Origin of the sequence: Trinickia sp. EG282A, assembly GCF_040965455.1 — a bacterium.
Lineage (GTDB): Bacteria > Pseudomonadota > Gammaproteobacteria > Burkholderiales > Burkholderiaceae > Trinickia > Trinickia symbiotica.
Map to the genome: position 1 here is coordinate 627,866 of NZ_JBFRCC010000001.1, position 112,464 is coordinate 740,329.

At 61.9% G+C, this 112,464-nt stretch carries 107 protein-coding genes, 1 tRNA gene, 1 pseudogene and 1 riboswitch (2 of these 110 only partly in view); of the genes and pseudogenes, 54 read left to right on the forward strand and 55 right to left on the reverse strand.

What is annotated here, in order from left to right; genetic code table 11:
* The 5 genes from AB4Y31_RS02835 to AB4Y31_RS02855 all read left to right on the forward strand — a co-directional run.
* On the forward strand, positions 1–1,625 hold the 3' portion of the coding sequence (locus tag AB4Y31_RS02835; protein WP_368672614.1) for a hypothetical protein. The gene continues 625 nt to the left of window position 1, outside the view; only the last 1,625 of its 2,250 coding nucleotides appear in the window; the start codon falls outside the window, past its left edge; it ends in the stop codon at positions 1,623–1,625.
* Entirely contained in the window at positions 1,622–3,109 is a 1,488-nt protein-coding gene (locus AB4Y31_RS02840) for a virulence factor (RefSeq protein ID WP_368672615.1), read from the forward strand. The genes AB4Y31_RS02835 and AB4Y31_RS02840 overlap by 4 nt, the downstream gene beginning before the upstream one ends.
* 230 nt (positions 3,110–3,339) lie before the next feature.
* Positions 3,340–4,680, forward strand: a complete 1,341-nt coding sequence (locus tag AB4Y31_RS02845) for a virulence factor (protein WP_368672616.1) — start codon at positions 3,340–3,342, stop codon at positions 4,678–4,680.
* Between the two features lie 17 nt (positions 4,681–4,697).
* Entirely contained in the window at positions 4,698–4,961 is a 264-nt protein-coding gene (locus AB4Y31_RS02850) for a PAAR domain-containing protein (RefSeq protein WP_368672617.1), read from the forward strand.
* Between the two features lie 259 nt (positions 4,962–5,220).
* Positions 5,221–5,997 carry a tetratricopeptide repeat protein gene (locus AB4Y31_RS02855; RefSeq protein WP_368672618.1) on the forward strand — a complete coding sequence of 259 codons (777 nt, stop codon included), beginning with the start codon at positions 5,221–5,223 and terminating at the stop codon, positions 5,995–5,997.
* Between the two features lie 52 nt (positions 5,998–6,049).
* On the opposite strand, the gene urtE is transcribed toward AB4Y31_RS02855, so the two are convergent.
* From urtE to urtA, 5 genes are all read right to left on the reverse strand, one after another.
* Entirely contained in the window at positions 6,050–6,742 is a 693-nt protein-coding gene (urtE, locus tag AB4Y31_RS02860; RefSeq protein ID WP_368672619.1) for an urea ABC transporter ATP-binding subunit UrtE, read from the reverse strand.
* Positions 6,743–6,761: 19 nt separating this feature from the next.
* A complete protein-coding gene (gene urtD / locus AB4Y31_RS02865; RefSeq protein WP_368672620.1) occupies positions 6,762–7,607 on the reverse strand; it encodes an urea ABC transporter ATP-binding protein UrtD in 846 nt (281 codons plus the stop codon).
* Positions 7,604–8,794: an urea ABC transporter permease subunit UrtC gene (gene urtC, locus AB4Y31_RS02870; RefSeq protein WP_368672621.1), complete on the reverse strand. Its 1,191-nt coding sequence runs from the start codon at positions 8,792–8,794 to the stop codon at positions 7,604–7,606. Before urtC ends, urtD begins: the two co-directional genes overlap by 4 nt.
* Positions 8,795–8,804: 10 nt before the next feature.
* Entirely contained in the window at positions 8,805–10,466 is a 1,662-nt protein-coding gene (urtB, locus tag AB4Y31_RS02875) for an urea ABC transporter permease subunit UrtB (RefSeq protein WP_368672622.1), read from the reverse strand.
* Between the two features lie 152 nt (positions 10,467–10,618).
* Positions 10,619–11,917 (reverse strand): urea ABC transporter substrate-binding protein, encoded by a 1,299-nt coding sequence (gene urtA, locus AB4Y31_RS02880; protein WP_018442123.1) that lies wholly within the window; start codon positions 11,915–11,917, stop codon positions 10,619–10,621.
* A gap of 446 nt (positions 11,918–12,363) precedes the next feature.
* On the opposite strand from urtA, the gene AB4Y31_RS02885 reads away from it, so the two are divergent.
* A complete protein-coding gene (locus AB4Y31_RS02885) occupies positions 12,364–14,322 on the forward strand; it encodes a hypothetical protein (RefSeq protein WP_368672623.1) in 1,959 nt (652 codons plus the stop codon).
* 159 nt (positions 14,323–14,481) lie between these two features.
* Here AB4Y31_RS02885 and AB4Y31_RS02890 read toward each other — a convergent pair whose 3' ends face one another.
* The 3 genes from AB4Y31_RS02890 to AB4Y31_RS02900 all read right to left on the reverse strand — a co-directional run bounded on the left by AB4Y31_RS02890 (position 14,482) and on the right by AB4Y31_RS02900 (position 15,956).
* A complete protein-coding gene (locus AB4Y31_RS02890; protein ID WP_368672624.1) occupies positions 14,482–14,805 on the reverse strand; it encodes a rhodanese-like domain-containing protein in 324 nt (107 codons plus the stop codon).
* 29 nt (positions 14,806–14,834) lie between these two features.
* Positions 14,835–15,488, reverse strand: coding sequence for a protein-L-isoaspartate O-methyltransferase (locus tag AB4Y31_RS02895; protein WP_368672625.1), 654 nt, complete (start codon positions 15,486–15,488; stop codon positions 14,835–14,837).
* A gap of 210 nt (positions 15,489–15,698) precedes the next feature.
* Complete coding sequence (locus tag AB4Y31_RS02900) at positions 15,699–15,956, reverse strand: hypothetical protein (RefSeq protein WP_368672626.1); 258 nt, start codon at positions 15,954–15,956, stop codon at positions 15,699–15,701.
* Positions 15,957–16,166: 210 nt separating this feature from the next.
* Between AB4Y31_RS02900 and AB4Y31_RS02905 the strand changes: the two genes are divergently transcribed.
* Genes AB4Y31_RS02905 through AB4Y31_RS02915 form a run of 3 tightly spaced genes read left to right on the forward strand, consistent with a single transcriptional unit; the run spans position 16,167 to position 17,937 of the window.
* Positions 16,167–16,472, forward strand: a complete 306-nt coding sequence (locus tag AB4Y31_RS02905; RefSeq protein ID WP_368672627.1) for a YkgJ family cysteine cluster protein — start codon at positions 16,167–16,169, stop codon at positions 16,470–16,472.
* Positions 16,469–17,062, forward strand: coding sequence for a DUF1439 domain-containing protein (locus AB4Y31_RS02910; protein WP_368672628.1), 594 nt, complete (start codon positions 16,469–16,471; stop codon positions 17,060–17,062). The genes AB4Y31_RS02905 and AB4Y31_RS02910 overlap by 4 nt, the downstream gene beginning before the upstream one ends.
* Positions 17,063–17,094: 32 nt before the next feature.
* Positions 17,095–17,937 carry an undecaprenyl-diphosphate phosphatase gene (locus AB4Y31_RS02915; RefSeq protein ID WP_368672629.1) on the forward strand — a complete coding sequence of 281 codons (843 nt, stop codon included), beginning with the start codon at positions 17,095–17,097 and terminating at the stop codon, positions 17,935–17,937.
* Positions 17,938–17,941: 4 nt separating this feature from the next.
* On the opposite strand, the gene trmB is transcribed toward AB4Y31_RS02915, so the two are convergent.
* Both trmB and AB4Y31_RS02925 read right to left on the reverse strand, forming a co-directional pair.
* On the reverse strand, positions 17,942–18,745 hold the full coding sequence (gene trmB / locus AB4Y31_RS02920) for a tRNA (guanosine(46)-N7)-methyltransferase TrmB (protein ID WP_368672630.1): 804 nt from the start codon (positions 18,743–18,745) through the stop codon (positions 17,942–17,944).
* A gap of 120 nt (positions 18,746–18,865) precedes the next feature.
* Positions 18,866–19,072 (reverse strand): hypothetical protein, encoded by a 207-nt coding sequence (locus AB4Y31_RS02925; protein WP_368672631.1) that lies wholly within the window; start codon positions 19,070–19,072, stop codon positions 18,866–18,868.
* A 237-nt stretch (positions 19,073–19,309) separates the two neighbouring features.
* On the opposite strand from AB4Y31_RS02925, the gene AB4Y31_RS02930 reads away from it, so the two are divergent.
* Entirely contained in the window at positions 19,310–21,049 is a 1,740-nt protein-coding gene (locus AB4Y31_RS02930; protein WP_368672632.1) for a pyrrolo-quinoline quinone, read from the forward strand.
* Positions 21,050–21,162: 113 nt separating this feature from the next.
* Here the strand turns inward: AB4Y31_RS02930 and AB4Y31_RS02935 are convergent, their stop codons facing one another.
* Positions 21,163–22,332, reverse strand: coding sequence for a YeeE/YedE family protein (locus AB4Y31_RS02935; RefSeq protein ID WP_368673431.1), 1,170 nt, complete (start codon positions 22,330–22,332; stop codon positions 21,163–21,165).
* Between the two features lie 217 nt (positions 22,333–22,549).
* Positions 22,550–22,624, reverse strand: a tRNA-Gly gene (locus AB4Y31_RS02940).
* A gap of 214 nt (positions 22,625–22,838) precedes the next feature.
* Between AB4Y31_RS02940 and AB4Y31_RS02945 the strand changes: the two genes are divergently transcribed.
* Together AB4Y31_RS02945 and AB4Y31_RS02950 are read left to right on the forward strand one after the other, a co-directional pair.
* Positions 22,839–23,480, forward strand: coding sequence for a TetR/AcrR family transcriptional regulator (locus AB4Y31_RS02945; protein ID WP_368673432.1), 642 nt, complete (start codon positions 22,839–22,841; stop codon positions 23,478–23,480).
* An 86-nt stretch (positions 23,481–23,566) separates the two neighbouring features.
* Positions 23,567–24,541 carry a DMT family transporter gene (locus AB4Y31_RS02950; protein WP_368672633.1) on the forward strand — a complete coding sequence of 325 codons (975 nt, stop codon included), beginning with the start codon at positions 23,567–23,569 and terminating at the stop codon, positions 24,539–24,541.
* A 32-nt stretch (positions 24,542–24,573) separates the two neighbouring features.
* On the opposite strand, the gene AB4Y31_RS02955 is transcribed toward AB4Y31_RS02950, so the two are convergent.
* Complete coding sequence (locus AB4Y31_RS02955) at positions 24,574–24,867, reverse strand: hypothetical protein (protein WP_368672634.1); 294 nt, start codon at positions 24,865–24,867, stop codon at positions 24,574–24,576.
* 95 nt (positions 24,868–24,962) lie between these two features.
* On the opposite strand from AB4Y31_RS02955, the gene AB4Y31_RS02960 reads away from it, so the two are divergent.
* Positions 24,963–25,922, forward strand: coding sequence for a GlxA family transcriptional regulator (locus AB4Y31_RS02960; RefSeq protein WP_368672635.1), 960 nt, complete (start codon positions 24,963–24,965; stop codon positions 25,920–25,922).
* 118 nt (positions 25,923–26,040) lie between these two features.
* Here AB4Y31_RS02960 and AB4Y31_RS02965 read toward each other — a convergent pair whose 3' ends face one another.
* The gene (locus tag AB4Y31_RS02965; RefSeq protein ID WP_368672636.1) at positions 26,041–26,406 is read right to left on the reverse strand and encodes a hypothetical protein; all 366 of its coding nucleotides are present in this window, start codon (positions 26,404–26,406) and stop codon (positions 26,041–26,043) included.
* Between the two features lie 193 nt (positions 26,407–26,599).
* Between AB4Y31_RS02965 and AB4Y31_RS02970 the strand changes: the two genes are divergently transcribed.
* Together AB4Y31_RS02970 and AB4Y31_RS02975 are read left to right on the forward strand one after the other, a co-directional pair.
* Positions 26,600–27,085: an arsinothricin resistance N-acetyltransferase ArsN1 family B gene (locus tag AB4Y31_RS02970; RefSeq protein WP_368672637.1), complete on the forward strand. Its 486-nt coding sequence runs from the start codon at positions 26,600–26,602 to the stop codon at positions 27,083–27,085.
* Between the two features lie 313 nt (positions 27,086–27,398).
* Positions 27,399–27,746 (forward strand): helix-turn-helix domain-containing protein, encoded by a 348-nt coding sequence (locus tag AB4Y31_RS02975; protein WP_368672638.1) that lies wholly within the window; start codon positions 27,399–27,401, stop codon positions 27,744–27,746.
* Between the two features lie 141 nt (positions 27,747–27,887).
* Here the strand turns inward: AB4Y31_RS02975 and gstA are convergent, their stop codons facing one another.
* Complete coding sequence (gstA, locus tag AB4Y31_RS02980; protein WP_368672639.1) at positions 27,888–28,514, reverse strand: glutathione transferase GstA; 627 nt, start codon at positions 28,512–28,514, stop codon at positions 27,888–27,890.
* A 129-nt stretch (positions 28,515–28,643) separates the two neighbouring features.
* On the opposite strand from gstA, the gene AB4Y31_RS02985 reads away from it, so the two are divergent.
* The gene (locus AB4Y31_RS02985; protein ID WP_368672640.1) at positions 28,644–29,576 is read left to right on the forward strand and encodes a LysR family transcriptional regulator; all 933 of its coding nucleotides are present in this window, start codon (positions 28,644–28,646) and stop codon (positions 29,574–29,576) included.
* 40 nt (positions 29,577–29,616) lie between these two features.
* Here AB4Y31_RS02985 and AB4Y31_RS02990 read toward each other — a convergent pair whose 3' ends face one another.
* A complete protein-coding gene (locus AB4Y31_RS02990; protein ID WP_368672641.1) occupies positions 29,617–29,955 on the reverse strand; it encodes a DUF1493 family protein in 339 nt (112 codons plus the stop codon).
* 345 nt (positions 29,956–30,300) lie between these two features.
* On the opposite strand from AB4Y31_RS02990, the gene AB4Y31_RS02995 reads away from it, so the two are divergent.
* The 4 genes from AB4Y31_RS02995 to AB4Y31_RS03010 all read left to right on the forward strand — a co-directional run bounded on the left by AB4Y31_RS02995 (position 30,301) and on the right by AB4Y31_RS03010 (position 34,655).
* A complete protein-coding gene (locus tag AB4Y31_RS02995; RefSeq protein ID WP_368672642.1) occupies positions 30,301–30,774 on the forward strand; it encodes a hypothetical protein in 474 nt (157 codons plus the stop codon).
* A gap of 228 nt (positions 30,775–31,002) precedes the next feature.
* A complete protein-coding gene (locus AB4Y31_RS03000) occupies positions 31,003–31,875 on the forward strand; it encodes a GyrI-like domain-containing protein (RefSeq protein WP_368672643.1) in 873 nt (290 codons plus the stop codon).
* Positions 31,876–32,322: 447 nt separating this feature from the next.
* Positions 32,323–34,038 carry a CHASE domain-containing protein gene (locus AB4Y31_RS03005; RefSeq protein ID WP_368672644.1) on the forward strand — a complete coding sequence of 572 codons (1,716 nt, stop codon included), beginning with the start codon at positions 32,323–32,325 and terminating at the stop codon, positions 34,036–34,038.
* Positions 34,035–34,655 carry a response regulator transcription factor gene (locus AB4Y31_RS03010; protein WP_368672645.1) on the forward strand — a complete coding sequence of 207 codons (621 nt, stop codon included), beginning with the start codon at positions 34,035–34,037 and terminating at the stop codon, positions 34,653–34,655. The genes AB4Y31_RS03005 and AB4Y31_RS03010 overlap by 4 nt, the downstream gene beginning before the upstream one ends.
* On the opposite strand, the gene AB4Y31_RS03015 is transcribed toward AB4Y31_RS03010, so the two are convergent.
* The 4 genes from AB4Y31_RS03015 to AB4Y31_RS03030 are packed head-to-tail and all read right to left on the reverse strand — an operon-like array spanning position 34,643 to position 37,445.
* Positions 34,643–35,347 carry a Crp/Fnr family transcriptional regulator gene (locus AB4Y31_RS03015; protein WP_368672646.1) on the reverse strand — a complete coding sequence of 235 codons (705 nt, stop codon included), beginning with the start codon at positions 35,345–35,347 and terminating at the stop codon, positions 34,643–34,645. The genes AB4Y31_RS03010 and AB4Y31_RS03015 overlap by 13 nt on opposite strands.
* Positions 35,340–35,969: a 2-hydroxychromene-2-carboxylate isomerase gene (locus AB4Y31_RS03020; RefSeq protein WP_368672647.1), complete on the reverse strand. Its 630-nt coding sequence runs from the start codon at positions 35,967–35,969 to the stop codon at positions 35,340–35,342. Before AB4Y31_RS03020 ends, AB4Y31_RS03015 begins: the two co-directional genes overlap by 8 nt.
* Before the next feature lie 9 nt (positions 35,970–35,978).
* Positions 35,979–36,653: a 3-oxoacid CoA-transferase subunit B gene (locus AB4Y31_RS03025; RefSeq protein WP_368672648.1), complete on the reverse strand. Its 675-nt coding sequence runs from the start codon at positions 36,651–36,653 to the stop codon at positions 35,979–35,981.
* Positions 36,654–36,674: 21 nt separating this feature from the next.
* Complete coding sequence (locus tag AB4Y31_RS03030) at positions 36,675–37,445, reverse strand: CoA transferase subunit A (RefSeq protein WP_368672649.1); 771 nt, start codon at positions 37,443–37,445, stop codon at positions 36,675–36,677.
* Positions 37,446–37,536: 91 nt separating this feature from the next.
* A riboswitch (Fluoride riboswitch) is annotated at positions 37,537–37,596 on the forward strand.
* A gap of 86 nt (positions 37,597–37,682) precedes the next feature.
* On the opposite strand from AB4Y31_RS03030, the gene crcB reads away from it, so the two are divergent.
* Positions 37,683–38,069, forward strand: coding sequence for a fluoride efflux transporter CrcB (gene crcB / locus AB4Y31_RS03035; protein WP_368672650.1), 387 nt, complete (start codon positions 37,683–37,685; stop codon positions 38,067–38,069).
* Between the two features lie 64 nt (positions 38,070–38,133).
* A complete protein-coding gene (locus tag AB4Y31_RS03040) occupies positions 38,134–38,466 on the forward strand; it encodes a DUF190 domain-containing protein (protein WP_368672651.1) in 333 nt (110 codons plus the stop codon).
* Between the two features lie 19 nt (positions 38,467–38,485).
* On the opposite strand, the gene AB4Y31_RS03045 is transcribed toward AB4Y31_RS03040, so the two are convergent.
* The gene (locus AB4Y31_RS03045; RefSeq protein ID WP_018442158.1) at positions 38,486–39,049 is read right to left on the reverse strand and encodes a YggT family protein; all 564 of its coding nucleotides are present in this window, start codon (positions 39,047–39,049) and stop codon (positions 38,486–38,488) included.
* A gap of 792 nt (positions 39,050–39,841) precedes the next feature.
* Here AB4Y31_RS03045 and AB4Y31_RS03050 point away from each other — a divergent pair.
* A complete protein-coding gene (locus AB4Y31_RS03050; RefSeq protein WP_018442160.1) occupies positions 39,842–40,003 on the forward strand; it encodes a hypothetical protein in 162 nt (53 codons plus the stop codon).
* Positions 40,004–40,364: 361 nt separating this feature from the next.
* Entirely contained in the window at positions 40,365–40,643 is a 279-nt protein-coding gene (locus AB4Y31_RS03055; protein ID WP_018442161.1) for a hypothetical protein, read from the forward strand.
* A gap of 107 nt (positions 40,644–40,750) precedes the next feature.
* On the opposite strand, the gene AB4Y31_RS03060 is transcribed toward AB4Y31_RS03055, so the two are convergent.
* Positions 40,751–41,410 (reverse strand): LysE family translocator, encoded by a 660-nt coding sequence (locus AB4Y31_RS03060; RefSeq protein WP_368673433.1) that lies wholly within the window; start codon positions 41,408–41,410, stop codon positions 40,751–40,753.
* A 120-nt stretch (positions 41,411–41,530) separates the two neighbouring features.
* Positions 41,531–43,105 carry a UbiD family decarboxylase gene (locus tag AB4Y31_RS03065; RefSeq protein ID WP_368672652.1) on the reverse strand — a complete coding sequence of 525 codons (1,575 nt, stop codon included), beginning with the start codon at positions 43,103–43,105 and terminating at the stop codon, positions 41,531–41,533.
* Positions 43,106–43,734: 629 nt separating this feature from the next.
* On the opposite strand from AB4Y31_RS03065, the gene AB4Y31_RS03070 reads away from it, so the two are divergent.
* Positions 43,735–44,862: a transglycosylase SLT domain-containing protein gene (locus tag AB4Y31_RS03070; protein WP_368672653.1), complete on the forward strand. Its 1,128-nt coding sequence runs from the start codon at positions 43,735–43,737 to the stop codon at positions 44,860–44,862.
* Between the two features lie 115 nt (positions 44,863–44,977).
* On the opposite strand, the gene AB4Y31_RS03075 is transcribed toward AB4Y31_RS03070, so the two are convergent.
* From AB4Y31_RS03075 to mdtD, 5 genes are all read right to left on the reverse strand, one after another.
* Complete coding sequence (locus tag AB4Y31_RS03075) at positions 44,978–46,195, reverse strand: pyridoxal phosphate-dependent aminotransferase (protein ID WP_368673434.1); 1,218 nt, start codon at positions 46,193–46,195, stop codon at positions 44,978–44,980.
* A gap of 46 nt (positions 46,196–46,241) precedes the next feature.
* Complete coding sequence (nusB, locus tag AB4Y31_RS03080) at positions 46,242–46,682, reverse strand: transcription antitermination factor NusB (protein ID WP_368672654.1); 441 nt, start codon at positions 46,680–46,682, stop codon at positions 46,242–46,244.
* On the reverse strand, positions 46,679–47,191 hold the full coding sequence (gene ribH, locus AB4Y31_RS03085) for a 6,7-dimethyl-8-ribityllumazine synthase (RefSeq protein ID WP_018442167.1): 513 nt from the start codon (positions 47,189–47,191) through the stop codon (positions 46,679–46,681). Before ribH ends, nusB begins: the two co-directional genes overlap by 4 nt.
* 69 nt (positions 47,192–47,260) lie before the next feature.
* Positions 47,261–48,391 carry a bifunctional 3,4-dihydroxy-2-butanone-4-phosphate synthase/GTP cyclohydrolase II gene (ribBA, locus tag AB4Y31_RS03090; protein WP_368672655.1) on the reverse strand — a complete coding sequence of 377 codons (1,131 nt, stop codon included), beginning with the start codon at positions 48,389–48,391 and terminating at the stop codon, positions 47,261–47,263.
* Between the two features lie 79 nt (positions 48,392–48,470).
* The gene (gene mdtD, locus AB4Y31_RS03095) at positions 48,471–49,865 is read right to left on the reverse strand and encodes a multidrug transporter subunit MdtD (RefSeq protein ID WP_368672656.1); all 1,395 of its coding nucleotides are present in this window, start codon (positions 49,863–49,865) and stop codon (positions 48,471–48,473) included.
* Positions 49,866–49,974: 109 nt separating this feature from the next.
* Between mdtD and AB4Y31_RS03100 the strand changes: the two genes are divergently transcribed.
* The 3 genes from AB4Y31_RS03100 to glgA all read left to right on the forward strand — a co-directional run bounded on the left by AB4Y31_RS03100 (position 49,975) and on the right by glgA (position 53,922).
* Positions 49,975–50,835 carry a LysR substrate-binding domain-containing protein gene (locus AB4Y31_RS03100; protein WP_368672657.1) on the forward strand — a complete coding sequence of 287 codons (861 nt, stop codon included), beginning with the start codon at positions 49,975–49,977 and terminating at the stop codon, positions 50,833–50,835.
* 260 nt (positions 50,836–51,095) lie between these two features.
* Positions 51,096–52,364: a glucose-1-phosphate adenylyltransferase gene (gene glgC, locus AB4Y31_RS03105; protein WP_368672658.1), complete on the forward strand. Its 1,269-nt coding sequence runs from the start codon at positions 51,096–51,098 to the stop codon at positions 52,362–52,364.
* Between the two features lie 73 nt (positions 52,365–52,437).
* Positions 52,438–53,922, forward strand: a complete 1,485-nt coding sequence (gene glgA / locus AB4Y31_RS03110) for a glycogen synthase GlgA (protein ID WP_368672659.1) — start codon at positions 52,438–52,440, stop codon at positions 53,920–53,922.
* 38 nt (positions 53,923–53,960) lie between these two features.
* On the opposite strand, the gene AB4Y31_RS03115 is transcribed toward glgA, so the two are convergent.
* Complete coding sequence (locus tag AB4Y31_RS03115) at positions 53,961–55,001, reverse strand: SGNH/GDSL hydrolase family protein (protein WP_368672660.1); 1,041 nt, start codon at positions 54,999–55,001, stop codon at positions 53,961–53,963.
* Positions 55,002–55,391: 390 nt separating this feature from the next.
* Here AB4Y31_RS03115 and AB4Y31_RS03120 point away from each other — a divergent pair, with 390 nt between their 5' ends.
* Both AB4Y31_RS03120 and AB4Y31_RS03125 read left to right on the forward strand, forming a co-directional pair.
* Positions 55,392–56,438: a tellurite resistance/C4-dicarboxylate transporter family protein gene (locus tag AB4Y31_RS03120; protein ID WP_368672661.1), complete on the forward strand. Its 1,047-nt coding sequence runs from the start codon at positions 55,392–55,394 to the stop codon at positions 56,436–56,438.
* A gap of 131 nt (positions 56,439–56,569) precedes the next feature.
* The gene (locus AB4Y31_RS03125; protein ID WP_368672662.1) at positions 56,570–56,890 is read left to right on the forward strand and encodes a DUF1840 domain-containing protein; all 321 of its coding nucleotides are present in this window, start codon (positions 56,570–56,572) and stop codon (positions 56,888–56,890) included.
* Between the two features lie 88 nt (positions 56,891–56,978).
* Here the strand turns inward: AB4Y31_RS03125 and AB4Y31_RS03130 are convergent, their stop codons facing one another.
* The 3 genes from AB4Y31_RS03130 to AB4Y31_RS03140 form a co-directional block, all read right to left on the reverse strand.
* Positions 56,979–57,392, reverse strand: a complete 414-nt coding sequence (locus AB4Y31_RS03130; protein WP_368672663.1) for a cupin domain-containing protein — start codon at positions 57,390–57,392, stop codon at positions 56,979–56,981.
* A gap of 13 nt (positions 57,393–57,405) precedes the next feature.
* The gene (locus tag AB4Y31_RS03135) at positions 57,406–57,732 is read right to left on the reverse strand and encodes a carboxymuconolactone decarboxylase family protein (protein ID WP_368672664.1); all 327 of its coding nucleotides are present in this window, start codon (positions 57,730–57,732) and stop codon (positions 57,406–57,408) included.
* 148 nt (positions 57,733–57,880) lie between these two features.
* Positions 57,881–58,798 (reverse strand): DMT family transporter, encoded by a 918-nt coding sequence (locus tag AB4Y31_RS03140; RefSeq protein WP_368672665.1) that lies wholly within the window; start codon positions 58,796–58,798, stop codon positions 57,881–57,883.
* A 94-nt stretch (positions 58,799–58,892) separates the two neighbouring features.
* Here AB4Y31_RS03140 and AB4Y31_RS03145 point away from each other — a divergent pair, with 94 nt between their 5' ends.
* Positions 58,893–59,780: a LysR family transcriptional regulator gene (locus AB4Y31_RS03145; protein ID WP_368673435.1), complete on the forward strand. Its 888-nt coding sequence runs from the start codon at positions 58,893–58,895 to the stop codon at positions 59,778–59,780.
* Between the two features lie 123 nt (positions 59,781–59,903).
* Here the strand turns inward: AB4Y31_RS03145 and AB4Y31_RS03150 are convergent, their stop codons facing one another.
* A complete protein-coding gene (locus tag AB4Y31_RS03150) occupies positions 59,904–61,367 on the reverse strand; it encodes an efflux transporter outer membrane subunit (protein WP_368672666.1) in 1,464 nt (487 codons plus the stop codon).
* Positions 61,368–61,457: 90 nt separating this feature from the next.
* Here AB4Y31_RS03150 and AB4Y31_RS03155 point away from each other — a divergent pair, with 90 nt between their 5' ends.
* From AB4Y31_RS03155 to AB4Y31_RS03170, 4 genes are all read left to right on the forward strand, one after another.
* A complete protein-coding gene (locus AB4Y31_RS03155; protein WP_368672667.1) occupies positions 61,458–62,075 on the forward strand; it encodes a TetR/AcrR family transcriptional regulator in 618 nt (205 codons plus the stop codon).
* An 81-nt stretch (positions 62,076–62,156) separates the two neighbouring features.
* The gene (locus tag AB4Y31_RS03160) at positions 62,157–63,272 is read left to right on the forward strand and encodes an efflux RND transporter periplasmic adaptor subunit (RefSeq protein WP_368672668.1); all 1,116 of its coding nucleotides are present in this window, start codon (positions 62,157–62,159) and stop codon (positions 63,270–63,272) included.
* Positions 63,269–66,409, forward strand: coding sequence for an efflux RND transporter permease subunit (locus AB4Y31_RS03165; protein ID WP_368672669.1), 3,141 nt, complete (start codon positions 63,269–63,271; stop codon positions 66,407–66,409). The genes AB4Y31_RS03160 and AB4Y31_RS03165 overlap by 4 nt, the downstream gene beginning before the upstream one ends.
* Before the next feature lie 38 nt (positions 66,410–66,447).
* Positions 66,448–67,254: an oxidoreductase gene (locus AB4Y31_RS03170; protein ID WP_368672670.1), complete on the forward strand. Its 807-nt coding sequence runs from the start codon at positions 66,448–66,450 to the stop codon at positions 67,252–67,254.
* A 71-nt stretch (positions 67,255–67,325) separates the two neighbouring features.
* Here AB4Y31_RS03170 and AB4Y31_RS03175 read toward each other — a convergent pair whose 3' ends face one another.
* Positions 67,326–68,315 (reverse strand): zinc-dependent alcohol dehydrogenase family protein, encoded by a 990-nt coding sequence (locus AB4Y31_RS03175; protein ID WP_368672671.1) that lies wholly within the window; start codon positions 68,313–68,315, stop codon positions 67,326–67,328.
* A gap of 112 nt (positions 68,316–68,427) precedes the next feature.
* Between AB4Y31_RS03175 and AB4Y31_RS03180 the strand changes: the two genes are divergently transcribed.
* Positions 68,428–69,342, forward strand: a complete 915-nt coding sequence (locus AB4Y31_RS03180) for a LysR substrate-binding domain-containing protein (RefSeq protein WP_368672672.1) — start codon at positions 68,428–68,430, stop codon at positions 69,340–69,342.
* A gap of 33 nt (positions 69,343–69,375) precedes the next feature.
* Here the strand turns inward: AB4Y31_RS03180 and AB4Y31_RS03185 are convergent.
* The 6 genes and pseudogenes from AB4Y31_RS03185 to AB4Y31_RS03210 form a co-directional block, all read right to left on the reverse strand.
* Positions 69,376–69,525, reverse strand: a pseudogene (locus AB4Y31_RS03185) (RidA family protein); the annotation flags it as partial.
* Positions 69,515–70,657 carry a DSD1 family PLP-dependent enzyme gene (locus AB4Y31_RS03190; protein ID WP_368673436.1) on the reverse strand — a complete coding sequence of 381 codons (1,143 nt, stop codon included), beginning with the start codon at positions 70,655–70,657 and terminating at the stop codon, positions 69,515–69,517. The pseudogene AB4Y31_RS03185 and the gene AB4Y31_RS03190, both read right to left, overlap by 11 nt.
* An 11-nt stretch (positions 70,658–70,668) precedes the next feature.
* A complete protein-coding gene (locus AB4Y31_RS03195; RefSeq protein WP_368672673.1) occupies positions 70,669–71,334 on the reverse strand; it encodes an HAD-IA family hydrolase in 666 nt (221 codons plus the stop codon).
* 176 nt (positions 71,335–71,510) lie between these two features.
* Positions 71,511–72,416 carry a LysR family transcriptional regulator gene (locus AB4Y31_RS03200; protein ID WP_368672674.1) on the reverse strand — a complete coding sequence of 302 codons (906 nt, stop codon included), beginning with the start codon at positions 72,414–72,416 and terminating at the stop codon, positions 71,511–71,513.
* Between the two features lie 226 nt (positions 72,417–72,642).
* On the reverse strand, positions 72,643–74,448 hold the full coding sequence (locus AB4Y31_RS03205) for a ShlB/FhaC/HecB family hemolysin secretion/activation protein (protein ID WP_368672675.1): 1,806 nt from the start codon (positions 74,446–74,448) through the stop codon (positions 72,643–72,645).
* Between the two features lie 178 nt (positions 74,449–74,626).
* Entirely contained in the window at positions 74,627–75,565 is a 939-nt protein-coding gene (locus tag AB4Y31_RS03210) for a LysR family transcriptional regulator (RefSeq protein WP_368672676.1), read from the reverse strand.
* Between the two features lie 126 nt (positions 75,566–75,691).
* Here AB4Y31_RS03210 and AB4Y31_RS03215 point away from each other — a divergent pair, with 126 nt between their 5' ends.
* The 3 genes from AB4Y31_RS03215 to AB4Y31_RS03225 all read left to right on the forward strand — a co-directional run bounded on the left by AB4Y31_RS03215 (position 75,692) and on the right by AB4Y31_RS03225 (position 78,004).
* Positions 75,692–76,465, forward strand: a complete 774-nt coding sequence (locus AB4Y31_RS03215; protein WP_368672677.1) for an SDR family NAD(P)-dependent oxidoreductase — start codon at positions 75,692–75,694, stop codon at positions 76,463–76,465.
* A gap of 13 nt (positions 76,466–76,478) precedes the next feature.
* Positions 76,479–77,465, forward strand: a complete 987-nt coding sequence (locus AB4Y31_RS03220; RefSeq protein WP_368672678.1) for an aldo/keto reductase — start codon at positions 76,479–76,481, stop codon at positions 77,463–77,465.
* Positions 77,466–77,704: 239 nt separating this feature from the next.
* Positions 77,705–78,004: a hypothetical protein gene (locus AB4Y31_RS03225; protein ID WP_368673437.1), complete on the forward strand. Its 300-nt coding sequence runs from the start codon at positions 77,705–77,707 to the stop codon at positions 78,002–78,004.
* A 91-nt stretch (positions 78,005–78,095) separates the two neighbouring features.
* Here AB4Y31_RS03225 and AB4Y31_RS03230 read toward each other — a convergent pair whose 3' ends face one another.
* Positions 78,096–78,551, reverse strand: a complete 456-nt coding sequence (locus AB4Y31_RS03230) for a MarR family winged helix-turn-helix transcriptional regulator (protein WP_368672679.1) — start codon at positions 78,549–78,551, stop codon at positions 78,096–78,098.
* Positions 78,552–78,689: 138 nt separating this feature from the next.
* On the opposite strand from AB4Y31_RS03230, the gene AB4Y31_RS03235 reads away from it, so the two are divergent.
* The 7 genes from AB4Y31_RS03235 to AB4Y31_RS03265 all read left to right on the forward strand — a co-directional run bounded on the left by AB4Y31_RS03235 (position 78,690) and on the right by AB4Y31_RS03265 (position 85,700).
* Positions 78,690–79,181, forward strand: a complete 492-nt coding sequence (locus AB4Y31_RS03235; RefSeq protein ID WP_368672680.1) for a flavin reductase family protein — start codon at positions 78,690–78,692, stop codon at positions 79,179–79,181.
* 101 nt (positions 79,182–79,282) lie between these two features.
* Positions 79,283–80,518 (forward strand): acyl-CoA dehydrogenase family protein, encoded by a 1,236-nt coding sequence (locus tag AB4Y31_RS03240; RefSeq protein ID WP_368672681.1) that lies wholly within the window; start codon positions 79,283–79,285, stop codon positions 80,516–80,518.
* A gap of 19 nt (positions 80,519–80,537) precedes the next feature.
* Entirely contained in the window at positions 80,538–81,530 is a 993-nt protein-coding gene (locus tag AB4Y31_RS03245) for an amidohydrolase family protein (protein ID WP_368672682.1), read from the forward strand.
* A gap of 172 nt (positions 81,531–81,702) precedes the next feature.
* Complete coding sequence (locus tag AB4Y31_RS03250) at positions 81,703–83,073, forward strand: MFS transporter (protein WP_368672683.1); 1,371 nt, start codon at positions 81,703–81,705, stop codon at positions 83,071–83,073.
* Between the two features lie 20 nt (positions 83,074–83,093).
* Positions 83,094–84,194 carry a maleylacetate reductase gene (locus tag AB4Y31_RS03255; protein ID WP_368672684.1) on the forward strand — a complete coding sequence of 367 codons (1,101 nt, stop codon included), beginning with the start codon at positions 83,094–83,096 and terminating at the stop codon, positions 84,192–84,194.
* Positions 84,191–85,096, forward strand: a complete 906-nt coding sequence (locus AB4Y31_RS03260) for an intradiol ring-cleavage dioxygenase (protein WP_368672685.1) — start codon at positions 84,191–84,193, stop codon at positions 85,094–85,096. Before AB4Y31_RS03255 ends, AB4Y31_RS03260 begins: the two co-directional genes overlap by 4 nt.
* A gap of 139 nt (positions 85,097–85,235) precedes the next feature.
* Positions 85,236–85,700: a YaiI/YqxD family protein gene (locus tag AB4Y31_RS03265; protein WP_368672686.1), complete on the forward strand. Its 465-nt coding sequence runs from the start codon at positions 85,236–85,238 to the stop codon at positions 85,698–85,700.
* A gap of 41 nt (positions 85,701–85,741) precedes the next feature.
* Here the strand turns inward: AB4Y31_RS03265 and AB4Y31_RS03270 are convergent, their stop codons facing one another.
* Genes AB4Y31_RS03270 through hemL form a run of 3 tightly spaced genes read right to left on the reverse strand, consistent with a single transcriptional unit; the run spans position 85,742 to position 88,832 of the window.
* Positions 85,742–86,380, reverse strand: a complete 639-nt coding sequence (locus AB4Y31_RS03270) for a riboflavin synthase (RefSeq protein ID WP_368672687.1) — start codon at positions 86,378–86,380, stop codon at positions 85,742–85,744.
* 20 nt (positions 86,381–86,400) lie between these two features.
* On the reverse strand, positions 86,401–87,531 hold the full coding sequence (gene ribD / locus AB4Y31_RS03275) for a bifunctional diaminohydroxyphosphoribosylaminopyrimidine deaminase/5-amino-6-(5-phosphoribosylamino)uracil reductase RibD (RefSeq protein WP_368673438.1): 1,131 nt from the start codon (positions 87,529–87,531) through the stop codon (positions 86,401–86,403).
* Between the two features lie 17 nt (positions 87,532–87,548).
* A complete protein-coding gene (hemL, locus tag AB4Y31_RS03280; RefSeq protein ID WP_368672688.1) occupies positions 87,549–88,832 on the reverse strand; it encodes a glutamate-1-semialdehyde 2,1-aminomutase in 1,284 nt (427 codons plus the stop codon).
* A 304-nt stretch (positions 88,833–89,136) separates the two neighbouring features.
* Between hemL and AB4Y31_RS03285 the strand changes: the two genes are divergently transcribed.
* Both AB4Y31_RS03285 and AB4Y31_RS03290 read left to right on the forward strand, forming a co-directional pair.
* Positions 89,137–90,687 carry an MFS transporter gene (locus tag AB4Y31_RS03285; protein WP_368672689.1) on the forward strand — a complete coding sequence of 517 codons (1,551 nt, stop codon included), beginning with the start codon at positions 89,137–89,139 and terminating at the stop codon, positions 90,685–90,687.
* Between the two features lie 57 nt (positions 90,688–90,744).
* Positions 90,745–91,251 (forward strand): winged helix-turn-helix transcriptional regulator, encoded by a 507-nt coding sequence (locus AB4Y31_RS03290; protein WP_368672690.1) that lies wholly within the window; start codon positions 90,745–90,747, stop codon positions 91,249–91,251.
* Between the two features lie 44 nt (positions 91,252–91,295).
* On the opposite strand, the gene AB4Y31_RS03295 is transcribed toward AB4Y31_RS03290, so the two are convergent.
* Positions 91,296–93,119: a hypothetical protein gene (locus AB4Y31_RS03295; protein ID WP_368672691.1), complete on the reverse strand. Its 1,824-nt coding sequence runs from the start codon at positions 93,117–93,119 to the stop codon at positions 91,296–91,298.
* Between the two features lie 728 nt (positions 93,120–93,847).
* On the opposite strand from AB4Y31_RS03295, the gene AB4Y31_RS03300 reads away from it, so the two are divergent.
* The 3 genes from AB4Y31_RS03300 (at position 93,848) to AB4Y31_RS03310 (ending at position 96,698) form a co-directional block, all read left to right on the forward strand.
* Entirely contained in the window at positions 93,848–94,819 is a 972-nt protein-coding gene (locus tag AB4Y31_RS03300) for an ATP-grasp fold amidoligase family protein (protein ID WP_368672692.1), read from the forward strand.
* Positions 94,820–95,596: a DUF6875 domain-containing protein gene (locus tag AB4Y31_RS03305; RefSeq protein ID WP_368672693.1), complete on the forward strand. Its 777-nt coding sequence runs from the start codon at positions 94,820–94,822 to the stop codon at positions 95,594–95,596.
* Positions 95,597–95,717: 121 nt separating this feature from the next.
* On the forward strand, positions 95,718–96,698 hold the full coding sequence (locus AB4Y31_RS03310; RefSeq protein WP_368673439.1) for a methyltransferase: 981 nt from the start codon (positions 95,718–95,720) through the stop codon (positions 96,696–96,698).
* Between the two features lie 23 nt (positions 96,699–96,721).
* On the opposite strand, the gene AB4Y31_RS03315 is transcribed toward AB4Y31_RS03310, so the two are convergent.
* From AB4Y31_RS03315 to AB4Y31_RS03330, 4 genes are all read right to left on the reverse strand, one after another.
* Positions 96,722–97,177 (reverse strand): response regulator, encoded by a 456-nt coding sequence (locus AB4Y31_RS03315; protein WP_368672694.1) that lies wholly within the window; start codon positions 97,175–97,177, stop codon positions 96,722–96,724.
* 25 nt (positions 97,178–97,202) lie between these two features.
* Positions 97,203–99,467, reverse strand: a complete 2,265-nt coding sequence (locus AB4Y31_RS03320; protein ID WP_368672695.1) for a PAS domain S-box protein — start codon at positions 99,465–99,467, stop codon at positions 97,203–97,205.
* A gap of 10 nt (positions 99,468–99,477) precedes the next feature.
* The gene (locus tag AB4Y31_RS03325) at positions 99,478–100,518 is read right to left on the reverse strand and encodes an ABC transporter substrate-binding protein (protein ID WP_368672696.1); all 1,041 of its coding nucleotides are present in this window, start codon (positions 100,516–100,518) and stop codon (positions 99,478–99,480) included.
* A gap of 419 nt (positions 100,519–100,937) precedes the next feature.
* On the reverse strand, positions 100,938–102,839 hold the full coding sequence (locus tag AB4Y31_RS03330) for a hypothetical protein (RefSeq protein ID WP_368672697.1): 1,902 nt from the start codon (positions 102,837–102,839) through the stop codon (positions 100,938–100,940).
* 317 nt (positions 102,840–103,156) lie between these two features.
* On the opposite strand from AB4Y31_RS03330, the gene AB4Y31_RS03335 reads away from it, so the two are divergent.
* Positions 103,157–103,360, forward strand: coding sequence for a hypothetical protein (locus AB4Y31_RS03335; RefSeq protein WP_368672698.1), 204 nt, complete (start codon positions 103,157–103,159; stop codon positions 103,358–103,360).
* A gap of 333 nt (positions 103,361–103,693) precedes the next feature.
* Here the strand turns inward: AB4Y31_RS03335 and AB4Y31_RS03340 are convergent, their stop codons facing one another.
* From AB4Y31_RS03340 to AB4Y31_RS03350, 3 genes are all read right to left on the reverse strand, one after another.
* The gene (locus AB4Y31_RS03340) at positions 103,694–104,323 is read right to left on the reverse strand and encodes a class I SAM-dependent methyltransferase (protein WP_368672699.1); all 630 of its coding nucleotides are present in this window, start codon (positions 104,321–104,323) and stop codon (positions 103,694–103,696) included.
* Positions 104,324–104,560: 237 nt separating this feature from the next.
* Entirely contained in the window at positions 104,561–105,910 is a 1,350-nt protein-coding gene (locus tag AB4Y31_RS03345) for a hypothetical protein (protein WP_368672700.1), read from the reverse strand.
* A gap of 88 nt (positions 105,911–105,998) precedes the next feature.
* Positions 105,999–107,396: an acyltransferase family protein gene (locus AB4Y31_RS03350; RefSeq protein WP_368672701.1), complete on the reverse strand. Its 1,398-nt coding sequence runs from the start codon at positions 107,394–107,396 to the stop codon at positions 105,999–106,001.
* A 252-nt stretch (positions 107,397–107,648) separates the two neighbouring features.
* Between AB4Y31_RS03350 and AB4Y31_RS03355 the strand changes: the two genes are divergently transcribed.
* Positions 107,649–108,821 carry an acyltransferase family protein gene (locus AB4Y31_RS03355; protein ID WP_368672702.1) on the forward strand — a complete coding sequence of 391 codons (1,173 nt, stop codon included), beginning with the start codon at positions 107,649–107,651 and terminating at the stop codon, positions 108,819–108,821.
* A 78-nt stretch (positions 108,822–108,899) separates the two neighbouring features.
* A complete protein-coding gene (locus AB4Y31_RS03360; RefSeq protein WP_368672703.1) occupies positions 108,900–110,123 on the forward strand; it encodes a glycosyltransferase family 4 protein in 1,224 nt (407 codons plus the stop codon).
* A gap of 3 nt (positions 110,124–110,126) precedes the next feature.
* On the opposite strand, the gene AB4Y31_RS03365 is transcribed toward AB4Y31_RS03360, so the two are convergent.
* From AB4Y31_RS03365 to AB4Y31_RS03375, 3 genes are all read right to left on the reverse strand, one after another.
* Positions 110,127–111,158, reverse strand: a complete 1,032-nt coding sequence (locus AB4Y31_RS03365) for a GNAT family N-acetyltransferase (protein ID WP_368672704.1) — start codon at positions 111,156–111,158, stop codon at positions 110,127–110,129.
* A 206-nt stretch (positions 111,159–111,364) separates the two neighbouring features.
* A complete protein-coding gene (locus AB4Y31_RS03370) occupies positions 111,365–112,249 on the reverse strand; it encodes a glycosyltransferase family 2 protein (RefSeq protein WP_368672705.1) in 885 nt (294 codons plus the stop codon).
* Positions 112,250–112,394: 145 nt separating this feature from the next.
* Positions 112,395–112,464 carry the end of a putative colanic acid biosynthesis acetyltransferase gene (locus AB4Y31_RS03375; RefSeq protein WP_368672706.1) on the reverse strand. It continues 536 nt past the right edge of the window, so only the last 70 of its 606 coding nucleotides appear in the window; the start codon falls outside the window, past its right edge; the stop codon is at positions 112,395–112,397.

Here is a 112,464-nt window from a genome sequence, read left to right on the forward strand (position 1 = left end):
TGGTAATGGCGGCGCTGCGGCTCGCGAAGCTGATCAAATCGATACGAGAGAAGCAAGCCGATGTGCCGATCACCGTCGTCTGTCACAGCCAGGGCAACATGATCGGGCTGGCGGCCGCCTTTCTCGGTGACAGGATGTCCGACGTGACTGACCCGTGGGGCAAGCCCGGTAGCTGCGTGGCGGACGCCTACGTGTTGGCCAATGCGCCGTACAGCCTCGTCGAAAAGCTGGGCATGGAGAATTGGGCGCAACGCACGGTGCGCGACGCCGATGGCAATCGTGGCCGCGCGACGTTCAACGCGCGGGCTGAGACGTTGAAAGCCTTCTTCGAGATTTTGGGCAAGCGCGCCGCACTGGAGCCCGATGCGCGTGAACTCGATGAGGACATGGGCAACAAGCGACTATCTGCGAAAGGTAAGCCGTATAGCGCCGGGCAGGACCGCACGAGTCACGGCCTGAACGGCCACACGCTAGGCCGCGTGACGCTCTATTGCTGCCCGCACGATCAGGTGATTTCGGCGACGACCGTGCAAGGCATCGGCTGGCGCGGCATGAGCGCCGAGGAGATCGAGCGGACGGGCGGTCATGGCGTCCTCACGCAGCGTGTCTTCGCATCGGGATGGGTAGTCGGAAAGGATCCAGCTGACAGCCCTACGTATCGCTATTGGGAAGACGACTGGCGGGCGACGGTGAACCGGAGCAAGGGATTTTGGTATCCGCCGTCGCCGAGTGCCGAATTCGGGCTCTACCGCGCATTGAACGCGAACGAGAATCCGCTTGCCGCGCTGGGTACGTTGGCATCGGCGCCGCTTCTCTATTTCGCGCGGCTCATCGTGAAGCCGCGCATCAATGCAGATCCGCCGGAGAACTGGACCATCCCTGTAACCGCTCCGAAGCTGGACGAGCCGTTCGAGCCCGAGGCGATGCGTTATGGGAGGGTGTCGGAGATTGTCGTTGATGGCTTGAAGAGCCGGTTCAACGAAACCTACGACCCGCCTTCGGCAGCACGCAACGCGCAAAAGAGCGAGGCGGAGAAGGAAGCAGATGACGCCTATGACACTTTCAGCTCGCGCAAACCTGAGATGCACGCGCAGGGCACGCAGGAAAGCGAGGCGGCGCAACGCTACGAGGACCATGCGCTGATGCGGCAGGAGGCTCGCCGAAATGAGCGGCACGGCCGCACCAAAGGGTGGGTGAACGACGACGGCAAGGTGGTCGGCGAGGACAATCTGGCCAAGGCGACGGTCGAATACAAAGCATGGCGTAACGGGCAGATCGGCAAGATTCTGAAGGAGGGCAGCAACAACAATCCGACGAACCACTCGACGACATTGACGAATCCGATGCATGCGGAGAAAGCACTCGCTTACGACATTGCGATTGGCCTTTGCTACTTGTCTGAGGAAGACTGGCAGATGCTTCGTATCGAGGCGGACTGGCGGTTCGGAGGCGGTCTGGATAAGACACATCCGAACAAGAAGTATTCGGAGTACTTCATGAACGGGGTCTATAACGATGAGCCTCTTCACGACTGGGCTTGTTGCGATCCCGAGGCCGCCAGGCCCGCCAAGATCGAAGACCAGCGGGAGGGTCAGCTGTTCCTCGACATGGGGAGGTTCGTATGAACGCACTGATCGGCACTTGGCGCCGTCGGCTCTTGATCGCGGTTGGTGCGACTTTGTTTACCTTCGCGATGACACTTGCCTGGATGCTTTACGCAGACTCTCGCGAGTCACAATACTTTACCGATGAGGATTTCATGAAGCGATTGGTGCATTTTCCTGTCTGGATGGGGATATGCGTTTTTACGGTGAGCACATTCTTCGTCTTTTGTGTAGTCGACACGGCGAGGGCACAAGCTGTTGCTGCGAAGAACCCCGTACTGGCGGAAGCGCCGAAGCCGTTCGTCGCTCAGGTGGTGGGACTTGCGTGGCTGAACCCACTGCAGCGTCGCGACTATCCCACCGAATGGCAGATCCTGTGGGCGCTTGACTTGGTAAGACCGAACAAGAACGATGACATGGTGAGGACAGATCCGGCAAGCTTTACAACGCTTCAGCCAGTTGCGGGAATCGCCTATGGAAACCGCGGCAGAGAAACGTTCGACGGCTTTTACGAGAAGTATATCGATAAGCTTCTCCTGCTCTTCTCCGATAGGTACGCGATGAATGCAAAGTATTTCTACACGGTCGGCCCGGAAAGTCGAAAGAAATGGCGCGAACTCGCCGGTGTTCACGTTGAGTTCGCGATCCCGTCTGATCGTATTGATCCCGTCGAAGCAGCAACTTACCTGAGTCGCCGGATGGTGAGTTTCTTCATGATCGGTAACAAGTGGTTTCCGGATCTCTGGAGCAAGGCCACTCCGCCTGATGTTCGCGTAACGCCAGGCGGCCCCAACGCGGGCTTCACTTCGCTAAACGCCGCACTCGACTACCTCCAGTCGCACCCGCAGGAAAGCGTCTGGGTGATGAACTGGGACGCACCGAGTTTTCCGCCGAAGGACAATCAACTCAACGAAAACATCGCGCTGCTGATCCTCGCCGGACCGCAGATGAAAACCGAGCGTGCGCCGCTCGCCTGGATCGGTAAGGCGGCGACCGGCAACGTCAAAGACTACGAGAAAACGGCCGGCACGACGCGAGCAATCCAGGCATGGAAAGCGGCGATTGCAGCTGCGGCAAACAACGCGAACGTATCGGTGAATGATATCGACTACGTCGTTCACGACGCAGGCAAGGGCAGCGACGAGGCGTCGCAGCGTATCGGCACGCTAGGCCGTACGCTCACGGAAACCTTGCCGGAATTCGACTTCCAGAAGCAGACATTCAATACCGCGGGGCTGCTTGGCTACATGGGCGCGGGGACGGCACTCACCAACGTCGTCCTTGCGATCGGGCGCGCCAACCATCTAGGTGGCAATGTCCTCGTGGCGGGCACGACGAATTCAGACGAGCCGGTCGCCGTCGTGATTACTCCTCCGGACAAGTTAAATCCAATCGATCCCGACGCGGACTGGTTTAGAGCACGAGGAGAGGGGTACGCCTACCTACCCTGGTGGGGACGGCGCTACGACGAGACCTACAACAACTGGCAGGGTTGGTCTTGGTGACAACGTGGTGCGACTAAATGCGATGCACCATCGGAGTAGGTGACGCAACGAGTCATGGTTGAGCGCCGAAACAGGCAGCGATGTTTGAAGCCGATCGGCAGCGATCAATTCGAGCAGCTGGACGCGACCTTCTTCAAGAAGAAGATGTGAGCAACGAACGAGATAAATATGAGTGATCTCGGCCTGAATACGGCTGTGTCATCAGCTGATCTATAAGCGATGAGGATTTCATGAAGCGACTGGTGCATTTTCTTTCTTGGCTGGGCGGCGTTTTCGCGCTGAGCACGTTTCTTGCCTTTTGCCTACCAAGTACCGCGACAGCACAAACTGTCATTGCCAAACTGGCGCCACCGGAAGCGCATAAGCCGTTCGTCGCTCAGGTGGTGGGGCTCGAATGGTTGAACCCTCTTCAACGCCGCGATTACCCGACTGAATGGCAGATTCTTTGGACACTAGGTCTCGTGAAGCCGAACAAGGGCGACGACATGGTGAGGGCCGATCCTGCTAGTTTTACTTCGCTTCAGCCAGTTGCGGGAATTGCATATGGAAATCGCGGCAGAGAAACCTTCGAAGGCTTCTATGAAAAGTATATCGACAAGCTTCTCGGGCTCTTTGACGAAAGATATGTGATGAACGGAAAGTATTTTTACACGGTCAAGCCAGACGACCGAAAGAAGTGGCGCGAACTTGCCGGCGTTCATGTCGAGTTCGCGATTCCGTCCGATCGACTCGATCCCACCGAAGCAGCAACGTTCTTGCGCGACGAGATGGTGGACTACTTCGAGATTGGCACGAAGGCATTCCCGGATCTTTGGAGCAAGGCCACTCCGCCTGACGTGCGCGTAACGCCCGGCGGGCCGAACGCGGGCTTTACTTCGCTGAACGCAGCACTCGACTACCTCCAGGCGCACCCGCAGGAAAGCGTCTGGGTGATGAACTGGGACGCGCCGAGCTTTCCGCCGAAGGACAATCAACTCAACGAAAACATCGCGCTGCTGATCCTCGCCGGACCGCAGATGAAAACCGAGCGCGCGCCGCTCGCCTTGATCGGTAAAGCGGCGACCGGCAACGTCAAAGACCACGAAAAAACGGCCGGCACGACGCGAGCAGTCCAGGCATGGAAAGCCGCGATCGCCGCGGCGGCGCACAACGCGAACGTATCGGTCAATGACATCGACTACGTCATTCACGACGCAGGAAAAGGCAGCGATGAGGCCTCGCAGCGTATCGGCACGCTCGGCCGCACCCTCACGGAAAGCTTGCCGGAATTCGAGTTGCAGAAGCAGACATTCAACACCGCTGGGCTGCTTGGCTACATGGGCGCTGGGACGGCACTCACCAACGTCGTCCTTGCGATCGGGCGCGCCAACCATCTAGGCGGCAATGTCCTCGTGGCGGGCACGACGAATTCAGACGAACCAGTCGCCGTTGTGATCACTCCGCCCGAGAAGCTGAACCCTATCGATCCCGAAGCCGACTGGTTCAGGGCGCGAGGTGGGGACGAATATTTGCCCTGGTGGGGGCGTCGCTACGACCAGACCTACGGAAATCGCCAGGGTTTGTCTTGGTGACAACGAGGAGCGACGCAATGCGAGGCATCATCCGAGTAGGTGACTCAACGAGTCACGGTGGCAGGGTCGAAACGGGGAGCGACATGAGCGACGTAATGGGCCGTGCCGTCGCAAGGCGCGGCGACCGCTGTTCGTGTCCGATCGCGGGCCATGAGTCTTCCGTCATCGCTGAAGGCGATCCGGACTTCATCGTCGACGGCAAGCCTGCAGCTTTCGACGGCCACAAGACGTCGTGCGGTGCCATGCTCATCTCGAGCCTCTCTAGTTCCGGGCGCACTTGAACCGCGAGGGGCATTTGACGCCTAACGTCAGCAGTCGGCGCGCGAGCACTATCGGAACGGCGCGTCGCTCGCATAGTGGTGCGCACAGTCCCGGCAGGATTAGTCGATCGCTATGGACGCATCAGCCACTTACACACGACCGTCTGATTTTTCCTTCGGCCGCGCTCAAGGGCAGGGTATTGCCGCTAAGATCGGCCGCGCCTCACCAGGCGTAAGCATCGCAAGTCCGAAATATTCCATCTCACGAGGGCTTTAACAGATGATAAGAAAGTTTGTCGCATTGGCCTTAATTCTTTTGTTTTCCTCTTCCGCGGTTGCCGGTCTCAAAGAGGGCGTTGCCGCATACCACCGTCTGGATTGGCAAACGGCCGTGGCTGAGCTGACGCCGGCCGCTGAATTGGGCAGCCCCGAAGCGGCCGAGCTGCTCGGCGATTACTATTCCATCACCAACAAGGTTGTTGCTGCAAAGTGGTATCTCGTCGCGGCTTGGAATAGCGGTTCCGAGAAGCAGTATGAGATTGGCGTCAAAGTTGACGACGCGGCGTTTCGCGAGTCGAGGAGACGCAATGACGATAGCGAAGCTCTAGCCGCCAAGGTGTTTCTGATCGCTGCGCAATGTTTTCGGATGGCCGCTGACGCCGGCTATGCACCCGCTCAAAACGCGTTGGGGATGCTGTACGAAAGTCCGTGGAAGATGGCGCCGAACGTGAAAAAGGCGGTCTCGCTCTATCGCCAGGCCGCTCGACAAGGCAACGCCGAGGGACTCCAAAGCATGGGTGTCGTCTATTTGACCGGGCGCCCCGGCATACGGAAAGACCTGTTCAAATCGTACACGTTCTTCCAAGCCGCACTTAAATATGCGGGCAATCGAGAAGACGTTCTTCAATTTTCGCAGGGCCTGAGCAGGCAAGTTGAAACGCAATTGTCCAGCGCTCAAAAGGATCGTGCTAAAGCATTAGTCGATGCATGGCAGCCGGGCAGGCCACTGCCTGGGCTCGATCAACCGATAACGGGCAGCAAGCTCCCTCCAGGCTAGTCCGTCCTAGCCTGCTGAGTCAAGCGGAGAAGGGGTGCTCGGATACGATCGCTTAGACAGCAATCAACTCCCGCACCCCCTTCTCATCCATTTCGGCTCCCGCGCCACCGGCGACGATCTCGCCACGCCGCATGACCCAATACCGATCGGCGAGCGCACGCGCAAAGTCGTAATACTGCTCGACAAGGAGAATCGTCATCCCCGTCTCATCGACGAGCCTCCTAAGCGTCCGTCCGATCTCTTGAATGATCGAAGGCTGAATCCCCTCGGTAGGCTCATCGAGAATCAAAAGCTGCGGCTCGCTCATCAACGCACGTCCGATCGCGAGCTGCTGCTGTTGTCCACCTGAAAGATCGCCACCGCGCCGCTTCCGCATATCCTTCAGCACGGGAAAAAGCGAGTAGATGCGCTCGGGTACCTCCGAGACGGGCTTTCGGCTCGCTGCACCAACAAGCAGATTCTCTTCGACGGTCAGCCGCGCAAAAATCTCGCGCCCTTGCGGCACATACCCGAGCCCGCGCGAGACGCGCGCATGCGGCGGCAGCGCCTCTATCGATTGTCCGCCCCAGGCGATCGTGCCGCTTTTCGCGCGCACGAGCCCCATCAGGCAGCGCAACAGCGTCGTCTTGCCGACGCCATTCCGCCCGAGCAGCACGGTCAACGATCCCTGCGGCACTTCCATCGTCACATCGCGCAGAATATGGCTACCGCCATAGAACTGATTGAGCCTGTCGATGTTGAGCATCGATCCAATTCCTTGTTGATTAGCGCCCAAGATACGACTCGATCACCGCTTCGTCGCGTTTCACTTCGTCGAGTGTTCCCTCGGCCAATACCCGCCCTTCGGCCATGACGGTCACGCGCGAGCGCTCGCCCGCAAGTGCGGCGACGAACTCCATATCGTGCTCGACGACGAGCATCGAACACGTCCCGCGCAAACGATCGAGCAACTGGGCGAGCGCCATCGTTTCGTCGTCGGTCATGCCGGCCGCCGGCTCGTCGAGCAACAGCAGTGCGGGCCGCTGCATCAGCAGCATCCCAATCTCGAGCCGTTGCTTCTGTCCATGCGAAAGCTCACCGGCAAGCCGACGCGCACTTGCTTCGAGCCCGATCGTCTCGAGGGTCTCCTCGATCCGCGCCTGCGCTTCCCGATTCAATTGGGCGCGCAACGACGCCCACCATCCCTTGTCGGCCTGCATCGCGAGTTCGAGGTTCTCCCAGACAGGGTGCTGCTCGAACACGGTCGGCTTTTGAAACTTTCGACCGATGCCGGCGCGCGCAATCGAAGGCTCGTCCATGCGCGTAAGGTCGAGCGTCTGACCGAGAAAGACCTTGCCATGATCGGGCCGCGTCTTGCCGGTGACGACATCCATCATCGTCGTCTTGCCCGCACCGTTCGGCCCGATCACGCAACGCAGCTCGCCGACGTCGAGCGTAAGCGTCAAGCTGTTGAGCGCGCGGAAGCCATCGAAGCTGACGGTGACATCCTCGACGTAAAGAATCGTTCCGTGCGAGACGTCGATGGTGCCCTGCGCAACGGCATGACCCATTGCGGCAGTGCCTGAGAGCGCGTGGTTGTCGGCCACAGCCGTATCGGTGACCCCATTCATCGCTGCGTCCTCCGCGAGAAGATACGCTCGGCGAGCCCCACTAGCCCACGCGGCATGATAAGCGGCACGACGACGAAGAGGGCGCCGAGGAAAAAGAGCCAATACTCGGCGAAATAAGCGGTAAAGAAGCTCTTCGCGCCATTGACGGCGAACGCGCCGACAATCGGCCCGATCAGCGTTCCGCGTCCGCCTACGGCCACCCATATCGCCATTTCGATCGAGTTGCCGGGCGACATCTCGTTCGGATTGACGATGCCGACCTGCGGCACATAGAGGGCGCCGGCGATCGCGCAGAGCACGGCCGACAGCGTCCAGATGAAGAGCTTGTACGCGAGCGGGCTGTAGCCGAGGAACATGAGCCGCGTTTCACTGTCGCGCATGGCGGTCACAACACGCCCGAGCTTGGATACGACGATCGCGCGTGCCGCAAGAAACGCGAGTACGAGCACTGCGAACGTCAGCAGAAACATAACAGTCCGCGTGCCGGGATGCGTGATCGGAAAGCCGGCAATACGCTTGAAGTCCGTGAAACCGTTGTTGCCGCCGAATCCCGTTTCGTTGCGATAAAAGAGCAGCATCGCGGCATACGTCAGCGCCTGCGTGATGATCGACAGATAGACCCCTTGCACGCGCGACCTGAACGCGAAGAAGCCGAACGTCCAGGCGAGCACGGCTGGCACGAGCACGACGAGCGCGAGCGCATACCAGAGATGCGAGGTGCCGTGCCAGTACCAGGGCAGTTCATGCCAGTTGAGAAACACCATGAAGTCGGGCAGATCGCTCTGATAGACACCGTCGTGACCGATTGCGCGCATGAGGTACATGCCGATCGCATAGCCGCCCAGCGCAAAGAAGAGTCCGTGCCCCAGGCTAAGGATTCCGCAGTAGCCCCAGACCAGATCGAGCGCGAGCGCGGCAATCGCATAGCACATGAACTTGCCGCCGATCGTCAGCGCATAAGCGGACAGATGAAACGCGCTCGATTGCGGCAGCACGAGGGCGGCGAACGGCACGCCCACACCTACCGCAACGATCAGCGCAACGAGGGCTGCCCAGGCGGGGCGCGGCAAGAGCGAACGGCGCGGAGGCAGTCCGAGCGCAAAGCCCGACAGCGTGGCGTCGCCGCTCTCGCTAGCTTCAGCGATGGTATGGCCGGCGAGCGGCGAAGTGGAAGTCGTAGTGGTCATATAGCGTGTCTCAGGCGCTGCGTCCCTTGAGGGCGAAGAGCCCCTGTGGACGTTTCTGGATGAAGAGCACGATCAATACGAGCACGGCGATCTTCGCTAGGACGGGCCCGGAAAACGGCTCGATCGCTTTGGCGAGCACGCCGAGCCCGAAGCTGCCGAGCACGGTGCCCGCGAGCTGGCCGACGCCGCCCAGCACGACTGCCATGAACGAATCGACGATATAGCTCTGGCCGAGGTCGGGGCCGACATTGCCGATCTGGGAAAGCGCGCAGCCGCCGAGCCCGGCGATGCCCGCGCCGAATGCGAACGCATACGAATCGATGCGTGCCGTCTTGATGCCGACGCAGGCCGCCATGCTGCGATTCTGCGTGACCGCACGCACAAAGAGGCCGAGCCGCGTGCGCGTCAGCACGGCCCATGCAACCGCGATGACGGCAAGCGAGAAGGCAAGAATCGTGATGCGGTTGTAAGGCAGGATCAGATTCGGCAGCACGGTGATGCCGCCCGTCATCCAATGCGGGTTCGCCACTTGGACGTTTTGCGCGCCGAACAGTGTCCGCGTGGCCTGAATGAGCACGAGACTGATGCCGAACGTGGTCAGCAGTGTTTCGAGCGGTCGCCCGTAAAGATGCTTGATGACGAGGCGTTCGATGACGATGCCGACAGCCGCCGCGGCCGCGAACGAAACGGGTACCGCGACGAGCGGATACCAGTCGAACGCCGCGGGCGCATAGTGCTGAAACGCGTTCTGTACGACGTAGGTGGCGTAGGCGCCGATCATCAGGAATTCACCATGCGCCATGTTGATGACACCGATGACGCCATAGGTGATGGCGAGGCCGAGCGCTGCCAGCAACAGCACACTGCCGAGCGAGACGCCGGCGAACAGCGTTCCCGCGATGCGGCTTTCGCGTTCGACGGCATCGAGCGCGTCGATGCCGCGCTGCGCCGCTTCACGTACGCGCGCGTCGGGCTCGGCGAATGTCCCATCGGGGCGCTTGGCGACGAGCGGTCGCAGCAGCGCGTACGTGTCGGGATCGTGGCGCGCCGCGACGAGCTCCGTGGCTTCGAGCCGCTTGGCCGGATCGCGATCCGACAAGGCCGTGGTGGCCCAAAGCGTATCGAGCCGGTGCTTGAGCACCGGATCGGTCTCCTTCGCGCGAGCACTATCGATGAGCGGCTTCATGGCGGGATCGGGACTATTCAACAGCGCGTCGACGGCCGCGCGCCGCGTGGCAAGATCGGGCGAGGCGAGTTGCAGGCCTGCGAGTGCCCCGGCAACTTTGGTGCGCAGCGAGTTGTTCAACGTAATGGCCTGCGCATCGCCGACCGCGACCATTTTTCCGGTAACGGCATCCTGCGCCTGATCGCCCGCATCGTTGGGCTGAATCAGCACTTCACCGGAAGACGTGGCCAACGCCTGATCGTTGGCGAGCGCATTGAGGACTGCTAACGAACGCGCATCGTGCTCGGCGACGAGCTTGTCGATGACGGCCGACTTCGCTTCGAAATCATCGCCCGCGAGCGGCGCGACGTCGTCTTGCGTCAACGCGAGCGCCGCGGAGCTCGCGAGCGAGCAGACGAGCGTCAACAGCCATGCGCAAGCGAGCGCCGGTACGCGTGCGGGCAGTGACGCACGTGGCCTGAGGCTGGAGCTTGGACGAGCAATCATGAATATCGGCTTCATCCGGGTTTATTCCGAGCAAGCTCGGATATGAGGGGCGAACGCAATGCGCGACGACCAGTCGGAGTCCTGTCCGTCGCGCATGCTTCGTTCAACTAACGATGGAGTGACGCGTTACAACGGTTCGACGCAGCAGGGCATCACGCCACGTTGCGCCGGCGCAGGAACTCGGGAATCGAGCTGACCACGTCGGGCTTGCCCTCGTTGCCGGCGATGAACGGGCTCCACGGCTGCGCACGAACGGCCGTCTTCGTCTTCCACACGACGTTGAACTGACCGTCGCCGCGAATCTCGCCGATCATGACGGGCTTGTGCAGATGGTGATTGCCATCCATCGTCAGCGTGAAGCCCGATGGCGCGTTGACGCTCTGGCCGACCATCGCGACGCGCACTTTGTCGACGTCCGTGCTCTTGGCCTTTTCGACAGCCTGCTTCCACATGTGAATGCCGACGAACGTCGCTTCCATCGGATCGTTGGTCACCCGTTTGGCGCCACCTGGCAGGTTCTGCGATTTGACCCACGAGGCGAACTGCGCCTTGAACTTCACGTTCTCGGGATTCTTGACCGACATGAAGTAGTTCCATGCCGCGAGGTGACCGACGAGCGGCTTAGTATCGATGCCGCGCAATTCCTCTTCGCCGACCGAGAATGCAACGACGGGCACATCGGTCGCCTTGAGGCCCTGATTGCCGAGTTCCTTGTAGAACGGAACGTTCGAGTCGCCGTTGATCGTCGAGATGACCGTTGTCTTACCGCCTTGCGAGAACGTCTTGATGTTTGCGACGATCGTCTGGTAGTCGCTGTGACCGAAAGGCGTGTAGACCTCTTGGATATCGGCGTCGTTCACTCCCTTCGAATGGAGGAACGCACGCAGGATCTTATTCGTCGTGCGCGGGTAAACGTAATCGGTGCCGAGCAGGAAGAAGCGCTTCGCGCCGCCGCCTTCGGGGCTCATCAAATACTCGACGGCCGGAATGGCCTGCTGATTCGGCGCTGCGCCCGTATAGAAGACGTTGCGCGACATTTCCTCGCCTTCGTATTGAACGGGGTAGTAGAGGAGCCCGTTCAACTCTTCGAAAACAGGCAGAACCGATTTGCGCGAAACCGATGTCCAGCAGCCGAATACGCAGGCCACCTTGTCTTGCGTGAGCAGCTGCCGCGCTTTTTCGGCGAAGAGCGGCCAGTTCGACGCCGGATCAACGACGACGGGCTCGATCTTGCGGCCGAGCACGCCGCCGTTCTTGTTGATGTCGGCGATCGTCATCAGCGCGGTGTCTTTCAGCGATGTCTCTGAGATGGCCATCGTGCCCGAGAGCGAATGCAGGATGCCGACCTTGATTGGACCGCTATTGGACTGCGCACGGGCGAATGGGCTTTGTCCTGCGAGCGCCATTGCGCCAGAGACCGAACCGAGCTTCAACAGGCTACGACGTTTCATTAGCTTCCCCTTGCCGTGGGTAAATCGATTTGTTTGAGATCGGAGCAGTCGAGGCGACGCCGCGTCGACTGCGGGGGCGACAAGTGCAAGGCCCATGCCAAGCGAGAATGGGTACGCGTCGCACGGACCGATCTGGCTTGTGGACGCGGCGTCGTAAGCGGCCGGCGGGCGATGATGGTGCATGGCGCAGCGGCCTACGTTTCATGGCGGTGCGTCGTGCGTTGCGATGATGCGTCGATGCGCTCCAGTGGGGAAAGCAATGATCGCCCCTCGGCGGCCGCATTGACGCCACAGCGAAATTGACGACTTGTAACAGTATCCGCCTATAATCGTTGCGCCTAAAAAAGGGCCTCTTGCATGTCGCCGTAATTCAGAGATGGAAACGTGCAACGAGAAAAGAAGAAGGCAGTTGCGGTTCTACTAAAAACGACCTTTACGGATCAAAAATGACAAGACATCAAAGAAAGGCGGGGCTGACGTTAAGTTCAATTGCGGTATTGGCCATATCGCTCATTTCGGGGTGCGGGGGCGGCGGGAGCAGCGGTAGCGCGTCGACGAGTACGAGCGCGCCCACTGCCAATGCAACGCCAACAACTGTATCGGGGACCGTGGCTGTCGGCAGCGCGGTAGCCAACGCAAGCGTGACGATCATCGGCGCCAACGGCGCCACCGTCAGCGCGACAAGCGATTCGTCGGGTGCCTATACGGCGTCGATCACCGGATTGACCGCACCTTTCGTCATCGTGGCGACTGATCCGTCCGGCACCAGCTCGACGCTGGTGTCCGTCGTCGCCACACTGCCGACCGGCACTTCGGCGCCGGTCATCGCCAACGTGACGACATTGACGACGGCCGTCGCCGCGTTGCTGACGACGAGTGGCAATCCGCTCGATGTCTTGTCGAGCGGCAACGCGAGCTCGCTCGTGACATCGTCGAATGTGGCGTCGGCGGAGGCGAAGCTCAACACGATGCTTTCGTCGATCCTCACCGCCAACGGCTTGAGCGCGACGTCGTTCGATCCGATCGCCACCGCGTTCACGACCAACCAGCAGGGCGCGGACGCCGTGATCGACGCGGTGGAGCTCATCGCGGCAGTATCGGGCGGCATGCAACTGGTTTCGACCGGCAACCCAGGGTCGGGCATCGCGCTCAACAGCGGCACCAGCGCGCCTGCTCCGCTCGCGCCGCCGCCGGCCGCCGCGGACTACCTGCAACCGCTGATGTCCGAGTTGGCGCAGTGCCTGTCGGGCACGAGCGCGTCTTGCACGCAGGCCATTGACGCGAGTTACCTCGAAAACGGGTTCGCGAGCTTTGCGACGGCGCATCCCGGGCTCGCCGCATCGGGCGTGACGCTCGGCTTGCCTCAAACGCTGAAGTTCTTCACGTCGACGAACGGCACGCAAGAGGCGCTCGTTGAGCTGCGCTATACGACGTCGAGCGGGACCTACGGCTCGGCGACGACGGTAGTCCAGAAGACGGCGGCGGGTTGGGACATCATCGGCAATCAGCAGCCTTTCAACGTGACGATCAATTCGTTCTTGGCGAGGCGGACTTTCGTCGATACGGCTGACCAACAGTTCGGGCGCTATGAGGCGGGAATCGGCATCAGCATACCGGCCAACGCGGCGACCAATTTGGCCGCGGCTTCGGTCACAGGGCCCGGAATCAACGGCACGGCCTATCTGGTACCGCGCAACAGCACGGGCAACAACACGCTCGCGCTGACGAGCACGGTGCTCGCGAGCGTGCCGACGGTGGCCACCACGACGAACTCGAACACGACGCTCTATCGCTGGTCGTGGACGGCATTGCCGGGCTTGACTGGGACGTTCTCGCCGGGCACCAACAGCCGCGGTTTCTATACGCCGTCGCCGATCGACGTGACAACCGTTCCGCAGTTCGCCACGTACACCGTCACGTTCTACGATTCGACGGGCGCGCAAATCGCCGCGCCGTTCAGCGTGACGAACACATCGCCGACGCTCTCCGCATCGGCCGGTGCGGGCGTGCCCTGGCAGACGCTGTCCTCGAGCGTGCTCAACGACTTCCTGAACCCCGCCGGCGCGCTCGCGGGCGCGCAGTCCGCGGTCGGCATAGCGTGGTCGACCAACACGGGCACGGCAAACGTGGCGCCGCTCGTGTCGAGAGTGCAGATCCAGACGGTGCCCGGCACCGGTGTTACACCGTCGACCCAGGTCGATGGATGGGCGAGCGCGCCGGCGACATTCGCAGCCAACGGCCAGTATTCGGCGACGGTCACAGCGGGCGTCGATCAGTCGGGAGTGCAGGAATGCACATCGGCTTGTCCGTTCCCCGCGCTGCAAGCTGGGGCAACACGCACGGTGCAGTTGTCGTGGAACGGCGGACAGACGAGCTTCTACAATCTGTTCAAGTACGCCGACTGATCACTGTTGGTGTTTGCGACATCAGATAGATAGCTCAAAGCAAAACAAAACACCGCCGGCACATCGATGCCGGCGGTGTTTTTTATGACCTCAACTTCAGAGCAGAAAACCGCAATTCCACACGGAAGTCGGATATGCCTAAGAGAGCGCCACGGGTGGTCAATACGTCGGCACGGACGCATCGACCTGACGCGACCACGCGTCGATCCCACCCTGAAGATTGAAAATCTGCTTGAATCCGCGCGACTCGAGGAACATGCCGACGTTGGCGCTGCGCGCGCCATGATGGCAGATGCAGACGATCGGCGCTTCGTCGTCGAGTTCTTCGCTGCGCGCGGGAATGTCGCGCATCGGAATCGACACGCAGCCGGCGATGCTCGCCGTCGCGATTTCCCACGGCTCGCGCACATCGAGCATGACGGGCGCCGGGCGCGACGTGTCGGCGAGCCATTCGGCAAGTGCGGAGGCAGTCAGGTTTTGCATGGCGGACGACTCTAAGACTCAATACGATGTCAGAACTTGAAACGCGGCGGTTCGACCGCGTTCGCGAGCGGCTCGACGTAGGTTTCGAAGATATCGGCGACGCGAAACTGCTTCTCGTCGATGCGCGTGATGACCTGCGCCTTCATGACAGGCGCCGTGCCGACGAACGCGGCGAGCCGGCCGCCGATCTTCAACTGCTCGAGCAATTCCTGCGGCAGCACGGGCAAGCCGCCCGATACGCAAATGACGTCGTAGGGCGCCGCGGCAGGCCAGCCGCGCGAGCCGTCGCCGGCGGCCACTTCGACATTCACGACGCCGTTCGCGGCCAGGTTGCTCTTAGCCAGCTCGACCAGCTCGGGCTTGATGTCGATCGTCAGCACATGCTGCGCGCGATGCGCGAGCAGCGCAGCCATATAGCCGGAGCCCGCGCCGATCTCGAGCACGCTCTCGTGCTTCTTCACCGCCAGTTCCTGGAGGATGCGCGCCTCGATGCGCGGCTGAAACATGTGCTGGCCGGCAGGCAGCGGCACTTCGAGATCGGCGAACGCGAGGTCGCGGTATGCCGCCGGCACGAAATTCTCACGCTTGACGATCGCGAGCAGATTCAGCACTTCCTGGTCCAGCACGTCCCAGGGGCGGATTTGCTGCTCGATCATGTTGAAACGGGCTTGCTCGATGTTCATGGCGTCTGACTCTCGACGACTGCTAAATCGGTTCTGCTCTCGGAGCTGATCGGGCGCCCACGCGCGGGCGCCGACAGGCTCGATGAAGCATGGATGACGATGGAGGAAAACCCCAGGATTGTACCAAACCGCGTCTGTCGCTCCGCACATCTGACGCAGTCCGGCGCGGCAAGCACGCGGCCGGCGCGCGGCCCGCGGCAAGTCGGCGTGCTAGCTCCCGCTGCGCTTGATCTGCGCCGCAAAGGCCTCGTCGAGCTTGCTCGCCTTTTTCGGCTTGGCGGGCTCTATTCCGTCGACGAAAGCGACGAATTCCTCGAGCGGCATGGGTTCGCCCAGCTTGCGTTCGCCGCCGCCGGCCTTCTCGATCAAACGAAACCGCCCGCCTGGCAGGCTGACGGCGGTATAGCCTGGGTTGCCGCTGCGCGCCTTGAGGCGCTCGACGGCGGTGATGGCTCGGGTGCCGCGCATGATGTCCTTCCCTTCTCTAAGCCAGCGAAAAACATTCACTTTACCAAGTACGCCGAGTCCCGAGTCCGCTACTCCTGCGACGACGCGAGACAACACGCAGCGGGCGCCGAGTGGGGCGGGGCACGCGAAGAACGAACGCAGGCACAATGCAGGTTTGGCTCGCGTTCTCGGCATCGCGTGCCGCCCATCGCTCGATCAGGAAGTTTTTTCGTGGATGCTATTTCCTCGCCCCGCGCCGTCGATCATGCCTGTCGCCCCGGCTGCGGCGCCTGCTGCATCGCTCCGTCGATTACGAGCCCGATCCCCGGTATGCCGAACGGCAAGCCCGCCGGCGTGCGCTGCGTGCAGCTCGACGACGACTATCGATGCAAAATCTTCGGCCGCCCCGAGCGGCCCGCCTGCTGCAGTGGCCTGCAGCCGCACGCGCAGATGTGCGGCGACTCGCGCGGCGAGGCGCTCCTCTGGCTCACCGAACTCGAACGACTGACGCAGCCCGCGCAAGGAGGTCACGCATGACGCATGCCGCAGCGCCGTACCGGCGCCGGTTCTTTCGGATGATGCTCGGCATGGGTATCGCGGCGAGCATCGCCGCGCCGTTCGCCGCGTGCGCGAGCAGGACTTTCCCGTTCATCCCCGATCACTACACGTTCTCGCAGCGGCAAGTTCAGGACGCGGTCTCGCGCAAATTTCCCTATCGCCATTCGGTGTCGCAGCTTTTTGATGTCGCGTTGACGAACCCTCTCGTCGGCTTCGAGCCGGAGGCCAATCGTGTGACAGTGCGGCTCGACGCGCATGTCACGAGCCCGTTCCTGCAGCAGCCCGTCGATGGGGCGTTTACACTCTCGAGCGCGCTCGAATACGACAGCACCCAGCGCGCGGTCGTGTTGCGCTCGCCGAGCGTCGAGCATGTCGATGTGGCGGGCGAGGCGAGGGCCTACCGGCAGCAGATCGAGGCCGCGGGCGCGCTCGCCGCCGCGCAATGGCTCGACGGCTATCCGATCTACACGTTCAAGCCGGAAGAACTGCAATTCGCCGGCGTCAATTACGAACCGGGTACAATCACAATCCTTTCAAATGGCATACGCGTGCAGATCGTTGAAAGGTGACCGCACGCGAGACTCTCAAAAGGGGGCCACGGATGGATTGGACGTTGATCGGCAAGGCGCTGATTCTCGGCGTCGTTGAAGGCGTGACCGAGTTCTTGCCTGTCTCCAGCACGGGGCATCTGATTCTGGCGAGCTACCTGCTCGGATTCGATGGCGACGGCGCGAAGACCTTTAACGTAGTCATTCAGTTCGGGGCCATCCTGGCTGTCTGCTGGGAGTACCGGCAGCGGATCGGCGCCGTCGTCGCGGGGCTGCCGACGAGCGTCGATGCCAGGCGTTTCGCGCTCAACGTCATCATCGCAACGCTTCCCGCCGTCGCGCTCGGCCTCATGTTCGAAGCGCAGATCAAGGCCGTCCTGTTCGAGCCGATGCCTGTGGCACTGGCGCTCGTGGTGGGCGGTGCCGTGATTCTCTGGGTGCAAGCGCGCGAGCGCGGGAAGCGCGTCCACGGCACGGCCGCGCGTATCGGCTCGCTCGATCAACTGAGCCCGTTCGACGCGCTCAAGGTCGGCCTGGCGCAGTGCTGCGCGTTGATTCCCGGTGTTTCGCGCTCCGGGTCGACGATCGTCGGGGCGATGCTGCTCGGTGTCGAACGGCGTGTCGCGACTGAGTTCTCGTTTTTCCTCGCCATTCCGGTGATCGTGGGCGCATCGTGCTACGAGATCGTCAAACATGGCCACGGCGCGATTGCGGGTGCAGCCGGCCTATTCAGCGTGGGGACCGCCGCCGCTTTCGTCAGCGCGTTTGCCTGCGTGCGCTGGCTGTTGCGGTATCTCGCCACTCACGATTTCACCGTGTTCGCCTGGTACCGAATCGCTTTCGGCATGCTCGTGCTCGTCGTCGGCTACGGCTACGACGTACGGTGGGCGGGTTGAACTTTCAGACGCCGCGCCGTTTGAAGACCAGGTCCCATACACCGTGGCCGAGGCGCAGGCCGCGTGATTCGAATTTCGTGACGGGCCGATAGGCGGGGCGCGGCGCGTAATCGCGGGCCGTGTTCTCGAGCATGGGCTCCGCGCTCAATACTTCCAGCATCTGCTCGGCGTAGTTCTGCCAGTCCGTGGCGCAGTGCAGATAGGCGCCCGGCTTCATCCGCGAGGCGAGCAAGGCGACGAACGGCGGCTGAATGAGCCGGCGTTTGTGATGGCGCGCCTTGTGCCAAGGATCGGGGAAAAAGACGTGCACGCCGTCGAGCGTTTGCGCGCCGATCATGCGCTCGACGACTTCCACCGCATCGTGCTGGACGATGCGGATATTCGACAAGTCGCGCTCCCCAATGAGCTTGAGCAGGGCACCGACGCCGGGCTCATGCACTTCGACGCCGATGAAATCGTCATCCACGCGTTGCGCGGCGATTTCGGCCGTCGTCGCGCCCATGCCGAAGCCGATTTCAAGGATGCGCGGCGCGCGGCGTCCGAAGACGGCGTCCCAGTCCGTGGATCCGTCCGAGTAGGGCACGACGAAGCGGGGGCCGAGCTCGTCGAGCGCGCGGCGCTGGCCCGTCGATACGCGGCCGGCGCGTGTGACGAAGCTGCGGATACGGCGAAGGTACGGGGTTTGCTCGGCTGAAGGCGCCGCATGGTCCGAATGTGTGGCGGCTGCCGTTTCGGTCGGCGTCGCGGTATCAGCGGCAGGGCGGGGCGTGCCGGACGGCCGGCCCGCTTCGTTGGGATCGTGAGTCATCGTAATAAGAGCTGATCGAGGTACGCCCGACTCGGGCGGTCCCGTTGCGCGACGTGCGCGAGATTTTAGACGAGAGAGGGTGGTTGCGGAACTCGCTTCGGCGAACTGCTCACCGGGCGATCAATCGGAGACGATCACATGGACGAAAGTCGGATACTCGAGATCGAATTCGTTCGTTCGACCGACCCGTACGTCCAGCAGCAATCGCTCGATCGTTTTGAGCATTCGCTCGTGTTGAGTGGCTTCGTGTGCGGATGATTCGCTAAGCAGTTCGGTCAGCGCACCGCGTGCGTCGACCAGCAGCGCTACCGCACTCGTGCGGGACATGAAATGGCGTTCCATTGCCAAGGAGAGAAAACGACCAAAACGCGGAAAGACGTGCAATTGTCGCGCGAATTGTGTGATCGCGCATGGACATGCGCACGAAAGCCGGTTCCAGCATGGCGGAAAGATGCGCTGCAATGGCCGTAGCTCGAGCCGATCGATTCTTAATATCTGTCACACGCGAATAGCGCCCGTCGCCACTCAGTTGTCAGGGGCCGGATGGGCAGTTGGGAGGCGAGCATGCGAACATGGCAGCACGAGCCCCGTGCAGGCCTGCGCAGCTGTGGGTACTGGCTTCGGCAGACCTGTGCGTGGCTCATTATTGCGGGCGGCTGCGTATCGTGCGGCGGAGGGTCGGGTGGCGGCAGCAATGCCGCGGCATCGAGTGGAGCCGGTGGTGCCGGTGGTGCCGGTGGTGCCGCCGGCGCGGCAGGATCGGGGTCGACCGGGAGCGGCGGCGGTGCGTCGGCGATGGCGACGGATGTGCTCATGCATCACAACGACCTTGCCCGCACCGGGCAGATGCTGGCCGAGACGTCGCTGACGCCGGCCAACGTTCGAGCGGCGACGTTTGGCAAGGTCGGCTTTTTGCCGGCCGACGGCAAAGTGGACGGGCAGCCGCTCTTCGTTACGCAGCTCTCGGTCGGCGGCTCATTGCATAACGTCGTCTACGTCGTGACTGAGCACGACAGCGTCTACGCTTACGACGCGAGTACGTTTGGTCTGCTCTGGCAGGATTCCCTGATCCGCGGCGGCGAGACACCGAGCGACGATCACGGCTGCCAGGACATCACACCTGAGATCGGCATCACGTCCACGCCCGTCATCGACCGTAGCCGAGGTCCGAACGGCGTCATCTACGTGGTGGCGATGACGAAGGACGGCAGCGGCGGCTATCACCATCGCCTGCATGCGCTCGATCTGGCGACGGGAGCCGAGATGCTGGGCGGGCCCACTGAAATCACCGCAAGTGCTCCTGGCGGCGGGTCCGGCAGCGCGAACGGCGTCATTACGTTCGATCCCTCGCTGCAGACGGAGCGTGCGGCGCTGACGCTCGTTGGCGGCAACATCTATATGGGTTGGACATCGCATTGCATGTCGGGGAATTACCACGGCTGGATCATGGCCTATAACGCGGCCACGCTCGCGCAGACCGGTGCGATGCTCGTTACGCCGAACGGCAGCGGCGGGTCCGTGTGGATGGCTGGCTCGGGCATGGCCTCCGATGGCGCGTCCATTTATGTGCCGGATGGGAATGGAACCTTTGACACGACGCTCAATGCTCAGGGAATGCCGGCCGGCGGAGATTTCGGCAATACACTCATGAAGCTGCCGATCGGTTCCTTGAACGTGACCGACTATTTCACGATGACGGATACCGTGACCGAATCGAACGCCGATAACGATTTGGGCTCGGGCGGCGCGATGGTGCTGCCGGATCAGACGGCGGCCGGGGGTGCCGTCAAGCACCTCGTTTTGGCGGCCGGGAAGAACAACAGCATTTACGTTGTCGATCGCGATTCGATGGGCAAGTGGAATGCCGCTAGCGACAACATCTGGCAGGAGATTCCGCCGGGTACGCTTGGCGGCGGCATATGGGGCTCACCGGCGTATTACAACGGCGTGGTCTATTACGGTGGCTTCAACGACAACTTGAAAGCGCTGCCGATCACGAACGCGTTTCTCGCGACGACGCCGTCATCGAAGAGCCCCACGACGTTCCCTTACCCCGGCGCGACGCCGGCCATCTCGGCGAACGGTGCGACGAACGGCATTGTTTGGGCGGCCGAAAACGGGACGACGGGCGTGCTACACGCTTATGATGCGGCGAATCTCGGGAACGAGCTGTACAACAGCAACCAGGCCGGCGCGCGCGATCAGTGGGGCGCCGGGAACAAGTTCATCACGCCGATGATTGCGCTTGGACATGTGTACGTGGGCGCGACGAACGGCGTAGCGGTATTTGGGTTGTTGCAGTGAGCGTTATCGACACCGAGTGTTCGACCTATGAGTCGGTCCGGTACTGATAGGTGTGACGATGTGAACAGCGGTTTTCGCGGCAACGCACGCGAAAACCGCTTATCGGACGAGCGCTAGCAAGCGGTCTGTTTGACCGTCTTCTCGTTTGGAAGACCGAACACGGGCCGCAAGCGCGTGCCGACGACGCTGCCGACGAATGCACAGACCGCCCAGAGCCATCCATGCAAGCTGCCCGAGACGATGCCGCTGAAATAAGCGCCGATGTTGCAGCCGAATGAGAGTCGAGCGCCGTAACCGAGCAACAAGCCACCGATAACGGCTGCGGCCAGCGAACGCGGCGGCACGCGCCAGCCCGGCTGGAAGCGGCCTGCCAGTGCGGAAGCTGCAAGCGCCCCAATCATGATCGCGATGTCCATGATCGTCGTGACGTCGAACGAGAGCGGCGCGGCGAGCGCCTTGGCCTGGTGCTGCCAGTAGGACCAGTTCGCGACGTCGACGCCCAGCGCCGCGGCGCCCTTCGCGCCCCAGAGCGCGAATGCCGAGGTAATGCCCCAGGGCCGGCCGGCGAGCGCGAGCGTCGCGAAGTTCAGGACGGCCAATGCGATCGCACCGACCCACATCGGCCACGGGCCGACAAGCCAAGCCGGACCGTTATCGCTTCCAGCCGCATGGCCAGGCTGCAGGGTGCCATGTCGACGCTTCTCGGCAACGACCGTCAGCCACGCGACTGCACCGAAGAGCGCGAGGTTGATCGCGATCGCCGGGCCTACGCCGAACGTCGTGATGAACGAAAACGGCTTGGGCGCCGGCAGCGCCGCCCACCACGCGAAATGCTGCGTGCCGATCAACGAACCGACCACGAAGAAGAACAGCGTGACGATCATGCGCGTATTGCCGCCGCCTATCGCGAAGAGCGTTCCCGATGCACAACCGCCGCCGAGCTGCATGCCGAGGCCGAAGAGGAACGAACCGACGATGACGGACGTACCCGCCGGCAACACGTGGCCCGCCACCGGATGCCCGAACAACGTTCCTGAGGACAAGGCGGGGAAGAACAGCACCACGCCGAGGGCAAGCATTGCCATTTGCGCGCGTAGCCCGGCTCCGCGGCGATCGGAAATGAACCGGCGCCACGCGGACGTGAAGCCGAACGATGCGTGATAGAGCGAGACGCCGAGCAGACCACCGACGATCCAAAGGGCGGCTTGGCGACCGCTGACGGTCGAATCGAGATAGATCAGGCCCGCGAGAAACGCGAGCGATGCGATGCCGAGCGCACCCATGTGAATGCTGGGGCGCGCTGTGCGACTTGCGACAGAAATGTCGGACATGGCGAGGCTGGATGTTTGGAAAACGGACAGGTCCGGGATCGGCGTCCCAAATGAATTATCTGTCTAGGGCGAAAAGATGTACACGAGATATTAGTTATAAGGATATGCATCGCGAGGCCGGGGGCGGTGCCGGTGAGCGAGCGTTTGGTCGGGATGGGGTGACTCGGATTGGAGCGGGCGATGGGAATCGAACCCACGTCTCCAGCTTGGGAAGCTGGGGTAATGGCCATTATACGACGCCCGCAGAGCCGATAATTCTACAGGGTTTTGGGTGGGTTGAGGAGGGCATGTTGCGGTTGCAGGCATCGCACCTGGCATGGCTTGATCGTGAAGTGGTGCTTTTTGACCGCGGCGATCGCGGTTTCATCCAGAAGAATGAAGATCCTCGATCGCGCGGCGAACGTCGCGTAATGCCCTGCTGGTTGATTTTGAGAACGATCAGTTCTAATATATCCGCCATGACTACCTCCGACAGTTCCCAAAATCGCAGTCGTTTCCCTTCTGATCGTTCTGGGGAACGCGGCCGACCCCGGGAATTCGATGTCGATCAGGCGATTGACGCTGCTGCCCGCGTCTTTTGGGAGCATGGCTATCACGCGACGCCTGTCGACGCGCTATGCGAGGCGACAGGCGTGTTCCGCGGCAGTCTGTACCGGACCTTTGGCGACAAGCACGGCTTGCTTGTCGCGGCGTTCGATCGCTATGCGGAAGGTGCAGTCGCGCGACTGAAGGAGCGACTGGCCGCCGACATGCCACCAGCTGACGCATTGCGCGCGGCGCTGCTGCATTACACATTGGTCAGCGCGAATCTACTGGATCGATACGGCTGCCTGATTACCAATGCGGCCATCGAGTTGCTACCGGGCGACCAGGCCATGCGTTCCCATATCGAATCGACGTTGCACCGCATCGCGACGCAGTTCAGTCTCGCGATCGCGCGCGGCCAGCAGGCTGGCCAATTCGATGCAAGCCTGGATGCAGAGGAAGTCGGACGGTTCCTGCTCTGCATTGTTCAGGGGATGCGAGTGCTCGGCAAGACCGACATGGATAAATCCGCGCTCACGTCGATTGTGGAGATGACGATGCGAGCGCTGGTCTGAGACGAGCGTTTCCATCGGCACGCCGGTGATTTTATGGGGGACGGCAGACTTCAGCATTTTTTTATCAATTTTGAGAACGATCAGTCATGAAATCAAACTCCGCTTCGTCTGCATCGTCGAAAAGTTACTGGAAGGGCGTCGCGTTGTGCCTGACGGGTACGGCGCTGATGGGGGCGATGTTTCCGGTAATGACCGCAGCGTTGACGCACGTCGATCCATTCACGTTTACGTCGCTGCGCTATCTGATAGCTGGGATCGCCTTCGCGATGCTACTGCGGCATCGCGAAGGCGCTGGCGCGTTTGCAGCCGACCGCCACTCGCTCGGGACTGCATGGTTGCTCGGATCTGTCGGCTTTTGCGGCTTCGGCTCGTTCGTGTTTCTCGGGCAGCAACTTGCCGGGCCGGACGGCGCGCTCGATGCGTCGATCATGATGGCAACGCAACCGATGATGGGCTTGCTGCTTAGCTCGTGGCTACGACGCAGCCCACCGCCAGTGCTCTCGCTTGTGTTCGTTGCGGCATCGTTCTCAGGCGTCTCGCTGGTGATTACGAACGGTGATCTGCTGGCCGCCATTCACGGACCCCAGCACTACGCTGCCAGCGGGCTGATCGTGATCGGAGCGTTTTGTTGGGTGGTATATACGTTCGGCTCCGCGCGGTTCGCACGCTGGTCAGCATTGAAGTACACAACGGTGACGACCTGGCTCGGGCTTACTACGATCGTCACCGTCAACGCGATCTTGATTGCGCTGCACGTGGTGCCCATGCCGACGTTGTCGACGCTGCGCTCCATCGCGCCGCATCTACTCTACATGGGGCCCGTCGCTGGGTTCGGCGCGATCTTGTTCTGGGTCTCCGGGAACCGGATCCTCGGTCCGATGAACGGCGTGCTTTTCATGGACGTAGTGCCGATCACTGCATTCGTCGTGTCCGCCCTGACCGGACTAGTACCGATGTCGGTTCAGATCGTGGGGGCAACGTTAACCGCTGTTGCGCTAATCATGAACAACGTATATTTGCGCCGCCGCTCGTTGAGGATGGCGGCGTCGGCCGCGGCATGACGGGCTGCTTCCGGGTAGCGAGAACGTCGCGCTTATTTGCCCTGAAGCAGCATACCGAGGGGTTTGAGCGGGCCTACCGGGAGGAACTCGAAGTCGAGGAAGCCAGCGGACGCGAGCGGCATTTCGCCCACGATAGCCTTGGCTTCGTCGACGGATTCCGCTCTCATCAGGAATACCACACCCGGTTTTTCGTCGATAAAGTAAAACTGCTCGATTTTGCCTTCGAGGTAGAGCTTAAGCGTGTGAGGGACTTCCTTCGGCATCATCTGTTGCCTCACTTCGTCCGTGAGGGGTTTCACGCCTTTTCCGATCGCGAAAACTTTCATTTGTCGTCTCCTTGGTGAATCGACGAGACAAAGTCTAGGCCGCGCACTCGAAAACCGGTACAGTCGTAAATGCCAACTTTTGAGTCGTTTACGCCATGCGGATCACTCTGCTTGCTCTCGATGGAGTTTTTGACACCGGGTACACGGCGGTGCTCGATTCGCTTAGGATTGCAAACAGTTTCGTCGCCCGTGAAGGCAGGCAGCCTCCGTTTGAAATCAGCATCGTGGGGGTGCGCAAGAAGGTGCGGACCAGCGGCGGGCTGGCTATTCCCGTGCAGCCGATAACGCCCGCATTGATGCCCGACTGGGTGGTCGTTCCCGCATTGGCGACTTCGACGCCCGAGCTCCTCCTTCCGGCGCTGCAGCGGCCAGACGTCAAGCAGGCCGTTATGGAGCTCGGGAGATGGCATGAGCAGGGCGCCAGGATCGCCACTTCGTGTATCGGCACGTTCCTATTGGCCGAAACGGGCCTTCTCGATCATCGCGAGGCGACTACGACCTGGTGGCTTGCGCCGCTGTTCCGGCAACGCTTCCCGAAGGTGCGGCTCGAAGAGTCGCGAATGTTGGTGCCGACCGATATCGGCGTCACAGCCGGCGCGGCTATGGGGCATCTCGACCTTGCGCTTTGGCTGATCCGCAAAGCCAGTCCGGAGCTGGCCGTTGTAGTCTCGCGATATCTGCTGGCCGACCTTCGTTCATCGCAGGCGCAATACATTATTCCCAACCATCTGGCGCAGGCCGATCCCCTCGTCCTGCGGTTCGAGCGCTGGGCAAGGGATCATCTCAAAGAGGGGTTCTCCCTACAGGACGCCGCTTCTGCGGTCGGAACCAGCACGCGCTCGTTGCAGCGGCGATGCCAAGCCATACTGGGAAAATCACCCTTGTCCTATTTTCAGGACTTACGCGTGGAGCATGCCCAATCGCTTCTGCGCAGCGGCATGGACCTGGAAGCCGTGGCCGCTCAGGTGGGCTACATCGACGGGGCGACATTGGGCGCGCTCCTGCGCCAAAGGACAGGGCGCGGTGTACGCGACCTTCGCGCCGAGCTGCGCTGACGGTTTCCGCACATAGGCGACATGGTGCTCTTAGATTTATTCTTGGCGGGCTTGGGTGGTTCATGTTTTGGACAGTGCGCCAATGTAAGGAACGCGCACATGAGACGGGAGCAACCCACTAACACCGCCGCAGGCGCGTTGGCCACCCCACTCTTACCAGTAAGTCGTCAGGCGCGTTCAGGGCGAACTCGTACATGCCCCACGGTTTGTCGCTCGGATCGCCGGCTCCAAGGATTTCGCCGCGAAAAAGGGCGGCGAGTTCGTCTACATCCTCTCGGTAGAAATAAAGTCCGAACGGATTACGGCCCGGTACGAGCCATCCAGTGACGGCCGGATTCAGATGGACTTGCCCGCCGAAGCCGTCGGCGAGCATCCGGTAGTCATCCGCACAGTCGTTCTCGCGCTTGAAGCCCAGTCGCACGAAAAACGCCTCGGTGCGATCAAGATCATTGCAGGGCAATATGGCGGTAAGCGTCGGTTGCATGTAGTCGGCTCCTGATGAAGTCTCGGACCCATCGACATAATAAGTCGCGACGGTCAAAGGGGCCAAGGAGGGGCAATGCGAGCGCCATCCGGTGCTACCACTAACGACTTGCCGGAAGCGAAAAATAGCCCGCTGCTGCACGGTTTTTGAGGGCTGAAAATATCATCGAACCAACGGCTACAAGGAGAATCAAGTGATCCGCAACGGAACGCCCGAAGATGCAGCATCGATCGCCAGCATATACAACCACTATGTCTTGAACACAGCCATCACCTTCGAGACCGATGCTGTCACTCCCAATGAAATCGCTTCTCGCATCCGCGAGGTAACCGCGGCCGGTCTGCCTTGGGTGGTCGCCGAGCGCAATGGCCGGGTCGTCGGCTATGCCTACGCCAGCAAATGGAAAGGGCGCTGTGCGTACCGCTTTTCGGTTGAGAGCACACTCTACGTCGACGCCGAGCACATGCGGCAGGGTATCGGCGCGGAGCTCTATGACGCTTTGCTTGCCCGATTACGGTGTGGAAACATGCACGTGGTCATCGGTGGAATTGCCTTGCCGAACGAAGGTAGCGTGGCGCTTCACGAGCGCTTGGGTTTCCGGAAGGTCGCCCACTTCAATGAGGTCGGCTTCAAGTTCGAGCGCTGGATCGACGTGGGCTACTGGCAAATCACGCTGTAGGTTGAATCGCCCCGGGAATCGTGGAGGCTCGTTGGTTTAAGTTGATGCCGGCACAGCGACTGCGTTGCAACCTGATGACCTTGCTCTTTGACAAACCAGCGAACGAGCGAAACCTGCAACGTGTTCGGCCGGGAACGGGAGGTCAGTGTGACGTGAGAACGCGCGTGAATAGTGGTGTTGCTTAACGCGCAGGGGCTTGGGAAGCTGGGTAATGGCATCGCCCGTCCGACGGGTGGAATCAACCCCGATGGGATGTAAGAGGCAAGAGTTTCCAGAATTTGATGTTGTACGGGAATCCCGTATAATGCCGCGTATGCGGACCGTGATCGAAACCCCGACCTTCCAGAAACAAGCGATGGACATCGAGAAAATTGCCAAGGCGGTCGAGGCAGACGCCGGTGAGCCGCTGCCGGATCTGCGCCAAGCGCTTGAGGAAGCCAAGGCGCGCGTCGGTCGAGTGACGACGCCCGAGCAGATGATTGTGCGGCAAGCGCGCGAGGCGGCTGGCATGACTCAGCCAGCGTTTGCGGAGCGAATTGGTACGCCAGTGGCCACGCTGCGCGACTGGGAGCAGGGCCGCTTTGCGCCATCGGGTGCTGTGCTGTGTTTGCTACGCCTGATAATCAAGCATCCCGAGCTGACGGCCGAACTTGCTGCGTAAAGCGAGCAGAGCCTGTCGCTCAACATAGCCATTTCAGTGGGGATGGCAAGCGGCGGAGTCTGGCCTGTGGCATCGAAACTGGCATGGCTCAAAGGTGGAGCTGCCTCGGCAACGTATGAGCCGGCGCGCTCGTCGCGTTCATCAAGCGTGTACCTTCAGCCCTTCCGCCATCATCGCTTCGCGCACCGCAGGGCGTCGACCCACGCGTTCGAGGTAGGCGCGCAGAGCGGCGAAGTCCGAGAGATCCACATCGACCAATTTTGACCAGCTGACGACCGTAAACAGATAGGCGTCGGCCGCCGTAAACGACTCACCCATCAGAAACGGGCTCCCGGCCCCCAAATGCCGGTCTACGAAGCCAAGCCGCTCGGCAATCTTGCCGCGCGCCACCGTCTGAGCTTGCTCGCCGTACTCGGCATGGAACAGCCAAGGGCTGTACATCTTATGCAGCTCGGTGCCGATGAAATTGAGCCACGATTGCAATCGCGCACGCGCCAGGGTGCCCGCAGCCGGGGCAAGCCCGCGTTCGGGCTTCTGATCGGCCAGGTATTGCACGATGGCCGGGCCCTCCGTCAGCAATTGGCCGTCATCGAGCTCGAGCACAGGCACATAGCCGTTCGGATTGACGGCTGAAAAGTCAGTGCCCGATGCCGTGGTGTGCGGCGTTTTACCGAGATTGACGCGCACCAGTTCGAGCGCGATGCCAGCTTCGGCGGCAACGATATGAGGCGACAGCGAACATGCGCCGGGGGAGTAATAGAGCTTCATCAATGGCCTCTTGAAGGGAATGACCAAAATGGACAGCGGACTCAGCATACGATGTGCGTTGGTGCAACGTCCATTGCGAAATTGCCATCTTCATTTGCATCGGTGCAAGCGATCGTCTAACGTTGCGGCATGAACGATTGGAACGACTTGCGTCTCGTGCTAGCCGTGCATCGCGCGGCAAATTTGACGGTCGCCGCGGCGCGGCTGAACGTGGCTCACTCAACCGCGTTTCGTCTGCTGAAGGCGCTCGAGACGCGCCTTGGCGTGCGGCTTTTCGAGCGGCTGTCGGGCGGTGTCTATCAGGCCACCGAGGCGGGGCAGCGGATGGCCGCCGCCGCCGAGCGGATGGAAGACGAAGCGCTGGCGCTCGATCGCGATCTGACGGGCCGCGATCATCGGGTTTCCGGGCGGCTGCGCGTGACGTCTTCGGAGACGCTCGCGTATAGCCGGCTCACGCGGCACTTAGCCGGATTTCGGCAGGCACACCCGGGCGTCGCGGTGGACTTGTTCATCGACAATCGCGTGCTCGACCTTTCGCGCCGCGAAGCCGATGTCGCGTTGCGCCCGGTCCGGCCGAGACAGGGCGATTTGTGGGGGCGCCGGCTCGCGCGGATCGCATGGGGGCTCTATGCCGCACCCGCCTATTTGGCTGCGCGCGAAAGTCCGTCGGCGACTGCAAACGCCCTAGCGCACCATGCGGTGATCGGATGGGAGGACGGCGCGACGGGCATTCAAGCCGCCCAGTGGCTGTCGCAGGTGGTGCCCGAGGATGCTCTCGTCTATCGGACCAACAGCCTTGTAAACCAACTCGTTGCGGCGCGCGCCGGAATCGGGCTCGCGCTATTGCCGTGCTATCTGGGCGATAGCGAGGACGGCGTCGTGCGCGCGACACCGGAGCCGGTGCCGGATCTGGAGGGTGAGCTCTGGATCGTGGCGCATGCAGATCTGAAAGGTACCGCACGGGTCAGGGCATTCTTCGATGTGGTCGGCGATGGCCTTTCGCGCGAACGCCCATTGTTCGAGGGCCGCGGCTCTGTTGCCTGCGTTGCGACGAACCCCTAAGTTTCAATCAAAAACCGATTGGAACGGGGGTGATCATCAATCAAATAACCTCGGAATCCCATTTCCCGTTAACCAGCGCTCGATACAGCATACCGACGGTCAGGGTTTCGCGTTTAAACGTGTGCGGCCTTCGCAGTAATTTCATTAACAAATGGTAGAGGATTCCTTCGCCTTCCATTAGGAAATATCGATGGAAATCATAGTCGCCTCTGTCCAAGCGGAACGTTTCAAAGAAGTGCTGCATGAACTCGTCCGCCTCATCGCCCTGTTGGCCCAAATCACGTTCGACCGTCGATTCAGGAGTGATGGCCTTTTTCGGCGATATGCACGCTTCTTTCCTGACGAACGCCTCAACGTCCTCCCATGTATAGCTTCCCATCAAAACACCCGATCCTCAGCCGAGACCATGCGATTGTATCGACCAACAGTGCGATAGCCGATCTGCGAGACGTCGTTAGCTAACAGCACCGCACCTACGCCTTGTAGCGTTCGACTGACGAACCTGCTGAGCTTGTGAGTCAAGATCCAGCGGAGCCGATTGGTGCCGACACCGACAGCTGCACTCGACGCCGGCTTCGCCGACCCGCGCGGGCGATTCGGAAGGTTGACTACCGTAGTTTCCACAAATCCCATGCGGGTATAGCGTCTTACGCGCGGTTGATAGACGTTCATAGAATCCGGGATGCTGCGATGTCTACGATCATCTACCTCGGCCCGCGTCTCCATGAATTCCCATCGTCTTTTCCATTTCGTCGTCACGCTCTATGAAAAACATCGCGCGGAAGCTCTTGGCGACCTGCTAGGAATTTCGCCGATGGCGGTACGTGTGTTGGACATTGCCCTGAGCCTTCCGGGCAGCGGGATCGAGGATGTTGAACACTTGCTGACAACGAGCCGGGCAAAGGTGGTGAGCGCAGTGTTCGAACTGAGCGGTCGAGGACTGCTCAGGTATATCGATCCGTCTGTCGGATTCGAGGACATTCGCCTCTATGCGGAAAGCGCAGCAGCATCGATACAAGAGGCCGATGGGTTCAGTGAACCCACGCCCGCGTTGGACGCATATCGCCTGATGCTGCAGGATGAAATCCGTCGGTGGGCATCCGGCTCCGGGGAGGCGGCGTCGAAAGCTCTCCTGGGCGCGTTGGCGAAGGCCGATACTGCGAACGACCGAATCGCGCCATTGAGTTTGGTCCCCTGACGCGACGCTTCACCTGCGGGCCAACGGCGAACATCGGAAAAGCTTTATACCGAGTTAGTTCGAGCATTTGTTTGCGTCATCCAGCGGATTTACCGGGCGCCACCAAGGCCAGATGAAGTCGCTGTGCGAACGGGTACCCGTCGCGCTATTTTCAGCGTCCAGCAAGCACGGCTAGGCGTAATGTGCTCGTCGTGAGCGACCATAACGGAAATCGCCCAATCGAGTGCCATGCAAGCCTCTACCGACATCACGACTACCTACGCGAAGCGCTTCGAAGCGGTGCTCGCCTATATCGATGGGAACCTCGACGGAGACTTGTCGGTTGAGGCCTTGAGCCGCGTCGCGAACTTCTCGAAATTCCATTTTCATCGACAGTTCGTCGCGTATGTCGGTGTACCCGTCGCGCGCTATGTGCAACTGATTCGCTTGCGCCAGGCAGCCCGCCGTTTAGCTTCGCGCGCGCCGTGCTCAGTGTTCGACGCCGCGCTCGACGCGGGCTTTGACAGCCCCGAAGCGTTCAGCCGGGCGTTCAAGCGCGCGTTCGGCATTGCGCCCAGCGCATTCCGGCAGCGACCGAACTGGCAGATTTGGAGTGCGACCTTCGTTGTCCCTTACGTTTCAAGGAAACTGACCATGCAAGTACAAATCGTCGATTTTTCCGAAGTCCATGTCGCCGCACTCGAGCATCGTGGGCCACCCGGACTCCTCAACGAAAGCGTGCGCAAGTTCATCGACTGGCGCAAGCAAAGCGGGCAAGCCCCGGTGGCGTCGAGCAGGACCTTCGGCATCCCGCACGGCAACCCGGACACGATGCCGGAGGACGAATTCCGCTTTGAAATCTGTGCAGAGATCGACGAGCCGGTCAAGCCGAACGGGTACGGCGTTCGCGAATTCGTTATTCAGGGCGGTCGGTGCGCGGTGGTTCGGCATTCGGGATCGACCGACCATATCGGCGAGACCATCTACCCGATCTATCGGGACTGGCTTCCAGCAAGCGGGGAAGAACTGCGGGACCACCCGTTGTTCTTTCACTACCTGAGTGTCTATCCTGAGACCCCGCAGGACGAGTGGCAGACCGACATCTACATCCCGCTGGTCTGAAGTTGCTTTCTGGTCCCGCTGCGAAATTGCTGGCTTTTTCCGCGCACAAGCAGCCGGACTTCTCTGAATGTCAGGTTACCCCTCCCGGCGCGCCGAACTTCCATGACTGCCGGGAGGGACCTGTCCACCACACGTTAAGCCCCCGTAGCGCTATGCCTGTTGTCGCCGTCCCCGATGGTTTTTTCGCTTATTGTTCGTCGGAATGGGCACCTCAAAGATATCGAACCGTGCGTGGCCGAGGCTAGTGTGGATTGCCGCGCGTCGCTACCGTAGTTCCCGCAATTCTGATAGGCATTGCCGTAGCTCCCGGGCCGCGTCATTACGCACGGCTCGGCTTCCTCGTAGAATGGTTCGTCTTCGCCCGTTCTGCCTCAGATCTATATTTTGTTGCTCGCTCGACATCGCCGCGCCGTTCGGTTGATCCTCACAGCCTTCGCTCTCTGGCTCGTGAGTTCGTTGATCATCGTTGGTGCGCTGATAGCGTCAGAGATGAATCGCCTGCGGCGCGAATTCGTCGTTCAAAGTGCCGCGACTTACGAAATCATCCGCCAGCGCCTCGATCAGAACGAGGCCGTGATGGCCGGCATCGATTCGCTCCTGCATACGTTTCCGGGCGTCGAGTCCCGAGGGCTGCGCGACTACGCACACCGGATGCTGGTCCGCTATCCGCACATTTACATGATCGAGTTGCAGCCGCGCGTCGAGCGCGCGGAGCTGCCGGCATTCGAGGCATGGGCGAAAGCCAAAATCTCCCGTGGATACATCGTCAAAGACTACGGCTACGGTGACGTGCGCCAATGGCGTCCGGTAGCCGAGCGCCCCGTCTATTACCCGATCACATTCATGGAGCCGCAGACGAAGGCCGCGCTGCCTGTGCTCGGGCTGGACGTGTATGCCGACGACAAATTTCGAGCGGCTATCGACGAGACGATTCGGACAGGCCAGCCTTCGCTGTCCACGCCGTTCGACCTTTACGAGGGCGGCCGGGCCTATCTGATCTTCAAGGTCGTCTATGCGCAAACGCCGCAGGATCAGGCCTCGAGGCCGCGACTGGCAACGCGCGTCGTATCGATGCTGATCCATACCGGCAAGTTTCTGAGCGAAAGCGAGGAGCCGTCGCCGTGGGTGTCGATGCACATCTACGAGCAGGGATATGGCTACGATCAGGCTGAAGGCCTGATCGATCGCGTGGATGCCAAGCCTGTTGCCTCATGGCTCGGACGATTGCTGCCCGAGTTCACGTACCGCGAAATACTACCGAGCCAGATACAGCCCTTTATATTCGAGACCCGGCGGCAGCTCGGGGCGGAAGCCATCCCCGTTTTGCCGGTTGCGCTGGCGCTGATTGCTACGTTTGTCATCGCCTTGCTCGCGCTCGTCGTCTACCAGCAGCAAGTCGTGAGCAGGCGCATTGCACGAGAGAACCAGCGCCGCGCGGATCGGCGCGAAGCGCAGGTACAGGTGGCTCGCCTGCATACGATCGGAGAAATGGCTTCGGGGATTGCCCATGAATTGAATCAGCCGCTTGCGGCGATCCTCAGCTACAACCAGGCGTGCGTACGCATGTTGCGTGAATCAAAGCCGGATCTCGCGGCAATCGAAGGTGCAATGAAATCCATGACGGATCAGGCGAAGCGGGCGGCCGACATCATCGTGCGATTGCGAGCCTTCGTCAGCAAGCATCCGGCTCAAGTGCTCCCGCTGGATATGCGGCAGGTCGTTCGGAATGCGCTATCGCTGGCCGAGCCGTGGTTGAGGCAGGGTTCGGTGGTGGTCAACCTCGATATGGCGACAAACCTTCCCGACGTGCTGGCGGATAGCGTGCAGATCGAACAGGTCGCGCTCAACTTGATTCGCAACGCGGTCGAGGCGATGGAGTCGACGCCCGTCGACAATCGTGTGCTGACGCTGGGTCTGAAATGCGACGAGCGCGTGGTGACGCTATTCGTGCGTGATACGGGGCCGGGCGTATCCGAAGAGATGCGCAAGACGCTGTTCCATCCGTTCAGGACGAGCAAGGCCGATGGCATGGGGCTCGGCCTGACCATCTGCCAATCGATCGCGGAAACGTACGGGGGAAGCGTGATCGAGAATCCTTCGATTCCATTCGGCGCGGAATTTCAACTGAGCTTGCCGATCAACCAACGGAGGAATGGGTCATGACGTCTGCCGACGAAACCATCGTCTATCTCGTCGATGACGACGCGGCGGTGCGAGATGCCTTGGCGCTGCTGATTCAATCGATCGGGCTCAAGGTCAAGACCTACGGAGACCCCGCGGCGTTTCTCGCGGAACGCTCAGGCAACGAGATCGGGTGTCTTGTACTCGATATCCGAATGCCCGCACTCAATGGGTTTGCCGTTCAGGAGCGATTGGATGCGATGGGGTGCGGCCTGCCCATCATCATGATCACGGGGCATGGCGACATGGCGCAATGTCGTCGCGCTTTTCGGGCGGGCGCCGTGGATTTCCTGACCAAGCCGATCGACGAGACTGCCTTGATCGAAAGTTTGCAGACGGCCATTCATCGCGGGCGCGAACAGCAAGGCATGAGGCGGCAGATCAACGATGCCCGCGCCCGCATGAGTCGGTTGACGCCGCGCGAACGGGCCGTCTTCGATCTGGTCTGCGAAGGCTTGCAGAATAAGGTGATTGCGGACCGCCTGCATCTATCGCAACGGACGGTGGAGGCCTATCGCGCATCCATGTTCGAAAAGCTCGAAGCGGGTTCGGTCGCTGATCTCGTCCGCTTGCGGATGATTGGTGGCTACGCTCCATAGCTGCGCAGCCGCTCGAGGTCGACCACGGTCACCCCGCCGTATTCCAGCACCACCACGCCGTCTTTCTCCAATGCCTTGAGCGACTGATTGGCGACCTGTCGCGTCATGCCCGAGAGCAGACCGAGCTCTTCCTGCGTGATTTCCAGATGGTTGCCCGCACCGGGGTAGAGCACCGGGTTGAACAGCGAAGCGATACAGCGCGCCAATCGCGGCGTGGGATCGAGCAGCCGGTCGTATTCGAGCAGGGCCATGAAATGACCGAGCCGCTCGTTGAGCTGGCGGACGAGGAAGCGGTTGAACGCCACGCTGTTTTCGACGAGCCACATGAAGGTGGCGCGGTCCATGAAGGCCATGCGCGTATCGCGCAGCGCGACGATGTCGTAGCGGCGCGGCTCGTTCTTGAGCACGGTGCCTTCGCCGAACCAGCCGCCGGCCGGCACGCCGGTAAATGTGATGCCTCGCCCCTCGGGCGACACGGTGCCGACTTTTATGAGCCCCGTCACCACACCCGTCCAGCTCTCGAGTATCGTGTTCTTCGGGCAAATGCAGGTGCCGCGTGCATACGTCTTCTCGACGATGCCGGCGCAGGCCCGATCGGCCTCGTCGCCGGGCAGCTCGATCGACCACGCGGCGATGTGGGCGAGGCGCGCGCGGCTGATGCCGGGGCGCGCAGGGTGACTGTGTTCAGCCACGCTGGATTCCGATCGGTAACGAGCTCACGCGCCGCACTTCGGGCGTATCGAGCCAATCGGTCTGCAGGCATTGCAGGAAAAGCGCGGTGGCGTCTTCGCCCCAGAACAGCTCGCCCTTATGCGCGAGCGTGGGCACACCGAATACGCCGAGCGCGATCGCTTCGTCGGTGTGATGGCGCAGGGCGTCTTTCACACCGGGCTGCTCGACGGCTGTTCTGCCCTCCGGAAAGCCGACGGCATCGCACAGCGCGGCAAACCCCTCTGGCGAAGCGACGTCGTGCCCATCTCGCCAGATATGCCGGAACACCGCACGGACGGCGTCGAGCGAGCCGCCCATCGCGATAATCAACCGCAGCGCCTTGATCGGGTTGAACGGATGCGCGGGCGGCATGCGGAAGGCAATGCCGAGCTGCTGGGCGCGAAAAAGCGCATTCCGGTACGTGAATGTGCGCTTGCTGCCGATCTCGGCGGGGCCCTTCTGGCCACAGTGGTTCAGGATCGCGCCCAGCACCACGGGGCGTGGACGGATGGCGATGCCTGCCGGCAGCTTGTCGAACTGCTCCAACTGCAGGTAAGCGAACGGCGAGACGACATCGAAAAACCAATCGACGGTATCGGGCATGAACGTTCCTCAGGCGGTACGAGCTTGCAGCAGCGGCGACAGCGCAAACGGCGCCGCGGTCATGGCGCGGATGTCGTCAAGTGTCGCATGCGAGACGATCTCGCGCAGCACGAGTCCCATCTCCGTCACGTCGAAGACGGCGTGCTCGGTGACGATCACCTTCACGCAGCCCTTGCCCGTCAGCGGCAGGGTGCAGCGAGGCAGAATCTTCGAGTTGCCATGCTTGTCGGTATGCGCCAGCGCCGCGATCACCTTGGGCGTGCCGTAGCACAGGTCCATCGCCCCGCCGATGCCCGGCCACCACTTGCCGCCGCGATTGCAGGCCCAGTTCGCGAGATTGCCTAGCGCATCCACCTGCAAGGCGCCGAGGATGGTGACGTCGATATAGCCGTTGCGCATGGCACCGAGGGAGGTGGCAAGGTCCATGATCGCCGCGCCGGGCGCCAACGTGATCGGCTCGCAGCCCGCATTGGTGAGGTCGCTATCGATCGCATCGAGCGCCGGTCGGCCGCCGAAGCCGAACGCGCCGTTCTCGGTATGGAAGATGACGCCGGCGTCCGCGTCGAGGTAGTTCGCCGTCAGCGTGGGAATCCCCAGGCCGAGGTTCACGACTTCGCCGGCGCGCAATTCTTGCGCGCAGCGCGCGGCGATGCGTTGCTTGGGCTGATCGGGTAGGGCGGGCATGGCGTTCTCCTTCGTTCGACGTCAGGCAACGGCGGGGGCCGCGGCCGGCAGGCGGCCCAACTTGGTCCAGTGCCGCTTGTAGAGCGTGTGCTGATCCTCCAAGGACAACCCTTGCACGACCGCGTCGACGAACACGCCCGGGCAGCCGACGCGCTCGGGCGGAATCGCGCCCACCTCCATGATCTCGTTCACCTCGACGATGGTGTACTCGCCCGCCATGGCGATATCGCGCTGGTTCTGCAGCGCCGTGCCGCGAAACTCGACGTTGCCGAACGTGTCGGCGCGCCAGCCCTTGATGATCGACACGTCGGCGCGCAATGGCCGCTCGACGAAGCAGGTGACGCCGTCCACGGCGATCGTCGGCTTGGGGCCGCCACGCGCGGGGAACATGCCCGGCTGATCGAGAATGCCGACGCCCACCGGCACAAGCACACCGCCCAGGCCCATCGCGCCGGCGCGCACTTTCTCGGCCCAGGTGCCCATCGGAAAGGATTCGGCCACGCGGATACTGTCGCTCAAGTACGCTTGCGTCGACTCATCGGTGGTGCCGACGTGCGTGCCGATGAATTCGGCGAGCTGCCCCGAAGCAAATAGCCGGGCCTTCAAAAAGCCGCCGCGCAGCCCCGGCGTGTTGGTGATCAGCGTAAGCTCCCCGACGCCACTGGCGAGCAGCGCCTCGATGCAGCACGCCGGCTCGCCGGCGCCGACGAACTCGCCCAGCATCAGGCGACTGCCGCCGCGGACGTGAGCCACGGCCTCGTCCACGGAAATCACCTTGTTGGCGTAGCGCATCGCGTCTCCTTTTTCTCGTTGCGGGCGGCGGGGGGGGCGAGGGGGCTCGGCCCAGCTTGCTGCGCAGTGTAGGAGCGGCATTCGCGCGGCGATGTCTTCTGAATGACATTTGCCTTCAACCGCCCGCGTGGCTGATGATGCCTACCCAACCCCGAGCCGGGGACGGTAGGCGTTCGCGCGCATCGCGCCGCTGGCCTTGGTTCGGTCTACCAACAACACTCGAACCAGGAACCCACGTTGATCTACTCGATACTCTCCATTTTCATCGGCGCCGGCTTAGGCGCATTGCTGCGCTGGGTCTTGAGTCTCAGCCTGAACGCCGTATTCCCGACGGTGCCGCTCGGAACGTTTGCCTCGAACATGATCGGCGGATATCTGATCGGCGTGGCCATTGTATTTTTCACGGCCAAAGCCGGCATCCCGCCCGAATGGCGGCTCTTCGTCATCACGGGATTCATGGGCGGGCTGACGACGTTCTCGACGTTTTCGGCCGAGGTTGTCACACTGTTGTCTCAAGGTCAGATCGGATGGGCTGTCGCCGCATCGGCGATGCACATGCTCGGATCGTTCACGTTGACGGCGCTCGGTATGTGGACGGCGCGCATATGGCTAGTCGCGGCCTGACGATCGGCTGAAATTGCGCTGCCCTCGCTTATGCGGGGACGGCCGCCGCTGGCGGGAGACCATCATGGACGACCATGTGCTTTTGCGCTTCTACGTTCACGAGAACCATCGACTGCACTGGAAGCCGCTGTGGGAGTGGCTGCTCGACGAAGCGAATCAGATGGGCGTCACAGGCGGATCGGCTTTTCGGGCGATGGCGGGTTTCGGCAAGCACCGGGTCCTGCACGAAGACCGTTTTTTCGAGCTACAAGGCTCGCTCGCGATCGAAGTGGAGTTCGTCGTGACGGAGGCCGAGGCGCAGCGGCTGATCGAGCGCGTCGCGCAGGAAAAAGCGCGCGCGATCTACGCGATCATACCGGCGCGCTTCGGCGTCATCGGTGGCGGCGAATCGGTTTGAAACCCGAACGGCCGCGACCTCAAATGCTGAAGAACGTCAGCGAGACGGCCACGCGCGTCACGATCATCAGCAACACTTGAACGATGACGAACAGCAGGATCGGCGAAAGATCGATGCCGCCGAAATGCGGAAGGACGCGGCGCAGCGGATCGAGAAACGGCGCCGTCAGCTGATAGAGGATCGGCATGGCGGGCGAGTGCGGATTGAGCCACGACAGCAGCGCCATCAGGATCGTCAGCCAGATTAGCAGGTTCAGTGCCCATTTGACGAGCGTGAGCAGCGCGACCACCGCAACGATGGGCGCGAGCCCGAGCGGATCGACGCCCGAAATGAACACCATCAGCGCCACATAGACGACCGCGGCGATCAAGGCGGCGACGAGGCTGGCCCAATCGATCCCGCGCGTGGTCTTGAAGACGTGCCTGAGCGGCAGCACGAGCCAGTTCGTCGCCTGCATCACGGCGTGCGCCACGGGGTTATAAGGCGGCATCCGAACCGCGAGCATCCACGCGCGCAAGAGGAGCGCTGCGCCGAACAGGGTAAATACCGTATTGAGTAGAAAGCGGGCGATATCGCCGAACATCTTGGGTCCTTATTCTTGCGTTTTCGTCGAATTGTCGTGGCGGCAAGGCCAATTTGCGTCGGTGTGCGTCCGGTTCGCGTCCCATTCGCGCCGGGCGCTGGCCGTCACCATATCACGGGTTAATTCAGGCTTGCATCTCGTGCGGGCGATTGTGCCTAGCGGCCGGCCTTGCGCGAAACCACACATCTGTTCGCGATCGTACCGATCCCCCTGCCGCTAACGTCTAAAAAGACGACATCGGTAAGACGAAGCAGCAGGTTCGACGAGCGAACGCGGTGATCGTCCTCAACGACAAAAGCGGGAAAAAGTCATCTCGGGAAACTCCGGGTGGGCTGACGGGGCCCGCCGACGCGTTTCGCGGACCGTGCAGCGGCGAGGCGCGGCGGCGGCATGGCGATGCAGCGCTTTGAAGAAATCGACGGCGAAGATTGGTAAAAAAGTGCACGAGTAGCGTGGCATTTGTGCCATGAATGAATCCGTTCGACGGAAAAAATGACGTTTCGGCGCCGGGTCGACGCGAAGGCGAGTCGCCTTTGCCGACGCAGTGGTTGCAGCGCAACACGGGGGTTCATGCTGATACTCGCGGGTTGCAGTCAAGGGTCGTATGTAGGGGAGGCGCGCCATTGGACAGGAAACTGGCACGCTCCATGCAGTATAGGCGCCGGTCGGGTTGCCCGATGCCTTGTGCGATCGTCGGATCGCGCGGCACCCAGTAGGTGGATGAAGGTACGGATGAAGTCGCAATTTCGTTCCTCGGATAGTTCCTGTGTGCAATCACCTGTGGAGGTAGCGATGAACGTCTTTTCCTATCGCAAGCACCTGAGGTTTCTCAGCCGCTCTCAACGTCGGCTCTGGTGGGACCAGCGCAAACGCCTGACCCCGCGCGTCAAGATCGGGGAAGCCTATGTGCCGCCCAGCATCACGCGCGAATTCACCTACGTGAAGGTCGGATGACGTGCGCGAGAGACGGCTCTCGATCCGATCCGCCCGCGGCGCAGGCCGTACCGTGATATTGCGCAGTCCGCGCCCATCGGCAGGAGCGCGTCGCCGGCGCCTGCCTGCGCCGATCATTTTGTAATGAAACATTACCGATCGTTTGGGCGATGACGCCGGGCGATCGGTAAAAGCCGATCGACCGCCTCCCACTCGACTTCCTCCCGCGCAGATCGCACACCGCGCATCCGCCCCCGATTGCATTTTGAAACACATGAAAACGGCGGCGACGCCCCTTTTTCTATACATTAGAGACGGTAAGGCGCCGTGCGGCGGCCGATCGTCGATCGCTGCCGTATGCGTGCGCTGCTAGGGGAAATAAATGAAAAAGCTCGTCTCGTTGCTGGCTGTCGCTGCGCTCGGCGCGGGGTTCGCCGCGACGGCGCAGGCGCATGTCTCGATCGGGGTCGGCATCGGCGTGCCGGTGGCGCCCGCGTATCCTGTGTATGCTCCGCCGCCGCCTGTCTATTACGCGCCTCCGCCACCCGTCTACTATGCGCCTCCGCCGCCTGTGGTCTACGCGCCTCCGCCCGGTGTGTATGTCGGCGGCTATTGGGGACGTCCCTATTGGCGACATCATCGCCACTGGCGTGAGTGGTAAGGCATCAAGCGGGACCTGATAAGGTACCGCGCACTGCGGCAAACGCCGCTCTCGACCGGCGCATCGCGGCCTCCAAAGCCGCGCTGCGCCGTTTTCATTCCGGTCGGTCAGGCGCCTTGCATCACGAGGCTGCGGTATCCGTCGACGATGACGCTATAGGATAGATAAGCGAACAGCACGGCAGAAGCGATATGGCAGGCGCGCAGCAGCCCCGCACCGGCGCGCTTGCGGCCTTGGCTCGCGAGCGTGCAAAGAAAAAGCGTCCAGCAAAGTCCGCCGAGAAAGAAGCCGCCGAGAAAGATCGACGCGGCGCGCGCATCGGTCGCACCGGCTCTCGCGATGAGCGCGCCGCCCACGGCCGCGAACCAGACGATCGCCGAGGGCGACGATATGGCGAGCATCACGCCGCGCGCGAACTCACGCGAGGACCTTCCCGTCGATACCTCGGTGAGCGTTGGTTGATCGGGTGCCTCGACTGAATGCGGGGCCTTCGAGGAAAGCGCTTCGCGCGCCATCTTCCACGTCAGATAGAGCAGCATTGCGCCCCCGCCGACCCATACTAGCCAGCGTACTGCGTCGAAGCGCAGCAGTGCCGCCATGCCGGCAAGGGCGAGCATCGCGTACGCGAGATCGCCGAAACACGAGCCGAGCCCGAGCCAGAACCCGGGCTTGAAGCCACGTGAGAGCGTCAGCGACAAGATCGCGACATTCACGAGCCCGATGTCGAGACAAAGGGAGAGTGAAAGAAAGAAACCGTTCGACAACATGGAGGCGGAATGCATGCGTGCGCTATCGGCTATCTGCTGCTATCTGTTCGATCGTAGGTTGTGACCGCGGTGACGCGACGAGATTCTGCTCGGCCCTGTTCGAGTCTCGCCGCAGGTGCGTCAACGGCCGAAGCCCAACTGTTCCCAAAGCAAATCGATGCGCGCTTTCACGGCCGGGTCCATCTCGATCGGACGGCCCCATTCGCGATCGGTTTCACCAGGCCACTTGTTCGTCGCATCGAGCCCCATCTTCGAGCCAAGGCCCGAGACGGGCGAGGCGAAATCGAGATAGTCGATCGGCGTGTTCTCGACGAGCACGGTATCGCGCGCGGGATCGATGCGCGTCGTGATGGCCCAGACCACCTCTTTCCAATCGCGCACGTTTACGTCTTCGTCGACCACGACGATGAACTTCGTATACATGAACTGACGCAGAAAGCTCCAGACGCCGAACATCACGCGCTTTGCATGACCCGGATAGCTCTTCTTCATCTGCACGATCGCCATCCGGTAGCTGCATCCCTCGGGCGGCAGATAAAAGTCCGTGATCTCGGGGAATTGCTTTTGCAGAATCGGCACCAACACTTCGTTGAGCGCGACGCCGAGCATCGCGGGCTCGTCAGGCGGCTTGCCGGTGTAGGTGGAGTGGTAGACGGCGTCGCGGCGCATGGTGATCCGCTCGACCGTGAAGACGGGGAACCAGTCCTGCTCGTTGTAGTAGCCCGTGTGATCGCCGTACGGTCCTTCCAGCGCATGCTCGTACCGAGCGGTCGCGCTTTGATGCGGCCGTGGAGGCGCGCCGGGCGGCGTGGCCGGCGGCTCGTCGGTTTGCGGATGGATGAACCCTTCAAGAACGATCTCCGCCCGCGCCGGCACCTGCAACGTATCGACGCCGGGCGTCAGGCATTTGGCGAGCTCCGTGCGTCCGCCTCGCAAGAGTCCCGCGAACTGGTATTCGGAGAGGGTATCGGGTACGGGCGTGACGGCACCGAGTATCGTCGCCGGATCGGCGCCGAGCACGACCGCCACGGGATAAGACTTGCCCGGGTTTTTCAGCGCGAACTCGCGGAAATCGAGCGCTCCGCCGCGGTGCGCGAGCCAACGCATGATGAGCTTGTTGCGGCCGATCAACTGCTGGCGGTAGATCCCGAGGTTCTGCCGCGTCTTGTTCGGCCCACGCGTGACCGTGAGGCCCCACGTGACGAGCGGGGCGGCATCGCCGGGCCAGCAGGTTTGTATCGGCAGCTTGGCGAGATCGACGTCGTTCCCTTCGAGCACGACCTCCTGGCAGGGCGGGGCGCTGACCGTCTTCGGCGCCATGTCCCAGACTGCCTTCGCGAGCGTGAGAAGCTTGCCCGCGTCGCGCAGCCCGCGCGGCGGCTCCGGTTCCTTCAGCGCCGACAGCAGTCGGCCGACGTCGCGCAACGAGTGCAGCGCCGCGTCGTCGCTGGCGGCCGCCGTCTCGTCGATGCCCATGCCGAGCGCGATCCGGCGCGTCGTGCCGAACAGATTGCCGAGGACCGGAAACGCGTAGCCGGGCGGGGCATCGAAGAGCAGGGCGGGCCCGCCGGCGCGCAGCACGCGATCGCAGAGCTCGGTCATCTCGAGCACCGGCGAGACGGGCTGGCGGATGCGGCGCAGTTCGCCGGCTTCCTCGAGGCGACCGGTGAAGTCGCGCAAGTCTTTGTATTTCATGGTCTTACGATTTTTGCGCCGCATCGGCGGCGCGGTGAAGCGTCGGTTTCGGACGGTCGATGACCGGCGCTGAGTGGCCTGCGATTTTACCCGCGGCGGGGACTGATCGCATGTTCCTACCCTGATCGACCCACCCGGTAAAAGTCGCCGAAACGCGCGTGGAGCGTAGTTTTCGGCCGATTCCGGCGAGACTTTAATTACTTTTTGTCATAGATTTTGGTTTTTGTAGCATTGACGATCTATAAAACCCTGCTAGAATCCGTCCGCATTGGCTGCAGGGCCAAGCGGTTCGAGTTCACTTTCCCCCGGTCATAGACGCAACGCGCGTCACCGTACGCCGCCCCTGCACGGCGTTACACGGTCCGATTAGTTGGTTGCCATTGCCAGCGCCTCGTTGTGGCCGCTGGCGTTTTTTGCGTGAGAGCCACCGCGTGCACGCCGCACGGCGCGCCGCCGGTCCTTTTGCTCCGACGTGGCTCTCCACACGGTCGGTGTCGTAACCAACGACACTTCGCCGTATCCCGGCGTCGCCCCGGTCCCAACCAAGGCCCGCGACGCCTTGGCTTGCAACACGAGCGCTCGATGCTCGGCTTCATCGCTCGGCAAGCCATGCTCAATGGGAGAACTGAATGAATGCTTGGTTATCGTGGCGTCCCGATGCGCGTTTAGCGCTTGCCGTTCGCGCTGCGCTGCACCGCGGGACGCGTGTCAGCCACCTTCTGCTCAGCATCGTCGGCGCTTGCGCCATCGCGATCGCGCTCATGCTCTGGCTGTTGCCGACCGTGCGCGGCACGCTCGCGGCCCAGCTCATGCCCGTGCTGAGCGCTGCCGTCGAGGCCGGCCCGGCGCGGCTCCTTAGCGGGCACCCGCTGCCGCCCTTCGCGCCCGCGAACGCGGTTGCCAGCGAAGATTCGGTCGCGGCGGCCGAGCCCGGTTTCGACAACACGCGCTATGACGGCGCGTTCGACGGTAGCGGCGCGAGCGGGCTGCCCGTGAGCGGACCCGGCGCGCTCGACGGTCGTTCGGCCGCGAGTCTCGATTTCCTCGCAAAGATGGTCTCGTCGCAGCGTGTCGCCCCCGACGCGCGCGACGACCGCGTGCTTGTCTCCGTCCGTGAGCAGGCCCTCGTCGCGTCGTACATCGCGCGGCGGTATCACGTCGCCCAAGAGCCGGTCAGCGATCTCGTGAAGGCGGCCTTCGAAACGGGGCGCCAAGTCGGTCTCGACCCGCTCCTGCTGCTTGCCGTGATGGCGATCGAATCGGGGTTCAATCCCTACGCTGAAAGTGGTGTCGGCGCGCGCGGTCTGATGCAGGTGATGTCGAAGGTTCACTCCGATAAGTTTCAGTATTTCGGCGGTCAATCCGCTGCACTTCAGCCGCTCGCGAACATCACGGTCGGGGCGCTCGTGCTGAAAGACTGCATCGCGCGCGGCGGCTCGCTCCCCGACGGACTTCGTCTCTATGTAGGATCGACATCGAGCGACGACGGCGGCTACGGCGCCAAGGTGATGGCCGAGCGCTCGCGCCTGCGCGACGTCGCGCGTGGCCGGCAGGTGCCCGTGAATGCGCCGCAGGCGCCGACGCATCCCGTCGTCGCGTCGACGTCGAAGCGCGTGCAAGTCGCGATGACCGGCGGCCATGCCGCCGCCGCTGCCGGGGCGGCGAAGGCGAACTCGCCGGCGGCGCCCTCGTCGACCCAATCCGACGATACGAGCGCGAGCGCGCCGCATGTCAATTCGGCCGAGCTTGCGTCGTAAGTAAGGGCTCCGCTTTCTGGCTCGCGCACGCAAGCGCTCGGCTCCTCCTCTCTCGCGCGCCTCTTGGCGCGCGTTCGCTTTCCCACTCGAATGGCCGGCGGCACTTGCGCCGAACTCAGCGCCCGAAGAGCCGCCCGAGCCGCGCGACGGCTTCTTCCAGCAGCGGGTAGGCGGTGGCGTATGAAATGCGAATGTGGTTGCGTGGCGCGTAGCTGCCAAAATCGAGGCCTGGCACGAGCGCGACGCCCGCATCGTGAAGGATGGCTTTCGTCAGCGCCGCGCTGTCGCCGGCTGCCGGATGCGGGGCGCCGCGGCAGTCCGCATAGACATAGAACGCCCCATCAGGCATGACGGGCACCGACAAGCCGATTTGCCGCAGTGCCGGCACGAGGTAGTCGCGGCGGCGCTTGAACTCGAGTCGACGCGCTTCATAGATCTCGATCGTCTCGGGCTCGAAGCAGGCGAGCGCGGCGTGCTGCGCGAGCGCGGAAGCGCAGATGAAAAGGTTCTGGGCGAGCTTCTCGAATGCCCCGATCATCGCGGGCGGGACGACGAGCCAGCCGAGCCGCCAGCCGGTCATGTTGAAGTATTTCGAGAAGCTGTTGACCGTGACAACGTCGTCGCCGAAAGAGAGTGCCGAAACGGGGCGCGCGTCATACCAGAGCCCTTGATAGATCTCATCGACGATCGTAAAGCCGCCGCGTGCTCGCACCGCTTTGACGATGCGCTCGAGCTCGGCCGGCGCGATCGAAGTGCCGGTCGGATTCGACGGCGAGGCGAGCAACACGCCGCGCGTGCGGGGCCCCCAGTGCCGCGCGATATCGTCCGCGGTGAGCTGGAAGCGCGCCTGCGGCCCGCTCGGCACGAGCACCGGCTTGCCCTCGGTAGCCGCGACGAAATGCCGATTGCACGGGTAGGACGGATCGGGCATCAGCACCTCGTCGTCGCGATCGACGAGTGCCGCACAGGCGAGCAGCAATGCCGCCGACGCGCCCGCCGTCACGACGATACGAGCCGGATCGATCGAGAGCCCATAGACGCTCGCATAGTGCGCCGCGATGGCTTCGCGCAGCGCCGTGATGCCGAGCGCGCCCGTGTATTGCGTGACTCCACGCCGCAACGCCTCGGTGGCGGCCGCAATGACGGGCTCGGGCGCCGTGAAATCGGGTTCGCCGATTCCCATGTGGATGATCCGGCGCCCCGCGCGTTCGAGCAGCGCGGCCTCCTTGGCCAGCTCCATCACGTAGAAGGGGGCGATCGCGTCGATTCGCGAAGCGAGTTTCGGAGACGCGAGCCGGGTTTCGTGTGGGAGATCCGCGCCGACTCCTCCCATGAGGTCCTCCGGCGAGGCGAGTGATGCCACTGCGTTCATGATGAAATCAACCGCGCTGGCCGCGTCCCGCCTGCGTTTCCGCGGGACGCAGCTTCAGCGCCAGCTTGTCGAGCACGCCGTTCACGTACTTGTAGCCGTCCGCGCCGCCAAACGTCTTGGCGAGCTCCACGGCTTCATTGATGACGACACGGTACGGAATGTCGAGGTGGCTTTTGAACTCGTACGCGGCCACGAGCAGCACCGCGCGCTCGACGGGCGAGAGCTGATCGATCGGCCGGTCGAGGCACGGCGCGAGATCGGCGGACAGCGTCGCCGACTCGCGGATGACGCCGTGCAGGATCGCGTCGAGGTGCTCCGTGTCCGCCTTGTCGAAGCCTTGCGCGTCGCGCAGCTGCGCGTCGATTTCGCCTGCGGGCGCACCCGACAGCAGCCACTGATACAGCCCCTGCATGGCCAGTTCACGGGAGCGGCGGCGGGCGCTCTTCATGCCTCGTCCTCTTCTTCCTCGTCTTCATCTTCTTCGTCGTCGCCGCTCAGCTGTTCCAGCGCGACCGAAAGGTTCGCCATTTCCACGGCGACACGCGCGGCATCGCGGCCCTTCTCGGCCATGCGCGCGACGGCTTGCTCGTCGGTATCGGTCGTGAGCACACCGTTGGCGACCGGAATACCGAAATCGAGCGCGATGCGCGAAATGCCGTTGCCGCTTTCGTTCGAAACCAGCTCGAAGTGATAAGTCTCGCCGCGAACGACGGCGCCGAGCGCGATCAGCGCGTCGAACTGCCCGCTCTCGGCGAGCTTTTGCAGCGCGAGCGGAATTTCGAGCGCACCGGGGACGGTGACGAGCAGGACATCCTCGCCGGCCACGCCGAGCCGTTCGAGCTCTTCGACGCAGGCGTCGGCGAGCCCGTTGCAAACCGGCTCGTTAAAGCGCGACTGGACGATGCCGACACGCAGGCCGTCGCCGTCGAGGTTCGGTTGATATTGTCCGATTTCCATGAAGAAGTCCGTTGAATAAGGGGAGAGGGCACGTGCCAGCGCGGCGGACGTGAGCGTATCGACGGCAGATTATGCGCTTTGCGCCGTGGCGGCGCCCGGCATGGACACGAAGCCGGTGACTTCCAGGCCATAGCCCGACATGCTGCCGAGCCGGCGCGGATTCGACAACACCTGCATCTTGCCGACGCCGAGCTCGCGCAGGATCTGCGCGCCGACGCCGTAGGTCTTGAAGTCGACCGGGCGGCGCTTGAGCTGCTCGGCTTTTTCCTTCTCGTCGAACGCCTTGAAGAGGTCGATCAGATGCTCTTTCGTATCGCCGCAGTTCAGCAAGACGACGACGCCGAGGTCGCGGGCCGCGATTTCCTTCATGGCGGCATCGAGCGTCCACGAGTGTGTCGAAGTGCCCACTTCGAGCAGGTCGAGCACCGAAAGCGGCTCGTGCACGCGCACGGGCGTTTCCCGATCGGGCGAGGGCGTGCCGCGCACGAGCGCGAGATGCGGCGAGCCGCTCGGCTGGTCCAGGTAGAGCACCGCGCGAAACGCGCCATGCGCCGTTTCCATCGTGCGTTCGCAGACACGCGAGACGATCGACTCCGTGCGGCTGCGGTAATGAATCAGATCGGCGATCGTGCCCACCTTGAGGCCATGCTGCTGCGCGAACTCGACGAGGTCCGGCAGGCGGGCCATCGTCCCGTCGTCCTTGATGACCTCGCAGATGACGGCGGCCGGCGTGAGCCCGGCCAGCGCGGCGAGGTCGCAGCCGGCCTCCGTATGCCCCGCGCGCACGAGCACGCCGCCCGGCTGCGCCATGATCGGGAACACGTGACCGGGTTGCACGACGTCCTCCGGACGCGCGTCGCGCGCGACAGCCGCCGCAACCGTGCGGGCGCGATCGGCGGCGGAGATGCCCGTCGTCACGCCTTCGGCGGCTTCGATGCTGACGGTGAACGCGGTGCCGTACTGCGTGCCGTTTCGGTACGTCATGAGCGGCAAGTTGAGCTGCTTGCAGCGTTCCTGCGTCAGCGTCAGACAAATGAGGCCGCGGCCGTAGCGCGCCATGAAGTTGATCGCTTCCGGGGTGACGAAGTCGGCGGCCAGGACGAGGTCGCCCTCGTTTTCGCGATCTTCTTCGTCGACGAGGATCACCATGCGGCCGGCCTTCAGTTCGGCGATGATCTCGGGCGTGGAGGCGAGGGACATATCGATGGGCTCGATCAGGGAAAGGGGGGTATTTTAACCCGCCCGAAGCGCGCCTCGCGCACGCGTCTCGCAACGCGTGCTAGCGGGCGTGCAAGGGCGCCCCGGGCGAAGCCGTTTCCTCGAGCCGGCGGAATACGAGCGCGGAAACCAATGTGATGAGTCCGACGCTCACGAAGCTGATGCGAAACGCGAGCACGGGTGAGCCCGACTGCTCGGAGAACCATTCGACGAGACCACCGCCGATCGACACTCCGAGCCCCATCGCGAGCATCTGCACCATCGAGAAGAGGCTGTTGCCGCTGCTTGCGTCGCGGCTCGAGAGGCCCTTGAGCGTGACGCTGTTCATCGCCGCGAACTGCATCGAGTTCGAAGCGCCGAAGACGGCGAGAACGACGATGTCGACGACGATCGGCACGCCGTGCGAGACGAGCGCGAACGCGACGATCGACCCGCCGACGATCAACGTGTTGACGAAGAGGAACGCATCGTAGCCGTAGCGCTTGATGAGCGGGGCGATCCAGCGCTTCGCGACGGTTCCGGCCAATGCGGCCGGCAGCATCATGAGGCCCGAATGCAGCGGCGTGTAGCCGAGCTCCAGCTGCAGCAGCAGCGGCAGCAGAAACGGCACGGCGCTCGAGCCGACGCGGCAGACGAGGTTCCCTACGAGCCCGACGCTGAAATTGGGCTCGCGAAAGAGCGCGAGCTCGAAGAGCGGATCGCGGCGCCGCTTCGCGTAAGGGATGTAAGCGAGCGCGGCTGCGACGGCGAGCGCGAACAGCAGCGGGGACAGGACGGCGCGGTGTGCCTGCGAGGGCGGCTCCACCGCAAGCGAGAACGCGACCATCGCGACAGAAAGCAACGCGCAGCCGATCCAGTCGAACGGCCGAGCCCCCGCCGGCATCGCGTCGGACGGAAGAAAGCGATGCACGGCGACGAGGCCGACGGCGCCGATCGGCACGTTGATGAGGAAGATCCAATGCCACGAGGCCGATTGCGCGAGCCAGCCGCCGAGCGTCGGCCCGAGGATCGGTCCCACCTGTCCCGCGATCGAAACGAAGGCGAGCGCCGCGACATAGGCTTCGCCCGGAATGCTGCGCAGTACCGCGAGCCGCCCGATCGGCAGCAGCATCGAGCCGCCGATGCCTTGCAGCACGCGCGCGATGACGAGCTCGGGAAGCGTGTGTGCGCTCGCGCAGCAGATCGAGCCGATCACGAAAACGAGGATCGCCGAAAAATAGACGCGGCGCGTGCCGAAGGTATCGGCAAGCCACCCGGAGGCCGGCGTGAGCATCGCCATTGTCAGCGTATAGGCGACGACGATCGGACGGGTGGCGAGCGGCGCTTCGTGCAGGCTCTGAGCGATCGATGGGAGGGCCGTATTGACGATCGTCGTATCGAGCGACTGCATGAAAAAGCCGCCAGCGACGATCCAGAGCAACGCGGTTTCGGACAGGCCTTGGGTGTTTCGACTCATTTGTGCGTTGGGGCTCGGCGGGGACCACTAAATGATAGGGACAGCCTCGTCGATCGGGAACCACCCTCAAGATGTTGACTGTTATCGGCGTTGCCGATAACAATCGCCCATGCTCAATCCCATCTGGCTCAAGACTTTCGTCACCGTCGCGCGCTGCCGCAGCTTCAGCGAGGCGGGGCGGCAACTGGTGCTGACGCAATCGAGCGTCAGCGAGCACATTCGGCGCCTCGAGCAGCATCTCGGGCGCAGGCTCTTCGTCCGGGATACGCATTCGGTCGCCCTGACGGCCGATGGCGAAGCGATGCTGGCCCACGCGGGCGTCATCCTGCAGTCGATCGCGAAGGCGGAGACGCAGTTTCGCAGCTCCAAGCTGAAAGGGCGCGTGCGGCTCGGCTCGTCCGACGACGTCGCGCTCGGGCCGTTGCCGACCGTGCTCGCCGCGTTTCGCGATGCCCATCCCGACGTCGAGCTGGAGATCACGATCGGGATGACGGGCCGGCTTTACGAGCTGCTCGACGCGGGTGCGATCGATTTGCTGATCGGCAAGCGTCGTCTGGGCGACCGCCGCGGGGTGCCGCTTTTCACCGGGCGGCTCGAATGGCTGGCTCGAACCGGAACGCTAGTCGATCCCGGCGAGCCGCTGCCGTTGATTCTCGTTGCCGAGCCGAGTGTGACGCGTGCCGTAGTGCTCGACGCCCTCGCGCAAGCCGGCGTGCCATGGCAAATCGTCTGCACGAGCAGCAGCCATGCCGGCTGCGTCGCGGCGGCGCGTGCCGGACTCGGCGTGACCGTGCGCGCCGAATATCTGGCGGCCCGCGGTCTCGCGCCGCCCGTCAATCGCGCGAGCTTGCCCGCGCTGCCCGATGTCGAATTCATCGCGCTGGCCGCAAGGCGGCTCTCGCGGCCGGCGGCCACGCTCTTGCAGCTATTGCATGAAAGCGATTTGCGCGGCGCCTGGGTGGGCGAGTGAGTGCTCACCTATAAAGACGAAGCGCAACCGAGCCCTCAATAACGCGGAATCGGCTAGACGATTTCCGTTTTAGACGGGTGGCCGGTGCCATCATTGACTGCCCGCGGGCGGCGACGAACGGAGCATCATCGTGCAGCGATTGTGCCGAACGGGCTGCCGTGGTTTGATGCGAGAGCGTCAGCACCCCAAAACCCGCCCATTGATCATACAAAAACAATCCGTTGGCAGCGGCAAGGGCGGCAACATGAAGGAGACAACTCATGGAGACGTCGGCAAGCCTCAACGACTTACAAAGGTCCACGCTCGCCATTGTGCTGGCCGGGGGGCGAGGCACACGCCTCGGCCCGCTGACCGACAAACGCGTCAAGCCGGCCGTTCATTTCGGCGGCAAGTACCGCATCGTCGACTTCGCCTTGTCGAATTGCCTCAACTCCGGCATACGCCGGATTGCGGTCGTCACCCAGTACAAGGCGCATTCGCTCTTGCGTCATCTGCAGCGCGGCTGGGGGTTTTTGCGCGGCGAGTTCGGCGAGTTCATCGATATGTGGCCCGCGCAGCAGCGCGTGGACGGGGCGCATTGGTATCGCGGAACGGCCGATGCCGTTTATCAGAACCTCGACATCATTCGCTCGATCAAACCGAGGTTCGTGGTCGTGCTGGCCGGCGACCACGTCTACAAGATGGATTACGCACGCATGCTGCTCGATCATGTCCAGACCGGAGCTGAATGCTCCGTCGGCTGTATCGAGGTGCCGCGACGGGAAGCGACCGCCTTCGGCGTGATGGCCGTGGACGAGCGCCGCAACGTCACAGGCTTCGTCGAGAAGCCGGCCGACCCTCCCGCGGTGCCGGACAAACCGGACGTGGCGCTCGCCAGCATGGGCATCTACCTGTTCAACGCGGACTATCTGTACGCGCTGCTCGACGAGAACATCGCCAATATCCGCAGCGAGCACGACTTCGGCAAGGACATCATTCCGCTCGTCGTCTCGCGCCAGCGAGCGATTGCCCATCCGTTCCAGATGTCGTGCGTCTCGTCGGATCCGAAAGCGGCGCCGTACTGGCGCGACGTCGGCACGATCGACGCCTATTGGGCGGCCAACCTCGATTTGGCATCGACCGTGCCGACGCTCGATCTCTACGATCGCAATTGGCCGATCTGGACCAACCAGGAGCAGTTGCCGCCGGCCAAGTTCGTGCGCGATCTCAACGGTCAACAAGGTGTCGCAACCAACCTGCTAGTGTGTGGCGGTTGCGTCATTTCGGGTTCGCAGATCTCGCGCTCGGTCCTCTCGTCGTCGGTGCGCGTCGAGTCGTTCTGCAATCTGAGCGAGACCGTGCTGCTGCCGCAGGTCACGGTCCGACGCAGTTGCCGGCTGCAGCGCGTGGTCATCGATCGCGGCTGCACCATTCCGGAGGGAACCGTGATCGGCGAAGATCCAGCCGCGGATGCGGCGCGCTTTTACCGCACCGACGATGGCGTCGTGCTCGTCACCGCGGCCAATCTCGCAAAGGGTATGCAACGATGATCGACGACGCTCGCGCCGATAGCTCTTCACTGCTCCGTCCCGCAATGGTATGGCCTTTCGAATGGAGGGCGGCGTGACCATCCGCGTGCTCCATATAGCCGCCGAGCTGTATCCGCTGCTCAAGACGGGCGGGCTGGCGGACGTTCTCGGGGCGCTGCCGCTTGCACAGGTGGAGCTCGGTGCCGATGCCCGCGTGCTGTTGCCGGGCTTTCCGTCCGTCATCGACGGACTGGCGGGCCTGCGCGAGGTCGCGCGTTTGCCCGCGGCATTCGGCGTCGGCGACGCCTCGATCCAATTCGGGACACTGCGAGACGCCGACGGAGGCGCCGCGGGTCTCGGCGTTTATGTCGTACGTGCCGATCGTTTTTATCGGCGCGACGGCAATCCGTATGTCGACGAGGCGCACCGGCCCTACGACGACAACATGCTGCGTTTCGCGTTGTTGGGCTGGAGCGCCGCGCAGCTGGCAGGCTCGGCGGACCCGGCGTGGTCTCCGGCGGTCGTTCACGCTCACGACTGGCACGCGGCGCTGGCACCGGCCTACGTGCAGGCCGCGCACGAGACGAGCGGCGCGCCCCGTTTGCCGAGCGTCGTGACTGTGCACAACCTCGCCTATCAAGGGTTGTTCCCCGCGCACGAATGGAGTTCGCTTCGCTTGCCCGATCGCTATTTCGGTATCGACGGGCTCGAGTTCCACGGCCAGATCTCGTTCCTGAAGGGGGGACTTTATTTCGCCGATCGCATCACGACCGTGAGCCCGAGCTACGCTCGTGAGATCCAGACCGCCTCGCATGGCGCCGGGCTGGACGGACTGCTCAGGCACCGCGCGCGGGACTTGACCGGAATCTTGAACGGCGTCGATTACGCGGTCTGGAATCCGCGCAGCGATCGCTCCATCGTGGCGACGTACAGCCCGACACGACTCCACCCCAAATCGAAAAACAAAGCGGAGTTGCAGGCACGCTTCGGCCTGAAGGCCGATTCGGATGCGCTGCTCTTCGGCGTCGTGAGCCGGCTGACCGAGCAGAAGGGCTTCGACCTCTTGCTCGAAGCGGTACCTGAGATCGTGAGCCGTGGGGGCCAGCTGGCGGTCCTCGGCACGGGCGATCCGGCGCTCGAGGCGGGTATGCGGCGCGCGGTCCAGGCGCATCCCGAGGCCGTCGGCATCCACGTCGGCTTCGACGAGGCACTCGCGCATCTCGTCATCGCCGGCAGCGACGTGGTGATGGTGCCCTCGCGCTTTGAGCCGTGCGGACTGACCCAGCTCTATGCGCTCGCATACGGATCGCTTCCGCTCGTCCACCGCGTCGGCGGCCTGACGGATACCGTATCCGATGCGTCGCTGGAGAACCTCGCCGATCAAGCGGCAACCGGTTTCGTATTCGAGCGATTCGAGCACGATGCGCTGGTTGCCGCGATCCGCCGAGCGTTCGCCTTGCGCGCCCGGCGGACCGACTGGCGACGCGCTCAGCAATGCGCGATGCAGCAGAACTTCAGCTGGCAGAGCGCCGCGGAGCGTTACCTCGCGCTCTATCAAGAGATCGTGCCGCAACGCTGACGTCGTCGTAGCTGGCCGCCAGGATTGCTGCTTCAGCTTCAGTGACCCAGGCCGGTCTTGGCGATCTGCTGCTCGACGAATTGGGCGAAGAGCGCATGCAGACGCGTCGTCGGATGGAGATCGTCGGCGAACATGTAGGTCTGGTCGGCATTGGGTGTCGCGTACGTATGCGGCGAGCACAGTAACGAGGTCTGATCCGGCGTTTTCGATGGATCGCAGGCGACGCTCGTGTTCGAAACGGTGAAGCCGTTCGCCTGAAAGTTCGCGAAGATCTGATTGAACCAGGTATAGGAATCGATCTGGATCACCTTGCCTTGCAGACCATCGGCTTGCAAGGCAGCGTTCAAGCTATCGTTGAAGAGTTGCGACAGCTGGGTCAGGTTGGCGCCGGCGTCGGGCGAGGCGAGGCCCTTCGGCGATAGTCCGACATTCGGCACGTTGATCACCACGACATGCGTCGCGCCGTTCTGCACGATCTGCCCGACGACTTGCGCGAGCGTGGTTGCCGCCGTCTGCACGATCTGGGTCGCGGCCGGCGGCGTCCCCGCGCGAAGCACGTCGTTCGAGCCCGCCCAGACGAGCACCAGCTGATCGCCGTTGAAGCCGGCGTGCGTGCTCAGATAGCTCGAGACTTGCTGAGTGACCGGCATTTCGATGTTCCCGATCACATCGGAGAGGAAGTCGTAGAGGTTGGCCGGCGTGGCCACCGTCGCGCCGCCCTCGGCATAGCCCAACCCGCCTTGCGCACTCAGCTTGTGAGTGAAGTCGATCGTAAACGCGGCGCTCAGCGTGTCGCCGTAGTATTGCGCGACGTCCTGACTCCAGACTTGCCCGGGGTTGGTCGTGAAACGTCCGCCGCCCACCGTGCTCGCGATCGGAGCAAAGGTGCCGACGTCCGACAAGCTGTCGCCGAACGAGACGACTTGCAGATGAATGCCGCCCGCGGGAGTCGCCGCGCCGTTGCCGCTGCCACCGCCGCCGTCGGTGACCGAGATCCTTCCGTGTCCACCGCATGCCGCCAGCAACGAAATCAGCGCGGCAAGAATTACAGCACGTACGTTGTCATTGATTCCTCGCATAGCTCCTCCCTCGGCGACTCGAGCATGCGGCAGCGCTCACGTGGCGGACTTGTCGCACGCGCGCGCGGGATATGCGCCGAAGCCGGCAGCTTCATGAAGCAAGAAGGATGCGCTATCGATGGGCGCAGACGTTTCCGCCATTCGCCCTACGTGATTTATGGATTCCCGCTTCGGCATGCGAGTTGCCTCACATAAAGGTTGAGCCGCGTGGGCTAGCGGCATGCCGCGCCGCCAGTGGGGCCACATCGTCCCGAGCCGACAGGCATCAAAGTCAAGCATTGCACGGTCGCGGGCGACTATGAGAACCTCGGTGACGTCTCGACCTTGGCGGATCCGCGTGTCGTCGAGGATCTGGTCAAGGAGCGAAAAGCGCATTGAACGGTGCCGCCGATGAACGAGCGCCGCTCCTGGCTCGAGGCCTTCCCTCCGGCGGCTTTCGCGATGGTGATGGCCACGGGCATCGTGTCGATCGCGGCGCGGTTGCTCGGCTATGGCATCGCAGGGTGGGCGCTGCTGGGTGTCAATGCGGTCGCCTATCCTGCGTTTCTGTCGATCGCGGTCTGCCGGTTCGTGCTTTACCCGCACGCGATACGCGTCGACATCGGCGATCACGGGCGGGGCCCCGGATTTCTCGCGCTGGTGGCCGGCACGGCCGTGTTCGGGAGCCAGATCGCCGCTTACGACCTCGTTCCCGCCGCGGTGCCCTGGCTCCTCGGCCTTGCAATCGTGCTCTGGGTCGTGATCGTCTACGCGTTTCTCGCCGCGATGACGATCGGACAGCGCAAACCGGGCTTGCAAACCGGCTTCGACGGCACTTGGTTGCTGCTGGTCGTCGCCACCGAGGCCATTGCGATCCTGGCCACGTTCGAGGCGCGGCTCGCGAGCCGCCCCGCGCCGCTCGCTTTCCTTTCTCTCGCGGCATGGCTGCTCGGCTGCGCCCTCTACGTGATGCTGATCACGCTGATCTTCTATCGCTGGTGTTTCGTGCCGATGAGTGCCGCGGAAATGACCGAACCGTGGTGGATCAACATGGGCGCCATGGCGATTGCCGCGTTCGCGGGAAGCCGCCTCATTCTGCTCGATCGCGAGTCGATCGCTCTGCCCCTGCATGCGCAAGCGATTCTGTACGTCTTGACCACGGCATGCTGGGCCATGGCGACTTTCTGGATCCCGTTGCTCGTCATCCTGTTCATTGCGAAGCACGGTGTCCAGGGCGATCCGATTCACTACACATCGGCGGAATGGTCGATGGTGTTTCCGTTGGGGATGTACACCGCCGCGACATACAGCTACGCACATGTCGCGTCGGCGCCGTTCCTGAACGAAGTACCGCGCGTGACGATCGCGGTTGCCTTCGTGGCCTGGGTCCTCGCCTCGATCGGCATGTTGCATACCGCCTTTCATTACTTCCTGCCAAAAGACGAGACACAAACCTGACGCTTCTTTCACGCTCGGAGGAACGATTCCAAATACATCACAATGTGATATAAAATACCGGAAAGACGTATCCTGCCGCGAACATCGGCGGGAGCGTTCGAAGCCAGGCAAGTAGGGGAGAGGGACACATCATGATGGTCACGTTCAAATCGTCCGCGGCGCCGGACGTGCTCATGCTCAGGGATCTCGCACAGTATCTGCTGGGACTCGTCGGCAAGCGCCTCGATGCGCGCGGGGTCATCTTGCACGACGAATTGCCCGTTGCCATCCGCCGGCTCGAAACGGCGATCGCCGACGAAGAGAGGACCGAACGTGTACTCGAAGCATTCCAGCATTCTCACGGAGGCCAGCAAGGGTCCGCTGGAAACGGCCTCTCGCGGCGGGCGTGGCCGTTTCTCGACATGATGCGAGAAGCCCAGAAGCAAAGTGCCGACATCATTTGGGGACTGTAGGCATCCGCTGAGTACGGATCGTCCGACGTGGACGTAAGGCGGTCATCGGACGAGGCCCACCAGGGAGCGGCACCGTACGGCTTTGCCCTCAGGTGCTCAGCGATGGCCCGCCGGAGTATTGCTCGTCCGTCACCGGTTCCAGCCACTCGACGTTCTTGCCATCGAGTGCCTCCTGGATGGCGATGTGAGTCATCGACGTCGTCGGCGAAGCGCCATGCCAATGCTTATGACCCGGCGGGCACCAAATCACGTCCCCCGCACGAATCTCCACGATGGCTTCGCCTTCGCACTGGGTCCAGCCGCAGCCGGCCGTCACGAGCAGCGTCTGGCCGAGCGGATGGGTGTGCCAGTTCGTGCGCGCACCGGGCTCGAAGGTCACGCTGGCGCACGACACGCGAGAGGGCGGTGGCGGCGCATTCAGGGGATCGATGCGTACCGTGCCGGTAAACCATTCGGCGGGGCCTTTGATCGACGGCTGTGAGCCTGGTCTCTTCAATTGCATCGCCTACTTCCTTTCAGTTGCCCGGGGATGGAAAAAGCTCTTTGAACTTCGCTACAGCGGACATGGCATTGGGCCAGCCTGTGTAGAACGCCAAATGGGTGATGAGTTCGATGAGTTCTTCTCGAGTGACCCCGTTCTCGACGGCGCGCGGAAAATGGAAGTTCATTTGCTCGGTCTTGCCGAGCGCGATCAGCGCCGCGCACGTTGCGAGGCTGCGATCCCGCTTGGACAATTGCGGGCGTTCCCAGACATCGCCGAACAGCACGTCGTCGCTCAGTTCCGCCAGCTTGGGCGCCACGCTGCCGAACGACTGGCGCGCGGCGGTAGGTTTGGTGGACATGCAGGTCTCCCTTCTCGAGGCAGTGAATGACATGACCACATTGTCAGGACGATTAGGGCGCCCGACTAGACCGTGAAACGTACAAGCACTTATGAGCGGAAATCATCAATGCCGCGCGAGAACGTCACCGGCTTGCTGCCCTGGACAACTAAGTTGCCCGACGCAATAGGCCGCCGGTCAAGGACCACCCGAGGTTGACGCCGAGACTGGCCAGAACGATGAGCGCGACGCCCAGACCTTGCAGCGGGGTGAGCGCGCGGCCATACACCAGCCAGTCGACGATCACGGCAGTCAACGGATAGATGAACTGCAGCACGGCGATCACCGATACCGGCAGCCGAGGCACGGCGCCATAGATCAGCGCGTACGTCACGCCGGTATGCAAGATTCCCAATCCTGCCAGCCAGCCCCATTGGTGCAGCCCGACATGTGTCAACGCGCCGGAGGGGGCAAGCAGTGGGAGACTGATCACCCCCACGGCACATTGAACCATCGTCAGCAGATGCGGGCGCAGCGCGCCGAGCGCCTTCGCGATCAACGTCACTCCCGCATAGAGGACCGAGGCGATCAACGTGAAAGCGATACCCGTGAGATAAGCCGAATCCGCTGATAATGTTCTCCAGCCGATGCCGGCCGCCAACGCCAGACCGAAGAAGGCGATGACGATCCATGCCAGTCGCGACGCGCCGACGCGCTCGCGAAAGAGCAGGGCGCCCAGCAGCACGACCCAAAACGGCTGAACATGGAACACCACCGTTGCCACCGCTATGCCGACCCGCTCGAGGGCGCCGAAGAAGAAGACCCACTGCGACACCATCAATACGCCGGATAGCAGCGCCAGGCCCAGCAATCGGCGGCTGAAACGTTGGCTCCGAAAGTAGCCTTTCCAGGCACAGTAGCAGGCCATCGCGGCCAGCCCGAAGACGCAGCGGTAGAACACCGTCGTGACCGGATCCAGTCCGGCCTCTTCGATGAACACCCCCATCGTTCCCATCAGCACAGCGGCGGCGGAGAAATTGAATACGCCTTGACGAGAAGCGGAGAGGTGCGGCATCGAGGTCGACATGAGGGCTCCTTGAGCGGAGTGTCAGTATCTCGAGCTTGATTCTTCAACTCAAACGAATAAAACTTAAGCAATTCATCAGTTGCGTTTATTAGTCATGCCGCCCGACCTCGACTCCGACGTACTCAAGACGTTCATCGCGGTTGCTGAACTTGGCAGCTTCACCAAGGCCGCGCAGGTCGTATTTCGCTCGCAAGCCGCGGTCAGCATGCAGATCAAGCGATTGGAAAACACGATGGGCAAGCCGCTGTTCATTCGCGATACTCGTAACCTCTCGCTGACCCACGCCGGCGAAATCCTGCTGGAATACGCCCGCCGCATTCGCTCGCTGCAGGAGGCAGCCTGGGCCGCCGTGGCTCGACCTGAGATTTCGGGCCACGTGATCCTGGGCGGACCGGACGACTACATTTCTTCGCTGCTCCCACCGGTGCTGCGGCGCTTTTCGGCGATGTATCCGGCGGTGGATATCACGGTGATTTGCGCGCAGAGCACTGCGCTCGCCCCCATGCTCGCAGACAACCGGATCGACCTCGCTTTTGTCACGCGCGATCGCAGTCTCCATCTGAACGGCGATTTCATCCGCCGCGAGCCCATGTTATGGGTCGGCAAGCCCGATGAAACGCGGCTTTGGCAGACACGCCCATTGCCGGTTGCCTTGTATGAAGCGGGTTGCACGGCTCGCGCGAATACGATCGCCGCGCTCGATCGTGCATCTTTACCGTACCGCGCCGCTTACAGCAGCCCCAGCATGTTGGGGCTCGTTGCGGTAGTGGATGCCGGGCTGGCCGTGTCCGCGCTGGCCCGCTGCAGCATTCCTGATCGGCTGAGCGTAGTGGCAGGGCGGTACGGGTTGCCGGAAATCGAGCCGCTGGACATCGTGGTCGCCCGCAGCGCGCAGTCCAACCGCCCGACGTGCGATTACCTCGCCGCCCAGATGCAGCAGGACCTCAGCAGGCCGGTGGATGCTTCCATGGCGCATGGCTGAGGCGTTGCTTCGAGGGCTCTTCCCGCGGTGCGGCAAGACCTCTTACAGGCGGAAGTACCAGACCGGGAACATTGCCAGCCCCAAGACGGCCCCCTGAATCGCCAGGACGGTCAACATGCCTTGTTACTTCACGGCGACAGCTTCGGATTCGTGAGTTTCCCAACCCCCGCCGAGTGCCTTGAATGCGGCAACCGCCGCACGTGCCGATTCCGTTTGAGCCTGCACGCGCTCGTCCGACGCGCGCAGCAAGTTGTCGTCGGCCTGCAACACCTCGATCAGGCTAACGACGCCTTTCTGATAGGCCGCAAACGAGGCCGTTCGAGCGCGGCTGAGCGAGTTCACTCCCTGGGCGAGCACTGCGGCCTGTTCCTCGCGTTTCACGAGTGCCGAAAAAGCGTTCTCAACGTCCTCAGTCGCGTGAAGCGCGGCGAGTCGATACGCCGCCAACAGTTCCGCCTGCTGTCCCTTGGCCTCATCGATCTGCGCATTGATGCGACCGAAGTCGAACAGACGCCACCGTACGCCCAGCACACCAGCGGCCTGATTGGCGCCGCTACTGAACAGATTGCCGCTAGCCACCGACGTGGCGCTCCCGAGCAATCCACTTAGCGACACCTTCGGGTAATACTCCGCAATGGCGACGCCGATGCGTGCGTTCGATGCCGCAAGGCGACGCTCGGCCACGATCAGGTCGGGCCGGCGCCTGAGCAACTCACCCGGCGATCCGGTGGCCTCGATCCGTGGGGCGGTCGGGATGTCTCCCGCTTCGGCCAGCTCGGCCCGATGCGTTCCCGGCTGCGAGCCCAGCATCACGTCCAATGCGTTCATTGCCGCATCCAAGCCCGTCTCGAGGACCGGGACCGATGCCTGAACCTGAGCGAGGGCGCCTTCGGCCTGGCTCACTTGAAGATCGGCTGCCAACCCTTTGCTATACAGAAGCTTGATCGTCGAAACCAGATCCTGCTGCGTGCGCACCTGATTGCGAGCAACCTGCAGACGCGCTTGCAAGCCGCGAATGGTGATGTAGATATCGGCCGTTTGGGCGGCCACGGCCAATCGCGTCGCGGCGGCGCCCGCTTCCGACGCCTGATATTCGGCGAGCGCGGCTTGTCGTCCGCGACGCAGGCCGCCGAATAGGTCGAGCTCCCAGCTTGCGTTGAAATTGGCCTCGTAGTCGTTGCCGTAGCGATCGAAGCCGGGCGTCGAATTCAAGACGCGTCCCAACGGCGTTTCGACGGACTGATAGACCCTGGCCGCTTGGCCGCTCACATTGCCGGACGGCAGCAGCGCGGCGTTGGCTGCCCCCAGTCCCGCGCGCGCCTGAGCGACGCGCGCGGCCGCCTGCGCAAGGTCCAGGTTCTGTTCCAACGCAAGTGTCACGTACCGTGTCAATTGCGGATCGCCAAAGCCTGCCCACCATGTGGCGAGGTCCGCGGAGGCGCTCGCATGCCGTTGGTCGACCGCAGCTTGGCCCTCGAACCGTTGCGGCATGGCGATATCAGGCCGGACGTAATCCGGGCCGACCGCGCAGCCTGCCAGTAGGCTGGCTGCGATCAACGCTGAGAGAAGATGTTTGGGCGGGGGCATGACGTTCTTCCAACGAGGGAGGTGATGGGTGACTATAATACCAAATAGTCACTAGTTGTCCATAAGGAAGAGTGGCGGTAAGCTTGAGCCATGAAAACAGCCGCTAGTTATCCAGTCTCGGGCCGCGGCCCGGCCGACCACGAGGTGCGCGATCAGATCGTTGCCGCCGCCACCGAGCATTTCAGCCGATACGGCTATGAGAAAACGACGGTCTCCGACCTCGCCAAGGCCATCGGTTTTTCCAAGGCCTACATCTATAAGTTCTTCGAGTCGAAGCAAGCCATCGGCGAGATGATCTGCGCGAACTGTCTGCACGAGATCGAAACCAATGTTTGTTCGGCCGTCGCCGAGGCCGGGCTGCCGCCGGAAAAACTGCGGCGGATGTTCAAGGTTTCCACGGAAGCAAGCCTTCGGCTGTTTTTCCGCGACCGCAAGCTTTACGACATCGCCGCATCGGCGGCCACGGAAAACTGGCAGGCCGTACAGGCGTACGAGGCACGCGTGCAGAAGCTGTTGCAGGAGGTGCTCCAGGAAGGTCGGCAAAGCGGAGACTTCGAGCGCAAGACGCCGCTGGACGAAACCGCGGCGGCAATCTATCTGGTGATGCGGCCTTATCTCAATCCGCTCCTGCTGCAGTACAACCTCGACACGACCGACGTCGCACCGACGCAGTTGGCGAGTCTGGTACTGCGTAGTCTGTCCCCATAAACGAATTTTGTGGTGACTATTGACTAAAACGGTCACTAGAACGACAATGAAAGCCCCGATCACTTCGTCAATGGGTCTTTCATGCTCCGGCGTCGCCTCGCTTACTCCGCAGTCGTCACTGCCCTGCCCCTTGCGCTAGCCGCTTGCGGCGCAAAGGCACCGTCCGATCCGCGCACCGAGGCGCCGCTGGTGCGGACCGCCATCGTTCAGGGCGCGATCCCCGCATCCCGTTCATTCACCGGAACCGTCGCCGCGCGAGTGCAGAGCGATCTTGGTTTCCGCGTTTCCGGCAAGGTGCTGGAGCGGCTCGTGGATGCCGGCCAGACCGTCAAACGCGGTCAGCCGCTGATGCGCCTCGATCCCATCGACCTGAAGCTTGCCGCGCAGGCGCGGCAAGACGCGGTCACCGCCGCTCGAGCGCGGGCACAGCAGACCGCGCAGGATGAGGAGCGTTACCGCGATCTGCGCGGCACCGGCGCGATATCGGCCTCGGCGTATGACCAAGTCAAAGCGGCGGCCGATGCCGCCAAAGCGCAGCTCAGTGCGGCCGAGGCCGATGCCGACGTTGCGCGCAATGCGACTCGGTATGCGGAGCTCGTGGCGGACGGCGATGGCGTCGTGATGGAAACGTTGGCCGAGCCGGGCCAGGTCGTCAGCGCGGGGCAGCCCGTCGTGCGCCTGGCCCACGCCGGGCGCCGCGAGGCCGTGATCGAACTGCCCGAAACCCTGCGCCCGGCCATCGGTTCGGTCGCGCAAGCGACGCTATTCGGCAACAGCGGCGCCAGTGAAGCGGCCACGCTGCGTCAGCTCTCGGATGCGGCGGATCCGCGTACGCGCACCTTCGAAGCGCGGTATGTGCTGCAAGGCGCGTTGGCCAACGCCCCGTTGGGCGCAACCGTCACCATCCAGATTCCGGACGCGCATTCGGCGGCCGAAGGTGGCTTGCAGGTGCCGATCGGCGCGCTGCTCGACGCGGGCAAAGGGCCCGGCGTGTGGGTCGTCAACGGCGAGCCGGCCAAGGTCGCGTGGCGGCCGGTCACGGTCGAGCATTTGGACGACGACAGCGTGCGCGTGGCCGGTCAATTGAAGCAAGGCGAGCGCGTCGTCGCGCTAGGTGCACAGTTGCTGCGCGAAGGCGAGCAGGTCCGCTTGGCAAACCAAGCCGTCGCCGTGGCTTCCGAGGGAGGCCGTCCGTGAGCGAAGGTCGATTCAACCTGTCGGCGCTCGCCGTGCGTGAGCGCTCCATCACCTTGTTCTTGATCTGCCTGATCTCCCTGGCCGGGCTCCTTTCGTTCTTCAAGCTTGGCCGGGCCGAAGACCCCGCGTTCACGGTCAAGGTGATGACCATCATCACCGCATGGCCGGGCGCCACCGCTCAGGAAATGCACGATCAGGTCGCCGAGAAGATCGAAAAGCGCATGCAGGAGCTGCGTTGGTACGACCGAACCGAAACCTACACGCGCCCTGGCTTGGCCTTTACGACGTTGACGCTGCTCGATAGCACGCCGCCGTCGGAAGTGCAGGAGGAGTTTTATCAAGCTCGGAAAAAGATCAGCGACGAGGCTGCCAACCTTCCGGCCGGCGTGATTGGGCCGATGGTCAACGACGAATACGCGGATGTCACTTTCGCATTGTTTGCGCTGAAGGCCAAGGGTGAGCCGCAGCGTTTGCTCGTGCGCGATGCCGAGAGGCTGCGCCAACAGTTGCTGCACGTGCCGGGCGTCAAGAAGGTCAACATCATTGGCGAGCAGGCCGAACGCATCTACGTGCAGTTCTCCCACGACCGACTCGCCACGCTGGGCGTGAGCGCACAAGATATATTCGCCGCGCTCAATGGCCAGAACGCGCTGACGCCGGCCGGCTCGGTCGAGACGAAGGGACCGGAAGTGTTCATTCGTCTGGACGGCGCGTTCGACAAGCTGCAGAACATCCGCGACACGCCCATCGTGGCGCAAGGCCGCACGCTCAAGCTCTCGGATATCGCCACCGTTACGCGCGGATATGAAGATCCGGCCACGTTCATGATCCGCAACAACGGCGAACCTGCGCTGCTGTTGGGCATCGTCATGCGCGAAGGTTGGAACGGGCTCGAGCTCGGCAAGGCGTTGGACAGCGAAGTCCGCGCGGTCAATGCCGAGCTGCCGCTGGGCATGAGCTTGACGAAGGTCACCGATCAAGCCGTCAACATTCACTCGGCCGTCGACGAGTTCATGCTGAAGTTTTTTGCCGCTTTGCTGGTGGTCATGCTTGTGAGCTTCGTGAGCATGGGCTGGCGCGCGGGCCTGGTGGTCGCGGCGGCCGTGCCGTTGACGCTGGCCGTCGTGTTCGTGGTGATGGCCGCGACGGGCAAAAACTTCGACCGCATCACACTGGGATCGCTGATCCTGGCGCTGGGCTTACTCGTGGACGACGCCATCATCGCCATCGAAATGATGGTGGTGAAGATGGAAGAAGGCTACAGCCGCGTGGCCGCCTCCGCCTATGCCTGGAGCCATACGGCGGCGCCCATGCTGTCGGGCACGCTCGTGACGGCCGTCGGCTTCATGCCGAATGGCTTTGCCCGGTCAACCGCCGGCGAATATACGAGCAACATGTTCTGGATCGTCGGCATCGCGCTGATCGCATCGTGGCTCGTCGCGGTGATTTTTACACCGTACCTGGGTGTGAAGATGCTGCCGGACTTCAAGAAGATCGAAGGTGGTCACGACGCGATCTACGACACGCCGCGTTACAACCGCTTCCGTCAGTTGCTCACGCGTGTCATCGCGCGCAAATGGCTGGTCGCGGGTTCAGTCGTCGGCCTCTTCGTATTGGCGATCCTCGGCATGGGGGTGGTCAAGAAGCAGTTCTTCCCCATCTCGGACCGTCCTGAAGTGCTCGTTGAGGTGCAGATGCCCTATGGCACATCCATTTCTCAAACCAGCGCCGCGACCGAGAAGGTGGAGGCGTGGCTGGCTAAACAGAAGGAAGCCAAGATCGTCACGGCTTACGTCGGGCAAGGTGCGCCGCGCTTTTACCTGGCCATGGGGCCGGAACTGCCCGATCCGTCGTTTGCCAAGATCGTAGTGCGCACGGACAGTCAGGACGAGCGCGACGCATTGAAACAGCGGCTGCGCCAAGCCATCGCGGGCGGTCTTGCTTCTGAAGCGCGGGTGCGGGTCACGCAACTCGTATTCGGTCCATATTCGCCGTTTCCAGTCGCCTACCGCATCTCGGGCCCCGACCCGGACAAGTTGCGCGGCATTGCGGGCGAAGTCGAGCAGGTGATGCATGGGAGCCCGATGATGCGTACGGTCAACTCCGATTGGGGCACGCGCACGCCTACGCTGCATTTCACCTTGCAGCAGGACCGGTTGGAGGCGCTCGGGCTGACGTCCAGTGCCGTGGCCCAACAGTTGCAATTCTTCCTGACGGGCGTTCCCGTCACCGCCGTGCGTGAGGATATTCGAACCGTAGACGTTGTGGCGCGTTCGGCCGGCGACGTTCGGCTCGACCCGGCAAAGATCGGCGACTTCACGCTGGCCGGCGCGGGTGGGCAACGCATCCCGCTCTCGCAGGTGGGCAAGGTCGAGGTGCGCATGGAGGAGCCGATCATGCGCTGGCGCGATCGCGTGCCGACGATCACGGTGCGGGGCGATATCGCCGACGACCTGCAGCCTCCTGATGTATCGACGGCGATCACCAAGCAGCTTCAGCCCATCATGGCGAAGCTGCCTGGCGGCTACCGTATTGAGCAGGCGGGCTCCATCGAGGAATCGGCCAAAGCGACGACAGCCATGTTGCCGCTATTCCCGATCATGCTGGCGGTGACGCTGATCATCATCATCTTCCAGGTGCGCTCGATTTCCGCGATGGTGATGGTGTTCCTGACGAGCCCGCTAGGCTTGATCGGCGTGGTGCCGACCCTGATCCTGTTCCGTCAGCCTTTCGGCATCAATGCGCTGGTCGGCCTCATTGCGCTGTCGGGCATCCTCATGCGCAACACGCTGATTCTCATCGGGCAGATCCACCAGAACGAGCGCGCGGGATTGGATCCATTCCATGCGGTGGTCGAGGCCACGGTTCAGCGTGCCCGCCCGGTCATCCTGACGGCCATGGCGGCGATCCTGGCCTTCATTCCGCTGACCCATTCGGTGTTCTGGGGAACGCTCGCTTACACGCTGATCGGCGGCACGCTTGCAGGGACGGTTTTGACGCTGATGTTCCTGCCGGCCATGTATTCCATCTGGTTCAAGATCCGGCCCGGCAGTAGTGCCGGCTTGCGCAAAGGCCGGCATGAGCAGACGCTGCCCTCGGAACAGAGCCTGCCGGATCCGCTGGATGCAGGTACTTGAAAACATCAATCCATTGACTCGTATCAAGGGGAACCGCTATGTCGAATTCCACTGTTGTCGTTGTGACCGGTGTGTCATCGGGTATTGGACGCGCTGCAGCCGAGAAGTTTGCCAAGCGGGGTTGCCGCGTATTTGGAACCGTGCGCAACATCGCCAAGGCTGCTCCATTGCCTGGTGTCGAACTCGTCGAGATGGACGTTCGCGACGACGCTTCCGTCAAGGCCGGAATTCAATCCATCATCGATCGAGCCAAGCGAATCGACGTGCTTGTCAACAATGCGGGAATGAGCCTGACCGGCGCGGTGGAAGAAACGGCGACAGCCGAGGCCGCGTCTCTATTCGATACCAATGTCTTGAGCATCCTGCGCACGGCGCAGGCGGTACTTCCTCACATGCGAGCACGGCGCAGCGGAAGGATCGTCAATGTCAGTTCCGTGCTCGGTTTTCTCCCGGCCCCCTACATGGGGCTGTATTCGGCATCCAAGCATGCCGTCGAGGGGCTGACCGAATCGCTGGACCATGAGGTGCGTCAGTTCGGTATCCGCGCGACACTGGTCGAGCCATCGTTTACCAGGACCAATCTGGACATCAACGCGCCTCAAGCAAGCTCAAAGATCGCCGACTATGATCGCGAGCGCGCACTTGCTTCAAACGCTGTCGTGGGCAGTGTCAAAAGCGCACCCGAGCCCGGCGGCGTGGCAAACGCGATCGTCGAAGCGGCGCTCGGCAGTTGGCGCATGCGTCGCACGCCGGCAGGGCAGGCATCGCTCTTGAGCAAATTGCGGCGTTTCATGCCGGCCGGCCCCGTCGATGCAAGCTTGAGAAAATCGTTCGGACTGGGTTGAAACGCTCGCATGCAGGCAACAGGCTTACCCGGCAACGTGTGTGTTGCCGGGCCGACGCATCGCATGCAGCGTCACACCGTCACGACAATCTTCCCGAACTGCTGATTGGACTCGAGGTAGCGGTGCGCGTCCACGATCTGATCGAGGGTGAACGTTCGATCGATCGTCGGCCTCAGCTTACCCGACGTCAGCCCGTCGAGAATAAAGCGCTTCGCTTTTTCGAGTCGTTCGGCGTCTCCCACGATTTCCTTGTACTGGTAGCCGTGCACCGTCAGCATCTTCGCCAACACCGGGAAGAGCGGGAACGGCGTGGGCTCCGCACTGAGTGCCCCGTACTCGAAAATGATGCCTCCCACCGAAAGCGCCTCCGCGAGCCGTTCCAGCGCCGGGCCGCCGACTGGATCGAATGCCACGCGCGCACCGGCGCCGCCGGTAATCTGCGCGACGCGTGCGACGAGGTCTTCCTCTTGCGTGAGGATCACATGGTCGGCGCCAAATGTCAGGAGCGCGTCGCGTTTCGCGTGCGTTCGGGTAGTCGCGATGGCCGTCGCGCCGACGATCTTCGCGATCTGAATCGCGGCGAGCCCCACGCTGCTCGATGCCGCCGCGACGATGACGGCTTCTCCTTGCTTGAGACGAGCGATATCGATGAGTGCGCCGTACGCAGTCACGTATTGCATCCAGGTTGCCGCGGCCTCTTCCCAGCTCAGCGAGGCCGGGTGCTTGACCGCCAGTTCGGCCGGGAAGTTCGCTAGCTCGCCATAAGCACCCCAGCGTGTAATCGACAACGGCGGAATGATGCTGACCGCATCGCCGACGGCGACATTCGTCACGTCGCGGCCGAGCGCCTTGACGACGCCCGCGGCTTCGTAGCCGAGCCGCGCGGGAAACTCCGGCTCTTCGACATACGGACCGGAGCGAAACATCGACTCGGCGCGATTCAGGCCGAGTGCCTTGATTGCTACCGCAATCTCGCCGGGGCCCGGCGGCGGCACCTCGACTTCCTCGATCTTCAGCACTTCGGGACCGCCCTTTTGATGGAAACGCACGATACGCGACATGATTCGACCTCCAGCGAGTGATGGGCAGCCTCAATATAATTAGAGCCGACTGCGCGATAAATGGCGCAATCGATCGATCTCTCGAAACGGTTTGTTTCTAATCACCCTGATCATGGATCGACTCACCAGCATGGCGATTTTCGTCAAGGCGGCCGAGACCGGGTCGTTCGCGGCGACCGGCGTGGCGCTCGGGCTATCGTCGCAATTGATCGGCAAGCACATCCGCTTTCTGGAAGCGAGCTTCGGCATGCAATTGATCAACCGGACGACGCGGCGCCAGAGCCTGACAGAAGCGGGGCGGGCGTTCTACGAGCGCAGCAAGGCCGTGCTCGCGGAAGTCGAAGCCGCCGAGGCGCTCGCCGACAATCTGCAGGCGGTGCCGCGTGGCAAGCTGAGGCTGAATGCGCCGGTCAGCTTCGGCACTTACAGCCTGATACCGATGCTTGCGCTGTATCTGCGCGAGCATCCGGAGGTGAGCGCCGATGTGACACTGACCGATCGCGTCGTCGACATGATCGACGAAGGCTACGAAGCGGTGATCCGCATCGCGCCGCTACCCGATTCGCGGTTGATCGCGCGGCCGCTGGCGCCTTACCGGCTGGTCGCATGCGCGTCGCCGGCTTACCTGAGCGAGCGCGGCACCCCGCAACATCCCGCTGACCTGGCGGCGCACGAGTGTCTCGGCTTCGCATACTGGACGCGGCCCGCGGATAGCGTATGGGAGTTCACGGGCGCGCATGGCACGCAAGCAGTGAGCGTCAAAAGCCGGATGTCGATCAACAATGGGCAGGCGTTGCGCGAAGCCGCTATCGAAGGGCTCGGCATCATCCTGCAGCCGTGCGACATGCTGCGAGGCGATCTGGCGTCAGGCCGGCTCGTGAAGGTGCTGCCGGATTACGAGCCGCCGTCCCGGCCGATGCATCTGCTGTTGGCGCCCGACCGGCGGCCGACCCCGAAGCTGCGCAGCTTCGTCGACTTCGTGGTCCGGACGTTTGGAATGCCGCTCGATAGTCGGCCGCGAGCGTGAGTGAGCTCGATATGGATCGCTTAATCGCTTCCTCAATTTGACGCCGGCAGCGGTAACGGGGAGTTGGCCAGCGACGAACACGAAGCCGTTCGCGACCGTCACGTGGCTATAGTGGCCGCCAGGTGATGACAAGCCGGGCACCGGAGGATGAACGGATGCATTCGAACGAGTTTCACCAGCCATGAAAGCGACCCCACTCGGTAAGGTGCCCGCTCAATTCCAAGGCATGGTATTGAGGGAATTGCGCGCCGGTTGCGCAGGCGTGATTCGGCAGGATACGTAGTCGGGTTCCGACAGGAAAGCGGAGTGCGACGTCGCCCCGATCCGCCGTATGTTCAGGGCGAGCCCTGGCCAGAATGCCGTGCTCCTGATTAGCACCGATCAGCATGTAACCGTCGAGCGGAGTGCCATCGAGAGCGCAGGGCAATCCGTAGCCGAAATCGTGCGATTGCTTTGACGTCCCGCGATCACGACTCATTGCCATCCACCCCGCATCCACGATCACCCAGCCCTTGTCCTGCTGATGGCCGATGACCGTCGTGAGCACGCTGAGCGCGATGTCCTCGATCGCACACACGCCGATATTGTGCATGACGAGATCGAAAAACGCATAAACGCCCGCGCGAACTTCGGTGACGCCATCAAGGTTCGTTGCGGCCAGCGCAGTAGGCGTCGACCCGATGCTGACGGTTTCACACGCAATGCCTGTCGACCGCAGGCGTTGTGCCGCACGCACGCAGCCGGCGCGTTCCTGCTCGGCGAGTGCCGTTAGCGCTTCTCGCGTGTTGAGTTCGTAGCTCGAGCCCGCATGCGTCATGACGCCACCGACCTTGACTGCACCCGCCTGCAAAATCCGGCCAATGTCGAGCAGCGCATCGTCTTCGGGCTTGGTGCCGGAGCGATGACCGTCGGTGTCGATCTCGATCCACACTTCGAGCGGATCGCGCTGCGTTCGAGCGAACTCGACGATTGCAGTAGCCGCACTGGCATTGTCGACTGTGATCTTAAGGTCGCATCCGCGCTTTCTGAGCGCCGCCGCGCGCCAGAGCTTCGACGGAGCGATACTGACGGCGTAAAGAATATCGGTGATCCCCGCGGCGAAGAAGTTCTCGGCTTCTTTCAGCGTGGAAACGGTAATTCCGCGTGCGCCGGCGGAGACTTGCGCCTCCACGACATTGAGGCACTTCGAAGTCTTCACGTGTGGCCGGAATTTCACGCCGAGGGCATTCATTCGCTTCTGCATCGACGCGATGTTTCGCTGCATCCGGGATACGTCCATGATCGCCGCGGGTGTGTCCAGCAAGTCGAGCGTCATAGGTTCGAGTGTCATTGTTGAATTCCGGCGCCGAAGTGGCTCGTCCACGCTACGAGCGCATCGAGTGTGGGCGATTCGATCTCGGGTGCCTGCGCGCCGGAGACCAGCGGCAAGCCAATTCGGTTGTGCCAGTACGTCCGCAACCCGACCGCGGCGGTACCGAACATGTCGTAACCGGAGCCCGCGACGAACACGGCCTCTTCAGGCGAGACGTTCAATCGCTCAAGCGCAAGGTGGTAGGGGCGAGGATCGGGCTTGTAGGTACCGGCTTCTTCCGCGGTGACTACAGCGTCCCATTGCACGCGCAAAAGCGCAGCCGCTCGTTTTCCGAGCCGATTAGAGCAATTCGTGACGACGGCGAGCTTGCAATGTGGCTGCAGTTGCTGCAGCACAGTCAAGGCTTCCTCCCAGGGAGCGAGCTCGAGCCAGTTCGCCTCGAGCGCATCCGGCGCGAACGAAGGAAGGCCAACCCGTTTCGCGGCCTGTCTCACCAGCGCTTCGTATTCAATGTATCTACCACAGCCATAGGTAAGCCGTAGATACTCGGCACGCCAGGCTCGGCCGCCATCGTCGGATCCTGCGCAGCGATTCCAAAGTGACCATGAATCGAGCAGTGCGGTTAGCAGATCGAAGAGGACCGCTTTTGGATAGTGGGGAGGGGGCGAGGAGTCTGCCACGACAATAGCCTTGATGATCGGAATCCAGAGGTGGATTCGATTATAGGTTTTGACGACTCACCGTCAGTTAAGGCAGATTAACTCAATCATTAAGCGCTTTTTAACTTCGAGTAGCTCGAACTCGGAGCGTCTATCTACCCGGGCCAACGCCGTCTTTGGCCGCGGATAACGAGCTCTCAGGCTCGCCAAGGCGGGACCGGCCTGAAGCGAGCTTGCAGGTACTGCATGAAATCGCGCGTTCTTCTCGGCAAGCCGGCGCGGTTGTGCGTCAACGCAATGACATTGGCGTCCGGCGCCTTCCATCCGGGCAGCAGTCTGACCAGCGAGCCTCGCCGAATGTCGTCCGCGACATCCCATTCGGAACGAAGGATGATGCCTCTGCCCTCGCATGCCCAGCGGCGAATCACGTCGCCATCGTTACAGCTCAGCTTCGAGGCAACCCGGACGCTGCGACTGGTTTTACCCTTGCTGAAATGCCAAAGCGAGACATCTTCCTTGTTCTCGCGAAGGATGATGCACGGCAATCGGGCAAGGTCGTCGGGCGCATCGGGAGAGCCGAAGCGTTTGACGAAAGCAGGGGATGCGCACAAGAATCGCCCGTTCGGCGCAATCGCATGGCCCACGAGATTGGATGCACGCAACTCGCCGATGTGTACCACGACATCGAATCGGTCGGCCGTTTCGGTCAGCGGCTCATCCGACAGCGTCAACGCGACATCGACGGCCGGGTTTTCCCGCTGAAATTCAGCGACGGCCGAGGCCACATAGCGGCGACCAAAACCGAGCGGTGCGTTGACCTTCAATGGGCCAACCAAGCCTCCGTGAAGGACTTGCAGGTCCTCCAGCAAGGTGTCGAATTGTTGAACCAACTCGGATCCGCGCAGGCACAGGAGCGTGCCTTCCTCCGTGAAGGTCAGCTTGCGCGCGGTCCTGTCGACCAACCGTGTGCCGAGCTTCTTTTCGAGCTGCTGCAGGCGCTGAGACACCGCAGAGGGTGTGAGGCCAAGCCTGCGGGCGGCAGCGATGAGACTGCCGTTCTGCTGAATCGTCAGGAGGAAACGGACATCGGCGGATTCGGTCATTTCACGTGGTTGAAAACCATCCGCAAACACGGGGTCGTGCGGGAGCTGCGCCGGGGCGATGCGATCGAAGCGGCGTAGCGGGCCCACCGCGCGGGTTAGCAATCCCGACAGATGGTTTCCTTGGACATCGACTGGAAGTGATGCGTATTATGACCCCACATAAGCGTGCCCGCCATGTTGCTCATTCGCAAGCGCCCTATCGGCGTCGCTGTCGCCAGCATCCCTTTCAGGTTCCAACCACGAGGTACAGCAATCCCATCGGGGCCGTGGAGCCGTTCGGCACGGCCGGCCGCAGCGGCACACCCCAGGTCGCGCGCAAATTGACGTAGCGTGAGAACTGGAATCGCAGACCCACGCCGAGGCTCAGGAGCATGCCGTTGTTCGGTTCTGAGGGCTCGTTGCCCCTGTTCCATGCATGTCCCGCGTCGACGAATACGAACGGCTGCAAAGCGGCACTGCTTGCGCCGAACACGAAGGGCGGCGCGCGCAGTTCGGTTTGCGCGTTCCAGCCGCGGTCGCCGAGCACGACGTATGGGTCGTACCCGCGTACACTCGCTTCGCCGCCAAGGGCGAGCGCTTCGCTGGGCAGCAGCGTATCGGGCGTCCATTGCACGATGCCGTGCGCCCACCACGTGAAGCCTGCGCCGATCTGCATATCGCGCTGGCCCGACAGCTGCAGGTACGTATAGCGTGAGGTCGCGCCCGAACGGGCCGCCTCGAACGCGGCGTCGCTGTCGCTGCCGTCGAGGTGGCCGGGGCTGAACACGAGGATCGCGTTCCCGCTCGTCGTGCCTGACGCGTCGCCACGATTCACGCTCCACGCGACGGAGAATTGGTGGATGTGCGTGTTGGAGTTGAACACTTGGAAGCCACCGAATTCGAGGTCGTTGTTCGAACGCTTGAAGTCGTAGCCGAACTGCACCTGCTGTTGCCAACGGCCGAGCGACGGGAGCGGCCAATCGTAGCGTGCGCTCAACTGTGCCGAAATGCCGGTCTGGCCGAAGTTGTCCGGCATCCGCGGCGTGCTCTGCGCATACATACCGAACAATTCCACGCGGTCGAACCACGGTAACGGCGCGCTGTAGCTCAATGCATGCGCGACGAGCCGAGGACGGTCCGGCCGGCCCTCGATGTCCGGATTGCCGCCGAACACGTCGCTGCTCGCGGTGACTTGGTAGTTGATCTGCTGATCGAGCCCAAACAGATTTCCGTAATCGATTCCCGCGAAAAAGCGGTCGCGGCCCAGTTGCGGGACGCCTCCGTTGTCGTAGCCCGCACTGACTCGCAACGGGAAGCGGTCCTGTGTCTGAAGGACGACGTCGGTCGAATCAGTACCCGAGCCCGGCTTGTAGATCACGTCCACGCTGCGGTATGGGTTCGCATTCAGTATCGCCAGCCCCAACGAGACGTCGCCCTCACGAATCGTCCCACCCGGCGTCAACGGCATTTCCCGGGTCAGCAATGTGTCCGAGAAATAGCGGTTGCCGCGCGCCGTGACCTCGCCGACATGGAAGCGCGCAACGACGATCGTGACGTCGCCGGCCGTGACGTCCTGCTCGGGCGTATAGACATCGACGAGCGGCTCGCCGGCATCTCGATAGCGCTGAACGGTAGCGCGGCGTATCTCGGCGAGGCGCGCAAACGTCAACGGCTTGCCAATGTCCGCGGCAAAACGCTCGAGAAACGACGCGTCGAGCAAGGGCAGACGCGTCGCCGTGATCGCGCCGCCGGCGACTTGGTTGGACGCGTGGCCGTCCGTCGTCACGGTGGCAGCGTCGGCGACGAACGTGAGGCTGCGCAGCCTGTCGACGGCAATCCGCTGCGAGCCATCCGCGGCGGCGGGCGGCACCGGTGGCGAGCTTGGGCGCGCGGCGGCGGGCGGAGCGGACGGCTGCACGTCGCGATACGCCTGGGCCCAGGCGGGCGCGGCGCCTATGACGAGGAGCGCGGCGAGCGCCAACAGAACGCGTATCGCGCGCCGTCGCGGCGCGCGTGCGGAGTCGCGAACGGCGTAGCCGCGTCTCGCGCTCAAGGCTCAAGCTGCCATCGCAGCTTGCGCGTCCGACGGGCGAAGCATCGCATCTACCTCCGGTTTTTTGCACGCGCGAGCCATGCCGGCAGCAGTGAGCCCCGCAGCTTGATCGACGTCTGGGATGGGGCTCATTCTAATGATTGGATCGATCCGGTCTACAGACAAACCGGCCAACACATCAGTCGTTCCTGCCAGCGTGCGCCGCGAGCGGCGGCAGGAACTGCTGTTCCCGGATGATATTGATCAACGTTCGAAGGGCAGGGTGGTTGTAACGGCGACTGCTGTAGTAGAGGTGGAACGGGTCCTCAGGGTAGGCATGCTTTTTCAAGACGATCTGCATCTCACCGCACGCCAATTCGTCGGCGATGCGGGCCTCCAGTAGGTAGGCAATTCCCAGCCCCGCCTTGCACGCACTGATGGTGGTCGTCGTATCGTTGATCGTGAGCAAACCGGGCACTCGCAGACGGCGCGCCGCTCCCCCCTCGTTCAATTCCCACCGGTAGCCCGAATTGTCACCGAGCAGAAGCTGTAGACAGGTGTGGTTGGCCAGGTCATTGAGGCGTCGAGGCACGCCGTGCCGTTCGATGTAGCCGGGCGAAGCGGCCATGACCCATCGCTGGGGCCCGGTAAGCGGTACGGCGACCATGTCTTCCGGGACATAATGACCATATCGAATCCCCGCATCGTAGCCCTCGGCCACGATGTCGATGGGACGGTCCTCGACGACGACTGTCAGCCGCACGTCAGGACATCGACGCACGAACTCCGGGAGCGCAGGCGCAACGAGCAAGTGGGCCGCATCGGCAAAGACGTTGAGTCGAATCTCTCCGAGTCGAGCGGCGCCAGGCGCTTCGAGCGTTTCGAGCGCGGCGCCGATCTGGTTGAAGCCGTCTTCCAGCCGCGCGGCCAATTCACGACCGACGGCCGTGGCCGAAACCGCTCGGCTGGTCCTGTTCAGTAGCTTCGTGCCGAGACGATCTTCCAGTCGGCGCATCGCATGGCTCACAGCGGACGGCGTTTGTCCCAGTTCGATCGCAGCGAGCCGAAAGCTGCGGCACCTCACGATCGTCAGGAATGACTTCAGGTCGGCGAAGTCGATTCGTTCCGTTTTTGCCAAGATGAATGCGGTTCAGCAGGACAGTGAATTTGATTCATTCTACTCCGTGCAATCATTCTATCCGGTGAATGTCACAGCGGTGCACGGCTCGTGAGCCCCGTGATGCGATCTTTTGCGGAGAATGTGATGTCAAGTTTCGAGCACATGCGAATTGGCGATCTGAACGGCACGAAGGTTCTCGTCACCGGCGGATCGACGGGAATCGGCGCAGCGGTCGTCCGCGCGTTTGCCGCACAGGGCGCCCACGTTGTCGCCCATTACTACGAGAGCGACGCGCAAGCGCAGGCGCTGCGCGCCGAATCGCCGGAGCGGATCCGCCTCATTCGAGGCGACATGAGAGAACCTGGCGGCGCGTTACGGGTCGTGCAGGCGGCGGCCGACCTGCTTGGCGGACTCGATGGGCTCATCAACAACGCCGGTGGCATGTTGGGGCGGATCAGGACGACGGAGACGCCTGAAGGTCATTTCGATCAGGTCGTGAACCTCAACGCCCGTTCGGTATGGGACGCGACATTGGCTGCCTATCCGTTTCTGAAAAAAAACGGCGGCTACATCATCAACACCTCGTCGGTCGCCGCGCGCACAGGTGGCGGCGCCGGCGCCGTGCTCTATGCGGCCACGAAAAGCTTCGTCAGCAGCTTGACGCGCGGCCAAGCGAAGGAATTCGTGAGCGATGGAATTCGCGTCAACGCCGTGGCGCCCGGACTGATTCAGACGCCGTTCCATGACAAATACACGCCGCCCGATGTCTGGGCATCGCAAACCGCCTCGATACCCATGGGGAGAGCAGGTTCGCCCGAGGAATGCGTCGGCGCATTCCTCTTTCTGGCATCCCCCACATTGTCAGGGTACATCACCGGTCAGGTCATCGAGGTAAACGGCGGACAACTCATGCCATGAAGGAGGATAGAAAGTGAATCAACGACCATTTGGGCAGACAGGACAGGCGGTTTCCGAGATCGGGTTTGGCGCCTGGGCGATCGGGGGCTCGTGGGGCGATGTTTCGGAAAGCGACGCCAAGGCCGCGCTGCATGCGGCCCTAGACAGCGGTACAACGTTTATCGACACCGCCGATGTGTACGGCGATGGGCGTTCTGAACGAATCATCGCGGCAGTACTCAAGGAGCGTGGCGGGCCGCGGCCGTTCGTCGCTACAAAGGCGGGCCGCCGACTCGATCCTCATTCCGCAGAGGGCTATACCGCGGCCAATCTGAACGCGTTCGTCGATCGATCGTTGAAGAATCTCGAGACCGACTGTCTCGAGCTCGTGCAACTACATTGCCCGCCAACCGAGGTCTACTATCGGCCCGAAGTCTTCCAGGCCATGGACGCCATGGTCACCGCGGGGAAGATCCGTCACTACGGCGTTTCAGTGGAGAAAGTCGAGGAAGGTCTCAAGGCAATCGAGTACCCGGGCGTCAAGTCCGTGCAGATCATTTACAACCTCTTCAGGCAGCGGCCGGCGGACCTTTTCATGCGTGAGGCACAAGACAGAGGGATTGCTGTTATCGTCCGCGTGCCTCTCGCATCCGGCCTGCTGACCGGGAAGATGACAGCCGATACCAGGTTCGCGGCCGATGACCATCGCAACTTCAACCGCGAAGGCCAAGCGTTCGACAAAGGCGAGACGTTTGCGGGTGTTCCTTATGATGTCGCGCTCGAAGCGGTCGACAGAATTCGCTCGTTGGTTCCGCAAGGCGTAACGATGGCGCAATTCGCGCTACGTTGGATCTTGATGAATCGGGGCGTGACGACGGTCATTCCCGGCGCTAAGAATGCGGAACAAGCCAAGGCGAATTGCGCGGCCAGTGAAGTGCCTGCGCTGACGGAGTCTGCAATGGCCACGCTGCGGGCAATGTATCTGGAAACGATAGCGCCGTTCGTCCATCATCAGTGGTGACGCAACCTCGACGTCATACATGCCGATGATGCATACGTTGCTGCACAGGCGGCGCTTACCTTATGGCATTGCCCGATTATTCATCCGCGAAGAAAAGTGATATCGGTTTTACCCTCTTTGTCGCACGCCCGCGAATCCCTACACTGCCTCCATCGAAGTTCAAGACCGAGTGCTGCAAAGGGCCAAACAAGGCTCCTGGCACTTCCCGAAAGACACGAAAACTCATCGGAGGTATCACCATGAAGACCAAGCTTATCGCCGCGCTGTTGATCGCATCGTCCGCCGCTTTGGCTGCCCCGGCTTTTGCCAGCGGCCTTGGCCCGGCGCCTTTCTACCGCCCGGAAGTCGGCGCACCGGCTTCCCAACGTGGCCAAAGCGTCCAAACGCTCGCCGCCGAGCAGTTGGCAGCCAACCCGGATGTCGGTGGCGTGCAAGCCGGTTCGTCGCATAGCGGCGCAAGTGCGACGGTGAACGCAAGCGATTCGACCTATCGTGGCGAACGAGACGCGTATGTACGGGTGGGGCGTTCGGCGTTCTGACGAAATCGACTCGCACGATTGCTGAGGGGAGGCTGTCGCGGGTTCTTCGCGACAGCCTTCTTGCGTTTACCGCTCTCGGCGCCCCCCTGACTCATTCCGCGGCGACCGTCGCTTCCTCTTCGATGATATCGAGCAGATCGTAAATGTCGGAGAGCGTCTTCTTCAGCGTTTTCAGCGCTGCCGGCGAAAGCTTGCTTACCGCCACTTCCTCGAAATGCCGGGCGATCGGCATCAATTCTTTCAATGTCCTTTCGCCGGCTTCCGTCAGGTTGATCGCGACTGTTCGTGCATTGTTCTCCAGCCTGCTGCGGGAGACGAGCTTCATCTTCTCCATCGTGCCGATGAGGCGCGACAGCGTGGACAGCTCGACCGTCGTCATGGCCGCCAAGTCGTTGAGCCGCTGATCGGGCACCTCTCGTAACGCCGCCATCACTCGATACATCGGCAATGTGATGCCGTATGCCGCGATCCGGCGCGAGAACAATTCCCCCATCCTCACGCCGACGCGATTGAGCAGATAGGGGAAGGAATCGGTGAACTTGTACATGGGGCATACCTCTCGCAGGATTCCGTCATTCTATCAAAGCAAGAGTTTCATCCGCATTATTTGCTTTGCAAACAGTTGCAAATGAAAGTATAGTGAATGCAACACGGTGCTTCGAGGCCCGGACATCAAGGAGACGATATGGACACCCTGGCCGTACATCATCCGCCCGTCGGCACGTCGTTCCGTGCTGCGATGCGTCGCATCGCATCGACGGTAACGATCATCACGGCCAGCGATGGCCATCGTCGCCACGGCATGACGATGACCGCGGTCAGCTCGCTCTCGATGGATCCTCCATCGATGATCATATGCGTCAACCAATCCACTTTTTTGCACGACATCCTCATGTCTGCGCGGCACTTTTGCGTGAACGTGTTGACGCACGATCAGGCCGAAGTGTCGAAAGCATTCAGCGGCGCATCGTCGCCTGAGGAGCGTTTCTCCGTAGGCGAGTGGCTCACACATGGATCGGGCACGCACTACCTCTCGAATGCCCAGGCCAACATCGTTTGCCGAAAACATGCGGCCATTCCGTTCGGCACACACACGATCTTCATCGGCAGTGCGGACGACGTGATGCTCGGTGATGACGCGCGGCCGCTCCTTTACCGCAACGCCGCCTATTGCTAGTGCAAACGGCGCGCATCGTAGACGCATCTGGCGGTTCGCAACGGCTTTGCGGTGCCCGCTTCGCCGAAGCCGCCGACACAACTGACAATTGGAGGTGACCCATGATCGTTGTAGAACGAGAAGCAGGGGCGGCCGCGCAGCGCGGTGTCGACCGTCCCTCGGTTGAAAACCTGCGCACGCGCATCGCTGGGCTCGCCGCATCGATCAAGGCCCGCGCCGCTCAAGTGGAAGCCGAGCGCCGGGTTCCGATGGACATCATCGAGGCGCTGCGCGGCGCGGGGTACTTCGATGTCGTCAAGCCCAAGGCCTTCGGCGGCTTGGAAGGTGACTTTTCCGGGCTTGTCGATCTGAATATCGACTTGGCGAAATCATGTGCATCGACGGCATGGGTGGCGGGGCTGCTCGCAGCGCACCAGTGGCTCGTGGGTTCCTTTCCCGCCCAAGCTCAACATGACGTCTGGGCCGCCAACCCCAATGCGCTCGTTTGCGGCTCCTATGCGCCCGTGTGCCAAGCGCAGGCAACAGATGGCGGCTATCTGATCAGCGGCCGCTGGAGCTTCGCGAGCGGATGCGAATGCGCACAGTGGTCTCTGTGCGCCGCCGTGTTGCCTGCGGAGGGTGACCGCGAGAAGCCGGCGCCGGCGTTCCTGCTCGTGCCGGAGACGGATTACACGATCGAAGATACCTGGCACGTCATCGGCCTCGCAGGGACCGGCAGCAAAACGCTCGTTCTCGACAACGTATTCGTGCCGGCACATCGGGCGCTTCTCTTTTCCGAGACGACAAGCGGCGAGACGCCCGGCGCGAAGCTCTATCGTCACCATCCCGGATTTTCCATTCCCATGCTGAGCGCCATCCCGTCGTGCTTGGCATCGGTCGCCGTGGGCGCTGCCCAAGGCGCGCTCGAGGACTATCTCGAGCGAACTGCACGACGCGTCACGCGGGGCGCCGTTGCCGGCGGGCAAAACCGCATGGCCGAGTTCGCGACGATCCAATTGCGGGTGGCGGAAGCGACCGCAAGCGCGGAAGCGGCGCGCCGGGTTCTCATTGCCGACCTGCGCGATCGCGAGGCAACCGTCAACGCCGGCGAGGCCGTGTCCGTCGAAGAGCGAATCAAGAGCCGACTCGGCCAGGCGTTCGCCGTCTCGCTCGCCATCCGAGCGACGGAAGCGTTGAATGCGTCGACCGGAGGGCAGGGGCTCGACCTCGCCAATCCGATCCAACGCGCTTGGCGAGATGCCAATGCGGTGGGCCGGCACATCAGCATGAATTGGGACACCGTGGGCACGATGTACGGGCAGCTGGCGCTCGGACTCGAGCCCAAGGGTCAATATTGACGCGAACGGAGCATGGACGATGTTTAAAGCAACGCGCAAGATCGCGCTGGAAGAGCACTTTGCCATCGAGGAGACGGTCCAGGATTCGGCAGGGTTCGTCCCGCCCTCGTACTGGGGCGAGTTGAAGAGCCGCCTTCTCGACATCCAGGGCCGCCGTATCGAGGAAATGGATCGAAACGGCATCGAGGTCATGATCCTCTCTCTGAATGCCCCGACCGTGCAGGCCATTCCCGACACGAAGGCGGCCTACGATCTGTCCCGGCGGGCGAACGACTTTCTTGCCGAGCAGATCGCGAAGCGTCCTGATCGCTTCAAAGGGTTTGCCGCACTGCCGATGCAATCGCCCGAGCTCGCGGCCCGTGAGCTCGAGCGCTGCGTGAAGGAGCTCGGCTTCGTCGGAGCCCTCGTCAACGGTTTCTCGCAAACGGAAGGCAGTGATGACGTGCTCTACTACGATCTGCCGCAGTTTCGCCCATTCTGGGCGGTGGTCGAAGCATTGGACGTGCCGTTTTACCTGCACCCGCGCAATCCGCTCCCCACGCATGCACCGATCTACGACGGCCACCGATGGTTGCTTGGCCCGACGTGGGCATTTGGTCAGGAGACGGCGGTTCACGCGCTACGCATGATGGGCTCGGGACTCTTCGACGAGCATCCGCGCTTGAAAATCATTTTGGGCCATATGGGCGAGGGGCTGCCCTATAGCATGTGGCGTGTCGACAACCGCAACGCATGGGTGAAGACGAAACCGAGCTACCCCGCCGAGAAGCCCATCGCGGAATACTTCCGCGCGAATTTCTGGCTGACGACTTCGGGCAACTTCCGCACCCAAACGCTGATCGATGCGATGCTCGAGATCGGATCCGACCGCATCCTCTTTTCGGCGGACTGGCCCTTCGAAAACGTGGACCACGCGGCGCAATGGTTCGACGACGCATCGATCAGCGAAAACGACCGAATCAAGATCGGCCGGACCAACGCGGCACGGCTTTTCAAGTTAGGCGACGTTTGACTCGAGGCCAGGCCGCGTAGCCCATGGGCGGCTGCAGCGAGCTTTCTGCTTGCGGCCCATGCCTGGCTCACCCGCTGCACTGCGGCAGGGGGCTACAAGAAGAGACCGAAGCGCGACCGAAGCGCGACCGATGCCGCTCGCGCATCGGAAACATAAAATGGAGTGAGACACCATGTATGACGAAGTCATCGACGTGCATGAAGAACTATCGGATGCACCGGTCGGCCGGATGCACGTCAAGCTCGGCATCTTGTTGGCCTTGCTGACGCTGTTCGACGGCTATGACACATTCAATCCGGCCTACGTCATTCACTACGTGCGCGGGCCATGGAGCCTGTCGTTGCAGCAGGCGGGGATGCTCGTCTCGAGCGGCCTCGTCGGCTTTCTGCTCGGCGCGGCCGTGCATGGAGCGATTGCGGACCGATGGGGCCGGCGTATCACGCTGCTCGGCGGCTTATGGATCACGACGATTTTCTCCGTGCTGACCGCTATCGGGGGCCATTCCTTTACCAGCTTTTGCACGCTGCGCGTGTTGACAGGCCTCGGCCTCGGGGTGCTGCTACCGCTCTCGACCACGTACATCAATGAACTCGCGCCGCGGCGAAACGCGAATACGTTCGCGCTCTGGGGCGTCGCGCTGGGCTGGGCGGCGGGCGGCGCGGCGGCCGGCATCGTGGGGGTGTTCGTGACCCCTCGCACGGGTTGGCAAGGGCTTTACTGGGTGGGCTCGCTATCGATCTTGCTGATTCCTTTCGTCCATCGCTATTTGCCCGAATCGCCGAAATTCCTGCTGCTCGGCGGGCGCGACGAAGAACTCAAAGCGATTCTGAGCAAGCTTCGCCCCGATCGGGCCGCGGCATATCGTGACCACGGCGTGGCGCGCCATCGCGCGCTCGCGCGAGCCCCGGTGCTCGCATTGCTGGCGGTGCCTTACCGCAGGCAGTCTATCGCGATCTGTGCCACGAGCTTCTTGAGCCTCTTTTGCATATTCGGACTCTCCGGATGGATTCCGACACTGATGCAGGCGCGAGGCGAAACGTTCGCCGCGAGCTTTGCATTCGGCGCGCTCATGCAGGTCATGTCATTCGTCGGCGGCCTCGTCTGCGGTCACCTCGTCGATCGCTCGAATCGTCCGCGTCAATGGCTTTGCGCGTGGTGGGCGGTAGGGGCGTTTTCCGTGCTGGCGCTCGTCTTCTTTCATACGCATTGGACCAATTTCGCGTTCAGCGCAGTAGCCGGCTTTTGTATCATCGGTGGGCAATTCGTGCTGAACAATTTCACGGCGGCCTCCTATGAAACGCAAATGAGGGCAACCGCGGTCGGGATGGAGCTCGCGATCGGGCGGCTCGGAGCCATTCTCGGCCCCTTCATCGGCGGCGCGCTGCAACAGGTGTTCGGCGGTTCCAACGCGATGCTGGCCGCGATCGCCGTTGCGGCGGCGGGCGCTGCCGCCTGCGTGGTGTTTGCGACGAAGAGCGATACTGGACAAGAGCCACGACAAGGCGAGGCCGACGAGCCGATTGCAAGTGCGGCGCGAGGGTGATGACCACGAGCGGGAAAGCGATGATCTCTAACCTACCTTTTGTGTATGAAGCGTTGCCCATGCGCGTGTTGTTTGGCGTGGGCACGCGCTCGAGCGCGCGCGACGAAGCGCTGAGACTCGGCATATCGCGCGTGCTCATTCTCTGCGGTCCCGCTCACGAAGGCGTTGCACGGGAGATATCGCGCGAGCTGGGCGACCTGCATGCAGGCACGTACGCCGGCGCACGGATGCATACGCCCGTCGAAGTGACGGAGCAAGCGCTGGCACTCGCGCGCGAGCTGCGTTGCGACGGCACCATGGCCATCGGCGGCGGTTCCGCCACGGGCCTGGGCAAAGCGTTGGCGCTTCGCACCGATCTCCCGCAGATCGTCTTGCCGACGACGTATGCAGGGTCCGAAATGACGCCCATCCTCGGTGAAACGAAGCAGGGCGTGAAGACGACTCAGCGTAGCGCGAAAGTCTTGCCCGAGACGGTGATCTACGATGTGGATCTGTCGATGGACCTGCCGGTGCACCTGAGCGGCGTGAGCGGCGTCAATGCGATCGCGCATTCAGTCGAGGCGCTTTACGCGCGCGATGCGAACCCGATCGTCGGTGTGCTCGCGCTAGAGAGCATTCGCGCACTCGTGAACGCACTGCCGGCCATATGCGCCGATCCCCACGATCGGGCCGCTCGCACGGGCGCGCTCTACGGTGCCTGGCTTGCCGGCATCTGCTTGGGGGCGGTTGGCATGTCGCTTCATCACAAGCTTTGCCATACGCTGGGCGGCAGTTTCGACATGCCACACGCCGAGACCCACGCCGTGGTTCTCCCGCATGCACTGGCCTACAACGCCCCGGCGATACCGGAGGTCATGGCGCGGCTGCGCGATGCATTGGGCGTGGACGACGTGCCGGCGGCGCTTTACAACCTCAATCGCGCCATAGGGGCGCCGCGCGGGTTACGGGAGCTCGGCATGCCTGAGGATGGCATCGACCGATGCGTCGAACTGGCGCTGGCGAACCCGTACTGGAATCCGCGGCCATTGGAGCGCGCACAGCTTCATGGGCTCCTCACGCGTGCCTATCTGGGGGACGCACCGTCGATCGATCTGAGCGTAAATCAAGGGGCAGGATCATGAGCGCACATGGGAAGGCGGCATTTCCGTTATTCGATGAAGAGCATTCGGCCGACATCGTCAACGCCAGGATCGGGACCGAGGTCGATCCGCGAACGCGTCAGATCGCCGAAATCGTCGTCAAGCATTTGCACGCGGCGGTCAAGGAAATTGGGCCCACCCATGAGGAGTGGCTTGCAGCAATCCGATTCCTCACCGATACCGGCCATATGTGCACCGATTGGCGACAGGAGTTCATCCTGCTCTCCGACGTTCTCGGCATCTCAATGCTCGTCGACGCCATCAACCATCGCCGCCCCGGAGCCGCCACGGAAAACACGATCCTCGGCCCGTTCTTCGTCGAGGGGGTTCCGTTCTCGCCGTCGGGAGCGAACATCTGCCTGGACGGGAAGGGCGAGCCACTCGTCGTGCAAGCGGAAGTCGCGGACATCGAAGGCAATCCGGTGGAGGGGGCAGTCGTCGATGTTTGGCAGACCAACGACGATGGGTTCTACGACGTTCAGCAAAAGGGCCTGCAGCCCGACGGCAACCTGCGCGGCAAGTTTCAAAGCGACGCGCAAGGTCGCTTTTGGTTCAGGACGGTGAAGCCGCGCGACTATCCGATTCCGGACGATGGGCCGGTGGGTAAGCTGCTCGGGAAGCTCGGCCGGCATCCGAATCGTGCGGCCCACATTCATTTCATCATTCAGGCGCCCGGTTACGAAACGGTGATTACTCACGTGTTCGCCCCCGATTGTCCGTACCTGGCCGAAGACGCTGTCTTTGGTGTGAAAGAAAGCCTAATCGGGCGGTTCGACAAAGTAGAGGATCCCGCGCGGGCCGACTCATTCGGGCTGTTTGGCCCCTTCTGGCTCACGGCGCCGCGATTTGTCCTGCAACGCTCAAAACAGGAAGGTTCGCGATAGGCGCCTGGCGTTAGGCGGGGAGGGCGACGCCCCGTACGATTCAAAGCGTGAGTTCTTGAGGTGGACTGCGAGACGAGCCGTTTTCGCCTCGCGTCACACGGTATGATGGCCGCCACCTCGTTCCATTGGAAGCGCCGCGATGCAAGTGCTGGTTGATGCAGATGCCTGTCCCGTTGTTGTCAAGGACATTCTTTTTCGGGCTGCGCGGCGTACCAAGGTGTGCGTGACGCTGGTGGCAAATCGGTATCTACGCACGCCGCCTTCCCCCTTTATCAAAGCGTTGCAGGTCCCAGCGGGGTTCGACGCCGCGGACAATCGAATCGTTGAACTGGTCGGGCCTGGCGATCTCATCGTTACCGCCGATATACCGCTCGCAGCGGCGGCGCTGGATAAGCGAGCGTATGTCCTCGATCCGCGGGGAAATTGGTTTACCCGCGAGAACATCCTGGAGCATCTGACCATGCGAGACGTGATGGATCAGCTCCGCGGCTCAGGTGTCGCGACCGGCGGCCCGACGGCCTATGCCCCGTCCGATAGCAAGGCGTTCGCTGCGCAGCTGGATCGATTTCTTGCGCGGCGTGGACCGGCGTCTGCGGGCGTTTGACGGTGCGTCCGGCAGCGACGGCGACTCTTACAGCAACCGAATCATTTCAATGACTCAGAGCCTTCCTTCGACGCCCCGAGCATCCGCTCCACATACCGCGCAATCAAATCGACTTCGAGATTGACCTTGCTACCCGGCGCAAGATGCTTGAGCGTCGTCACTTCGACGGTATGCGGAATCAGGTTGATCGAAAACTCGCACCCGTCCTCACGATCGTCGACGCTGTTGACGGTGAGGCTCACACCGTTGACCGTAACCGAGCCTTTATAAGCGAGGTACCGCCCGATTTCCTTCGGTGCGACTACGCGCAGTTCATGCGATTCGCCGACTGGCGCGAACCGAGTCACGGTACCGAGCCCATCGACATGCCCCGAAACGATGTGCCCGCCCAACCGCTCATGCGCCGTGAGCGCTTTCTCGAGATTGACTTCCGCATCCTGCTGCGCGAGCCCCACCGTGCAATTGAGGCTTTCGCGCGAGACCTCGACGTCGAACGTCTTTTCCGTCTTCGCGACAACCGTCATGCAGGCACCCTGAATGGCGATGCTGTCGCCGATCGCGACGTCGGCGAGATCGAGCGAGCCGGCCCCGACTGTCAGCCGCACGCCCGCTTGCTCGTCGTGACCAAGCGGCTTGATCGCTTCGATGCGGCCGACGGCCGCGACGATTCCGGTGAACATGATGTGTCTTTCCTCGTTGATCAGGATTGCGGCGTGCGCGGCGCTTGCGCCGTTACGCGCGCGAGAATGCGCAAGTCGTCGCCGATGCGATCGACCGAGTGAAACGCAAGCCGCACGCGGTTTTCGAGCGTGGCAGGCGCGGCGATATCGAACATGCCCATCGCATCGACACCAAGCAGGCTAGGCGCAAGGTAGACGAGCAACTCGTCGACACATCCATCCCGCAACAGCGAGCCGTTCAGGTTGTGCCCGGCCTCGACGTGCAACTCGTTGATCCCGCGTGTGCCGAGCGCCTTCAGCATGGCCGGAAGGTCGACCTTTCCCTGCTCGTTCGGGAGCGCAACGACTTCGATGCCGCGCGCCGCGAGCGCATCGGCGCGGCTGCCGTTATCGGCATCGATGCGTCCACAGAAGACGAGCGGCGGGGCGCCTTCGAAAATCCGTGCTTCGAGCGGCGAGGCCAGCCGGCTGTCGATGAGCACGCGCAGCGGCTGACGCGGCGTCTCGACTTCCCGCACGGTCAGTTGCGGATTGTCTTGGCGCACGGTGCCGACGCCGGTCAGAACCGCGCAGGCCCGCGCGCGCCAGGCGTGACCGTCCGCGCGCGCCGCCGCGCCCGTGATCCATTGGCTCTCGCCTGTGGGCAAGCCGGTCCGGCCGTCGAGCGAGCCGGCGACCTTCATCCGCACCCAAGGTCGTCCGCGCGTCATCCGCGACACGAAGCCGATGTTGAGCTCGTGTGCTTCATTGGCGAGCAATCCGCAGCGCACGTCAATGCCGGCTTCGCGCAGTATGGAGAGCCCTCGCCCGGACACCTGCGGGTTAGGGTCCTCCATCGCCGCGATCACGCGCGCGACGCGCGCTTCGACCAGCGCATTGACGCAAGGCGGCGTGCGGCCGAAATGACTGCAGGGCTCGAGCGAAACGTAAGCGGTAGCGTCGCGCGGATCGTGGCCGCGCCGGCGCGCATCCTTCAATGCCTGCACTTCGGCATGATCCTGGCCGGCCGGCTGCGTAAATCCTTCGCCGATCGTGACACCGTCTTTCACGAGCACGCAGCCGACGCGCGGGTTCGGCGTCGTCGTGAAAAGACCGCGCCGCGCGAGCGCCAGCGCGCGCTTCATGTGGCTGAAGTCGTCTTCCGAAAACATCGAGTGCGGCTTGCGCATCATGCGGCAAGCGCCGCGAAAGCACTGCGCGCGGCGTCGAGCGTGGCGTCGATGACGGCATCGTCGTGCGCAAACGAAACGAAGCCTGCTTCGTAGGCCGAAGGAGCAAAGTAGACACCCGCATCGAGCATCTTGTGAAAGAACGCATTGAAGCGGGGGATGTCGCTGCGCGAGACGTCGGCGAAGCTCGCCGGCACTTTGTCGGTGAAATAGATGCCGAACATGCCGCCGACGGCATCGGCCGAGAACGTCACGCCGGCCGCCCGCGCCACGGCGGCCAGGCCGCTGGCGAGCTTCGCCGTCTGCTCGCCCAGGCGCTCGTAGAATCCGGGCGCCTGAATGAGCTGCAATGTCTTCAAGCCCGCGGCGACCGCGATCGGATTGCCGGACAGTGTGCCGGCCTGATAAACGGCGCCTTCGGGCGCGAGGTGCGCCATGATGTCGCGCCGGCCGCCGAACGCTGCCGCCGGCATACCGCCGCCGATCACTTTGCCGAGGCAGGTGAGGTCGGGCTCGATGCCGTAGAGCGCCTGGGCACCGCCCAGCGCCACGCGAAAGCCGCACATCACTTCGTCGAAGATGAGCACGGCGCCGTGATGCGTGCAAAGCCGCCGCAGCGCTTGCAGAAAATCGGGATTGCCGCGCACGAGATTCATGTTGCCCGCAACGGGCTCGACGATCACGGCGGCGATCTCGTCGCCGAATGCCGCGAACGCGGTTTCGAGCGCCTCGGTGTTGTTGTACTCGAGCACGCTCGTATGTTTCGCGATATCAGGCGGCACGCCGGCCGACGTCGGATTGCCGAACGTCAGCAGCCCCGAGCCAGCCTTCACGAGCAGGCTGTCGGCATGGCCGTGGTAGCAGCCCTCGAACTTGACGATGCGCTCGCGCTTCGTGAAGCCGCGCGCAAGCCGCAGCGCGCTCATCGTCGCCTCCGTGCCGCTCGATACGAGGCGCACTTGGTCGATCGACGGCACGAGCTTGCGGATCTCCTCCGCGATCTCGATTTCGGCCTCGGTCGGCGCACCGAAAGAGAAACCGTCCGCGAGCACGCGCTGCACCGCTTCGAGGACCTCGGGATGAACGTGGCCGAGGATCATCGGCCCCCATGAACCGATGTAGTCGATATAGCGCACGCCCTCGGCGTCCCAGAAATAGGGGCCTTGCGCACGCGCGACGAAACGCGGCGTGCCGCCGACCGAGCGGAACGCGCGCACCGGGGAGTTCACGCCGCCTGGGATCGACCGTTGGGCGCGTTCGAAAAGAGCTTCGTTGCTGGTCATGAGATGGGGCCTGCTCGATGTAAGGGGCTCACCAGGGCGGACCGGCGGACTGCAATGCCGATGCACCGCGCGGGCGGAGCGAATCGTCAAATTGTACCGGAGCCGGCGAATGTGCCGTTTTCACGTGGTTCTGGCAGGCGGAGGGAAGACGATTCCCCTTACGAGAGCATGGTTGCAAATTAAAACTTATCTGCCTAGCATTCGATGGGTTTCATATTGAAACCAAGTCGTCGCAGCGAAAGTCCTTCGCGCCACGCGGATTCGTGGCGCTGTCGGTCCATCAACCCTCTCGGAAGAATGACCCATGGATATCTCTTACTCCCGCTCCGGCAAGAACTCCATTGCCTTGGCGGCGCTGTGCCTGGCCCAACTGATGTTCGCGCTCGAAATCTCGAGTGTGCCGGTGATTTTGTCGACACTCGAAAAGGTATTGCAGGCGGACTTCAGGGACCTGCAATGGATCATGAACGCCTACACGATTGCGTGCACCACCGTGCTGATGGCCTCCGGAACCTTGGCGGACCGGTACGGCAGAAAACGTCTTTTCGTCATCAGCGTGATCGTATTCGGGCTCGCGTCGTTGCTTTGCGGCCTGACGCATAGTGCGCCGCTCTTGATCGCGGGCCGGTTCGTCCAGGGGATGGGAGGCGGCGCGATGCTCATCTGCCTGATCGCGATTCTTTCGCACCAGTTCAACGAAGGCCAGGAGCGAATCAAGGCGTTCGGCATCTGGGGCATCTTTCTCGGCTTCGGCTTGGGCTTCGGACCGATCGTCGGCGGTGCGATCGCCGCGCTGTCGGGGTGGCAGTGGGTGTTTCTGATTCATGGGCCGATATCGATTCTTACGCTCGTGCTTGCGCTCGGCAGCGTCGACGAATCCAGCGATCCCGAGGCGAAGAAACTGGACGTTCTCGGCATCGTTACGCTGTCGCTCGCCGTGTTCGGCCTCACGTACTACATCACACAGGGATCGGAGTTCGGCTTTGCGAGCCGCATCGCCTTGTACGTCATCGCCGCTACCATCGCGAGCTTCATCGCCTTCCTGCTCGTCGAGAAGATCAACCCCCATCCGATGTTCGATTTCTCGGTTTTCCGCATCAGAAGGTTTTCGGGCGCCATCATGGGTTCGATCGGCATGAACTTCAGCTTCTGGCCGTTCATCATCTTTTTGCCGATCTATTACCAAAGCGCGCTCGGCTACGATATCGTCGTCGCGTCGCTTTCGTTGCTGGCCTATACGCTCCCCACGCTCGCCATCCCTCCATTCGCCGAGCGCCTTTCGCATCGCTATCAGCCGGCCATAATCATTCCGCTGGGCCTGTTCACGCTCGGAGCGGGGTTCATGCTGATGCGGCTTGGCGCGGGTTTCTCGCACGCCAGTGGATTGACGATGCTTCCGGGCTCGCTGATCGCCGGCGTCGGACTGGGGCTGACCAATACACCCACCACGAACACGACCACGGGTTCCGTTCCGTCCAACCGCGCGGGCATGGCTTCGGGCATGGACATCAGCGCGCGGTTGATCACGCTTGCGATCAATATCGCAGTCATGGGGCTGGTGCTCGTCGCTGGGATTGCCGACTATTTGCGAGGCGTGTTGCCAGGCTCTTTCGATGCGGCGCAACTGCAAACGCTGGCCGAGCGAATCGCTGCCGGGAACTTGCCAGCCCTTGCGCAAAGTTTCCCGCGGTTCGGCCAAATGGGCGCGTCCGGGGCGATCGCTCATGCCGCATTAGCGCATGGTTTCCAGTGGGTCATGCTCTATGGTGCGTTCGGCGTATGGGTTCTCGCGGCGATCAGCGCCATCATCTTCCGCGCTAAAAAGGCGCGGCGGCTTGCCGCTCGTAGTACCTGATCTGCGCCCTCAATTAGAATAGACGTTGTGTTCTGGATGGTGGTGCGGAGGCGCGTCATGGTGAAGCGAACGAGTCACAGGGAGGTGCCGTGTTCGATCGCGCGGCCCTTGGACGCGATTGGTGATTGGTGGTCTCTGCTCATCGTCCGGGACGCCTTCAACGGTCTCGAGCGCTTCGGCGAATTCCAGAAAAGTCTCGGGCTCGCCAAGAACATTTTGTCCGCGCGGCTTCGCACGCTCGTCGAGCATGGCATCCTCGAGGCCGTTCCAGCATCCGATGGCAGCCCCTACCAGAAATACGTGCTGACGCAAAAAGGCCAGGGGCTGTTTCCGCTTCTCGTCGCATTGAGGCAGTGGGGAGAGGATTATTTCTTCGAACCCTCCGAGTCGTACGTGCGGCTCGTCGACAAAGAGCAGGGCCTGCCGCTCAAGCGCCTGGAGGTTCGCTCGCAAGACGGGCGACTATTGGGACCGGCCGATACGGTGCTGCTACCGGCCGAGGAAGGGGGATCTCGACGCTCCGCGGCGTTCGAAGGAGAAGATCTTCACCAAGAATCGAGCTGATCGGCGGATGCGGGCTCCGCGAGAGACGCGGGGCCAATCCGAAGTTACTGCCCGGTATAGCCGAGCGGCGCGGTGACATTGGCCTGGATGACGCTGGCGTTCGTGGATACGACATATTGCGGCGTCTCGGTCAGCGTCAGTTGCGCCACCCCGTTCGTGTAGGCAACCTTCGTCGGATTGCCCATCATGTCGAACACTTCGACGTAGCCGCTGGTTCCCGGCGCATCGACGGTGAGCGCGTAGCGCTTGCTGTAGGTGGGGCTATAGGCGCCCGTCGAAGTCGGCCAAGCGGCGTTGTTGTGGGTCCACAAGGCCGTGATGACCTTACCGCCGCCCAAGCGCTGGAAGGCGTAGCCATACACCATCGAGGGCAGGCCGTTCAATCGCCCGAGCGTTTGGGTGCCGTCGATGATGCGCGTCATGGCGGCGAACGCCATGGCCTCGGGCTTGGGGCTCAGGTTGGTTGCGCCGAACTGGCCTTGAGCGTGCGAGAGGTCGAAGAACGAGCCGTAACCGCAATCGCCCGGGTAATCCGCTCCGTAGAAGAAGTAGGTCACCTGTGCGCCTTCGCCGAGAATGATCAGGTGGGCGCGCGCCGCGACGGCCGCTTGAGCGAAGAGTTGATTCGCCGACGGGGAGTTCGGACCGTAGGTGACGCCCGGGTCGTAGCTGATGCCAAGCTCGGTGGACCAGAGCTTCATATTGGGCTTGATGCCTTGCATGGTCGAGCGCAGCGCCTGCATCTGCTTGTCGAGCGAATTGGCGACCCAAGCGGGGTCGGGGTTGGTGTCGTACAACTCGGGCGGATGCGCGGCGTAGGTGCCCGCGTTGTAGTAGCCGTGCGTCGCGATGCCGTCGATGTACTGGCCGAGCCCCAGGGCCGCGTAAGTCTGCAGAACGCCGCCCGTGCATGCCCCCTGGCAATTGGCAATAAAGGGATTCGTCGTGCCCATGACGACCGCGTTCGGGTCCGTCGAGTGCAAGCCGTTGTAGACGGCCTTATACATGGCGACGAAGTTCGCCGGCGAATCGGCCCACTGCGGCTCCCAGGTCACCTGATAGTAGTTGTTGCGCTGATTCGGAAAATACGCTTTGCGAATGGCCTCAGTGTCCTCCCCCACGCGCGCCATGTACCGCTCGTAATAATCGAGGTCAACGGGGAGGTGGCTGCTATCCTGATGTGCTCCTATCGGACTTGCCCAGTCGGGTATCCCATCCAGCCGCACAAGCCGCATCACCTTTCCGTTCTTATAGACGGACGCTACGCCGTTCACCGATGGTTTCCAAGCGTTTGGCCGCTTTGGCTCCGTGACCGACAGCTGACGATCGTCGATCGTTTGTGAAATCCCCAGGGCCGCCAGCATTTGAGGGTAGCCGTTGAATCCTTGCATGCCGAAACGATGCTGATCCAGGTGCGCGAACGGGACGGCAGGCAGGTATGCGGACACATTCGGCAAGATGCCGAACGTTGCGATGCCTGACGGGCGGGTGCCGGCGCGCGGCAACGCTCCGCCCGCCGCGGACAACGTCGCGGACACCGCAAAATAACCGCTTACCCTGGATCTGCACGAAAGCGTGGTCGTGCGAGTGCCGCCGGCGACGGGAAACGTACCGTTGACCTCGACATTGCCCAGGTGGTCTCGGATCGACCATACGACGTTGTCCGCTGTCGGGGTGGCCGTCACAAACGATACGCGGAATGGACTGCCTTGCGCGAACAGGCGTGTCCCGTCGGTGCTCGGTGTATCGGCTGCGATCAATCCGTTGGCGAAGCCGCCGGATGTCGTCGATCGCCTAGTGCAAACAATCGCCCCGGCCGATGGCCGCATCGAGCCGGACGCCAATGCCGGCGCCGACCGCTGAGACATGCTTGTGACGAAATCGTCGCGTGACGATATGCCGGTGAACGGGTTTTTTTCGCTTCGCGCATCCACGCGCGGGAAGCCAAGGCTCGCAAGCACGTACAAACCAGCGATAAAAGATCGCCATGTGACGTGACGCGGATCCATCGCAGCGCAAGCAGATCGGGTACGCACAGTATCGCCCGTTCAATGTCGGCTTAACGAAACGAGGAACGAGCAAGAAGCACACCGCATATCGGCGGTGGGTTTATCGAACGTCGCAATCGGCGGCTCGCAGGACAGTGAAAGGCGCCGATATTCTTTTCTCCATGACGCCAACCACCCTCGCGCTCCATGCCTGCTGCCTGCTCGAAATATGGCTCGGCGTTACGTCATCGTTACGTAACGAGTCGCCACATGCCGAGGAGGGCGAGGCTGTCATTGGGAGATCGATTGGGAGACGCGCGCGCGCTTCCGTTGATCGGGCCGTCGTGGCTGTCGCGCTCCGGCTCATGCTCGAACGAATACACAAACGTTGGCATGGTTTCTGCGGAATACGAGCGCAGTGCTCTCGGCAGTGCAGAGAGAAAGAGCGATCGCACAAGCGATAGTCGCTGCGAGATGGCTGACATTTTGAAGAAAGCGGGGGCTGCGATGGCGGGGAAAGATCGGCAGACGTGTAGGAGCGAATGGAGACGAGTCCATCGGGGACATGCGCACGACGCGCACCTCGGTTGCTGCAACGTACACTTCCAATGACGGGCGGCTCCATGTCCAGGCCAATCGAAAAGGTCGCAGGGGCGCGCGTCGGCTCCTTGCATTTGCATGAGCGCACGGAGCGCTTGAAGCAGGTCTTGCGCGATGCAGGCGATGGATGGTTGCGTCGAGCGAAATACCTTTTACCGGATCACGTGTTCCTGGCACTCTCGCATCGCAGGAAGATCGGACGGTTTCCGAGGTTCAGAAATCCTGAGACTTTCAACGAGTTGATTTTGGCTCGATGTCTTCATCCGAATCCCCGATGGAGCAGGCTGGCCGACAAGCTGGCTGTTCGCGACTACGTCAGGGACAGGATCGGCGAGAAATACTTGATCCCGTTGATTGCGGCGCCGGACGTATTCACGCAAGAGATTTTCAATTCGCTCCCTGCTTCGTTTGTCATGAAAGCGAATCACGGGTCAGCATTCGTTGAAATCGTTTGGGACAAATCGAAACGATCATTCGACGAACTGCGGGCAATAGCTGACAGGTGGCTCCACACCGACTACTACCGCCAAGGGCGAGAGCGGCACTATCGTGCGATCAAGCCACGTATCCTGTTCGAAACGCTGCTTCTCGACAGCTCCGGCAAGATCCCGCCGGACTTCAAGATGAACATGTTCGGCAATTCCTCTGACGGGCCGATCATCTATACAGGCGTCGTGCAAGACCGCTTCGGGAATGAGCGCATCGATCTCTACGACGCGCAATGGCGTACGCTGGATTTGGAGTTGGGCGACTTTTCCGGAAGCGGGGTTCCTCCACCGCCCCCGCCCAATTGGGAAGAGGTGATCAGAGTTGCCACGCGTTTGATGGAAGGGCTTGGCTACGTCCGCGTGGATCTTTATGTCTTCGACGACAAAATTTACTTTGGCGAACTGACGTTCACGCCCGGTGGAGGGATCTTTCCGTTTTCCCCCGATCGCTATGATTACGAATGGGGGCGTCTTTTCAAGGCAATGACTTGATTGACGATCGAAATGATGAACATTGCCAGAAATTCCGATCCAGCCCAGGCTTCGATCGAGGCCGCGCTTGTCGAGATCGAACGGTCGCTGTACTTGTCAACCGCAATTCACTCGATCCCGGATGCCAACGTTGCGGCGACGTTTAGTGCCGGACTCGAATGGATGAAGCGATTTGTCATGCGACCGCACCCTCACCTCGGACGGAGGGGGGCTGTCTGTCCGTTCGCGCGGCCGGTCCATGAGGAGCCCGCTTTATACTTTTGTACGTTCGACTGCGGCGGCATGAACTTCGAGACGTTTGTGGAAATTATGCTGCAGGTACCGAAGCTCTACCGGCGAATCGCAGCCGGCTTTTCCGGTCGATCCGATTTGCTGTCGTTGTGTGTCTTTCCGAGAGGCCTGTCTGCAGCTTCGTATTACAAGTTCATAGATTGCGCGCACTCGATACTCAAGCCGATCTATATGAGCGCGGGGCTGATGATCGGGGAGTTCCATCCGCTAAGTGCCGTCCATGGGGCGCATTCCGACAAGATATTTCCTTTGCGCGCGGACGTGCCATTTTTTGCCATACGGTCGACGACCGCGCATGACATCTTGTTCATCGATCGAGAATCAGGCTCCGCTGGTCAACGCATTCATGAGCTCGAGTGCTACCTGGACTCGGCGGGTGAGTTATTACCAGATGACAAGATCGAGCGTATCCGAGCGCGCATCGAGCAGCTCAAGTCGCAGCTCGTCTCCGAGCAAGATCCTGCCGATACCGTGGCTTCGCGATGATTCGCTTCGGAGCACCAGGGCAACGCGGGTCGATCGAATCTTAGTTTTTACCAACGACAGGAAGCTGTGAGCGGATATGGACGAGCTTTCATGGGAAGAGTGGCAATCGCTGTGCGAGATCATGAACGGTTATATCAAGACGCAAGTCCTATCGACTGCGTGCGACCTCGAGGTCTTCGATGTCATCGAGAAAGGAGCGACGGTGGCTTCGTTGCCCGAGACCCTCGGGATCGACGAGTACGGGTGCCGCGTGCTTCTGTTAGGGCTCAAGGCGTTGCAGCTCATCCGTGTCGACGCATCAGGGGTGATACACAATCTGCCGCTGGTGCAGCGCTGCCTTTTGCGGGACTCGCTGCGCTCGATGGTGCCGTTCGTCCACCTCAACGACAAAATCCAGCACAGGGCGTGCTTGCATTTCACGACAGCATTGCTGGAGCGGCGCAACGCAGGATTGGATGAATTCGAGGGCGATGCCCCGACGCTGTATGGACGCATGGCTCAGAATCCGGGAATGGAGGCGCTGTTCCATGAGGGGATGGGCGCCTATACGCGTCTCTCGCCGCGCATGATGGACATGAAGGAACTGGCGGAGGTTTCGACGCTGCTTGACGTGGGCGGCGGCGATGGCACGAATGCCATCCGGCTGGTCGAAAGGTACCCATCGCTCAAAGTCGTTCTTCTGGATCTTCCGTCCGTCGTTCAGAAAGCGCGCCAAAACATCGAAGCGCTCGGGCTCTCACAGCGGATCACTTGCGTCGCGGCGGACATGTTTTCAGATCCGTGGCCGCACGGTTGCGATGGCGTCATGTTTTCGCACGTGGTGGAAATCTTCGGCCCCGAAAAGATCAGGTTTCTCTACGAAAAAGCACGCGCCTATCTGGCCCGCGGGCAGCTCTTCATTTGGACCTTGATGTGTGATCCGGACGAGTCCGGTGGCCTGCAGGCAGTGAAGTCTTCGCTCTACTTCCTCACAGTCGCGAGTGGTGAGGGGATGGCTTATCCCGCCAGCGACCACCGCCGTTGGTTGAAGGAAGCGGGATTTTCTCTGATAGCCGAGTACGACGCACCCGCCATTAGTCATGGTGCGCTCGTTGCCTGCTGACCGCCTTCAAATTGCGTAGGGACTCAAGGCTGCTTGATCGGGGGCAGGGTAACAACGCCGAGCCAGAAATCGTTGATGCTGCGAACGACTTCCGTAAATTTCGAAAAGTCCACCGGTTTGTTGATATAGCAATTCGCATGTAGGCCGTAAGATCGGACCACGTCCTCCTCTGCCTTGGACGTGGTCAGGATCACGACCGGGATCGTGCCGAGCTCCGGATCGGCTTTCAATTCCTCGAGCACCTCCCGGCCGCTTTTTCTCGGCAGGTTGAGATCGAGAATGATCATGCCGGGTCGGCGAGCCGTCGCATACATCCCCCGACGTCTGAGATACTCCATGGCAGTCACCCCGTCCTCCACCACATGGAGCGGGTTGAGCACTTTGTAATGCTCGAGGGCTTCGCGGGTCATCATGACATCGGTCGGGCTATCCTCCACCAGCAGGATGTCGGCCAGGTTGCCTTTTGCATCGACAAGCATGGACCACCTCTATCCGGTTGAACGGCTAATTCGATGGACTGCCCGGGTCACGCGGCAGTGTAAAAAGGAACGTGGTGCCGTTGCCCGGATCGGACTCGACCCAGATACGGCCACCGTGGTGTTCGACGATGCGCTTGCACAGTGCCAGTCCGATTCCCGTGCCGGGGTAGTCGCGACGCGTGTGCAAGCGCTGAAAAATGAGAAAAATTCGTTCGAAATACTGCGGATCGATGCCAATTCCGTTGTCCCTGACATGGAACACCCAGGCATCGCTGCGAGCGTCGGCTCCCACGTGAATTCGCAAAGGGCGGTCTTTGCTGCGGAATTTGATCGCGTTTCCCACCAGGTTCTGAAAGAGCAAGGAGATCTGCGTGGAAATCGCATGAACCACCGGCAAATCCTCATGGACGATCTGGGCGCCGCTCGCCTCGATCGCGGCGCTCAGATTTCCGAGTGCATACTCCAGCGCCTGCGCGGATTCCGTCGGTTCCCAGGGTTCCGCGGACCTTCCCATGCGTGAGAACGCAAGCAGATCGTCGATTAGCGTCTGCATCCTGCTCGCTCCGTCGACGGCGTGCCCGATATATTCGTCGGCCCGTGCGTCGAGTTGCCCTTGATAGCGTCGTTGCAAGAGCTGAAGGGGCCCAGCGATAGCTCGCAGCGGCTCCTGAAGATCATGCGAAGCGACGTAGGCGAACTGTTCGAGGTCGCGATTGGAGCGGGCTAGCTCCTCGGTTCGGTGGCGCAGCTCTTCCTCGGCCCGTTTTCGCTCCGTGATATCCGCGATGGCCGCAAGCACGAACGAACCCGTGGAGGTCTCGACGGGATTGAGTCCAATTTCCACCGGAAATTCCGAGCCGTCCTTGCGCTGACCGTTGAGATCTCGACCTTCGCCCATCCGACGCGCGCTTGGCGCAAAAAAGAAGCTGTCGCGGAGTCCCGGATGCGCGGCGCGATAACGTTGCGGTAGCAGCTTTTCGACAGGTTGGCCGATCAGCTCATCGCGCTCATATCCGAAAATCGATTCGGTCAACGCATTGACCAACGTGATACGCCCGGTATGGTCCGCCATGACGATCGCGGTAGGCGCCGATTCGACAGTTGCGCGAAAGAGCTCCTCTTGCCGCTTGCGCTCGGTGATGTCCACGATGGCCGCCAGAACGTACATTCCCTCGCTGGTCTCGAGCGGATTGAGGCCGATCTCCAGCGGCACTTCAGTACCGTCCCGGCGCAGCCCGTACAGGTGGCGGCCCGCACCCATTGGGCGGTTGCCCGGATTCTCGCAGAATGCGGACCGGTAGCCTGGGTGCTCGCGCCGATAGCGCTCGGGCACGAGCAGCTCGATGCCTTGCCCAACGAGTTGGTCGCGAGCGTAGCCGAACACCTTTTCGGTTTGAGAGTTCACCAACACGATTTGGCCATCGCGGTTGATGATGATCATTGCGTTGGGCGCTGCCTCGACGACTTGTCGGAAGCGCTCCTCGGCCTGCTTGCGCTCGCTCACCTCCTGCAGAAGCATTTCATTTGCGTGCTCGAGCTGATCTCGCGAAACGGTGGTCTTTCTGAGCGCCTCGACCATATGATTGAACGCCCGTGAAAGCTCCCCAATCTCGTCGCTCGACGTGACGGCGAGCCGGTGCTCGAGGTCGCCCGCTCCAACGATGACCGTGCCCTCACGCATCAGCGCCAGTGGCCGGATGATGCTTCGCAGAACAAGGATCACTGTCGCCACGAGCGTCACCACCGCTACCGCTGCGAATAGCATGGCCGCTATGTTCATCTGCTCCTGGGCGTTCCGCACGCTGCGCCTGGTGCTGTCGGAAAGGCTGAGCGCGTCGGAAATCATGTCCTGCGTGCGGTTCAGGATCTGCCCTGTCAGTCGGATCTCGAGTTCCTGCATCACCGCGTCGTTGGTACCGACGGTTTGCACTCCGTTACGATCCTGGAGCAATTCAACAAACAATGCTTCGATGTTCGCTTGTCGATGGCGAAGGTCGTCGACCGTGGCCCTCTCCTGGCCGCCGGCGAATCGGGTCGCATCTGAGAGGAGTTTCGCGAGCGACGCGTTTCGCAATTGCCACTGGGCGCGCGGGCGCACTTCGTGGCCGCGCACATACTCCAGCGTGAGGTATCGGAGCGAACTGACCGCGTTCAAAATGCTGCTGGCGGTTTCGTTGTTGGCGAGGTCCGTCTTGACCTGCTGACTGGCGATGAACAGCATGGTGCCAATGATTCCCATGGCAAGCGCCGCAAATAGTCCGGTCAGCGCGAGGCGACTCGATATTTTCATAGGCGCGCCATCAATGAATGAGAGTCACCGCTGCGGGCGCCACCGCCTCCAGCGCATGCAGATCGACGTAGTCGAGGTAGTTGGGCATGTCCGTGCGTCGAGTCAGCGCGTCCCTGATCGCCCACCGTGTGTCGTCCTCGAGTCCCAGCAGTAGGCTTTGATCGAGCGTCACGCGAAACCGATAGTCGGGCCACGTCGCAGTCAGCTCGGCCGCGCCGACATTGAAAGCAGCGCGGACCAGCGCGCGAGCCTCGTCCGGTTGATTCCGGCAGAGGCGGGCTCCGGAAATCAGGGCGCGCACGACTTTTTGGAGGACTATTTGATGTCCGGCAACATAGGCGTGCATGCCTGTCAGATTGAGCGTTGTGCTGTAGATGTCGCCTGCGAGGAAGGTCATGCCATCGGCGCCCAACTGACTTCGCAATGCGCCAAGGATCGGTTCCCAAGCCGATGCGGCATCGATTTCGTCCCGGGCGAGCGCGCCAGACAGCGCCGCTGGCGTGAGATCGCGCAGAGTGACATCGCCCAGCGTCAGATGGTGTCTGGCGAGAAAGACGTCAAGGACAAAGTGGCTACCGGTCCCGAGCGTGACGCCGATTCGCTTGCCTTTGAGACTGGCCGGCGTGGTGATCCCCTTGTCGACTCTGCCCACCACGCCGATATCGTTCTCCGCCCGGGCAACGGTCGCGACCACGGATAACGGTTGACCGTTCATCACGGCGAGCACGACCGGCAGGTCGCCCGATATGGCCAGGTCGACCTTTCCGCTGAGCAGCGCATCGAGCGCTGCCTTCCCGCTCAAGTAAAGCCGCACAGTGGCCTCGACGCCCTCGCTCTTGAAGTATCCCTTGGCTTGCGCGACGACAACGGGGCAGGAACCCGTGTACTCGATATTTGCGATGACAACGCGTTCGGGGGGCTCGATATCATATGGCTTGGGCGAGGTGTGGCCGAACCATGCGAAGGCCGCGCTTCCCGCGAGCGCGACAAAGCCAACGATGGCATAAATCGGTGTTCTTCTACCGGCCCTGGTAACAAGCTTCACCTTCATCGTAGGCCCCTCGGACAATGGCCGTAAAGCACGCTTGGCACGAACCGATAAACCGCGATTGAACGAGTGAAGTATAGACGCGCACAGGCGTGTGACAAGCAGGCTAATGCGACGTTGACGATAAATGGCGCTCAGTGTGTTTGCCGAGCTTGAAGTGAATCAGGGGGCATTAATGTCGTAGTGATGCCGCCTGACTGTAGAGAGGGCACCGGAATCCGATTTCACGTATTGCAGCCTCGCGAAATCGGACTTTCGATCACCGTCTCGACGGTGCAGATGGCGAAATTGTAGGTATTCATCCAGAATTTTCAGCCAAAATTCGATTGAGGGGATAGCCCCTGCAAAACAAAAAGGCGCCGCGGACGCGGCGCCTAGAAGGTCTCAAAGAGGGCCCGACGTTGCCGCCGGGCCGCGGGATATTACTGTCCGGTATAGCCGAGCGGCGCGGTGACATTGGCCTGAATGACACTGGCGTTCGTGGATACGACATATTGCGGCGTCTCCGTCAGCGTCAGTTGCGCCACACCGTTCGTGTAGGCAACCTTGGTCGGATTGCCCATCATGTCGAACACTTCGACGTAGCCACTGGTTCCCGGCGCATCGACGGTGAGCGCGTAGCGCTTGCTGTACGTGGGGCTATAGGCGCCCGTCGAAGTCGGCCAAGCGGCGTTGTTGTGGGTCCACAAGGCCGTGATGACCTTACCGCCGCCCAAGCGCTGGAAGGCGTAGCCATACACCATCGAGGGCAGGCCGTTCAATCGCCCGAGCGTTTGGGTGCCGTCGATGATGCGCGTCATGGCGGCGAACGCCATGGCCTCGGGCTTGGGGCTCAGGTTGGTTGCACCGAACTGGCCTTGAGCGTGCGAGAGGTCGAAGAACGAGCCGTAACCGCAATCGCCCGGGTAATCCGCTCCGTAGAAGAAGTAGGTCACCTGTGCGCCTTCGCCGAGAATGATCAGGTGGGCGCGCGCCGCGACGGCCGCTTGAGCGAAGAGTTGATTCGCCGACGGGGAGTTCGGACCGTAGGTGACGCCCGGGTCGTAGCTGATGCCAAGCTCGGTGGACCAGAGCTTCATATTGGGCTTGATGCCTTGCATGGTCGAGCGCAGCGCCTGCATCTGCTTGTCGAGCGAATTGGCGACCCAAGCGGGGTCGGGGTTGGTGTCGTACAACTCGGGCGGATGCGCGGCGTAGGTGCCCGCGTTGTAGTAGCCGTGCGTCGCGATGCCGTCGATGTACTGGCCGAGCCCCAGGGCCGCGTAAGTCTGCAGAACGCCGCCCGTGCATGCCCCCTGGCAATTGGCAATAAAGGGATTCGTCGTGCCCATGACGACCGCGTTCGGGTCCGTCGAGTGCAAGCCGTTGTAGACGGCCTTATACATGGCGACGAAGTTCGCCGGCGAATCGGCCCACTGCGGCTCCCAGGTCACCTGATAGTAGTTGTTCTGTTGATTCGGGAAGTAGGTCTGCCGGATGGCCGCCGAGTCTTGGCCGACACGCGCCATGTAGTTCTGGTAGTAGCCCAGGTCCGTCGGGGCGTTCGTGTCATCCTGGAAGGCGCCGGTCGGGCTGGCCCAGGCTGGAATGCCGTCGAGCCGGATCAGGCGCATCACCTTGCCGTTCGTGTAAAAAGGATCGAGATCGGACAATGACGGCGTCCACGTGTTGGGGCCGCTAGGCTCCATGTTCGAGAGCTGGCGATCGTCGATTGTCTGCGAAATGCCAAGTGCCGAGAGCGCCGCAGCGTTATCGTTGAACCCCTGCATACCGAAGCGATGCTGATCCGGATGCGCGAAGACGGGGGCGGGAAGAACGGCGGACACGTTGGGCAGGATGCCGAACGTTGCGATCCCTGTTGGGCGGGTACCGGCTTCCGGCAGCGTCCCACCGGTCCGACTCAGTGTCGCGGTCACGGCGAAATAGCCAGGCGCCGAAGACTTGCATGAGAGCTTGTAGGTTTGCGTGCCGCTCGCTACGGCGAACGAGCCGCTGCCTCGGATGTTCCCCAAATAATCCTGAACCGACCACACCACGTTATCCGCGGCCGGCGCGGCCGTCACAAACGACAGGCTGAATGAACTGCCTTGGGCAAACATGCGCATGCCGTCCGTGGTCACGGTGTCGGCCGAGATCAAGCCGTTGGCGGCGCCGCCTGCGGTCGCTGCTGGCGCTGAACAGATGATGGAGTTGGTCGGCACGGCCGCGTGGGCAGCGGGCAAACCCAGTATCGCCATGCCGTACAGCGCTGCGACCAGACGCTTCGGTGCGGGGATCGAAATAGCGGGCGTCGAACGTGAGGCGGAGAGGAAAGAGGCTTTCATTTAATGACCTTTCAGGTAATGGATAATCAAAGACAAAAGGATTCCATTGCCACTAAAATGGCTGATAAGACGAGGAATCTCGCGGATTGCTTCGTTTATGATGTTTAGTTGCCTTGCTGGCATCTAGTATCAAGCGATGAAGCAGCGCTGTTCGTTTGAGTTAGTGTTACCCAGATCACATTTCCGCAATATCAGGGGGCGCCGGTAGATTCCGTAGTGGTCGATAACGGCAATGTCAGGTCTTTCCTACCTTGCAGGGGAAGGTATTCGCCAATTTCAGCAGTCGACGAACGATGTGTAGCTGGTTGATAAACCTGATGTCGGAGATTTCCGGTTCGGCATGCGCGAAGGATTACTTAATGGCGAGAATCGCCGAGGATTTTGTAGTAATTGCTGGCGCCGGCGTCGGTGATTTCCTACGCGGCAGTGGGGGATATTCGTTTATATCGGGGGTTGCCGAAGATCTTGTAGCGATCGCAACCGCGATGTCGGTGCTTTCCTACGCTGACCAGCGGCATTAGACTGGCGGGGGTGCAAAGTGACGTGAATATTGGTTGGCAAGGCGAACGCCTTCCGTCGGGCCGCTCCCGAGGCGTGGCCGTGGTCCCGGCGTGATCGGAAGGTGTAGTCGTCTCGGCAAACCTTTGACGACTGGCTCGCCTTCGTGTGCGAAGCGATACGTGTCCGGCGAATCGCCCGGCAGCGAAATCCCGTCTATAAATGGGGGAAGCGGGTTTACCCGAGAGAATGGCGAGCTGGTTGATTTACGCCCGCGCTCGCTCGACTCGTCAGCTCGTTCGCGTGACGCCGAGGCGTGTTGTCATTGCGAAAGATCGAACACTGCGACGATCCAGCTAGAGCTTCCTCGCAACGAGAACCATGCTTTTCCAGAGGTACGGAAAGCGACCAACGCCAGAAAATCCGACAACTCGAAAGCCGTTTGCAGATAACAGCGCAGTCAGTGTCGCACGGCTCCAAAACTTGATGTGTCCGCCGTGCCAGAGAGGGGTATGGTGCGCATCCCATCGGTTGAAGGCCGAAAGGGCAAGGTTTTTCAGGTACCCGTGGTAAGGCGTGGACACGATCAAATAGCCGTTGTTGTTGAGACACCGGCTGGCATAGGCGGGCAGCAGGTGCGGTGAAAATAGATGCTCCACGACTTCCGTGGATACGATTGCATCGAAGGCACGCTCATGTGCCAGCAGACGCGCGGGGTCGTCCTGCACGCCGAAATGGTAAAACGGGATATTGGGGTAGGCGCTCTTGGCCAACTGGACGCCCTTCGGGTCGTACTCGACCCCAGCCACCTCATACCCTGCCGCGGCCAACGCAGCACATAGCGCGCCGTTTCCGGCACCGATGTCCAAAACACGGTGCACCTGCAAGCTTCCCAATAACTCCAAGATGCGGGGCGCAATATAGCCGCACGACTCCGGCCCTCGCTCGGTGGCCCAGCCATAGTCTTCCACAGCGTTCTCTGCCATGTTCAGAATCCTCCGTAATGGGAATCGCAGCAAAGCGGCACGAGGATGGTTCTGCCGCATCTCGAGGTATGCGGTGTTTGCTGAAGGTGGCTAAAGCCGCAACTTGGGTCTTCGCGACTTCCATAGTGGGTCACGCGTGGGCCGAATGCGCCTGGTCTGGAGCCTGTTCAGGACCTGTTCACCCGACGCGACGAAAGCTGCATCAACGGCGGGGGCAGGCCGTTCTCAGGTGGAGACTTACGGCCGCGCTGGCAGTCCTGGCCGCGCGCCGAACCGGCGCAGTTGCACATGCATGGCGACCATCAGGCCGAGCGAAAGGCCGAAGATGAGACCAGAGAAGCGCGGACCAAGCGGATTGCCGCCGATCGAGACCGCCGGCAAAGCAGCGGTGAGCAGGATGGCGCGCCCGAGCACGGACAGGTAAGGGGCGTTCGGCATGGCGCTGCGCCACCGGCGATAGGTGAACGTGGCGTGCAAGAGCGCGTAGACGAGGGCGAATGGCATTGCGATGCCGAACAGCAGTCCGCCCGCGTAGAACTGGTAGACCCAGAAGTTGTGTCCCGCAGCTCCTGCGCGCTCGGCATAAAAGTCCTTCTTGGTCACTACGCCCAGCAGATCCGGCAAGTAATCGGGCGAGTAGCCGTACTCGTGGCCGTATCCTTTGCCGATGAGCAACGAAGTCGTAGACGCCGTCACTTCGTCGTATTGGTACTTTATTTCGGCAAGACGCGAGATCGTCGTCGGGTCCTTCCCGGTCGCCGTGCTGTCCTTGGCGTGGATCCGCTGTGTCCAGTGCTGCGCCACGTTGGGGAACGCCGATATGGCGCCGAACGCCATGCCGCCCAGCACGACCGAGACGAACGCCGCACGCAGCAGCGCGCGCACGAGGTGGCGCGATGACGGCGCGCTCATCCAGACTGCCATCACGAAAAGCAGGGCAGTGCCGATGAGGAGGCTGCGCGTGACGCTCAGGAGTTCGATGAAGACGCTGGCGCAGAACACCCCGAGTGTCAGTGTCGTAAAGCGCTTCGCGACGACGAATTCGTGCAGCAACATGCCCTGCAGGCCGAGGAAGGTCACGGAAACGATGTGGTAGCGCACGTCCGCGAGCGGGCCGCCCGTTGCCATGCCATGAAAAAACGTGAAGGCGAGACTAATGACGTTGGCCCAGAAGATGGCCCTTTCAAACTGATAGATCTGCGCCTCCCGCCAGGGGCGACATGCCGCGACGAAGCCAAGTTGGAAGAGGAGGAACGGCAGCAACACGCGCAGGTATTGGTCGAAATCGTTGCCGTTGACCCATTGAGAGATGAGGCTTGCGGGCACTGCCAGCATGAGCGCGAGCGATACGAGCGTGCGCAGGCGCGAGCGACCGGCAAAGCGCGGCCCGATGAGCATCAACACCGCACCCGCGAACAGCGTCGGCGCTGCGAGCAGGATCTGCGTGAAGTGACTCGCGTTGTCGACGGCGCCCTTGTAGTCCATCGCCATCGGAAAGATGAACAGGCCAATCCAAAAGCTTGCGCTCCGATTGCGGCGCGTAATGGGGTGTGCGGCAAACGGGGGGTCGCACGGAAGTGTTGCCATCGAATCGGCTCCCTATGTGGTTCCCTGCGGAGGGACTGCGCGTGCCGGGCAAGAAATCCGCTGCACAGGCGTGACCCTCGATCGGGGTTTAAATATCCTCAACCGGCCTGGTATTGGGCGGTAGGCGTATCGCGCTACCGCGCAGGCCGATGGGCTCGAATTCGGCCGGCCGCGCGCCCTGCAGGATTCGTCGGCGCATTGGCTTTTCGAAAGACACGAAAATGACAGTGCTCAACGCAACGGCGATGACTAGCGCAATCCATCCGTCATCTCTCGTGAAGCCGGCAATATACGCCCAATGTGCCAGCGGAACGTGAATGAGATATAAGGAAAAGCTCGCCTCACCAAGCAGTACGAGCGGACGTCGATTCAGCAATCCGAGCACAGGGCGCTCGAGCAGCGCCAAACCCAGAATGAGCGCTACGAAGAGCGGCGTTTCCAGGAAGAATATGAGGGCCGGAGCGTGGTAGGCGGCAATGCACGGAAACGCGATCAGGGCCAAGCATACGAGCACGACGCCGAGCCGATGCCTTGAGTATCCCTTAGCTCTGGCACGGACGAACCAGAGTGCTGCCCCAGCGCCCATAAAAAACTCCGCCAGGTGGCTGATCGGGAATTGAGATACGACAAATCCACTTCGCTCTGTCGGGAGATAATTTAATGCGAAGAAAATCCACACCCCCTCGAGACACCATGCCGCCAGGCAAGCGAGAGCTATCGACCTGTTTGGCATTTTTAAAAGTTTCAGCAGCAACCACGGAAACATCGCGTAGTAGAACGCTTCACATGAAATGCTCCAGGCAGGCCCGTTCCATGGTTGGTTCATGCGTGCTATCGGAAGCCAAGCAGTTAAAAGGAGTAGCTGCGCGACAAGGCTGAGTGTCAGGCTGATCCCGGGATGGCTTTTGATGGCATACCAACCGTATAGCAGCTCGGTATCGTGCTGTCCGAGCATGTAAACCGTCACTGATGCAGCCAAGCCCAGCGAAAGCAGCATGACAGGGTATATCCGCGCAAAGCGCGCAAGGTAGAACCGCGATACGCCCGTCCGCCCGATGGACCCGTGATAGTTGTACGCAAGAACGAACCCGGACAGCACGAAGAAGAGCGAGACGGCTGGTCTGCCGCCGTCCTCGATTGCGGCAGGGAGGCCGAGCAGCCCCATCTGAGTGTAGTGGCCAATGGCCACGGTGAGGGCCGCAAAGAATCGAATGCTGGTTAGCGCAACGATTGGGCGATTGGGCTGCTGCGTAGGGTGCATGCTATCTCCCGCGCTTTTAGACAGACAATGTATACGTGCATGCACGCCTGCAACAAAGAGATGAAAGCCGCTGTTTCTCAGCAGATTTGTTCGTGTGGTTGGAGGTTTGCCAACATTCGAAATTCTCTGCTCTGGCCGATTTTCGTACAACATAGCCGTGAAAGTTTGCGCTTCGGGATGAATGTCGCCTGCCGTTCCTGGATCGTGATAGGCGATTTCGGCCATGCAGCCCCGGATTCGGATGCGGGACCGGCAGTGAACTTGAACCGACGCGGCGTTCTTTTTTTCTATCGCTATTTGATGTGCGAGCGCTGCCGGGCGAGCGACGGAGAGCCGCCGACGATCTGGCTAAGGTGTTATAGCTCCTATACGTCATTTTCATCGTCAGAGTTGCCGGCCGCTGACTGACGCTTCATATTTGTGTCAACCGGCTTGGTGGCGGTCGGCCCGCGTCCCGTATGACGAGGAAGATACGGAATGGAAAATAGACAGCCCGCACTCGATATCGGAAGGGCGTTTGCGATCACAGGCGTCATAGCGGTACACGTGAGCCACTGCTTTCCATCGTTGCCGGGATGGGCGCTGGCGCTCGCGCAAATGGGTCAATTCGGCGTGCAACTTTTCTTCGTCATTAGTGCGGTCACGATCTTCATGACGCTCGATGCCGATGTCAGGAAACATTACACCACTCGAGAGGTGACGCTGCGGTTTTATGTCAAACGGTATTTTCGAACCGCCCCGCTATACTATAGTGCGATTGCGCTATACGCCTGCGTCGATTGGCTCGGGAGGTCAAAGCTCCACGCCAACACCATTGTGCTGGCAAAGCACGACATAGCCGATGTTTTGGCCAACATCGTCTTTGTACACGCGTTCGTTCCGAGCGCCGCAAACGGCGTCGTGCCGGGTGGCTGGTCGATTGGCGATGAGATGGTGTTCTACGCAGCCGCGCCGCTCCTCTTCTTCTTTATCCGTTCGCCGCTTCGGATGGGCATGGTGGCGGTCGGCATTACCGGTGCCTGCTTGATGGCGATTTTCTGGGCGTCGGACGGCGGGCTTGCGTCTATCGCTGATGATTCGTATCTCTACTTTAGCCCGGCAACGCAAATTCCGTGTTTCGTCGTGGGTATTTGCCTTTGGTTTGCCGCGCGCCGCACAGTCGTGCGCCGCGACCCCCTCGGCCCAACTGCAAGCGCCGTCGCATTCGCGGTCATGGTGGGCGGGCTGATGACAACGCTGGTGCTCGCGACAGGTCGCGGGCAATTCCCGGTGTTAGCCCCCGTTTCGTCAGCGGTCGGAGCCGCCGGCATGGTCGCCATTCTGTCCGGATGTCGCGTGAATTGGTTAGTTGCTCGCCCGCTCTTGGCGATCGGACGGGAAAGTTATGGCATCTATATCTCGCACTTTGTTTTTATATTTGCGAGCATGAGGCTTTTCAGCGTGCACGGGCCCCTTGCAGCCCATAGCGAAGTCGAGGCCCTGATTCGATATCCGCTCGTCGTGGCCGTCACTATCGCCCTGTCATATGGATGCGCGCGGCTTTCGAGCGTGGTGGTGCAAGGTCCAATCGACAAAGTCGCGCGCCTCGTCATCTCGAAGATCCCGGCTTCTGGCGCGATAAGGGAGGCGGGACGGCAAGCCCCGATATGATTGAACCTTGCAGCAGGTGCCGGCATCCAAACGATGCCCAAAACGTTTCACCCCTTTACTTCAAGGATCGATGATTCAATGCGTCTGCTCTTCGTGATCGGCAATCTCGGTGATTATCACGTGCCACGATATGAAGCGCTTGCCGAGCTGGCGATCGCTCGCGGGCACGAGGTCGCGCTCGTCGAAGTATTCGGACGATCCGGGCCGTACCGCTTTCCGCAAGCGCGCCGTGCGGCGTTTTTTGGCGCCAAGCCGTCCAATGTCGTCACGCTGATTGAAGATGCCGATGAGGACGACGGGCATTGGTACCGCGTCGGCGCCGGCTTGCTTGCGGCCGTCCAACGATTCGAGCCCGACGTCGTCGTGACGCTCGGGTACAACACGAGCTATTCCGTCATTCTTTGGCTGCTGAGGTTGCTGAGGCGGCGCTTCGCACTCATCTATATGTCGGACTCGAAATCCGATGACGGCACGCGATACGCGATCAAGGAACGTTTGAAGCGGATCATCGTTTCCACGTTCGATGGTGCATTGGTCGCCGGCGAGAAGCACCGGGCCTACGCAAGATCGCTCGGCATTCCGCTGACGCGCTCGAGGATCGGATTCGATGTCATCGATGTCGACTATTTTTCCCGGGCGTCGCATGCGGCGCTGGCAAATGCGGCGGAAGTTCGACAACGCTTCGCGCTACCCGAGCGCTACGTCCTGTGTGTCAGTCGATTCGTGAAGCGCAAGAACATCGATGTCTTGATCGACGCATTCCATCGGTCGGGGATATACGAGGACGGCTATTCCCTCGTGCTCGTCGGACAAGGGCCCTGCGAGAGTGAGGTACGTGACGAGATTGGCCGGCGGCAGTTGACAGATCACGTCAGTATCGTGAACTCCGTGGCGAATCCGGATATGCCGGCTATCTATGCGCTCGCCGAGTTCGTCGTGCTCGCGAGTGCGTACGACCAGTGGGGACTTTGCATCAATGAGTCTTTCGCGGCGGGCAGGCCCGCGATCGTCACGGGGACATGCGGCGTGGCTGACGAACTCGTCCTGGACGGCGTAAACGGCTTTGTCATCGAGCCTGGTGATGCGACCGCATTGGCGGATCGCATCGAGCGATTGGCGACGGATGCTACGTTGCGTCGACGGTTCTCCGAGAACGCCAAATCGTCAATTCGCCGCTGGATGCCGGCGCTCTTCGCGACTAACGCAATTGAGCTCGCGGAGTCGCTCGCCGGTGTGTCGACGCCGGCCACGCCCCCATCTGTCTCCCCCGCAGGCAGCGAGAAATCAACGATATTGAGTTGACGATCACAGGTTAGGCATGAATACGGGCCGCGGGCCATCCACGATTCTGCGCTTGAGGGTTTGGGCGAGCGCGTAGCCCGTGCTCAGGCGTTCGACGCCCAGTCTTTGTCTGAGTGTTCCACCGAAGCCGCTCAGGAAATTGAAACCGGACACGCCAGCGAACCCATCGAAATCGAAAGTGAGCTTGCGTTCGATGGCATCCTGTATCGCGGTCCAGAGCAAGAGGCTTATTGCGCCACTATGGGCCCGCTCGGCGCGCGACGAGAGGAGGTAGTACATGGTGTGCCTATCCCAGACAAGCCCGATCGCACCAACCAGGCCTCCGCTATCGTACGCCCCGATGAGACGCCCCGCACGACGCTCCAGGGTGGCATGCAAGAGGGCGCTCATGGCGTCACGACCATAGGCGTTGGTGCGCGATCGTGATGCAAGGTTGGACTCGTAAAAGCGGAGGAATTGACTTGGCGCGTCGAACGGCTGCACCTTCAATGTCCGACTTGCATTACGAATCGCGTTCCGCGTCTTGCTGTGCATTCTGTCCCATACGTCCGTTGCCGCGGAAGGAGCACCCACCTGAAAGGTATAGCGCGCCGAGACTGTGAAGCCGTGCAGGGCGAAAGCAACCGCGTCCTGAACGTGACAATCGAACACCTGAAAGAAGCAATCGACAGCGGGCAGCTGTTCGATGAGTTGCGAGGTGACGCGCAGGCGATGCCGCAGTTCGTGCGCCGCATCCAGACCCATGGGCCTGATGACCGGCCCAAGCGTGCGCGTGAGCGGTGGCAGTGGGGAAACGCGCCACACTCCCCTGCGAGCGAGGTAATAGGGCATTTCTCCGAGCACTTGATTCCCGTGCATGACTCTCGCCATGGCCCAGCGCCCGCCGGTTGCGAGGTCGAGCCACCATGGCTCGTGGAATATGGAGGGGGGTGCCAGGCGATCGACGGCAGGCGAGTAGGCGCTCGGTGCCGAAAGAGCCGCCATGATTCTGAGGGATTGCCTTGGCAGCACCTGCTGATCGTATGCGCTTGTCATCGTCGTGTTACTCAAACGTTTCGCTACCGCTCGCGATCAATCGTCTTCGCGTATCCGCACCAGAGAATATGCTGACTCGTTCGCGAGCATGCAACAAGAAGCGGAAATATGGCGGATAACGACGACGCCGGCCTCCGACCCAATGGTCTCCATCAGCGTTCTTGGAGCGAGGCGGTGCCTGGCCGCTGCAATGACGCCACCCGTTCTCAAGTTTTCGCATCACTAGGCATCGCACTTCGCGAATCGTCCGGCATTACCGCGCGCTCTTCCCTCAGCTTGAGTCGCTCCTCGACCTTCAGGACGATAAGGTATTCGTATATCGACTGCAGCAGCGCGTACGAGAAGCCGGGCTTGCCGTCCAGAAAGCCGCCGCGGACCACATAAAGCAGCAAGAACTTGACCAATGGTCGCAATGGAAATTTGGAAAACAACCCTTTTTGATGATAACGGCGGACCTGGAAGTTGCGCGCGAGCAGCGCTTTGGATAACTCGAACCTTTCGGCCGAGGCAGCGTTGATCAGGAATTGATCGGCCTCCAGCGAGCTGTATGAGTTGTGCCTCGAGATCCAGTGCGCGATGCCTTTGCTGAAAGGCTGATGATCGAGGTACGCGTTCAGCCGACCGGTCTTCCCGTTCACAATCGTAACGGGATTCACGACCCTTTCGTAGCGGACATACGCCGGCTTGAAAAGTCGAACATAGTAGGGCGACGCTTGAACGTGCTTCAGCCACCTGTCCTTGTAGAAGTCCCTGCGCCTGATCTCGAAGGCGACATGATCCTGTGGCTCCGCGATGGTAGCGATCGCTTCCGTTGCAAGGTCCGCGGTGACCCGTTCATCCGCATCGATGTAGAGCACCCAATCATGCTTGAAATTGATGTTCGCGAGCCCCCAATTTTGATGACTGGCCCAGTTGTCGAACTGCCTCGATGTGACGCGCGCGCCCAGCAGTCGCGCGATTTCGACTGTGCCGTCGGTGCTGAACGAATCATAGACGTGAATATCGTCGCACCAGGTGATGACGCTCTCGAGGCACCCTGGAAGGTCCTTTTCCTCATTCTTGGTCAGAATAAGCACCGAGATCCCGCTCATAGTCACGCTCCTACAATTTGATTTGCGATGCGGCCACCGTTCATAGACGTTCGCTTCACTGTCCGGCGCCGCGAAAATGACTTTGCAAGCGGTGAGGTGCGGATACGAGGACTCGAAGCGCCGCTCGCCGCTGTCACGCACAACCTCACGGCGGCGGCGTTCGCCGCCTCTGCTTCAAGCATGCCGCCGGATTGCCGGCAAATACTTTCCACGCA

Coding starts and splice junctions, on each gene's coding strand:
- AB4Y31_RS02840 (WP_368672615.1), top strand. CDS start 1,622: ATGAACGCACTGATCGGCACTTGGCGCCGTCGGCTCTTGATCGCGGTT.
- AB4Y31_RS02845 (WP_368672616.1), top strand. CDS start 3,340: ATGAAGCGACTGGTGCATTTTCTTTCTTGGCTGGGCGGCGTTTTCGCG.
- AB4Y31_RS02850 (WP_368672617.1), top strand. CDS start 4,698: ATGCGAGGCATCATCCGAGTAGGTGACTCAACGAGTCACGGTGGCAGG.
- AB4Y31_RS02855 (WP_368672618.1), top strand. CDS start 5,221: ATGATAAGAAAGTTTGTCGCATTGGCCTTAATTCTTTTGTTTTCCTCT.
- urtE (WP_368672619.1), bottom strand. CDS start 6,742: ATGCTCAACATCGACAGGCTCAATCAGTTCTATGGCGGTAGCCATATT.
- urtD (WP_368672620.1), bottom strand. CDS start 7,607: ATGAATGGGGTCACCGATACGGCTGTGGCCGACAACCACGCGCTCTCA.
- urtC (WP_368672621.1), bottom strand. CDS start 8,794: ATGACCACTACGACTTCCACTTCGCCGCTCGCCGGCCATACCATCGCT.
- urtB (WP_368672622.1), bottom strand. CDS start 10,466: ATGATTGCTCGTCCAAGCTCCAGCCTCAGGCCACGTGCGTCACTGCCC.
- urtA (WP_018442123.1), bottom strand. CDS start 11,917: ATGAAACGTCGTAGCCTGTTGAAGCTCGGTTCGGTCTCTGGCGCAATG.
- AB4Y31_RS02885 (WP_368672623.1), top strand. CDS start 12,364: ATGACAAGACATCAAAGAAAGGCGGGGCTGACGTTAAGTTCAATTGCG.
- AB4Y31_RS02890 (WP_368672624.1), bottom strand. CDS start 14,805: ATGCAAAACCTGACTGCCTCCGCACTTGCCGAATGGCTCGCCGACACG.
- AB4Y31_RS02895 (WP_368672625.1), bottom strand. CDS start 15,488: ATGAACATCGAGCAAGCCCGTTTCAACATGATCGAGCAGCAAATCCGC.
- AB4Y31_RS02900 (WP_368672626.1), bottom strand. CDS start 15,956: ATGCGCGGCACCCGAGCCATCACCGCCGTCGAGCGCCTCAAGGCGCGC.
- AB4Y31_RS02910 (WP_368672628.1), top strand. CDS start 16,469: ATGACGCATGCCGCAGCGCCGTACCGGCGCCGGTTCTTTCGGATGATG.
- AB4Y31_RS02915 (WP_368672629.1), top strand. CDS start 17,095: ATGGATTGGACGTTGATCGGCAAGGCGCTGATTCTCGGCGTCGTTGAA.
- trmB (WP_368672630.1), bottom strand. CDS start 18,745: ATGACTCACGATCCCAACGAAGCGGGCCGGCCGTCCGGCACGCCCCGC.
- AB4Y31_RS02925 (WP_368672631.1), bottom strand. CDS start 19,072: ATGTCCCGCACGAGTGCGGTAGCGCTGCTGGTCGACGCACGCGGTGCG.
- AB4Y31_RS02930 (WP_368672632.1), top strand. CDS start 19,310: ATGCGAACATGGCAGCACGAGCCCCGTGCAGGCCTGCGCAGCTGTGGG.
- AB4Y31_RS02935 (WP_368673431.1), bottom strand. CDS start 22,332: ATGGGTGCGCTCGGCATCGCATCGCTCGCGTTTCTCGCGGGCCTGATC.
- AB4Y31_RS02945 (WP_368673432.1), top strand. CDS start 22,839: ATGACTACCTCCGACAGTTCCCAAAATCGCAGTCGTTTCCCTTCTGAT.
- AB4Y31_RS02950 (WP_368672633.1), top strand. CDS start 23,567: ATGAAATCAAACTCCGCTTCGTCTGCATCGTCGAAAAGTTACTGGAAG.
- AB4Y31_RS02955 (WP_368672634.1), bottom strand. CDS start 24,867: ATGAAAGTTTTCGCGATCGGAAAAGGCGTGAAACCCCTCACGGACGAA.
- AB4Y31_RS02960 (WP_368672635.1), top strand. CDS start 24,963: ATGCGGATCACTCTGCTTGCTCTCGATGGAGTTTTTGACACCGGGTAC.
- AB4Y31_RS02965 (WP_368672636.1), bottom strand. CDS start 26,406: ATGCAACCGACGCTTACCGCCATATTGCCCTGCAATGATCTTGATCGC.
- AB4Y31_RS02975 (WP_368672638.1), top strand. CDS start 27,399: ATGCGGACCGTGATCGAAACCCCGACCTTCCAGAAACAAGCGATGGAC.
- gstA (WP_368672639.1), bottom strand. CDS start 28,514: ATGAAGCTCTATTACTCCCCCGGCGCATGTTCGCTGTCGCCTCATATC.
- AB4Y31_RS02985 (WP_368672640.1), top strand. CDS start 28,644: ATGAACGATTGGAACGACTTGCGTCTCGTGCTAGCCGTGCATCGCGCG.
- AB4Y31_RS02990 (WP_368672641.1), bottom strand. CDS start 29,955: ATGGGAAGCTATACATGGGAGGACGTTGAGGCGTTCGTCAGGAAAGAA.
- AB4Y31_RS02995 (WP_368672642.1), top strand. CDS start 30,301: ATGAATTCCCATCGTCTTTTCCATTTCGTCGTCACGCTCTATGAAAAA.
- AB4Y31_RS03000 (WP_368672643.1), top strand. CDS start 31,003: ATGCAAGCCTCTACCGACATCACGACTACCTACGCGAAGCGCTTCGAA.
- AB4Y31_RS03010 (WP_368672645.1), top strand. CDS start 34,035: ATGACGTCTGCCGACGAAACCATCGTCTATCTCGTCGATGACGACGCG.
- AB4Y31_RS03020 (WP_368672647.1), bottom strand. CDS start 35,969: ATGCCCGATACCGTCGATTGGTTTTTCGATGTCGTCTCGCCGTTCGCT.
- AB4Y31_RS03025 (WP_368672648.1), bottom strand. CDS start 36,653: ATGCCCGCCCTACCCGATCAGCCCAAGCAACGCATCGCCGCGCGCTGC.
- AB4Y31_RS03030 (WP_368672649.1), bottom strand. CDS start 37,445: ATGCGCTACGCCAACAAGGTGATTTCCGTGGACGAGGCCGTGGCTCAC.
- AB4Y31_RS03040 (WP_368672651.1), top strand. CDS start 38,134: ATGGACGACCATGTGCTTTTGCGCTTCTACGTTCACGAGAACCATCGA.
- AB4Y31_RS03045 (WP_018442158.1), bottom strand. CDS start 39,049: ATGTTCGGCGATATCGCCCGCTTTCTACTCAATACGGTATTTACCCTG.
- AB4Y31_RS03050 (WP_018442160.1), top strand. CDS start 39,842: ATGAACGTCTTTTCCTATCGCAAGCACCTGAGGTTTCTCAGCCGCTCT.
- AB4Y31_RS03055 (WP_018442161.1), top strand. CDS start 40,365: ATGAAAAAGCTCGTCTCGTTGCTGGCTGTCGCTGCGCTCGGCGCGGGG.
- AB4Y31_RS03060 (WP_368673433.1), bottom strand. CDS start 41,410: ATGTTGTCGAACGGTTTCTTTCTTTCACTCTCCCTTTGTCTCGACATC.
- AB4Y31_RS03065 (WP_368672652.1), bottom strand. CDS start 43,105: ATGAAATACAAAGACTTGCGCGACTTCACCGGTCGCCTCGAGGAAGCC.
- AB4Y31_RS03070 (WP_368672653.1), top strand. CDS start 43,735: ATGAATGCTTGGTTATCGTGGCGTCCCGATGCGCGTTTAGCGCTTGCC.
- AB4Y31_RS03075 (WP_368673434.1), bottom strand. CDS start 46,195: ATGGGAGGAGTCGGCGCGGATCTCCCACACGAAACCCGGCTCGCGTCT.
- nusB (WP_368672654.1), bottom strand. CDS start 46,682: ATGAAGAGCGCCCGCCGCCGCTCCCGTGAACTGGCCATGCAGGGGCTG.
- ribH (WP_018442167.1), bottom strand. CDS start 47,191: ATGGAAATCGGACAATATCAACCGAACCTCGACGGCGACGGCCTGCGT.
- ribBA (WP_368672655.1), bottom strand. CDS start 48,391: ATGTCCCTCGCCTCCACGCCCGAGATCATCGCCGAACTGAAGGCCGGC.
- mdtD (WP_368672656.1), bottom strand. CDS start 49,865: ATGAGTCGAAACACCCAAGGCCTGTCCGAAACCGCGTTGCTCTGGATC.
- AB4Y31_RS03100 (WP_368672657.1), top strand. CDS start 49,975: ATGCTCAATCCCATCTGGCTCAAGACTTTCGTCACCGTCGCGCGCTGC.
- glgC (WP_368672658.1), top strand. CDS start 51,096: ATGGAGACGTCGGCAAGCCTCAACGACTTACAAAGGTCCACGCTCGCC.
- AB4Y31_RS03115 (WP_368672660.1), bottom strand. CDS start 55,001: ATGCGAGGAATCAATGACAACGTACGTGCTGTAATTCTTGCCGCGCTG.
- AB4Y31_RS03120 (WP_368672661.1), top strand. CDS start 55,392: ATGAACGAGCGCCGCTCCTGGCTCGAGGCCTTCCCTCCGGCGGCTTTC.
- AB4Y31_RS03125 (WP_368672662.1), top strand. CDS start 56,570: ATGATGGTCACGTTCAAATCGTCCGCGGCGCCGGACGTGCTCATGCTC.
- AB4Y31_RS03130 (WP_368672663.1), bottom strand. CDS start 57,392: ATGCAATTGAAGAGACCAGGCTCACAGCCGTCGATCAAAGGCCCCGCC.
- AB4Y31_RS03135 (WP_368672664.1), bottom strand. CDS start 57,732: ATGTCCACCAAACCTACCGCCGCGCGCCAGTCGTTCGGCAGCGTGGCG.
- AB4Y31_RS03140 (WP_368672665.1), bottom strand. CDS start 58,798: ATGTCGACCTCGATGCCGCACCTCTCCGCTTCTCGTCAAGGCGTATTC.
- AB4Y31_RS03145 (WP_368673435.1), top strand. CDS start 58,893: ATGCCGCCCGACCTCGACTCCGACGTACTCAAGACGTTCATCGCGGTT.
- AB4Y31_RS03150 (WP_368672666.1), bottom strand. CDS start 61,367: ATGCCCCCGCCCAAACATCTTCTCTCAGCGTTGATCGCAGCCAGCCTA.
- AB4Y31_RS03155 (WP_368672667.1), top strand. CDS start 61,458: ATGAAAACAGCCGCTAGTTATCCAGTCTCGGGCCGCGGCCCGGCCGAC.
- AB4Y31_RS03160 (WP_368672668.1), top strand. CDS start 62,157: ATGCTCCGGCGTCGCCTCGCTTACTCCGCAGTCGTCACTGCCCTGCCC.
- AB4Y31_RS03170 (WP_368672670.1), top strand. CDS start 66,448: ATGTCGAATTCCACTGTTGTCGTTGTGACCGGTGTGTCATCGGGTATT.
- AB4Y31_RS03175 (WP_368672671.1), bottom strand. CDS start 68,315: ATGTCGCGTATCGTGCGTTTCCATCAAAAGGGCGGTCCCGAAGTGCTG.
- AB4Y31_RS03180 (WP_368672672.1), top strand. CDS start 68,428: ATGGATCGACTCACCAGCATGGCGATTTTCGTCAAGGCGGCCGAGACC.
- AB4Y31_RS03190 (WP_368673436.1), bottom strand. CDS start 70,657: ATGACGCTCGACTTGCTGGACACACCCGCGGCGATCATGGACGTATCC.
- AB4Y31_RS03200 (WP_368672674.1), bottom strand. CDS start 72,416: ATGACCGAATCCGCCGATGTCCGTTTCCTCCTGACGATTCAGCAGAAC.
- AB4Y31_RS03215 (WP_368672677.1), top strand. CDS start 75,692: ATGTCAAGTTTCGAGCACATGCGAATTGGCGATCTGAACGGCACGAAG.
- AB4Y31_RS03225 (WP_368673437.1), top strand. CDS start 77,705: ATGAAGACCAAGCTTATCGCCGCGCTGTTGATCGCATCGTCCGCCGCT.
- AB4Y31_RS03230 (WP_368672679.1), bottom strand. CDS start 78,551: ATGTACAAGTTCACCGATTCCTTCCCCTATCTGCTCAATCGCGTCGGC.
- AB4Y31_RS03235 (WP_368672680.1), top strand. CDS start 78,690: ATGGACACCCTGGCCGTACATCATCCGCCCGTCGGCACGTCGTTCCGT.
- AB4Y31_RS03240 (WP_368672681.1), top strand. CDS start 79,283: ATGATCGTTGTAGAACGAGAAGCAGGGGCGGCCGCGCAGCGCGGTGTC.
- AB4Y31_RS03245 (WP_368672682.1), top strand. CDS start 80,538: ATGTTTAAAGCAACGCGCAAGATCGCGCTGGAAGAGCACTTTGCCATC.
- AB4Y31_RS03250 (WP_368672683.1), top strand. CDS start 81,703: ATGTATGACGAAGTCATCGACGTGCATGAAGAACTATCGGATGCACCG.
- AB4Y31_RS03255 (WP_368672684.1), top strand. CDS start 83,094: ATGATCTCTAACCTACCTTTTGTGTATGAAGCGTTGCCCATGCGCGTG.
- AB4Y31_RS03260 (WP_368672685.1), top strand. CDS start 84,191: ATGAGCGCACATGGGAAGGCGGCATTTCCGTTATTCGATGAAGAGCAT.
- AB4Y31_RS03265 (WP_368672686.1), top strand. CDS start 85,236: ATGCAAGTGCTGGTTGATGCAGATGCCTGTCCCGTTGTTGTCAAGGAC.
- AB4Y31_RS03270 (WP_368672687.1), bottom strand. CDS start 86,380: ATGTTCACCGGAATCGTCGCGGCCGTCGGCCGCATCGAAGCGATCAAG.
- ribD (WP_368673438.1), bottom strand. CDS start 87,531: ATGTTTTCGGAAGACGACTTCAGCCACATGAAGCGCGCGCTGGCGCTC.
- hemL (WP_368672688.1), bottom strand. CDS start 88,832: ATGACCAGCAACGAAGCTCTTTTCGAACGCGCCCAACGGTCGATCCCA.
- AB4Y31_RS03285 (WP_368672689.1), top strand. CDS start 89,137: ATGGATATCTCTTACTCCCGCTCCGGCAAGAACTCCATTGCCTTGGCG.
- AB4Y31_RS03290 (WP_368672690.1), top strand. CDS start 90,745: ATGGTGAAGCGAACGAGTCACAGGGAGGTGCCGTGTTCGATCGCGCGG.
- AB4Y31_RS03295 (WP_368672691.1), bottom strand. CDS start 93,119: ATGTCTCAGCGGTCGGCGCCGGCATTGGCGTCCGGCTCGATGCGGCCA.
- AB4Y31_RS03300 (WP_368672692.1), top strand. CDS start 93,848: ATGACGGGCGGCTCCATGTCCAGGCCAATCGAAAAGGTCGCAGGGGCG.
- AB4Y31_RS03310 (WP_368673439.1), top strand. CDS start 95,718: ATGAACGGTTATATCAAGACGCAAGTCCTATCGACTGCGTGCGACCTC.
- AB4Y31_RS03315 (WP_368672694.1), bottom strand. CDS start 97,177: ATGCTTGTCGATGCAAAAGGCAACCTGGCCGACATCCTGCTGGTGGAG.
- AB4Y31_RS03320 (WP_368672695.1), bottom strand. CDS start 99,467: ATGAAAATATCGAGTCGCCTCGCGCTGACCGGACTATTTGCGGCGCTT.
- AB4Y31_RS03325 (WP_368672696.1), bottom strand. CDS start 100,518: ATGAAGGTGAAGCTTGTTACCAGGGCCGGTAGAAGAACACCGATTTAT.
- AB4Y31_RS03330 (WP_368672697.1), bottom strand. CDS start 102,839: ATGAAAGCCTCTTTCCTCTCCGCCTCACGTTCGACGCCCGCTATTTCG.
- AB4Y31_RS03335 (WP_368672698.1), top strand. CDS start 103,157: ATGTCGGAGATTTCCGGTTCGGCATGCGCGAAGGATTACTTAATGGCG.
- AB4Y31_RS03340 (WP_368672699.1), bottom strand. CDS start 104,323: ATGGCAGAGAACGCTGTGGAAGACTATGGCTGGGCCACCGAGCGAGGG.
- AB4Y31_RS03345 (WP_368672700.1), bottom strand. CDS start 105,910: ATGGCAACACTTCCGTGCGACCCCCCGTTTGCCGCACACCCCATTACG.
- AB4Y31_RS03350 (WP_368672701.1), bottom strand. CDS start 107,396: ATGGCCGAAATCGCCTATCACGATCCAGGAACGGCAGGCGACATTCAT.
- AB4Y31_RS03355 (WP_368672702.1), top strand. CDS start 107,649: ATGGAAAATAGACAGCCCGCACTCGATATCGGAAGGGCGTTTGCGATC.
- AB4Y31_RS03360 (WP_368672703.1), top strand. CDS start 108,900: ATGCGTCTGCTCTTCGTGATCGGCAATCTCGGTGATTATCACGTGCCA.
- AB4Y31_RS03365 (WP_368672704.1), bottom strand. CDS start 111,158: ATGACAAGCGCATACGATCAGCAGGTGCTGCCAAGGCAATCCCTCAGA.
- AB4Y31_RS03370 (WP_368672705.1), bottom strand. CDS start 112,249: ATGAGCGGGATCTCGGTGCTTATTCTGACCAAGAATGAGGAAAAGGAC.